At 37.8% G+C, this 115,343-nt stretch carries 105 protein-coding genes, 8 tRNA genes and 2 pseudogenes (2 of these 115 running past the window's edge); 51 read left to right on the forward strand and 64 right to left on the reverse strand.

The features are described from left to right. Positions 1-221, reverse strand: partial view of a putative phage abortive infection protein gene (locus tag I9192_RS17965; RefSeq protein ID WP_200149970.1) — the start only. The gene continues 1,159 nt to the left of window position 1, outside the view; only the first 221 of its 1,380 coding nucleotides appear in the window; the start codon lies at positions 219-221; its stop codon lies off the left edge, out of view. 147 nt (positions 222-368) lie between these two features. On the opposite strand from I9192_RS17965, the gene I9192_RS17970 reads away from it, so the two are divergent. Together I9192_RS17970 and I9192_RS17975 are read left to right on the forward strand one after the other, a co-directional pair. Next, complete coding sequence (locus tag I9192_RS17970; RefSeq protein WP_200149971.1) at positions 369-1,466, forward strand: nucleoid-associated protein; 1,098 nt, start codon at positions 369-371, stop codon at positions 1,464-1,466. Further along, positions 1,463-2,440, forward strand: a complete 978-nt coding sequence (locus tag I9192_RS17975) for a GTP pyrophosphokinase (protein WP_200149972.1) — start codon at positions 1,463-1,465, stop codon at positions 2,438-2,440. The genes I9192_RS17970 and I9192_RS17975 overlap by 4 nt, the downstream gene beginning before the upstream one ends. Positions 2,441-2,462: 22 nt before the next feature. On the opposite strand, the gene I9192_RS17980 is transcribed toward I9192_RS17975, so the two are convergent. From I9192_RS17980 to I9192_RS18040, 13 genes and pseudogenes are all read right to left on the reverse strand, one after another. Next, the gene (locus tag I9192_RS17980) at positions 2,463-3,620 is read right to left on the reverse strand and encodes a hypothetical protein (protein WP_200149973.1); all 1,158 of its coding nucleotides are present in this window, start codon (positions 3,618-3,620) and stop codon (positions 2,463-2,465) included. A gap of 180 nt (positions 3,621-3,800) precedes the next feature. After that, positions 3,801-4,943, reverse strand: coding sequence for a DEAD/DEAH box helicase family protein (locus I9192_RS17985; RefSeq protein WP_200149974.1), 1,143 nt, complete (start codon positions 4,941-4,943; stop codon positions 3,801-3,803). 50 nt (positions 4,944-4,993) lie between these two features. Beyond that, positions 4,994-5,821 carry an S-formylglutathione hydrolase gene (fghA, locus tag I9192_RS17990; protein ID WP_200149975.1) on the reverse strand — a complete coding sequence of 276 codons (828 nt, stop codon included), beginning with the start codon at positions 5,819-5,821 and terminating at the stop codon, positions 4,994-4,996. Between the two features lie 144 nt (positions 5,822-5,965). Then, entirely contained in the window at positions 5,966-6,439 is a 474-nt protein-coding gene (locus I9192_RS17995) for a hypothetical protein (protein WP_200149976.1), read from the reverse strand. Between the two features lie 104 nt (positions 6,440-6,543). Next, positions 6,544-7,569 carry an IS30-like element ISAba125 family transposase gene (locus I9192_RS18000; RefSeq protein WP_001988464.1) on the reverse strand — a complete coding sequence of 342 codons (1,026 nt, stop codon included), beginning with the start codon at positions 7,567-7,569 and terminating at the stop codon, positions 6,544-6,546. Positions 7,570-7,622: 53 nt separating this feature from the next. Beyond that, positions 7,623-8,297 carry a hypothetical protein gene (locus I9192_RS18005; RefSeq protein WP_200149977.1) on the reverse strand — a complete coding sequence of 225 codons (675 nt, stop codon included), beginning with the start codon at positions 8,295-8,297 and terminating at the stop codon, positions 7,623-7,625. A 209-nt stretch (positions 8,298-8,506) separates the two neighbouring features. Next, a pseudogene (locus I9192_RS18010) lies at positions 8,507-8,947 on the reverse strand (alpha/beta hydrolase-fold protein); the annotation flags it as partial. Between the two features lie 87 nt (positions 8,948-9,034). Continuing rightward, entirely contained in the window at positions 9,035-10,450 is a 1,416-nt protein-coding gene (locus tag I9192_RS18015) for a C13 family peptidase (RefSeq protein ID WP_005033652.1), read from the reverse strand. A 121-nt stretch (positions 10,451-10,571) separates the two neighbouring features. Further along, entirely contained in the window at positions 10,572-11,390 is an 819-nt protein-coding gene (locus I9192_RS18020; protein ID WP_005033654.1) for a class I SAM-dependent methyltransferase, read from the reverse strand. Next, positions 11,384-12,208, reverse strand: a complete 825-nt coding sequence (locus tag I9192_RS18025; RefSeq protein WP_005033656.1) for an undecaprenyl-diphosphate phosphatase — start codon at positions 12,206-12,208, stop codon at positions 11,384-11,386. Before I9192_RS18025 ends, I9192_RS18020 begins: the two co-directional genes overlap by 7 nt. A gap of 31 nt (positions 12,209-12,239) precedes the next feature. Continuing rightward, on the reverse strand, positions 12,240-12,905 hold the full coding sequence (tsaB, locus tag I9192_RS18030; RefSeq protein ID WP_005033659.1) for a tRNA (adenosine(37)-N6)-threonylcarbamoyltransferase complex dimerization subunit type 1 TsaB: 666 nt from the start codon (positions 12,903-12,905) through the stop codon (positions 12,240-12,242). A 401-nt stretch (positions 12,906-13,306) separates the two neighbouring features. Then, positions 13,307-13,840, reverse strand: coding sequence for a gamma carbonic anhydrase family protein (locus tag I9192_RS18035; RefSeq protein WP_004830067.1), 534 nt, complete (start codon positions 13,838-13,840; stop codon positions 13,307-13,309). 53 nt (positions 13,841-13,893) lie between these two features. Continuing rightward, positions 13,894-14,508 carry a CoA pyrophosphatase gene (locus I9192_RS18040; RefSeq protein WP_005033661.1) on the reverse strand — a complete coding sequence of 205 codons (615 nt, stop codon included), beginning with the start codon at positions 14,506-14,508 and terminating at the stop codon, positions 13,894-13,896. A gap of 124 nt (positions 14,509-14,632) precedes the next feature. Here I9192_RS18040 and I9192_RS18045 point away from each other — a divergent pair, with 124 nt between their 5' ends. Further along, positions 14,633-15,181, forward strand: coding sequence for an NUDIX hydrolase (locus tag I9192_RS18045; protein ID WP_010591032.1), 549 nt, complete (start codon positions 14,633-14,635; stop codon positions 15,179-15,181). Positions 15,182-15,269: 88 nt separating this feature from the next. Here the strand turns inward: I9192_RS18045 and filF are convergent, their stop codons facing one another. From filF to filB, 5 genes are read right to left on the reverse strand one after another with little or no spacing between them, the layout of a single operon-like run. After that, the gene (gene filF, locus I9192_RS18050; RefSeq protein WP_005033665.1) at positions 15,270-17,213 is read right to left on the reverse strand and encodes a putative pilus system protein FilF; all 1,944 of its coding nucleotides are present in this window, start codon (positions 17,211-17,213) and stop codon (positions 15,270-15,272) included. Positions 17,214-17,223: 10 nt separating this feature from the next. Then, the gene (filE, locus tag I9192_RS18055) at positions 17,224-18,567 is read right to left on the reverse strand and encodes a putative pilus assembly protein FilE (protein WP_200149978.1); all 1,344 of its coding nucleotides are present in this window, start codon (positions 18,565-18,567) and stop codon (positions 17,224-17,226) included. Beyond that, positions 18,567-20,231: a putative pilus system OmpP1/FadL family transporter FilD gene (gene filD, locus I9192_RS18060; protein WP_005033670.1), complete on the reverse strand. Its 1,665-nt coding sequence runs from the start codon at positions 20,229-20,231 to the stop codon at positions 18,567-18,569. Before filD ends, filE begins: the two co-directional genes overlap by 1 nt. Before the next feature lie 12 nt (positions 20,232-20,243). Next, positions 20,244-21,434 carry a putative pilus system protein FilC gene (filC, locus tag I9192_RS18065; RefSeq protein WP_005033673.1) on the reverse strand — a complete coding sequence of 397 codons (1,191 nt, stop codon included), beginning with the start codon at positions 21,432-21,434 and terminating at the stop codon, positions 20,244-20,246. A gap of 53 nt (positions 21,435-21,487) precedes the next feature. Beyond that, positions 21,488-22,321, reverse strand: a complete 834-nt coding sequence (gene filB, locus I9192_RS18070) for a putative pilus system C39 family peptidase FilB (protein WP_005033675.1) — start codon at positions 22,319-22,321, stop codon at positions 21,488-21,490. A 123-nt stretch (positions 22,322-22,444) separates the two neighbouring features. On the opposite strand from filB, the pseudogene I9192_RS22615 reads away from it, so the two are divergent. Further along, positions 22,445-22,540: pseudogene (locus I9192_RS22615) on the forward strand (hypothetical protein); the annotation flags it as partial. Here the strand turns inward: I9192_RS22615 and filA are convergent. Next, positions 22,529-23,461 (reverse strand): putative pilus system protein FilA, encoded by a 933-nt coding sequence (gene filA, locus I9192_RS18080; RefSeq protein WP_005033676.1) that lies wholly within the window; start codon positions 23,459-23,461, stop codon positions 22,529-22,531. The pseudogene I9192_RS22615 and the gene filA sit on opposite strands and share 12 nt — an antisense overlap. 342 nt (positions 23,462-23,803) lie before the next feature. Here filA and I9192_RS18085 point away from each other — a divergent pair, with 342 nt between their 5' ends. After that, positions 23,804-25,144 (forward strand): anthranilate synthase component I family protein, encoded by a 1,341-nt coding sequence (locus I9192_RS18085; protein ID WP_005033677.1) that lies wholly within the window; start codon positions 23,804-23,806, stop codon positions 25,142-25,144. A gap of 127 nt (positions 25,145-25,271) precedes the next feature. On the opposite strand, the gene hisC is transcribed toward I9192_RS18085, so the two are convergent. The 8 genes from hisC to I9192_RS18125 all read right to left on the reverse strand — a co-directional run bounded on the left by hisC (position 25,272) and on the right by I9192_RS18125 (position 33,139). Continuing rightward, positions 25,272-26,369 (reverse strand): histidinol-phosphate transaminase, encoded by a 1,098-nt coding sequence (gene hisC / locus I9192_RS18090; RefSeq protein WP_005033678.1) that lies wholly within the window; start codon positions 26,367-26,369, stop codon positions 25,272-25,274. A 192-nt stretch (positions 26,370-26,561) separates the two neighbouring features. Continuing rightward, positions 26,562-27,863, reverse strand: a complete 1,302-nt coding sequence (gene hisD / locus I9192_RS18095; RefSeq protein WP_100885903.1) for a histidinol dehydrogenase — start codon at positions 27,861-27,863, stop codon at positions 26,562-26,564. 128 nt (positions 27,864-27,991) lie between these two features. Then, complete coding sequence (locus tag I9192_RS18100; RefSeq protein ID WP_010591016.1) at positions 27,992-28,654, reverse strand: DUF4272 domain-containing protein; 663 nt, start codon at positions 28,652-28,654, stop codon at positions 27,992-27,994. 147 nt (positions 28,655-28,801) lie between these two features. Continuing rightward, entirely contained in the window at positions 28,802-29,497 is a 696-nt protein-coding gene (gene hisG / locus I9192_RS18105; protein ID WP_004830084.1) for an ATP phosphoribosyltransferase, read from the reverse strand. After that, complete coding sequence (gene murA / locus I9192_RS18110; RefSeq protein ID WP_004830086.1) at positions 29,497-30,762, reverse strand: UDP-N-acetylglucosamine 1-carboxyvinyltransferase; 1,266 nt, start codon at positions 30,760-30,762, stop codon at positions 29,497-29,499. The genes hisG and murA overlap by 1 nt, the downstream gene beginning before the upstream one ends. A gap of 6 nt (positions 30,763-30,768) precedes the next feature. Beyond that, positions 30,769-31,020 carry a BolA family iron metabolism protein IbaG gene (ibaG, locus tag I9192_RS18115; protein ID WP_004830087.1) on the reverse strand — a complete coding sequence of 84 codons (252 nt, stop codon included), beginning with the start codon at positions 31,018-31,020 and terminating at the stop codon, positions 30,769-30,771. Positions 31,021-31,168: 148 nt separating this feature from the next. Next, positions 31,169-31,510 (reverse strand): ribosome hibernation-promoting factor, HPF/YfiA family, encoded by a 342-nt coding sequence (hpf, locus tag I9192_RS18120; RefSeq protein WP_004830088.1) that lies wholly within the window; start codon positions 31,508-31,510, stop codon positions 31,169-31,171. Between the two features lie 180 nt (positions 31,511-31,690). Beyond that, a complete protein-coding gene (locus tag I9192_RS18125; protein WP_004830090.1) occupies positions 31,691-33,139 on the reverse strand; it encodes an RNA polymerase factor sigma-54 in 1,449 nt (482 codons plus the stop codon). 525 nt (positions 33,140-33,664) lie between these two features. On the opposite strand from I9192_RS18125, the gene I9192_RS18130 reads away from it, so the two are divergent. The 4 genes from I9192_RS18130 to I9192_RS18145 all read left to right on the forward strand — a co-directional run bounded on the left by I9192_RS18130 (position 33,665) and on the right by I9192_RS18145 (position 36,947). Then, on the forward strand, positions 33,665-34,576 hold the full coding sequence (locus I9192_RS18130; RefSeq protein ID WP_004830092.1) for an amino acid ABC transporter substrate-binding protein: 912 nt from the start codon (positions 33,665-33,667) through the stop codon (positions 34,574-34,576). A gap of 91 nt (positions 34,577-34,667) precedes the next feature. Then, entirely contained in the window at positions 34,668-35,510 is an 843-nt protein-coding gene (locus I9192_RS18135) for an amino acid ABC transporter permease (RefSeq protein ID WP_004830094.1), read from the forward strand. 2 nt (positions 35,511-35,512) lie between these two features. Further along, positions 35,513-36,190, forward strand: a complete 678-nt coding sequence (locus I9192_RS18140; RefSeq protein ID WP_004830097.1) for an amino acid ABC transporter permease — start codon at positions 35,513-35,515, stop codon at positions 36,188-36,190. Positions 36,191-36,203: 13 nt separating this feature from the next. Further along, entirely contained in the window at positions 36,204-36,947 is a 744-nt protein-coding gene (locus I9192_RS18145) for an amino acid ABC transporter ATP-binding protein (RefSeq protein WP_004830099.1), read from the forward strand. 337 nt (positions 36,948-37,284) lie between these two features. On the opposite strand, the gene I9192_RS18150 is transcribed toward I9192_RS18145, so the two are convergent. The 4 genes from I9192_RS18150 to I9192_RS18165 form a co-directional block, all read right to left on the reverse strand. Next, positions 37,285-37,959: a DUF799 domain-containing protein gene (locus tag I9192_RS18150; RefSeq protein WP_004830101.1), complete on the reverse strand. Its 675-nt coding sequence runs from the start codon at positions 37,957-37,959 to the stop codon at positions 37,285-37,287. Continuing rightward, positions 37,956-38,333: a DUF4810 domain-containing protein gene (locus I9192_RS18155; protein WP_004830102.1), complete on the reverse strand. Its 378-nt coding sequence runs from the start codon at positions 38,331-38,333 to the stop codon at positions 37,956-37,958. Before I9192_RS18155 ends, I9192_RS18150 begins: the two co-directional genes overlap by 4 nt. 14 nt (positions 38,334-38,347) lie before the next feature. After that, positions 38,348-39,019, reverse strand: a complete 672-nt coding sequence (locus tag I9192_RS18160; RefSeq protein WP_004830104.1) for a CsgG/HfaB family protein — start codon at positions 39,017-39,019, stop codon at positions 38,348-38,350. 140 nt (positions 39,020-39,159) lie between these two features. Further along, entirely contained in the window at positions 39,160-39,783 is a 624-nt protein-coding gene (locus I9192_RS18165) for a LysE family translocator (RefSeq protein WP_004830107.1), read from the reverse strand. A 399-nt stretch (positions 39,784-40,182) separates the two neighbouring features. On the opposite strand from I9192_RS18165, the gene I9192_RS18170 reads away from it, so the two are divergent. Continuing rightward, a complete protein-coding gene (locus I9192_RS18170) occupies positions 40,183-41,802 on the forward strand; it encodes an oleate hydratase (protein ID WP_005033682.1) in 1,620 nt (539 codons plus the stop codon). Between the two features lie 64 nt (positions 41,803-41,866). Here I9192_RS18170 and I9192_RS18175 read toward each other — a convergent pair whose 3' ends face one another. The 5 genes from I9192_RS18175 to I9192_RS18195 all read right to left on the reverse strand — a co-directional run bounded on the left by I9192_RS18175 (position 41,867) and on the right by I9192_RS18195 (position 45,010). Further along, on the reverse strand, positions 41,867-42,046 hold the full coding sequence (locus I9192_RS18175) for an NF038215 family lipoprotein (RefSeq protein ID WP_005033683.1): 180 nt from the start codon (positions 42,044-42,046) through the stop codon (positions 41,867-41,869). 103 nt (positions 42,047-42,149) lie between these two features. Continuing rightward, on the reverse strand, positions 42,150-42,710 hold the full coding sequence (locus tag I9192_RS18180; protein WP_005033685.1) for a hypothetical protein: 561 nt from the start codon (positions 42,708-42,710) through the stop codon (positions 42,150-42,152). A gap of 58 nt (positions 42,711-42,768) precedes the next feature. Beyond that, positions 42,769-43,530 carry a class I SAM-dependent methyltransferase gene (locus I9192_RS18185; protein ID WP_005033686.1) on the reverse strand — a complete coding sequence of 254 codons (762 nt, stop codon included), beginning with the start codon at positions 43,528-43,530 and terminating at the stop codon, positions 42,769-42,771. 99 nt (positions 43,531-43,629) lie between these two features. Beyond that, entirely contained in the window at positions 43,630-44,268 is a 639-nt protein-coding gene (locus I9192_RS18190) for a hypothetical protein (protein ID WP_005033687.1), read from the reverse strand. 70 nt (positions 44,269-44,338) lie between these two features. Next, positions 44,339-45,010, reverse strand: coding sequence for a D-Ala-D-Ala carboxypeptidase family metallohydrolase (locus tag I9192_RS18195; protein WP_228129520.1), 672 nt, complete (start codon positions 45,008-45,010; stop codon positions 44,339-44,341). 205 nt (positions 45,011-45,215) lie between these two features. Between I9192_RS18195 and I9192_RS18200 the strand changes: the two genes are divergently transcribed. The 5 genes from I9192_RS18200 to I9192_RS18220 all read left to right on the forward strand — a co-directional run bounded on the left by I9192_RS18200 (position 45,216) and on the right by I9192_RS18220 (position 50,889). Further along, positions 45,216-45,764: a TetR/AcrR family transcriptional regulator gene (locus I9192_RS18200; RefSeq protein ID WP_005033691.1), complete on the forward strand. Its 549-nt coding sequence runs from the start codon at positions 45,216-45,218 to the stop codon at positions 45,762-45,764. Between the two features lie 11 nt (positions 45,765-45,775). Further along, positions 45,776-47,428 carry an MFS transporter gene (locus I9192_RS18205; protein WP_005033692.1) on the forward strand — a complete coding sequence of 551 codons (1,653 nt, stop codon included), beginning with the start codon at positions 45,776-45,778 and terminating at the stop codon, positions 47,426-47,428. A gap of 74 nt (positions 47,429-47,502) precedes the next feature. Then, a complete protein-coding gene (locus tag I9192_RS18210; protein WP_005033693.1) occupies positions 47,503-48,630 on the forward strand; it encodes an HlyD family secretion protein in 1,128 nt (375 codons plus the stop codon). A gap of 115 nt (positions 48,631-48,745) precedes the next feature. Further along, complete coding sequence (locus I9192_RS18215) at positions 48,746-49,615, forward strand: 1-aminocyclopropane-1-carboxylate deaminase/D-cysteine desulfhydrase (protein ID WP_010591011.1); 870 nt, start codon at positions 48,746-48,748, stop codon at positions 49,613-49,615. 74 nt (positions 49,616-49,689) lie between these two features. Further along, positions 49,690-50,889: a BaiN/RdsA family NAD(P)/FAD-dependent oxidoreductase gene (locus tag I9192_RS18220; protein WP_005033698.1), complete on the forward strand. Its 1,200-nt coding sequence runs from the start codon at positions 49,690-49,692 to the stop codon at positions 50,887-50,889. Positions 50,890-50,914: 25 nt separating this feature from the next. Here I9192_RS18220 and I9192_RS18225 read toward each other — a convergent pair whose 3' ends face one another. The 3 genes from I9192_RS18225 to I9192_RS18235 form a co-directional block, all read right to left on the reverse strand. Then, the gene (locus I9192_RS18225) at positions 50,915-51,067 is read right to left on the reverse strand and encodes a hypothetical protein (protein ID WP_004830121.1); all 153 of its coding nucleotides are present in this window, start codon (positions 51,065-51,067) and stop codon (positions 50,915-50,917) included. Between the two features lie 151 nt (positions 51,068-51,218). Further along, the gene (locus tag I9192_RS18230) at positions 51,219-51,383 is read right to left on the reverse strand and encodes a hypothetical protein (RefSeq protein ID WP_004830122.1); all 165 of its coding nucleotides are present in this window, start codon (positions 51,381-51,383) and stop codon (positions 51,219-51,221) included. A gap of 82 nt (positions 51,384-51,465) precedes the next feature. Beyond that, positions 51,466-53,088, reverse strand: coding sequence for a mechanosensitive ion channel (locus I9192_RS18235; RefSeq protein WP_004830123.1), 1,623 nt, complete (start codon positions 53,086-53,088; stop codon positions 51,466-51,468). Positions 53,089-53,640: 552 nt separating this feature from the next. Here I9192_RS18235 and I9192_RS18240 point away from each other — a divergent pair. Beyond that, the gene (locus I9192_RS18240) at positions 53,641-54,063 is read left to right on the forward strand and encodes a hypothetical protein (protein ID WP_004830127.1); all 423 of its coding nucleotides are present in this window, start codon (positions 53,641-53,643) and stop codon (positions 54,061-54,063) included. Between the two features lie 24 nt (positions 54,064-54,087). On the opposite strand, the gene I9192_RS18245 is transcribed toward I9192_RS18240, so the two are convergent. Continuing rightward, positions 54,088-54,543, reverse strand: coding sequence for an ABZJ_00895 family protein (locus I9192_RS18245; RefSeq protein ID WP_005033702.1), 456 nt, complete (start codon positions 54,541-54,543; stop codon positions 54,088-54,090). A gap of 329 nt (positions 54,544-54,872) precedes the next feature. Then, the gene (locus I9192_RS18250) at positions 54,873-56,087 is read right to left on the reverse strand and encodes a multidrug effflux MFS transporter (protein ID WP_005033703.1); all 1,215 of its coding nucleotides are present in this window, start codon (positions 56,085-56,087) and stop codon (positions 54,873-54,875) included. A 146-nt stretch (positions 56,088-56,233) separates the two neighbouring features. On the opposite strand from I9192_RS18250, the gene yccS reads away from it, so the two are divergent. From yccS to I9192_RS18270, 4 genes are all read left to right on the forward strand, one after another. Beyond that, positions 56,234-58,408, forward strand: coding sequence for a YccS family putative transporter (yccS, locus tag I9192_RS18255; protein ID WP_200149979.1), 2,175 nt, complete (start codon positions 56,234-56,236; stop codon positions 58,406-58,408). Positions 58,409-58,507: 99 nt separating this feature from the next. Beyond that, positions 58,508-59,068: an SdpI family protein gene (locus I9192_RS18260; RefSeq protein ID WP_004830134.1), complete on the forward strand. Its 561-nt coding sequence runs from the start codon at positions 58,508-58,510 to the stop codon at positions 59,066-59,068. 166 nt (positions 59,069-59,234) lie between these two features. After that, positions 59,235-61,877, forward strand: a complete 2,643-nt coding sequence (locus I9192_RS18265; protein WP_005033707.1) for a PepSY domain-containing protein — start codon at positions 59,235-59,237, stop codon at positions 61,875-61,877. Between the two features lie 133 nt (positions 61,878-62,010). Next, on the forward strand, positions 62,011-62,796 hold the full coding sequence (locus tag I9192_RS18270) for a YdcF family protein (RefSeq protein ID WP_005033709.1): 786 nt from the start codon (positions 62,011-62,013) through the stop codon (positions 62,794-62,796). A 27-nt stretch (positions 62,797-62,823) separates the two neighbouring features. Here I9192_RS18270 and I9192_RS18275 read toward each other — a convergent pair whose 3' ends face one another. From I9192_RS18275 to I9192_RS18320, 10 genes are all read right to left on the reverse strand, one after another. Then, a complete protein-coding gene (locus I9192_RS18275; protein ID WP_009585222.1) occupies positions 62,824-63,291 on the reverse strand; it encodes a DUF2750 domain-containing protein in 468 nt (155 codons plus the stop codon). Positions 63,292-63,368: 77 nt separating this feature from the next. Further along, a tRNA-Val gene (locus I9192_RS18280) sits at positions 63,369-63,444 on the reverse strand. Between the two features lie 100 nt (positions 63,445-63,544). Beyond that, positions 63,545-63,621 (reverse strand) — tRNA-Asp (locus I9192_RS18285). Between the two features lie 8 nt (positions 63,622-63,629). Beyond that, positions 63,630-63,705, reverse strand: a tRNA-Val gene (locus tag I9192_RS18290). Between the two features lie 115 nt (positions 63,706-63,820). Next, positions 63,821-63,897: transfer RNA gene (locus I9192_RS18295), tRNA-Asp, on the reverse strand. An 8-nt stretch (positions 63,898-63,905) separates the two neighbouring features. Further along, a tRNA-Val gene (locus I9192_RS18300) sits at positions 63,906-63,981 on the reverse strand. Between the two features lie 75 nt (positions 63,982-64,056). Beyond that, positions 64,057-64,133 (reverse strand) — tRNA-Asp (locus I9192_RS18305). A 42-nt stretch (positions 64,134-64,175) separates the two neighbouring features. Continuing rightward, positions 64,176-64,252, reverse strand: a tRNA-Asp gene (locus I9192_RS18310). 21 nt (positions 64,253-64,273) lie between these two features. Then, positions 64,274-64,349 (reverse strand) — tRNA-Val (locus tag I9192_RS18315). Positions 64,350-64,632: 283 nt separating this feature from the next. Further along, entirely contained in the window at positions 64,633-65,025 is a 393-nt protein-coding gene (locus I9192_RS18320; protein ID WP_004830140.1) for a YbaN family protein, read from the reverse strand. 214 nt (positions 65,026-65,239) lie between these two features. On the opposite strand from I9192_RS18320, the gene I9192_RS18325 reads away from it, so the two are divergent. The 3 genes from I9192_RS18325 to dapE all read left to right on the forward strand — a co-directional run bounded on the left by I9192_RS18325 (position 65,240) and on the right by dapE (position 67,636). After that, positions 65,240-66,085, forward strand: a complete 846-nt coding sequence (locus tag I9192_RS18325) for a DUF1853 family protein (protein ID WP_005033711.1) — start codon at positions 65,240-65,242, stop codon at positions 66,083-66,085. A gap of 115 nt (positions 66,086-66,200) precedes the next feature. Then, complete coding sequence (locus I9192_RS18330) at positions 66,201-66,341, forward strand: entericidin A/B family lipoprotein (protein ID WP_004830144.1); 141 nt, start codon at positions 66,201-66,203, stop codon at positions 66,339-66,341. A gap of 161 nt (positions 66,342-66,502) precedes the next feature. Next, the gene (dapE, locus tag I9192_RS18335) at positions 66,503-67,636 is read left to right on the forward strand and encodes a succinyl-diaminopimelate desuccinylase (RefSeq protein WP_004830145.1); all 1,134 of its coding nucleotides are present in this window, start codon (positions 66,503-66,505) and stop codon (positions 67,634-67,636) included. A 1,171-nt stretch (positions 67,637-68,807) separates the two neighbouring features. Here the strand turns inward: dapE and I9192_RS18340 are convergent. Beyond that, positions 68,808-70,991 (reverse strand): carboxy terminal-processing peptidase, encoded by a 2,184-nt coding sequence (locus tag I9192_RS18340; RefSeq protein WP_004830147.1) that lies wholly within the window; start codon positions 70,989-70,991, stop codon positions 68,808-68,810. A gap of 196 nt (positions 70,992-71,187) precedes the next feature. Between I9192_RS18340 and nagZ the strand changes: the two genes are divergently transcribed. Next, positions 71,188-72,207, forward strand: a complete 1,020-nt coding sequence (nagZ, locus tag I9192_RS18345; protein ID WP_005033716.1) for a beta-N-acetylhexosaminidase — start codon at positions 71,188-71,190, stop codon at positions 72,205-72,207. A gap of 256 nt (positions 72,208-72,463) precedes the next feature. Continuing rightward, positions 72,464-73,306: a class I SAM-dependent methyltransferase gene (locus I9192_RS18350; RefSeq protein WP_004830149.1), complete on the forward strand. Its 843-nt coding sequence runs from the start codon at positions 72,464-72,466 to the stop codon at positions 73,304-73,306. 60 nt (positions 73,307-73,366) lie between these two features. Here the strand turns inward: I9192_RS18350 and I9192_RS18355 are convergent, their stop codons facing one another. Then, on the reverse strand, positions 73,367-74,710 hold the full coding sequence (locus I9192_RS18355) for an alpha/beta fold hydrolase (protein ID WP_004830150.1): 1,344 nt from the start codon (positions 74,708-74,710) through the stop codon (positions 73,367-73,369). Positions 74,711-75,014: 304 nt separating this feature from the next. On the opposite strand from I9192_RS18355, the gene I9192_RS18360 reads away from it, so the two are divergent. From I9192_RS18360 to pta, 3 genes are all read left to right on the forward strand, one after another. After that, positions 75,015-76,280: a glutamate-5-semialdehyde dehydrogenase gene (locus tag I9192_RS18360; protein WP_005033719.1), complete on the forward strand. Its 1,266-nt coding sequence runs from the start codon at positions 75,015-75,017 to the stop codon at positions 76,278-76,280. Between the two features lie 695 nt (positions 76,281-76,975). Then, complete coding sequence (locus I9192_RS18365; protein WP_004830154.1) at positions 76,976-78,193, forward strand: acetate/propionate family kinase; 1,218 nt, start codon at positions 76,976-76,978, stop codon at positions 78,191-78,193. 273 nt (positions 78,194-78,466) lie between these two features. Further along, entirely contained in the window at positions 78,467-80,608 is a 2,142-nt protein-coding gene (gene pta / locus I9192_RS18370) for a phosphate acetyltransferase (protein WP_200149980.1), read from the forward strand. Positions 80,609-80,746: 138 nt separating this feature from the next. On the opposite strand, the gene I9192_RS18375 is transcribed toward pta, so the two are convergent. Both I9192_RS18375 and I9192_RS18380 read right to left on the reverse strand, forming a co-directional pair. Next, positions 80,747-82,960: a TonB-dependent receptor gene (locus I9192_RS18375; protein ID WP_200149981.1), complete on the reverse strand. Its 2,214-nt coding sequence runs from the start codon at positions 82,958-82,960 to the stop codon at positions 80,747-80,749. A 286-nt stretch (positions 82,961-83,246) separates the two neighbouring features. Next, the gene (locus I9192_RS18380) at positions 83,247-83,873 is read right to left on the reverse strand and encodes a class I SAM-dependent methyltransferase (protein WP_200149982.1); all 627 of its coding nucleotides are present in this window, start codon (positions 83,871-83,873) and stop codon (positions 83,247-83,249) included. A 169-nt stretch (positions 83,874-84,042) separates the two neighbouring features. On the opposite strand from I9192_RS18380, the gene I9192_RS18385 reads away from it, so the two are divergent. The 4 genes from I9192_RS18385 to I9192_RS18400 all read left to right on the forward strand — a co-directional run bounded on the left by I9192_RS18385 (position 84,043) and on the right by I9192_RS18400 (position 87,347). Further along, complete coding sequence (locus I9192_RS18385; protein WP_200149983.1) at positions 84,043-85,566, forward strand: fumarate hydratase; 1,524 nt, start codon at positions 84,043-84,045, stop codon at positions 85,564-85,566. Positions 85,567-85,648: 82 nt separating this feature from the next. Then, positions 85,649-86,197: a hypothetical protein gene (locus I9192_RS18390; RefSeq protein WP_200149984.1), complete on the forward strand. Its 549-nt coding sequence runs from the start codon at positions 85,649-85,651 to the stop codon at positions 86,195-86,197. Between the two features lie 10 nt (positions 86,198-86,207). Further along, positions 86,208-86,741 (forward strand): DUF2059 domain-containing protein, encoded by a 534-nt coding sequence (locus I9192_RS18395; protein ID WP_151797487.1) that lies wholly within the window; start codon positions 86,208-86,210, stop codon positions 86,739-86,741. A gap of 72 nt (positions 86,742-86,813) precedes the next feature. Then, positions 86,814-87,347 (forward strand): DUF2059 domain-containing protein, encoded by a 534-nt coding sequence (locus I9192_RS18400; RefSeq protein WP_004830168.1) that lies wholly within the window; start codon positions 86,814-86,816, stop codon positions 87,345-87,347. A gap of 51 nt (positions 87,348-87,398) precedes the next feature. Here I9192_RS18400 and I9192_RS18405 read toward each other — a convergent pair whose 3' ends face one another. The 4 genes from I9192_RS18405 to tig all read right to left on the reverse strand — a co-directional run bounded on the left by I9192_RS18405 (position 87,399) and on the right by tig (position 91,795). Next, positions 87,399-88,148 carry a DUF2846 domain-containing protein gene (locus tag I9192_RS18405; RefSeq protein ID WP_005033736.1) on the reverse strand — a complete coding sequence of 250 codons (750 nt, stop codon included), beginning with the start codon at positions 88,146-88,148 and terminating at the stop codon, positions 87,399-87,401. A 167-nt stretch (positions 88,149-88,315) separates the two neighbouring features. Beyond that, complete coding sequence (gene clpX / locus I9192_RS18410; protein ID WP_004830171.1) at positions 88,316-89,626, reverse strand: ATP-dependent Clp protease ATP-binding subunit ClpX; 1,311 nt, start codon at positions 89,624-89,626, stop codon at positions 88,316-88,318. 36 nt (positions 89,627-89,662) lie between these two features. Beyond that, positions 89,663-90,274 carry an ATP-dependent Clp endopeptidase proteolytic subunit ClpP gene (clpP, locus tag I9192_RS18415; protein WP_005033741.1) on the reverse strand — a complete coding sequence of 204 codons (612 nt, stop codon included), beginning with the start codon at positions 90,272-90,274 and terminating at the stop codon, positions 89,663-89,665. A 189-nt stretch (positions 90,275-90,463) separates the two neighbouring features. Beyond that, a complete protein-coding gene (gene tig, locus I9192_RS18420; protein WP_004830173.1) occupies positions 90,464-91,795 on the reverse strand; it encodes a trigger factor in 1,332 nt (443 codons plus the stop codon). Positions 91,796-92,225: 430 nt separating this feature from the next. Between tig and I9192_RS18425 the strand changes: the two genes are divergently transcribed. The 12 genes from I9192_RS18425 to rdgB all read left to right on the forward strand — a co-directional run bounded on the left by I9192_RS18425 (position 92,226) and on the right by rdgB (position 106,076). Further along, positions 92,226-94,529: a TonB-dependent receptor gene (locus I9192_RS18425; protein ID WP_200149985.1), complete on the forward strand. Its 2,304-nt coding sequence runs from the start codon at positions 92,226-92,228 to the stop codon at positions 94,527-94,529. A gap of 418 nt (positions 94,530-94,947) precedes the next feature. Further along, positions 94,948-97,287 (forward strand): TonB-dependent receptor, encoded by a 2,340-nt coding sequence (locus I9192_RS18430; RefSeq protein WP_005033745.1) that lies wholly within the window; start codon positions 94,948-94,950, stop codon positions 97,285-97,287. A 72-nt stretch (positions 97,288-97,359) separates the two neighbouring features. Further along, positions 97,360-98,043, forward strand: a complete 684-nt coding sequence (locus I9192_RS18435) for a Fe2+-dependent dioxygenase (protein ID WP_005033747.1) — start codon at positions 97,360-97,362, stop codon at positions 98,041-98,043. Positions 98,044-98,242: 199 nt separating this feature from the next. Further along, entirely contained in the window at positions 98,243-99,217 is a 975-nt protein-coding gene (locus I9192_RS18440; protein ID WP_266097166.1) for an alpha-hydroxy acid oxidase, read from the forward strand. Between the two features lie 277 nt (positions 99,218-99,494). Further along, a complete protein-coding gene (leuA, locus tag I9192_RS18445; RefSeq protein ID WP_004830180.1) occupies positions 99,495-101,192 on the forward strand; it encodes a 2-isopropylmalate synthase in 1,698 nt (565 codons plus the stop codon). Positions 101,193-101,602: 410 nt separating this feature from the next. Next, entirely contained in the window at positions 101,603-102,763 is a 1,161-nt protein-coding gene (metX, locus tag I9192_RS18450; RefSeq protein WP_004830181.1) for a homoserine O-succinyltransferase MetX, read from the forward strand. Next, positions 102,763-103,356 carry a methionine biosynthesis protein MetW gene (gene metW, locus I9192_RS18455; protein ID WP_004830182.1) on the forward strand — a complete coding sequence of 198 codons (594 nt, stop codon included), beginning with the start codon at positions 102,763-102,765 and terminating at the stop codon, positions 103,354-103,356. The genes metX and metW overlap by 1 nt, the downstream gene beginning before the upstream one ends. Next, entirely contained in the window at positions 103,353-103,949 is a 597-nt protein-coding gene (locus I9192_RS18460; RefSeq protein WP_004830183.1) for a tetratricopeptide repeat protein, read from the forward strand. Before metW ends, I9192_RS18460 begins: the two co-directional genes overlap by 4 nt. A 61-nt stretch (positions 103,950-104,010) precedes the next feature. Beyond that, on the forward strand, positions 104,011-104,388 hold the full coding sequence (locus I9192_RS18465) for a DUF4180 domain-containing protein (protein ID WP_005033752.1): 378 nt from the start codon (positions 104,011-104,013) through the stop codon (positions 104,386-104,388). 91 nt (positions 104,389-104,479) lie between these two features. Beyond that, positions 104,480-104,887, forward strand: a complete 408-nt coding sequence (locus tag I9192_RS18470; RefSeq protein ID WP_005033754.1) for a nuclear transport factor 2 family protein — start codon at positions 104,480-104,482, stop codon at positions 104,885-104,887. Then, positions 104,884-105,378, forward strand: a complete 495-nt coding sequence (locus I9192_RS18475; RefSeq protein WP_005033756.1) for a hypothetical protein — start codon at positions 104,884-104,886, stop codon at positions 105,376-105,378. The genes I9192_RS18470 and I9192_RS18475 overlap by 4 nt, the downstream gene beginning before the upstream one ends. A gap of 74 nt (positions 105,379-105,452) precedes the next feature. Further along, positions 105,453-106,076 carry an RdgB/HAM1 family non-canonical purine NTP pyrophosphatase gene (gene rdgB, locus I9192_RS18480; RefSeq protein WP_005033758.1) on the forward strand — a complete coding sequence of 208 codons (624 nt, stop codon included), beginning with the start codon at positions 105,453-105,455 and terminating at the stop codon, positions 106,074-106,076. Positions 106,077-106,191: 115 nt separating this feature from the next. On the opposite strand, the gene I9192_RS18485 is transcribed toward rdgB, so the two are convergent. Beyond that, positions 106,192-107,073 (reverse strand): AEC family transporter, encoded by an 882-nt coding sequence (locus tag I9192_RS18485; protein ID WP_026040304.1) that lies wholly within the window; start codon positions 107,071-107,073, stop codon positions 106,192-106,194. A gap of 173 nt (positions 107,074-107,246) precedes the next feature. Between I9192_RS18485 and tatA the strand changes: the two genes are divergently transcribed. The 4 genes from tatA to I9192_RS18505 all read left to right on the forward strand — a co-directional run bounded on the left by tatA (position 107,247) and on the right by I9192_RS18505 (position 111,301). Next, on the forward strand, positions 107,247-107,471 hold the full coding sequence (gene tatA / locus I9192_RS18490) for a Sec-independent protein translocase subunit TatA (protein WP_004830191.1): 225 nt from the start codon (positions 107,247-107,249) through the stop codon (positions 107,469-107,471). Positions 107,472-107,488: 17 nt separating this feature from the next. Next, entirely contained in the window at positions 107,489-107,956 is a 468-nt protein-coding gene (tatB, locus tag I9192_RS18495) for a Sec-independent protein translocase protein TatB (protein WP_005033762.1), read from the forward strand. Next, positions 107,953-108,735 carry a twin-arginine translocase subunit TatC gene (gene tatC, locus I9192_RS18500; RefSeq protein ID WP_004830193.1) on the forward strand — a complete coding sequence of 261 codons (783 nt, stop codon included), beginning with the start codon at positions 107,953-107,955 and terminating at the stop codon, positions 108,733-108,735. The genes tatB and tatC overlap by 4 nt, the downstream gene beginning before the upstream one ends. 400 nt (positions 108,736-109,135) lie before the next feature. Then, positions 109,136-111,301: a PhoX family protein gene (locus I9192_RS18505; protein ID WP_005033766.1), complete on the forward strand. Its 2,166-nt coding sequence runs from the start codon at positions 109,136-109,138 to the stop codon at positions 111,299-111,301. A 49-nt stretch (positions 111,302-111,350) separates the two neighbouring features. On the opposite strand, the gene I9192_RS18510 is transcribed toward I9192_RS18505, so the two are convergent. Continuing rightward, complete coding sequence (locus tag I9192_RS18510; protein WP_004830195.1) at positions 111,351-112,133, reverse strand: NRDE family protein; 783 nt, start codon at positions 112,131-112,133, stop codon at positions 111,351-111,353. A gap of 94 nt (positions 112,134-112,227) precedes the next feature. Between I9192_RS18510 and lgt the strand changes: the two genes are divergently transcribed. From lgt to I9192_RS18525, 3 genes are all read left to right on the forward strand, one after another. Continuing rightward, positions 112,228-113,046 carry a prolipoprotein diacylglyceryl transferase gene (gene lgt, locus I9192_RS18515; protein ID WP_005033768.1) on the forward strand — a complete coding sequence of 273 codons (819 nt, stop codon included), beginning with the start codon at positions 112,228-112,230 and terminating at the stop codon, positions 113,044-113,046. A gap of 86 nt (positions 113,047-113,132) precedes the next feature. After that, a complete protein-coding gene (locus tag I9192_RS18520; protein WP_010590969.1) occupies positions 113,133-113,507 on the forward strand; it encodes a hypothetical protein in 375 nt (124 codons plus the stop codon). Positions 113,508-113,518: 11 nt separating this feature from the next. Further along, complete coding sequence (locus tag I9192_RS18525; protein ID WP_005033770.1) at positions 113,519-113,896, forward strand: hypothetical protein; 378 nt, start codon at positions 113,519-113,521, stop codon at positions 113,894-113,896. A gap of 88 nt (positions 113,897-113,984) precedes the next feature. On the opposite strand, the gene I9192_RS18530 is transcribed toward I9192_RS18525, so the two are convergent. Together I9192_RS18530 and I9192_RS18535 are read right to left on the reverse strand one after the other, a co-directional pair. Beyond that, a complete protein-coding gene (locus I9192_RS18530) occupies positions 113,985-114,512 on the reverse strand; it encodes a hypothetical protein (protein WP_005033772.1) in 528 nt (175 codons plus the stop codon). Between the two features lie 401 nt (positions 114,513-114,913). Next, positions 114,914-115,343 carry the 3' portion of a YwqG family protein gene (locus tag I9192_RS18535; RefSeq protein WP_005033774.1) on the reverse strand. 368 nt of this gene lie beyond the right edge of the window, so 430 of the gene's 798 nt are visible here — the last part of the coding sequence; the start codon falls outside the window, past its right edge — the gene reads right to left on this strand; its stop codon occupies positions 114,914-114,916.

Genomic DNA, 115,343 nt, shown 5'->3' on the forward strand with positions numbered 1-115,343 from the left:
TAAAAAGCTAAAGCTGCAAGAACAGGGTTTAAAGTCCCACCTACAAAATCACCAAAAGTTCCCCATGTACCTTGATTTGAATCAATCTCTCCGTGAAAATTAAAAAAATAAATTCCTAACACCCCAACTATCAAAATAATAGCTATACTGATAGACCATTTTATTTTCCTCTCAATATTTCTAAGATTTTCATCTTGGTTATCAAATTCAGAACTACTCATATTACTCATATTTTTATTAAATTTTGAAAACACGACATTTTGTGTCGCACCATATCATTTTATTATATATTTTTTTTATTGCTTGGTGCATTATTATCATGCAGAATATCATTTAATTTCTATTTGATATTAGGATGTTATAAAATAATGTCTTTAACAAACCTAACCGTTCATCGAATTATTATTCACCAAATTTTCCAGAAAACCTCAGACACCATGACATCCCCTGAAAAAAGTACTGAATATACAAACTTTGATACTAAAGCACAAATGGATTTTGATAGTCGTGTTATTGGAGCGTTGGGTTCAGACTCTAAAGCAGTTTCGATGCAAATTATTGATGTTGATAGCTTAGGTTTACCATCTATAATCAATAAAGCCGTTGATGATTCCAATGATGACTTTATTAATTCATCCTATGCAATTGCTCATAGATTAGCTAAAGCTCAATTTGAAAAGGGTCGTTCGATTGGAGGGGGTATTGTTGTTGTGTTCACTGGCACATATGGGGCAATGAACAAAAAAATTATTGGTGTTATGAAAGCCGATATTCATAGTGGCTATGAAAAAATAACTACTGAAAATGGACAAATTTCGTTAAAGCATATAGAAGATTTATTATTGACTCCATCATCTAAGCTATACAAAACAATTGGCTTTTGTGAAAAATTAGATTACGATAAATCTTCAGATAATCTTAATGATAAATGGTCAGTTTTAATTTCTGATAATCAAATTAGTCAAGTTAATGGAAAAGCCGCAGCTGAATATTTTTATAGTACTTTTGCAGGATGTGGCTATCCTGAAACAAGTGCAAGAACTACTAAGTTTTTTTATGATGCCACTAAAGATTTTATTTTGAACTTAAACGAAAAAAGCTCCGAAGAAAAGTATGAATTATCTAACGCATTAACTACCTATTTAAAATTGGGTCAATCCAGTGTAGTTAATCCTATTGAATTTGCAGAAAATTTTTTTGAAGAAAGTATAATTGACGATTATAGAAATCATTTAAAAGATAGAAAAATACCTATTACATCATTTACAAAAGATGTTGAGCATATCAAAAATCAATTAAAACTACACAAAGTTACATTCAGCAATAATGTTAAAATTGAAGCTGATCCTGATACGTTTAAAAGTGATATTTCAATTAGAACTATTGAAGGTGAGAAAGATGAAAACGGCAACATACCAGAATGGACTCAAATCATTGTTAAATCAAAATTAATTATTAAGAAATGAACGAAAAAGAGCTTGAAGAAAAATGGCTTTCTGAAGAACCTATCTATAAAGCATGGGGAGACTTTATCGCATCTCAAATTCTAAATTCTTTGAAATCAATTGGCTTAAATCCTGAAAATCATTTAAAAATCGAGCCTAAAGTTAGAATTAAAAATATAAAATCTTTGCTGGATAAAGCATTTTATCGTAATAAGATATATGTGGACCCTTATAATGAGATTGAGGATAAGGTTGGTCTAAGATTTGTTGTTTTACTAGCAGATGAAGTTATTAGTCTAAGCCAGCTAATAGCTTCACACGATTCTTGGAATAGTGTTATTGCAAGAGATTATGAAGAAGAAAAAAATAAGGAACCTCTTCTATTCTCTTATCAATCCATGCACTTTATTTTGAGATCAAAGTTTGAAATTGAATACAATGGTATTAAAATCCCTCCTAATATACCGTGTGAAGTGCAAATTAGGACTTTACTACAACATGCTCATGCTGAATTAACACATGATGCGATATATAAGAATAAACAGAAAGTCAAACCTACGGTACTTCGTACTGTAGCAAAATGTATGGCATTGATAGAAACTACTGATAGTTTTTTTGTTGATGCTACAAAAGATTTAAGTTCAAATTCAATCACAGAGTTTAAAATAATTGAAAGGTTAGATTCCATTTTTTTATCAAAAGTTGAATTACAATCTTACAACCAAAAATCATGTCTAATAGTCTTCGATACATTTGAATACTTAATAGATGAGAATACCATTGATAAAATAATAAATACTCTTGATGAGCACTCTTATCTTATTAATAGAATTAAGACTAACTATACTATTTTAAACTTATATCAACAAAGTTATATTCTTTTTGTATATTGGATGCTGGAAAATAAAAAACATCTAATTGTTAATGAATGGCCATTAGATAAAAAGATTTTACAATACCTTGCAACTGATATAGGAGTTAGTTTAATAAACTAACTCCTATATCAAATTTATACAATTAATCTATTACAAATTTTTTAAGATAATTGACTAGATCATCTTCTCTGAGCCCATAATCCTTTAACTTAGATTCACAAAATTTTATCCAATCCGTATCTGAAGGTGCATTCTCAACCTCACTATAAAATCCTATTAAATTTGAAATTAATATATGAATTTCACTTAACAAAAAACTATATGTATTTTGAGTATTAGCTTCAGAATTATTAGTTGCTATATTATGAGAAACAATAGCAATCAACTTATAATCAGATGATGCATACTGATTTAAAAACCATTCTCCTGCTGTTAACAACTGACCATGATTATCTTTATTATAAGAAGCAGATTTTTTAGATTTTGCCTCTATAACCCAAGCATGATTATTACTAAAACTCCAAACTAGGTCTGGCCCCTTTCCTTTCTCATCAAATCTTTTACTACATAATCCTAAATATTTTGCTAAATCATTTAAATATTTTTCAAAAATATTTGCACTACTTTCTGCTTTCAAATGTATAGCAATCTCTTTAAGTCCAGCTTTAATCCCATCTTTGAATTTAAAAGATGAAATAAATTTTGCAACTTCAGTCGATTGGTTTTGTGGTAAAGTGAGATGCTCATAACTGATATTTGTGATTGGCTTAAGAAGATTGCTATTTCTTTGATAAGCAGATCTTTGATAATCTTGATAATTGATTGGATTAAAACTATAAGTGATTCTTCCAGCAAGTTGATATAACCATGCACTTGCTTGTTTATCTTTATCTTTGTAAATATCTAAAAATTTGTCTAATTGATCTAATCCAATTTGATGTTGGTTATTCACCCAATAGCTAAAAATCTTTCTTTCAATGATTGCTGGATCTAAATCTGATTCTATTACATCTAACTCATCCATTTTTGTTGCTAAAGTCTTAGCATGAAAAGTAGTCCAAGTAGGATCTCTATCTAAACTTTGCATAAAGCCATCAACTAACGAACTTTCATTAGTCACCATATCTGTCAATTTTCTACCTATTTCTAATTGAGTTCTACTAGGTGCTGTCAAAATCTCATAGTTTTGACTTTGTGAAATCCAATTTTTTAAATCCTCACCAATCAAAATGACAACACAAAAGTCCCCCCCACCTCTTGCTGCACGTCCAATCCCTTGCTCTACTCGTTGCGCTATCATTTTCGATAATGTTTTCGAGCCAAAGAAACTATTACTTCTGAAAATTTCATAAGATGAAGTTCCAATAGGTAATCCATCTAAAATAAGTAATCTACAAGAATCACCAGCAAGATCAATACCATCATATCTATTAGATAATATGATTGGTTTATCTACCTCTCTCTTGATTAGTGCCTCTATTCATTGATTGATATTTTCTTTATTAAGAACATAACCATAGTCACTCCACTTTTCAGCTTTTACATCAGATGGTGTCAAAACTAAACATCCAACTTTTCTAGTCTGAGCTTTACTAAAAAGTCGATTTATAGTTTCTGGTAGAATTTCATCTGGCATGAAAATCATCCTTTCACCAATACCAGCTAAAGATCTATTTTTAATAACTGATTCAATAGATCGCTTACTTACATCAAAACTTCTTATCAGTTCACTATCATCTGCAATTGTAGCAGACATAAAAACTCTTCTAGGGCATTCACTAAAAGATGGAAAACTCTCTAAGATTGGCAAAATAGGTGTAATGGTAATCGAATTATGATTTATAAGTACGTGACAATATTTTAAATTGTCCCTAATTAAGCTCCATGCAAATTCATTTGAAAAATTCGTACTTAAATCAGATACTAAAAGAGTATATTTATCGAGCCAATCCCAATATGGTACTTCTAATACATTTGATGTATCTTGTCCTGTCACCATCTCATCAAATGTCACTATTTTATCTATCTTTTCAAAAGAATTATAAAATAAATCAACAAATTTGTTATATAGGTCTTTATTTTTGATTTTATCAATATTTAAAGTATATACATCTCTTATAATAGAAAAAGCACTGTGCGCATCATCGAGTATTACACCTCCCAAATTAACAAAATCACGTGTTACACCTTTAACACCAAACTTACTTTTACCGTTAAATAAACAGTTATAATTACATACCATTATTGATTTAGAATTTAAAAAATCTTTAGATAGAGGTGTTCCTTTAGTATACTCACATACAGGAAAATTCATCATCCGAGCTTTTTCAAGTGTTTGCTCAACCAGTTGATTATTAACACATAAATATACAACAGGTTTTTTAAATTCATTTAAAATTGATTTTGCAATAAGTAAACCAACTAAAGTTTTACCTCCCCCAGTATGGAGTTTAAGAACATTATCTTTATTCTCTCTTTTATTGAACCATTCGCGCAGCACATCAGCTTGGCTACTATATAAGTCATTAAATCCCTTTGGCTTTGGCATTTCTCTAAAAATTTCAATTGGATCTATAATTTCTTTTTGATATAAATCATCATCCAATGCTGAAAAATCAATCATTCCTACCCCTTATTTACTACTAATAAATTGAATTATTTAAAAATTGATTATTAATTCATAATATTCAAATGAAACTTAATGTGATCTTCAATAAAACTAGCTATAAAATAATAACTATGATCATATCCATCTCTCATATTTAAAGTAATTGAATAGTCTTTATCTCTACATACATCTGCTAAAATTTCAGGCTTCAATTGTTCTTTGAGGAAAGAATCTTCACTACCTTGATCAACTAAAATAGGTATCTTTACAGGACTGACTTTGATTAACTCGACAGCATCATAACCAGACCATAAAGCCTGATCTGTACCAAGATAAGCAGTAAATGCCTTTTGACCCCAAGGAACTTGAGAGGGTGCAACAATTGGGGAGAAAGCAGAAATACTCTTATAGATCTGAGGATTTCTTAATCCTATGACTAATGCCCCATGTCCACCAGCACTATGCCCCATAATGCTTTGAACTTTATTTGTAGGGAAATTTTGATCAATTAATGCTCTTAACTCATCAACAATGTAATCATACATTTTATAATTTATTGACCAAGGTTCTTGAGTTGCATTTACATAAAACCCTGCCCCTTGCCCCAAATCATAAGCTTCATCATCTGGTACACTCTCACCTCTTGGACTTGTATCAGGTGCAACAATGATTACCTTATGTTCAGAAGCATACTTTTGCGCCCCTGCTTTAGTTATAAAGTTTTGTTCATTACAAGTAAGACCAGAAAGCCAATAAATTACTGGTAGCTTTTCATCACTCTCAGATGGAGGAGAATAAATTGAAAAGTTCATTGAACACTTCAATACTTCCGACTCATGCTTATATACCTCCTGCCAACCGCCAAATGAGGCATGTCTTTCTATTCTTTCCACGAATAAACACTCCGACAATTTTATCAATGAATATTTTGCTAACTTAAGTTTTATAAATAAACAATTTTTAGTCAATATTTTGATTATACAAATTTTATTGTAAATCTAATAACATACTACCCCGGATATTGTAAAAATTTATCTCTATTCACTAAAATATTCATGAATTAAGTCATAATTTTTAAAATATGAATCTAGAACTTGTACTAGAAACAACTCCCCATTAATCCTTATATTAAATGGAATTATTGAGTTATCTATTTTAAATGTTTTTACTTTTCTATGACCTTTGATATTTGCATCACTTAATCTATCCTGATAGTTATCCAATGTATATATAATAAACTCATGATCTAAATGGGTTATAAAAAAATCATCACCTTTTATATTGTATTCAAGATGGATGACTTGTGTGACGATATCGTCACCTACAACTTCAAAATCTTCCATAAACTCCTCAAAAGTTAAACTTAGCTTCTCTGCATCATGGCGAATCCATAAATTATTCTCATATTTCTCCGTAGAATAAAATTTCGATAATTTAGGCAAAGAAGATATTTTTAAGCGCAATGGTGCACCAAACTCCATCTCCTCCATCATAGGAAGTAAATCTGACACATAATCAACTCTGAAAGATATATCGGACACCATTTCATTTTTAATAAGCTCTTCAATTGAGCTAAGTAATTTCCTAGGGACAGCTATCCAAAAGTACGGCGAATTCAAACATGAGGTGCGACAGTTTCAAAAGCCATATGATAATCAACAAGCTGAGCAAATTTCTCTAATGGTGTAAGCCAATCTAACGCCTTTCTAGGACGAGTATTCAGTGACATGGCAACTTGATTTAAATAATGCTGATCTGCCTGATTTAAATCAATCCCTTTAGGTAAATATTGCCTAATTAAACCATTCATATTTTCGCATGTGCCTTTTTGCCAGGGTGAATGTGGGTCACAGAAATATACATCTATGCCTAAATCTTCTTCGAGTATTTTATGTTCTGACATCTCACGTCCACGGTCATAGGTCAACGTTTTACGCAGTTCTGCAGGTAAATATTTCAGAGCTTCAGTTAAAGCCTTGCGCACTGATTCTGCCTTTGCATCAGGTAATGTTGCCAAGATACAGAGCCGTGTATTTCGTTCAATAAGTGTTGCTATCGAACTTTTATTGTCTTTACCTTTAATTAAATCAGCTTCCCAATGACCCGGTATTTTTCTTTCTTGAACTTCGGCTGGGCGCTCATGAATAGTTTTAATATCCTGTAATATAGAATCTTTTTTAGGTTCACCGTTAGCTTTTCGCTTTTTATTTTCATGACGTAGACAGGATAATAAGTCTTTTTTCAACTCACCCTTGGGTAATGCTCGTATCGTTGAATAAATCGTTGTATGGCTTACATTCATTGTTTGATCCAAATCAGGAAATGTCTTTAAACGCTTTGCTATTTGCTGAGGAGACCATAAACAACGGATCGCTTCAACAATAAATTTCCAGAGGATTGAATCGATTTTGAGTTTTCTGTGACCACGTCTACGTCTAGCAAAAGTGTTATCAGAAGCATATTGAGCTTGATAAACGTCATTGATGCTATTTCTTTTAAGCTCACGATAGATCGTACTAGGATGTCTTTTAATGAGTTCAGCAAATTTTCTGGCTGAAAAGCCTTCTTTTCTTGACTCAAGCATTAATGCAGTACGATCTTCAAAGTTAAGATGATGGTATGACAATTTTATATACTCCATAAACCCTTTAAATTAATTAGGTGGTTTATGTCGCACTTCAAGTTTTACTCTGCCTACTTATCTAAACGATCATCAGATATTGTTTGACTATCTTTATCATTGAATATTTGGATGTTCTTATTCATACTAATAAGGCTGTATTTAGAGAATTGAACATCCTCCTGACCTATGTCGATGCCAATTTTTTCATATTCAGTTTTCACTACTTTTGAATATTTTAAATCTAACATATCAATTCTTCCCTTTTTCGATTGATATTTAGAAAAAAGAATATCTCCAATGTAGTAACTAATGTAATTAACTTTTATATAATCATATCCATCTTCTCCATGGATAAGCTTGTAAAAGTTATTCAGGATTTCTAATGTTCCTGGGTATTCATCTAAATAATTTTCTAGATAATCAATTAATTGTTCAATCGTCTTTATTTCTAAACTTTTTTCAATTTGCTCAAGTTGTAGCATATAAAATAAATCTGCGTCTGGTTGACTCCGTCTAGCTTCAAATGCTTTCTGTATAGCTGATTTCTGATTTAAGTAGACATCAGTGTAAGTACGCATCACCTCTGCCTGAAAATTTCTACTTTTTAGTGAAATTTCGATATGGGGAGTTAATTTATCAATAAAGATGGGATGTTTACTAAGAAAGACATAACAAAATCTCCCTAAGCTAAAATGCTCAAGTTTTTCTGAAGAAAAATCATTAATTTCTTTGAAGATATTTTCCATATTTTTTGGCTTCTATTAAGAATTTACCTAATCATAACCGATATTGTTGTTTTGTCTGCCTTGAATAAAAAAATATGGAATTTTTAATAAGATAATTTAATTTTTCTGCTTAAATATGGAATTTTTTATGGAATTTTTAACTTACTTATAAAAACTTATAAAAATCAACAAACTAAAATATTTTCCATATTTTCAAAAAAACATTGTTTAGAGTGTCCAAAAATACCGATCGCATTTGATTGGATTGGGAATGTTTCAAGCGCCCAAGAATAAAGTTCATCGACGATATAACTTTCCATTTGAAAATGTTCAGACCACGGTGCCTGAGTTGCATTGATATAGAATCCAGCACCTTGTCCCAAATCCCATGAATCGCCTTGAGCAACGTCTTGACCTCGTGGCGAAGTATCTGGCGCAATCAATATTAAACCGAGTTGTGACGCCAAGCGCTGGGCATGCGCCTTAATAATGAATGTTTCCTCAGTACAGGTCAGACCAGCCAGATAAAACAATGCTACACACTTTTGCCCTTTTAAAGCTTGAGGTGGCATATAAACAGCAATTTTGCTTGCACCTTTTAAATAATTCGACTGAATCTGATAAATTCGTTGTTCACCATCAAAACAAATCGTGTTACTTAAAAGTTCCATTGCCATCTCTCTCTAAATTTGGATTTACAAATTGTTTAAGGTTTATAGTCTTATATCACTTACCTGATGCCTAAATGACAATAACCATCAAGGTTTAGCTGGATCTAACTTTTCATTCTGACTTTGTGCGGAAGCAATCACACCTTGTTGTGGAAATAAATGCTGCTCCAATTGAGGCAACATCAACTCCATATTTTTTCCAATCACCCACTGCGGCTCAGATGGATCAAATCCTTGCGCATTTTCCCATTTCGCAACTGTTTCAGATGCTTCTTTAAATGCCGCTTTTAATGAGCCTTGTTCACGCATTGCTTGATCAAAGAACGCTCGACCGAAATAAGTATAATCTGCTTCATTTGAACAACCAAATGAGGCACGATCAGCTGCTGAAGCAGTAATAATTAAGGTATCTGGTGATTGCAGTGCTGAAACAAAACTACCTGAATAGCAGGCTGATATAACAATCACTTTCCAACGAATACCCGATTTATCTAAACTTTCTCTGAGCCATTTTGGATCAACATCGCTTAAATCAATCGGTTCATTTTCCAATTCAAAACGATTCGGTAAACCGTGTGATGTCATATACAGAAACAACACATCACTTTCACGATTCATTTGCTGCCCGATACGGCGTAAGGCGAGATCTATACTGGTTTTTGAAGCGATTGGAGTCTCGTTAATACTTGCAGGATTATTCACCAACTCGATAGAGCGCCCGAATGTTCCAAAACGCGTATCGAATTGCTCTTTAATTCGATCGATCTCAAATTTAAATACATCCTGATAACTTGCCCCTGCCACACCTAAAAAGTACCAGTGTGTTTTGGCAAACTCACCAAACTGAATTTGTTCTAGTGCCTTATTGAGTAAACGACTTTGGGCATAGAACGCATTTTCACTGATACTCGGTGGAACCTCTTCTACTTTCCAAATCGGCTGCTCTTTAATAGACACTTGCCAAGTAAACAGCGTCGCAACCGTAGCAAACATGATCAGTGCACGTTCCCACCACGGCCATTTTAACTCTCTCGAAAACACCCAAACCACTGCAAGGCTCTGCCAAATAAATAAAGCAAAGAACAACAGCGGAATCACATCATAAGTGAAATACGGTAACAGATCATGATTGCCCAGATACTGTAAAAGACACTGAAACAACATGATATGCGTATCAAGTACCAACCATAATAGTGCTGGCACCAACATTAAACGTGGATTATTGGTCCGTTGAGAGAGAAATATCCCAACAATCAAAGCAATAAATGGCCACAAAGCATAACTGACTAAGCCTTGACGATTAAATACCCCACCATCACCTGCGACCAACCAACTAAATAAAGTATTGGCACATGCACCCAACAGCCCCCAAAAAATAAGCTGTAAAATTGACGGACGAACAATTTGTAAAGACTTTCGCGAACCCAAGAATAACCAGATCCCTGCACGTTGGTTACTTTTCAAATCATGCCAAAAGTTAATTGAGGGTTTAAGGTCTATCATATAGATTCTGTTAAGGCAGTCGCTTCAATCAGCCTATCTAGTTTAGGCTTGGCTAAAAAATTATCAATGTTTGATTTAACTATATATCAATAATTCGACTATTATTGAAACAGTTACCAAACTACTCAATAAGATTGCTGTTAAAATAAGCATCAAAACGACAAGCATCCCCTTGCCACTGATGATGGGTTGGTTGATCATTTAAAAATACAGCCAATCGAGGACGTTTTACCACAACCCGTTTGGCAATGTGTTGAGCTAAGACTAAAAGATGATCTCCTAAATCCATTTCACCATCTTCTGGAAGCAGCATGTGCAATAACTGCATTTGCTTTTTGACTTGCGCCTGCTTTTTGACTGCCTGCTGATGTTGATCACGTTGCGGAAACATGGGATCTAAATAAACCACATCGACTGTTTGTTTGTCTTGAATCAATTGCTCTAAATAGACGGTAGAATCCGAAAAAATTAAATCAATTCGCGCAACGACTTTTCCTAGAAATGGATCATTTTCAGCCTGTGCTTTTGCATCCTCAAGCAAAGTAAACAAAATTGGATGACGCTCTACCAAGCGAATATTGGCACCCAGATAAGCCATCAACAAGCTGTCATGACCTAAACCTGCTGTGGCATCGACCAATTTTGGTTTTTCTGAAAGATGACAAGCACGAGCAATCATTTCTGATTTTAAACTGGCACGTTTTAGACGTGGTATTTCAGCTTTCCAATCAGGCTGCATTCTCATGCCATTGGCACATAGACTCAAACCTTGCTCATCAACACACAGTGCGAGTTCAGGGTTTAATCTTAAAAAACGCGCGTTGAGTTTTTCAATCACCTCTATATTAACCACGACTCCACGTAAAGAAAGCACAGTTTGATAAGACTGTGCTTTCTCTAAAAAAGTGGATTCTGTAAATAAGCGAATCTCGCTTACCATAATTTCCAACCTGTTAAAGCAAATAATAAAATGATTAAACCTGATGCAATGCGATACCAAGCAAAGACCATAAAATCACGTTTGGAAACATAAGCCACCAAAACACGAATCAGAATTAATGCAGAAACAAACGAAACCATCAAACCTACAAAAAATACCGTCCAATCTTGAGTAGTTTCATAAATATGATAGTTTTTAAAAAGATCTAATAACCCTGCACCGACAATAACAGGAATACCTAAGAAAAAAGAAAATTCAGTAGATGCCTTACGCGATACACCCAACATCATACCGCCAATAATTGTTGCGCCTGAACGTGAAGTACCTGGAATAAGCGCTAAAACTTGAATCAAACCAATATAGATTGCTTCTTTAATCGTAATATTATCGACTTCAACTGCATTAACTTTAGGTGGATTTTTCTCTACCCACCAAATAATTAAACCACCAACAATTAAGCCAATCGCTACTGAAATATCATTAAACAAAAGTTCTTTTACGATATCACCACAAGTCAAACCCACAATCATGATCGGAATTGAAGCAGCAATAATGCTCACGCCTAAATGTCGACCTTTAGGCTCGCCAGAAAACAGGCCAATAGCAGCTCCCCAAAGCTTGCCCCAATATTCATAAATGACGGCAGCAATTGCCCCCATTTGAATCGCAACAACAAATAAGTCGCTCTTTTCTTTGGTCCAGAAATTCATTAATTCAGATGCAAGAATTAAATGCCCTGTACTTGAAATAGGTAAGAATTCGGTAATACCTTCAACGATACCCATAATGGCTGCTTTGAGTAGCAGTAAAAGATCCATGTTAAATCCTAAAAATTAAAGCGAAAAACGATTATGGCTTGCCTTGTTCTGGTATTTTTTTCCATGCATTATCACGTAAATATACAGGTAATGCCTGTTCAGCACTGAGCCATTGCTGTTTCAATGCATGTTGTCTTGCAATCGTCGCAATATCGTTGGCATTTGCAGTAAGCTGCTGAAATTTAGTCGCTTCAGCATCGACCAATGTTGCACCAGAACCAATTAAAGTATATTTTTGATACGCTGCAGCCTGCTGATAGTCTAATAATTTTTCTTCATCTACAAGTTGCATAATGTTATTTTGATCGAGCTTAAAACTCGCCATATAAACTTCATTCATACGTGCATCTAAAACGGCTGTAACTTCTACCAGTTGAGCATGTTGATATGCTGCCTGAGCCAATGCTTGTAATGTAGACACAGGAATGACAGGAATATCATGTGCCCATGCCAATGCTTGGGTCACTGCGGCATTGATACGTACACCGCTAAAAGAACCAGGTCCACGGCTAAACGCAATCGCAGTCAGCGCTTGATTACTGATTTGGTTTTGCTGAAAGCCTTGCTCAATCATTGGCAAAATCGTTTGAGTCTGTGCCTTTGCTCGCGTATCAAGTTGAAAATAGAGTGTTTGAGTTTCATCAACAATCGAAACGGAACACTGCTCATTGGCAGTTTCCAATGCCAGCAATTTCATGCACAACCTTACTGTATTAAAAATGCTGCCTATGATACTCCACTCATTTCATTAGCGCGAGAACTAAGCGCTAAAGCCTGTCAGATAAAATCCATCAGATCAAATTCATCTACAAAAAATCAAGGCAATAGACTTTTTTCCTGAGCAAAAAAAATGTTAACGCTCTCGATGGCAGTGTTCCGTTGAATATCTTTAACGCATGGATACGACTTAAGCAAACTGATTAAATTTTCTTAAAATATAAGGCGATGAAAGCAATTTATTTATGTTATGTAATTTTACTTAATGGGATGAGTATTGAAGCGAGAGTACAGCATGTACCCCTCGCCCGAGAAAAATAAAGCCTTATTCAAAGACATTATTCATTTTTAAATGACGCTATTCACTTTGAAACAACCATGCTAATCAAACTTAAACTCTTCTAAATTGATAAAATCTTTATAGTGTGAGGCATAATGCATTGCACTCATTTTTAATAAATTAGCTGCATTTTCATCTAAAGTTCGAATGACTTTCCCAGGAGAACCCACCACCAACGAATTATCTGGAATGACTTTACCTTCAGGAATCAAGCTATTGGCACCAATAATACAGTTTTTACCAATCACAGCATGATTTAAAACCACTGCATTGATACCAATCAAACTATTCTCACCGATGGTACAACCATGCAGCATTGCTTGATGTCCAATAGTCACATAATCGCCAACGTGTAATTCAATACCTGCATCAGTGTGTAACACTGCGTTCTCTTGAACATTACTGAAATTCCCTACATGAATTTTCGCATTATCCGCACGAATAACGGCACCAAACCAAACACTGACTTGTTGTCCCAACTCTACTTGACCAATTACAGTTGCATTATCAGCAACCCAACCATCAAAAGGCTCATGTAACGCTTTAGGTGCCAGTCCTTTAAATTTATACATCATCGTGTGATATTCCTTTCAATTTTTCCCTGTAACAATACTTTTAAATATAAAACTTATTTTCGATTAAAGATTTGAGATTTAAATGATGGAGAATTCAATAAAAATGGCCAGTTTTTCTGATAATCCAATCCATATTTAAATAATGAAATTAGAATTCTAGCCGTTAAACCCCAAATAATTTCATTTTCGATTCGCAGGCTAGGAAAATATACAGATTGATGTGCCAATCGCACTTCATAAGGAATGGGTTGTGATTCCATCATTTTTTTAATCGGTGCATAAAAAATACGATCGATTTCAGTCGGTTGTGGAATCAATTGAATATCAGGTGGAATTAACCCCACCACAGGTTTCACCGTAATTCCGCTTTTTGCTCGCTCCATGGGTAAATCACCAATCAGCTTGACATCAAAAGGATTTAACGCAGTTTCTTCCCAAGCTTCACGTAAAGCCACAACAATATTACTGGTATCATTCGGATCACGCTTACCGCCCGGAAATGAAACTTCACCAGCATGGTTTGATAGATATGCAGAACGTCTGGTCAACAAAATTTTAGGATCAGCTTCCTGAGTAATTGCAATCAGAACCGCAGCATTGGCAGGAAATGTTCTTCTGCCAAAACGTAATCTGTTTTGCAATACTTGTGTTAACTCATGATCCTGCATGTATCTCACTCAATATTTTTGTTCTCTTTCTATCATATATGAAATTTTATGGATAAGGCTATAAATGATGCGAAAGTAGAATTTTTCAGTTATGCTGAGTTATCTCACATTTTCAATGAAGCTTATGAGTTTTTGCAGTGTTTGTGGTCATTCGACAATCGAAAAAATTCCTTTAGGTGATCAAAAAATCCGTAAAGTTTGTACACACTGTGGCACTATTCATTATGTCAACCCTAAAGTTATTTGCGGCGCACTTGCCCTTTGGGAAGATAAAGTTTTACTTTGTCGCCGTGCAATAGAACCTCGCTATGGGCTTTGGACATTACCTGCTGGGTATATGGAACTGTTTGAAACCATGGAGCAAGGTGCAGCACGTGAAACACGTGAAGAATCAGAAGCAGAAGTAGAAATCGAACAATTGTACTGTATGTATAATATTCCACGCATTGGACAGATTTATGTGTTGTTTAAAACAAAAATTAAAGATGGTTTTTTTGGTGCTGGAGAAGAAACACTCGAAAGCCGATTATTTGAAGAACATGAAATCCCTTGGAATGATTTAGCATTCCCAAGCGTTGAACGTACATTACGTCATTATTTTGAAGATCGGAAAAATAATATCTTCCCAATGCACTTAGAAACATTAGGAACACGTCTCGACCAAACAGGTTGATTAAAAATTATTTTATTGATAGTCAATTATATAGAGAGCTAAAAAAATCCCCCAATCTCAATTGGGGGATTTTTTTAGCACAATAAGATTATTTGGTTTTCACTGTATAACACTGTGGCAAACTTACCGATAGCGTCCCTTGCTGACGCTTCGCTAACTCTTTTTGTTCTGTAGTAAGCTTATCTTTATTAGTATCTGTATTGTTATAGATTGCCTGATAAACCGCTTGTAAATTGACCCAAGTTGCCTGAATTGTTTTGTCTCCATCCCAACTGGTTATATTCACCCCACTAGAGGTATTTTGTTCATTAATTAATCGTTGAAGGTTTAAACGAATACCGCCAGAAGAGACTGAAGCTTTATTTAAGTCATCGTTGGTAGTCCCACTCGTAGGGGTAACGACTAATCTTTCATTCAATCCCACTAAAGCACCATCAAGACTTCCAAAAATAGGATTGGCTAAAATCATACGCAGTGTAATTGATTTTTCAATATCCCCATTAATATAAGCAGTTCCAGTTGTACCCAGTCGATATTGTTGAACACCTGTTTCTTTATCAATGTAAGTGCTTGGATCGACATCCGCACAGGTATTTGAATTTAAAGTACCATTTCGACCAAGATTAGTACGGATATCCCCATTTTCATCAATCACAATACCTAGGGTTTGAGTATTTGGATTAACTTCAGGATTCGTAAACGTAAATGTAATATTGGCATACAGTGGGAAGTAATATTTTTCTCCTGTTTTTACTGTATTTTTCGTCATGAAAACTCTTCGATCTAGATAGTTCGCAGGATTGGTTTTATAAATATCAATACCACCTGAAAGCTGATCCCCATTGAATGTCTGACGCCACTTGCCATAAACCGTCGTATCTGTCGGAGCAGTGGTCGCACCAGTGGCACGTTTATACATATATTCCGTACCAGCTACATTGGTATTGTTCAGTAATGTACCTTGATAAATGCTCAGTTGATCTGTTGTTGTTTGATCTTTTTTGAATATCAATGGATTGCTGATTTTTCGAGTGAATGGACTGATCCAACCTTGCTGTGGATTGACATCTAATTTTTGTGGAACCACTTGATTGAGTAACAGGAACTTTAACAATGAATCAGCAATGGTGCTACCTTCGACTTTTTGCGGAACACCTATCCATTGCATCGCATAACCTGTCGTATAGCCTTGGCGGTCCGTCACGAGATACATATTGGCTATCGATTCGTTCTTCGTATTTAAGTCACTCTTCCCTGTAAAGCCTTGGATATCAACATTTGCTCCACTAAAAATCAGGAAGTTTGTAGAGTAAATATTAACTAGCGACTGTTGAATCAAACGCTGTGCTGTTAATTGTGCCGAATCGTTATCGACCGTTTCAAGATTAAGCCATGGTTTTAATTTTTCTATATAGCTGCCATCAAGAAAATCAGCAACACCAATATCTGCTGGTAAATCTTTCAGGTTATTTTTTAAATTATCAGATAACTCGATTGGCTGAATATCTCCAACTTGGTTGTTATTTTGCTCTACACCAATCGCTTGGAAAACACGAACCAAGCCAACCATGACTTTAAAAGTATCATCATTCATATCCATACTGGCAGGTGTTTTGCCTGTCATGGCACTTGCGATATCAATCAAACCAATCGCAGCAGGTTGTCCCCTCACCTTTAATGGACGAATTTTATTTAAATCTACATCCCCCAAAACAATTTTACGTTCTGATTGAGAACCCTGAATATAAAATTTTGCCTTATCACCAATTAAACAACCGCCAGAAGCCAAACCACCTTCTAATTTGGTGTTGAAATGATTTCGAGTATCTGTACTACAATCAAAATTTAATCCAGTCACTGGATAATCGACATAAAAACCTAAACATTTTTCATAAGATGCATCACAGCCATTGGTATAAGTGACGATACCTTTGTAAGGATCTTCATTGACTGTTGAACTTTCACCACCACAACCAGTAAGTGCTAAACCTAAACTCGTTAAAACGAAAGGGGCTAATACTCTTTTTTTCATAATCTCGTCCTTACTGAATAACACTCAGCTTAATTTGTCCATGATTTGTTAACTGTTTATTTTCAACATCTATAGCTGAGGATAATGGTGTTAAAAATAGATAAGTCGCTTTTTCTGGTTTTCTCAACACACCTTCCATTGCGGCATATTGTAAATTGTTGTCGTGTGATTCTTCATTTTTAAAGCCACTCACACCTTCAATGACACAGCCTTGTTCATCTAAAAATACAACTAAAGGCCAATAGTAGGTTTGTGTCTTAGAAGAGGATGCGTAGGAGGTCAAAAGTATATTTTGTACCTGAGCATCTAATTTCACCACTTCATAAGCAAAATGCGCTTTAATCGGCGCAACAGGCCATAAACCAATCTCTTGATTTTTAAGTGATAAACCTTTTGCTTTAAGTATTTTTTTACCTGTGAAACAAGCTTGTTCTAAATTATGAACCACTTCGTCTTTAGGTAATCGGAAATAAGTTGAAGATAGCACGACTGGTTTTTTTTCGTCAGCATCTGGATTGCCTCGAATACGGTTTAAGAGACTTGTACTCAGTCCCTTTTGTCGTTCAATTGTTTCATAACGCCCATGTACTGCACCAATCTCTGGGGTCATATAAAATCGCTTTTTCCCCTCGAGATTAAATTCACGATCTTCCAGATATTCATTATTTACATACTTTTCACCATCAATGATGGTGAAGTTTTTGTCTTCAGTTTCTTGGATACTCTGCGTTTTAAGCGCAGCTTTGGAAATTTGTGAGTTCTGAGTCGTTAAACTCTTTTGTTGTTTTTCGACTTGTGTAGCTTCATGTTGTGATTTAGCTATTTCAGCAGTTTTAGTTTCTGGAACAACTACAGCTGTTTTTTCTTGTTCATCTGGCTGTACTGATGACGAAACAGTTTTTTGTGGTTGTGGTTGTGGTTGTGGTTGTGGTTGTGGTTGTGGTTGTGGTTGTGGTTGTGGTTGTGGTTGTGGTTGTGGTGAAACCTTAACAGTTTCTTGCGGCTTTGTTTGGATTTCTGATGAATGCTTAGTTAAAGGTATCACAGATTTTTTTGGCTCTGGTGCACTTGTAGGAAAGTGCTCAGGTTGAGTCACATTTTTATTTTGTGTTGTGCTGGATTGAGGTTGAATAGCCTCAATAGATTTTACAGTTTTATTTTCATTCTTTTCATTATTTTTTTGTTTGGTTTCAGGTTTTGTTGATGATTCAGGTTTTTGGATAATCATCGGATGCCCATCAGGTCCGATAATGGTATAGAAACTGGATGCATAGCAAGCTGATGTGGCTAAGCTCATACCAATTACCAGCCACAAAGAAGTCAAAACTATTTTTTTCTCAGCTTTTAAATGCATTACCATCTCGTTCTGTAGTTAATCCCTAGAATTGTGACTTTGGTATTTGTTTTTACATTCAATCCAGCATATGGGTTGAGCAGTAAATTATCTACCCCTGTTTTATTTGCTAAACTACTGGTATTTGCAGGAATATTATCTCGGCTACGTAAGAAGCCCACAGATAAATCAATATCCGTATCTTCATCAAAACGGTAACCTAAACCTAAACCGAATAATTGAGCATTATTGATCGGCACCATAGTATTTCGTTTATCATCCGGAATCGCACTGGCACGAGGTTCATAACCTGCTCGAAGTTTTAAACGGTCATTGGCCGAATACTCAACACCAACTCCCCAGCTCCATGGTGATTTAAAGCCAAGCGGGAAAGCCAATGAAGTATCTGTGACTTGATTGGATAAAAGTTTAGCAATTTTTAATGCTGAAATTTGGCGATCAAACTCAAATTGGAATTTTTCCCACGCTTTAAAGTCTGTCCACCCAACATCGAAATTCACTTGTAAATCAGGTAAAACCTTATATTTTATCCCTGCTTGGAAATGTGCTGGATATTCTAAATCCATTGCGATCAAACCAGATTCTGTTGGTGGTATATAACCTGGAAACCCAAGAATCGCAGCAAGGATCTGCCCCGTCGCAGATGAGTTTAAGCCTTTAATCAGTTCTCTTGGCGCATTGGCATTATCGATGAAATATTTACCTTTCATACGCATTTTTGCCGAGCTTTGATAGACCATACCAAAACCAAAGTTTTCAGTTGGCTCCCACATTAAACCCAAGTTATAGCTTGGACTCAGACTTTGTTCTAAAGAAACCTGCATTTTCCCGAACTGACCAAAAGGATTCATACCCTCATTGGCATTACAAATACCAAATAGCAAAAGATCCGTGATCATATTGGAGTTATTTCGGAATGGTCCACAAACAGACTCATCCACCATTCGTAATACGCCAATCATTTCATTGGGGAAGCGTAAGTCCGTCTTTAATGCCATGGCATTATATGACATCCCAATCGAAGCTCCCAAAGAGAGTTGATCATTGACTTGATATGCAACAGAAGGTGATAAATATGTAATACGTTCAATGGCAACCTGTTGTCCCATAAAGTTACCGGGATTTTTATCTTCTGAACCAAATCCTGCCACCATCGGTGCATAAGCTGCGGTTGCATAGGTTAATTTTGAACCTGGTGGGTTATATGAAACCCCACCAGTAGGCGCCAATACCGGCCATCCGGGTCCCAAATCTACAACTTTCTTTAAAATAGGAATGTATAAACTTGCATATTCAACATCACCACGTACAGAGTCTTTATAGTCTGTACATAAGCTGGATGGATTATCAGGTGCATCATTACAGATTAAAGGATCATCAGAATAACCAAATACGTTATAACCTGGCGGTGCAGAAAACTCTCGTTGAACATCAAAGTTTGCAATGATACCTTGTACGTCTGTCTGTAGACCTTTAAGTTTCGTCAATCCAGCCGGGTTAAAATGAATTGCACTAATTCCTGGAGGGTCTGCAGTGACAGCATTCCCCATCGTCAATGAACGTATATCTACAGATAGGTTAAGCCCTAAATGTGCAAATACTTGAGTTGAACACCCTGTTAATAAAATTGCTGTTACTAATGGGCGCAAACGTATGTTTTTCATACCTTACACTCCTTAGCGAGCTTTTTTCTTACCAAAGCCAATAATATCTAATGGGAAGGACAATCCAAGTGAAATATCCGGTGAATCCTCAGTTAAACCAATTCCCAATGTACCATTCACAATGGTTTCAGGATTTACACGCACACCTAAAGCAATCGAGAACATACCACTTGATTGATTCGCAGCATCATATTTTTCACGCCCCTTTTCAGGGGTTGCTGGATTTGCCTGATATGTAAAGGAGGTATTCATATTAAATGATTGTTGATATGACATGGTCATAGATACATCATAGTTAAATGAATACGCAAAACCGAAAGAGAATCCGCCTGTCACTCCTGGATCAAATTCTTCTAAAACCCGTTGACCGAGCTGCTGACCACCCTGACCATTGGCATTTCCACCACCACGCACTTGGTTTAAACCAGTTTCTTTAAATCCATAGTTAGCCGAAACAGAGGCAAATAATACAACGGGGTCAATATATTTTCGGGTACTTGCACCGAAACCGACAGAATAATAACCCTTACCTGTAGAGAGATCTGTATTCGGATTAATTTCGTATGGGCTATCCCCTGTTTTTGTCGATACACTACCAAATAAAATCAGCGGTAAACGACCAGCTTTAAGTGGGAACGGTTCCCAACGTGCTCCGAAGTTAATATCCCCTAAACCTGCGGCAGTTGCATCTTTTAAACTATCTGATTTTGCGATAAAAGGTAGAGAGGCGGTAAAGGTTAAATTATCTCGAACGCCATATTGCGCTGTAAAGGTATTGGTAATGGTATGACTTGCATCCTCGTCTACACGAAGTTGGTAAGCAGTACCTTCATTAATCCCCAAATTCAGTTGTGAATCACGATAATATGAATAATCCAAATCATAGAAAGTTGATATTTCACCTTTTTTAATTAAGGAATATTGCCGCTCATTAGATGTAAAAACTTCTTGTAAGTTGGTTTCCTGAGAAGCATCACCTTCTTTCTTTTGTAATGCTTCAGCCGCTTGAGAGCCTGACTTTGGTGCTAAAGATTTTGTTTCATCTTTATTAATCTGTACATCTTCTTTAGCTGGAACAGCTTGATCTACTGCTGCTTCAGCACTTGCATCAACCTCAGTATTTGTTTCAGCCGCATATAAACTTCCAATTGCAAACTGAATACTCACTGCAAGTAAAGTTCTTTTCATCCATTGATTATTCATATTATTCCTATCCCAAAAAATCCAATTCAGTTATGTAATTTTTAGTCCATCTTTTACTTACGTTTATAATAGAGTCGAAGGTAAGTTGTAATTGGCTGATTATAGGTTGCTGACTTGGTATCTAGGTCAATTACTTTACGCATGGTTGATGCTTTATCTGCCAATCTATTGACGTAATCTGTTGAATATTGAGCCTCTACCAATGCATAACGATTAATTGTTGCATCATCAACATGACGCATATCTGCCTCTTGTAAAGCCAACATATTACGTTGTTGGTCTTTAGGCGCATTAATCATAAATAAAGTATTATTTTCCCAAACTTGCTTAAAGCGCTCTTGGTCAAAACTAATATTTCCTAATGCAGGGTCAGCCACATAGACTCGCCCATCTTTATACGCTTTAAATACGACAAAATGTTTAAAGCCTGCATAAGAAATAGGCACAATCACAGGTTGATTTTGATTAATTAAGTCTGTGAATTCCCCTTTAAAGCCGCCGCTCTCATAACCAATCGCAGCCACAAAACGTTTCATATCCAACAGAGAAAAACTTCGACGTTCGATAATACGGTTGTATTCTCCAAAACGTAATAAACCTTCCATGGTTTGTTGTTCAGTTAAATTTGTTCCGACATATCCATTAAGCAATGTCGTGAGCGCCGCAGAGCCACAACTATAGTCATATGCCTGACGGACGATCCCACGGAATTGATTTTCTAAAGCAGGTTTAATCTGTACCATCTCACGATGATTTCGTGAGAATGATGGGTCCCGAGAATCCGCAAGCTCAGTATAATAAACAGCATCCTTTGGCTTGGGTTTTACATCAAGTGCGTGGTTGGCAAAATAGTACATTAATGCCGAACCTAAAGTAATTTCTAACATAATTTTAACTATCAAGTATCGGCAGTATTTTGCCTAAAGTGCTGATTTTATTTTTAGAGTGAACACTCTACATCCCTGAAACTAGAAGATACCGTTTTTTGAAAAAAAAAACAGTCTTTTTTTGAACTTTTGTCGTTTTTAGGGCAGTTTTTTGTAAAAAAAAACGCATGCTCTGCATGCGTCTTTTTACAACTAATCAATTCTAACTTAATGACCTGAGATTGTTAGTTTTACACCATTTGCTGTAGCTGAACCACCGTTATAAAATTTCATTCCACTGATTGCAACATCACCAATCGAAGCAGAACCCGTACCTGTACCTGGAGTGCCTGGAGTTCCCGGTACATAACCTGTACCACCACCTAACACAACTCGACTTAAGTAAATATCAGTACCTGTTGTACTTTTCAACGCAGTTACCGCTAAACCTTGTTGAGTTACCGCAATATCAGCATCCATAGCTAAATCAGCACTACCCGTATCATTAAGTTTGATACCGCCCAATACGATATAACCACCACCGCCAGCAGATGCATCTTTAAGTGCCAAGTTACTAATTGATAAACCACCGATCATTTTACCAGCAAGCTTAATCATTGCACCCTGCGGTGTATTACCCAATTGAATATTGGCTGTACTTGCACCAACATTTACCGTTAAACCGCTTAAAATTTCAGCAGAGCCTGTATCTGGCTTATAAACACCAGCAGTATTAGTAGTATTGTTAACCTCAATTTTACCTAAACTAACACCTAATGCATTAATTGATGCTGCAACGTTTAGAAATGGTTTGCCAGCATTACCAGCTCCTGCACTACCATCTGTATCAATTGACAAAGTTGCCAGATTACTGTTTGCTGCACCTTGGTTAGTGATTACCACATTATTTAAAGTGATTGCACCCGCTTTATTGGTACCACCAAAACCAGCTTGACCAGCTGTTAAAGTACCTGGTGCCAAACCATCTGTATCAAAAATATGTAATTTAGCGATTTCAATTTTAGATGCATTAATTCCAATATCGATACCGTCCTGACCCGTGGTTGCACTCAGTGCAGCATCATCCATTGCTTGCAGAGCCATTGCATTTGAGCTAATCGCAACAGCAGAAACTAAAGCGAGTTTAGTAAATAATTTCATAATCTGTACTCTCCCAAGAGCATTTTTTTTCATTTTTAACCACTCTCCGTAGTTCCCTGTTGTTTTTAGTTGTTTTACAACTTAGAACACCAATCCTTGAGTAGTCCGTTTTGCCCTTTTAAGTTAACTGTATGTTACTTTTTGTTCAACTGCTGTTTATCAAAAAGGTGATGAAACCGATAAACGGTAAGCAGTTTCACTACATTATGTTATTTTTTTGTTCAACCGCTGTTTATCACAAAGTTGATAAAACCGATAAACGGTAAACAGTTTTTTCACCTTGGTTTTCAGGTAGAATATAGCCGAATCAATCAATTTTTCTTTTTTGAGTTCAATCTCCCTATGTTTCGGAAGTTATTACATTTTCCATCAAACAGCATTGCTACAGTATTACATCGACTTCACTCGCTTTTTGGTTGTGTCTATTTAAAAAATTCAGGGCAAGATGTCATCGCCTTCTTACCTGAAAAGTATTGTATTTCAACTTCACAGCAATATCAGACTTATACACGAAGCGACTTTAGCAATTATAAAAAAGATCAAAATACTAATAAGTTCGATCATTTTTTTTCTTTTAATCCACTCTCCTCTTCGGATAGCGTTGAAAATTTTCAAGGAGGTTATATTGGATTTATCGACTACAATTATGCCAGTGCCCAACATATTGATTCAGCAACAAGAACCCAGCCTAATTTTTATATGGGTGAATATCAAACTTTTATTCACATCGAAAATCAACAATTAGTTTTCTGCAGCTTAGAATCTTGTGCAGAAGAATTTTTCACATTCGTACAGAATCTACTACATACAAATCAAGCACCAAGCACATTTAAACTCAACACGCTTTGTCAAGCGATGTGGACAAAACAAGACTATGCACGAGCTTTTACCCAAGTTCAAGAATACATTAAGGCTGGCGATTGCTATCAAATCAATTTGACACAAGAGTTCAGCGCAAAGGCGCAAGGCTTACTTTTAGATACAGCTGAACGTTTTTGGAAACTGACTGATGCACCTTATTCAGGTTATTTAAAACTTGATGATTTTGAGTTACTGAGTTGTTCACCTGAATTATTTATTGATTTTAAAGCGGATCGTAAAATTATCACTAAGCCCATCAAAGGCACGATGCCACGTTATGATGATCCTGATTTAGATCAACAATCCAAAGATCGGTTAATTCATTCTCAAAAAGATCAGGCCGAAAATGTCATGATCGTTGATTTGTTACGTAATGATTTAAGTGTATATGCCGAAACAGGTTCAGTAAAAACACCTAAACTTTTCAATATTGAGTCTTTTAACCAAGTCCACCACATGGTGAGTGAAGTCACAGCAACATTAAAACCTGAAGTCAATCCATTTGATGTACTCTTAACGGCTTTACCAGGTGGCTCAATCACAGGCGCACCAAAAATTCGAGCAATGCAAATTATTGAAGAGTTAGAGTGTGCTCCGCGTGGTGCTTATTGTGGTTCTTTGGGATATTTTAATTTTGATGGTACAGGATCTTGGAATATTTTGATTCGCTCCATTCAAAAACATCAAAATGATATTTCTGTATGGGCAGGTGGGGGAATCACCATTGCGTCTGACTGCGATGCTGAATATCAGGAATGTTTTGATAAAGTTTCCGCAATGCTTGATCTGCTCAATACTTGGTATCAGCCAAAAGACCAATAAACGGAACGAAATTAATGAGCATGATTCACGCAATATAAATAAAATGGCTTTTGTTTCCCTATCAGCCATTTTATCTACATTACAATCGCAAGGCGACATCCATGTCGACCACATGCAACAATTACAGTTATGACAAGATATCCTGCTTTAAAGTATCAACAAGCCGTTGATTTTGCTCATCTGTACCTATCGTAATCCTTAAGAACTGGTTAATACGAGGCTTATTAAAATAACGGACAATAATCCCCCTTTCACGCAACGCCTGTGCAAGTTCACCAGCATCTTTAGACGGTAAAGATGCAAATATAAAATTCGCTTTAGATGGCAGCACTTTAAAGCCTATCGCTTCTAAGTCTGCAACCAGTTTGTCGCGACTGAGAATCACTTTTTGACATTGCGCTTCAAAGTATTCTTGATCTTCAAATGACGCAACGGCAGCAGCAATGGCAAAACGATCAATCGGATAGGAGTTAAAACTATTTTTAACAGCTTCTAATGCTGCAATGAGATGTGGCTGTGCAATCGCAAATCCAACGCGTAATCCCGCTAAAGAACGAGATTTTGAAGTCGTTTGACAGACCACTAAATTCTCATATTTTTCAACCAGCTTTACCGCAGATTCCGCTCCAAAGTCAACATAAGCCTCATCAATCACCACCACAACATCTGGATTGGATTGTAAAACTTCTTCAATAGCATCTAAACCCAATGCAATACTGGTGGGCGCATTTGGATTGGTAATAATAATTCCACCATTAGGCTGTTTATAATCATCCACCACGATTTCAAACTGCTCATTTAGAGGAATGATTTTTGTTTGAGCAGAAAGCCCAAAAAACTGACTATAAACAGGATAAAAACTATAGGTAATATCTGGATATAAAATAGGCTGATCTTGTACGAAAAAAGCCTTAAAAATATGGGCTAGAACTTCATCTGAACCGTTGCCGACAAAAACATTGGCAATATTGACATGCTGTTGTTGAGCAATTGCTTGTTTCAATACAGTTGCATCGGGATCTGGATAAAGTCGTAATGCATCCGCGGAATTTTCCAAAACAGCTTCAACCGCTTCAACCACTTTCGGCGATGGCGGATAAGGGTTTTCATTGGTATTCAGTTTTAATAAATTTTGAATTTTAGGCTGTTCTCCTGGGACATACGGATCTAACTCACGTACCTCAGGACTCCAAAAACGCATTTGTTCAGGACGAATCTTTGACATTTTCTTATCTCTTATTTGTCTCATCTGTCTCTTACACCACTTTAAGTGCAACTCACTAAAAGCGCATTGAGAGAAGGTAATTCAAAGCTATCAAAATAAATGCTTTAGACCCAGCACTCTACTTTAAATAGCTTCCTCTCTTTTGCTTTGAGAGGAATTTGTATTACATGATCAGTGAGGTATTCAATTTAATTACTGGTAACGGTATCGTGCAGATCGTGCATGTGCATCCAAATCCTCTTGCTGAGCAAGAAGATCTGCTGTTTTCGCCAGTGGTTTAACCCCCTGCTCAGAACACATGATTAAACTCGAACGTTTCTGGAAATCATAAACACCCAAAGGTGATGAAAAGCGTGCTGTGCCTGATGTTGGCAATACATGGTTAGGACCTGCACAATAATCACCAATCGCTTCAGGTGTATAACGTCCCATAAAAATCGCACCTGCATGGCGAATGCTTTCTGACATCAATTGTGCCTCATCCAAACACAACTCTAAATGTTCTGGCGCAACTTGATTAATTAAATCAATCGCTTCTTGACGGTTTTTAACCAAAACCAAAGCACCACGATTCGCAATCGATGTTCGCGCAATTTCTGCTTTTGGCAAAGCAGCCAAATGCGCTTCAATTGCCAGCTCCACATCATTTAAAAGCTGCTCATCCGGTGTAATAAAAATTGCCTGTGCAACAGCATCATGCTCTGCTTGTGACAATACATCCATCGCCAACCACTCTGGATTATTTTCACCTTCTGCATACACTAAAATTTCAGAAGGTCCAGCAATCATATCAATTCCCACTTGACCAAAAACCGCACGTTTTGCAGCGGCAACAAAACGATTGCCGGGTCCAGTGATTTTATCCACCTGTGGAATTGTTTCTGTACCATAAGCCAATGCCGCAACTGCTTGAGCACCTCCAATGGTAAATACACGATGTACTCCAGCCAGATATGCAGCAGCCAAGACCAAAGGGTTTAATTCACCATTCGGCGCAGGTACAACCATGATAATTTCTTGTACGCCAGCAACATGTGCAGGTATGGCATTCATCAGCACAGAAGATGGATAAGATGCCAAACCACCTGGAACATAAATCCCAACACGATCTAAAGGTGTTACTTTTTGACCCAAGGTATTGCCCAAATCATCAATATAAGTCCAACCTTCTTGTTTTTGTGCTTGATGAAATGAACGAATACGTTGTGCTGCCATTTCTAAGGCGTCACGAATTTCAACCGTTAAGCCCTCAAATGCAGCTTTCAATTGGGTTTGTGACAGTTCTAGATCTGAAAATTGATGCGCTGGATGTCGATCGAACTGTTGAGTGAGTTTTAATACATGTGCATCGCCATGCTGACGCACATCTGCAATAATTTGGTCTACTGTTTTTAAAAGCTCAGGATCACTCACTGTTTCAAAAGCTAACAAGTCAGCAAAGACTTGTTTAAAGTTCTGCTCTTGAGTCGATAAACGTCGCATCAATTTACCCACAAGGTTGTTTAAGAAAGATTTAGTTTACCTTGTTTTGAACATCTTGTGGGCAAAGATCACATGGTCAATTTAACTTAGTTTGATAGGAAAGTCTGATGAGAAACACTGTTGATCATACAAAATCTGATTTAAGTACTTACATCTGGATAATCCCAGTCACTATCTGCCTGAATTAACCAATTCAATGCACCATGTCTTTCAACAACAACCGATGAATTTAGATTTGCAGGTGCTTGCTGTTGTTTTAAACGCGCATCCACACAAGCCCAATCATAACGATAAATTAAATCTGCCTGATCTAAAATTTCCTCAATCTCACGTAATTTCACTTTGCTCATAAAAGCATCAAATGTTTCACAGGAGGTCACCGCTTGAATCGCAAAATCACAATCAATAATATGATCAGGATAAGTGAGCTCATCCACGAGACCTAAAGCCCATAACAAGACCCAATAAGCTTCGTATTTCCAAACCATATTAACAACGTCTTGTTCCGATACATCACGCTTTAAAATCGCCTGCTCTTTTTTGGTCAATTCCGCTAAAACTTGCATTTTTTTTAAAATATCAAATACAAATTCCTGCGTTTCATCATCGTATTGATCGTTGTTTAGATCACAAGCCACCTGAATGACCCATAAACAAGCAATCGCTCGTTTTGCAATCTCTTCAGCTGTACGCATTTGCACTTCTTCCACAGATTCGATCACAGGTAAGTGATCAATATAGGGAATTGAATTTTGCTTAAGGATCTGTATAGATTGATTTTTACGTTGTTGAGGCGTTTTCATCTGAGCTTTTATATATGAATGACTATGATGTTTTATCATAAACCGTATTTAGGTTATGCCATAATTTGTTAAAAATTTGATTTTGATTATAAAAAAACACCACTCTAGTTTGAGTGGTGTTTTTGATTATACATTGACTTGAGGATATTATTTTTGCTGTTCACGCTCTTCCACTGCTTTTTCAAGCTGTGCAAGTATAGGATTTAATAAAGTTTGCTTACGCTTAAAGCTTGCTTTATTCACAATCAAACGTGAAGACACTTTACAAATTTCTTCCAAAGGTTCTAAACCATTGGCACGCAAAGTATTTCCTGTATCAACCACGTCTACAATGTAATCCCCTAAACCTACCAAAGGCGCCAACTCCATTGAGCCATAAAGTTTAATCACATCGACTTGCTCACCTAGGCTTGCATAGTATTGACGAGTTAAATTGACATATTTTGTGGCAATCTTTAAACGTCCTTTAGGACGTACCATGCCCACTTTACCTGCAGTCATTAACTTACAATTGGCAATTTTTAAATCTAATGGTTCATAGACATTTTGAGCGCCATGTTCCATTAGCACATCTTTACCTGCGACACCAATATCTGCTGCGCCATTTTCAACATAAGTTGGCACATCAGAAGCGCGTAAAATTAAAATACGAACTTGTTTATGTGTGGTTGGGAAGATTAACTTACGCGATTTATCAGGGTCTTCCAGTAAGTTAATTCCCGCAGTTTCAAGTAAAGGAAGCGTCTCTTTGAGAATACGTCCTTTACTCAATGCCAAAGTCAAACCATGATCAAAATTGCCCATAACGTCAAAATTTGGATCATCGTTTCTCATATCGCTCATTAACTTGTCTCGCTCACTCGCTTAATTTGGGCACCTAGACCTTGTAATTTTGCTTCAATATTCTCATAACCACGGTCAATATGATAAATACGATCAACAATGGTTTCGCCTTCAGCTGCCAAAGCAGCCAAAACTAAAGAAAATGAAGCACGCAGGTCAGTTGCCATTACAGGTGCAGCAGATAGTTTTTCTACACCTGTCACAATAGCATCATTACCTTCAACCTGAATATTTGCACCCATACGAGCCAATTCAGGAACATGCATAAAACGATTTTCAAAAATCGTTTCAGAAATTGTTGCGAAGCCACGACCAATTGCATTTACAGCCATGATCTGTGCTTGCATGTCTGTTGGAAACTCTGGATGAGGTAAAGTACGGAAACTGACTGCTTTTGGACGTTTGCCCATCATATCAAGCTCAATCCAGTCTTCACCACGAGTGACTTCCGCACCCATTTCTTCAAATTTATCTAAAACAGATTCAAGCAAATTTGGATCAGTATGGGTGGTTTTTACTTTACCGCCAGTGATTGCCGCAGCAGCCAAATATGAACCAGTTTCAATACGATCAGCAACCACTGAATACTCACAACCGTGTAGGCTTTCAACACCTGTAACCACCAAAGTGTCTGTATCCAAACCTTCGATTTTTGCGCCCATTTTAATCAGCATTTGCGCTAAATCTGTAATTTCAGGTTCGCGTGCAGCATTACGAATCGTCGTGACCCCATCAGCCAAAACAGCTGCGGTTAAAATATTTTCAGTTCCACCGACCGTCACCATATCAAAGATGACTTCACCACCTTTTAAACGCCCATCGACTTTGGCATGTACATAACCCGCTTCGACCTCAATTTGCGCACCTAAAGCTTCCAACGCTTTTAAATGCTGGTCTACAGGGCGTGAGCCAATCGCACAACCACCTGGAAGTGAGACTTTTGCACTCCCATAGCGCGCTAATAATGGTCCAAGCACCAAAATTGATGCACGCATGGTTTTTACCAATTCATAAGGTGCAAATTGATTATCCAGAGTAGAGGTGTCCGCAATCACGGTTTCTCCCTCGTAACTCATGGTGACGCCAAGACCACCAATCAATTTAACCAAGGTACGGACATCTTTTAAATTTGGGACATTTCTTAAAGTAATTGGTGTGTCTGCAAGAATCATTGCAGCCAACAAAGGTAATGCCGCATTTTTTGCACCCGAAATGCGTACTTCGCCTTCGAGTTTTACACCGCCTTGAATGACAAATTTATCCATTGACGCTTAAGCTCCAAACATACTGGCTTTGCGCCATTCTTCTTTAGTCATCGCACGAATAGTGACCGCATGTACTTCACCACTAGCAATATAACTGTTAAGTGGTGCATAAACAGCTTGTTGACGAGGAACAGGACGTTTCCCTTCAAACTGATCATCGACAATACGGAGATCAAATTTACCTGCTTGTCCACTGACAGCAACTTCAGCATCAGGAAAAGCTGCTTTTAAGATTTCAGTGAGCTGTTCACTATTCATTGCATCGACCTCTTATTAGGACTAACAGTGTAAAAACTGGCTATTTTACTATAACTCACTAAAATAATTCATTAGCTGGTACAAAAAATATAGATAAAAAAAAGAGGTATTTTCAACCTCTTTCTAAAATGTTTAAAAATATTGAAGTTTAAGTCGCTAAAATATTCATCGGCTGATAATCCAGCTGCATTTTACGATGCTTATCTAATTGTCTTTTTAATTTATCGGTCAGCTTAGTAATGGCATTATACATATCATCCGCAGTTGCTTGCGCAAAAAGCTCGATCCCGGGCAAACGAACAATCGCTTCTGCGATATGATTTGCACTGCCTTTTTTTGATCTTTTATCTAATTGATGATCTTTACTTAATTTCACCTGCATACTGTTCACTTGATCGATATGCTTTGTCATCTGCGCGAATCTATCTCGAATATTTTCTTCTATTGCAGGTGTAATGGTTAAATGATGTCCACGAATTGTAATTTGCATAGCTTTATCCCTCTCCTTTTATAGGAATATGAAAGTCATAACCAAAACGATTTCATGACAGAATTCACCAAGGAAAAAACTGTGCTTAATATCATGCAATCATTTAAGTTACTCCAAAAGACAAACAAGCGATTCATTATTTCGTCATAATGAATCATTAGAATAGCCACACTTTAAAAACTAGATCAAGACTTTTCTGTCTGATGACGATGGAATATGTAACGATTCGCGATATTTTGCGACCGTACGTCGTGCAACATCGATTCCATCCTCTTTTAACAAATTAGCAATCGTATTATCAGACAATGGTTTACGAGGATTTTCATCCGCCACCAGTTTTTTAATTTTGGCACGAATTGCTGTTGATGATGCTTCACCACCCGAAGTCGTTCCTACATGGCTTGAAAAGAAATATTTCAACTCAAACAAACCCAATGGTGTGAGTAAAAACTTATTCGTGGTGACTCGCGACACTGTTGATTCGTGTAATTCAACTTCTTCAGCCACATCTCTCAACACCAAAGGCTTCATACCTTCTGCACCAATTTCTAAAAATTCACGTTGATGCTGTACGATACAACTGGCGACTTTTAATAACGTTTTATGTCGCTCATCGACACTTTTGATAAAGTTTTTAGCTTCCAGCATTTGATTACGTAAATACTGATTCTCATCACTTTGATCTGCACGTTTGATCATGCCTGAATAAAAAGAGTTGATTCTCAACTTAGGCAAAACATCTGGATTCAGCTGAACATGCCAGTGATTATTCTTTTTGGAAACTACCACATCAGGAATTTGGTAATCTGATTCTTTTTGCTCAAACTCTGCCCCAGGATATGGCTTCATGGTTTTGAGCAATTCAATTGCTGATTTCAATGATTCAGCATTTAATCCCGTTTGCTTAATCAATTTATTGAGATCATTACTGACCAAAAGCTCATAATGTTTTAATAACATCAAGGCTTCTTTCCTAAACAAAGTCGTTATAGGGAGAGCCTCGATTTGCACAAAAAGACATTCTGCAAGATTTCGTGCTCCAATACCTATCGGTTCAAGCCGTTGAATATGCTTTAAGACAACCAAAACCTCGTCTTCTTCTACTTCAATGTCATAGTCCATTTGTTGTAGCAAATGTTGAACAGAACTGACAATTTCATCGATATCCGCCTCCAAAAAACCTTTTTCATCCAAGGCATCCACAATGCAATACGCAATTAACCTATCGACTGGGGAAAAATGTAACAAATTCACTTGTCCCAGCATATGCTCTTTTAATGATGCATTGGAATGGCGATTGTCTTCACGGTCTTCAAACTCTGGACGCTCAATTGCAGTAGATTGATGGGTATATACATCATCCCAATCAGTATCAACAGGTAACTCGTCAGGCAAATGATTGGCATTTAAAGCATCTGAAAGTTCATACTCTTGTTGTTCTTGCTGTACACTTTCCAAACTTTCATGTGTTTCTTCTTCAACTTTTTCAAGCAAAGGATTACTGTCCAGTTGAATTTGAATTTCCTGTTCAAGTTCTAAGCTCGATAATTGTAGTAATCGAATGGCTTGTTGCAGTTGTGGCGTAAGCGACAACGAGTTTGCAACTTTTAATCCAACCGATAACTTCATACCTATACTTCCCACAGTGCTCTATTTCACTTTGTTTTGCTTTAGTGAATAAAGCAAAATTCATGCCTATTCATTTTTTATACCACAGTAACCATGGGACGACTAGCAAAAAAAATGAATAAATCACATAAAAATATTTATTATTTATAAGTTAAAGTTAAATTTTAAAAATGTATTATTTTTATGAATAACTTATCGAATAGTCACATATTGGTACTGGTGAAATAGCCATCAAATATCTAAATATAGTTTAAAAAACTATAAGCAAAAATAAATGAGCTTAGGGCTATTTATTTCAAAATATTTAAATAAAATAGGTTTCGCTTTGTGATACCAATCACATTTCTAGTTTTGCTAAATTTATTATTTTTATCCTTTACTTATTGGAATAGTGAGTATAAAAATAATGATATAAAGAAATATGATGGATCATTCTTTCAAGGAAAAGCATTGGCACGATAACTGCTTAATTTAAGGACAAGCACTATTGTAATGCCAAAATAATCATGTAATGGAGAACTCAAAATGACACAATCTACAAAAGCACTATCAAAAAAAGTATTCACCACTGCGCTTGGCGTACTTATGGCTGGTGGCGCTTTTTCACAAGTTCAAGCTGCTGATACTTTGGCAAAAATCAAGCAATCAGGAAAAGTCATCATTGGTTATCGTGAGTCTTCAGATCCAATTTCCTATGTTGTTGGTGGTAAACCAATGGGTTATGCGGTTGATATCTGTAACAACTTTGCCAACGAACTTAAAAAAACCCTTAAAATGCCTAATCTTAAAGTGGAATATAAGGCTGTTACTTCATCTACACGTATTCCAGAAATGCTGGCAGGCAATATTGATATGGAGTGTGGAACAACCACCAACTCTATTCAACGCCAACAACAAGTAAGCTTCTCTACCAACTACTATGCGACAGAAGTACGCATGGCAGTCAAAGCAAATGCACCAATTAAATCAATAGCAGATTTAAATGGTAAAGCTGTAGTGACAACACAAGGAACTACATCTGATAAATACATCAAAATGGGTGAAAAAGGTGAAAAGGTCAACGTAAACAACGTTTACGGTAAAGATCATTCTGATTCATTCGCAATGGTGGCATCAGGACGTGCAGCAGCATTTGTTATGGATGACAATATTCTTGCAGGTCTCATTGCGAAATCTTCAAATCCGAAAGACTTTAAAATTGTAGGTCCAGTGCTTTCTTCTGAGCCTTACGGCATTATGCTTCCTAAAGGTGATGCAGCATATAAAGCCATTGCGGATAAGACTGTCACTACAATGTGGAAAAATGGTCAAATGGCCGCTTTATATAAAAAGTGGTTCCAATCTCCAATTGCGCCAAAGAATGTGAACTTAAATATGCCAATGAGTTCATCCTACTTAAAACTTAAAGCCAATCCTACAGACGCTGGCATTAATTAATTCCGTGCTCAAATCACAGTTTATAGATCAGGCTTAAATCAAGGTCTGGTCTATAAGTTTTTTACAAAATTAAAAATACAAAGGAGCACACATGTCAGTAGGCTCACTTAACTGGACAGCATATTGTCTCCCCTCAAATGAATATAGTTTGGATAAGGCTGCATGGGCTGAATCCGTCTGTAAAGCTATAGGTGGTGAAAGTTACTCTCCTGTTGCTGATGCACCAACATGGTTACAACTCTTAGGTTCAGGTGTCTGGACCATGGTTTGGACTGCGGTACTTGCATTTTTTATCGCTTTCCTGCTGGGTTCGTTAATCGGAATCTTGCGTACGATTCCCAACAAGCCACTTGCCTTTATTGGCACATGTTATGTCGAACTGTTTCGAAATATTCCTCTGATTGTCCAACTCTTTTTCTGGGCATTCGTTTTTCCAGAACTACTCCCACTCAGCCTCAGCACAGGCAGTGGTGAAATGGTACATGGTGGATGGTGGCAAAATATTCTCAATGACAATCCAGCCGCAGTTGGGGTTTTTGCATTAGGATTGTACACAGCAGCACGTATCGCAGAACAAGTCCGCTCAGGGATCAATACAGTTTCCAGAGGTCAAAAAAATGCAGCTTTTGCAATTGGTCTTACCCAAAGCCAAAGCTATCGTTATGTCATTCTTCCTGTTGCATATCGAATTGTATGGCCGACACTCACTTCCGAAGCAATGAATATTTTCAAAAACTCTGCCGTGCTGTATGCACTCAGTGTTTTAAATTTCTTTGCTTATACCAAAACGATGCGAGAAGAAACATCACAAGATATTGTGATTCTTATTCTTTCAACACCAGTCTATTTGGTCATTACCTACACCATTAAGCTTATTATGGCGTGGATTGAAAAAAGAATGGCTGTTCCTGGTCTTGGTTCAGGAGGTAAATAGTCATGGATTTTAGTATTTTACAAAATCACGATGTGATTCAAACACTGATTGCAGGGTTTAAGTTTACCGTTACTGTGACGATTTTATCTATTATTGGCGGGATTCTGATTGGCACGCCTTTAGCCATGATGCGTTTATCCGACAATAAAGTCGCCAGTAATTTTGCTAAAGCATATGTTGACTTTTTCCGTGGTGTTCCACTGATTCAGGTCATTTTTATTTTCTATTTTTTATTGCCTAAATTCTTTGAGTTTCAATCTGATACCTATTATGGACCACTCTTTTCCAGTGTCGTCACCTTTGCAATTTTTGAAGCTGCATTCTTTTCAGAAATTGTTCGTTCAGGTATTCAGTCTGTCTCAAAAGGTCAAGTCAATGCAGGTTATGCCTTAGGATTCACTTATGGACAAACTATGTCCAATGTCGTACTGCCTCAAGCATTTAGAAATATGCTACCTGTTATATTGACTCAATCTATCGTACTTTTCCAAGACGTCTCTTTGGTGTATGTGATCAGTGCGCCAGACTTCCTAGGCAATGCAAATACTTTAGCAAATACGTATGGTGCTGAAACCAAAGCAACCTTCTACCTGATTGTAGCAGTTGTTTACTTCTGTATCTCCTTTGCGCTTTCAAGACTTGTGAAGCGTTTACATCAAAAAATAGCAATAATTCGATAATTGGAGAATCAATATGCCAATGATAGAAATACAACATATCTCAAAATGGTATGGAGATTTTCAGGTTCTCACAGATTGCACCACATCCATTGAAAAAGGTGAAGTTGTGGTCGTTTGTGGACCATCTGGTTCTGGAAAATCCACACTGATTAAGACAGTCAATGCATTAGAACCTTTCCAAGAAGGCAATATTATTGTTGATGGAACAGCGCTCAAAGATTCAAAAACTGATCTGGCACAGTTTCGCTCTCGTGTTGGTATGGTATTCCAACACTTTGAATTGTTTCCGCATATGACCGTTTTAGACAATTTAGTCATTGGGCAAATCAAAGTATTGAAACGTTCTAAATCTGAAGCTGAGAAAAAAGCCTTACAATATTTAGATCGTGTCGGTTTAGCAGCACATAAGAACAAGTTTCCTGGACAACTGTCAGGTGGTCAGCAACAACGTGTTGCGATTGCCCGAGGTTTGTGTATGGATCCAGTATGTATGTTATTTGACGAACCGACTTCTGCACTTGATCCAGAAATGGTTGGCGAAGTTCTTGAAGTTATGAGTCAGCTGGCAAAAGAAGGGATGACCATGATGTGCGTAACCCATGAGATGGGCTTTGCACGCAAAGTGTCAAGCCGAGTGATTTTCATGGATCAAGGTAAAATTTTAGAAGACTGTGCAACCGATGACTTCTTTAATAAACCAGATGAGCGTCATGAAAGAACCAAGTTCTTCTTAGACAAGATTTCAATGGTACATTGATATTTAGGCTTTAAAACAAAACCCCAATTAAAATTGGGGTTTTGTTTTTTAACAAGAACAATAAATTATTAGGGTCTGTGGACAATTCGTCTATGTTTGCGACTAGGTGTGTTTTTTAGGCGATTCTAGGCACGAAATACGAAATTTAGTCATTCTAAATGAGTAGTTCGTAACGACGAAGCGACAAAAAAACACGCTAGTCCCGAAGGGTTGTGGCTAAAATTATCTCAGGCTACGTTATGAAACTTAAAAATAGTCTCGCTATTCTCTTCATTTCATGCCTTGCCTGCTCAATTTTAACCTACAACGCAAGCCATTTATGAAATGTCCACAGCCCCTAAGGTTTTACTGTATTTTGAGTAAAGTTGGGCGATCTTGGTCCGTATAACAAGCCTTTTTGTTGGCTTAAATTAGGGGAATACAACTGCGAACTCACAACACCAGATAAGGCATAAGCTTTATCAGATAAGTGATTAGAAATCTGATCCACCACAGCGCCCACTAAAGCCCCTAGTAAACCTGCGTTGCTATTATCATTGGATTGCTGAAGTCGCTCCTCACCTTGCCAAAGTAAAGTTCCAGATGCGAGGTCCACCAACTTTGCTTCTACAGCAACTGTCGAAACAGATTGAATCACCTGATACTTAGAACCATATTCGTTGACTTTGATATAAAGTGCAGCATCAGCCCCAAAAATCTCTTTTAACTTTTGAGGAGCAATTGCTTGCGCATCAAATCCATTGGTGACCCCATTCTCTTTAAACATGGTATCAACCACAGAAATGGGGAACACATAATAACCCGCCTCAGCAACCGGAAGTGCCACCGTTGACCAATATCCATAAGTTGCACGCGTATCAGGCGAGTTATTAATGGGTGGTAGTACCAAAATCGACTTAGGTTGATGCGCATGATATGCAGCCAAATCTCGGTTGTTTTTGGGTGCCACTGCGCAGCCAGTAAAAAGCATCGCGAAACAGCTCAAAATCAGCAATTGTTTCATTTTCTTCATGGCGTCTTAACCTCAACAGATCGAGTGGTCATTTTCTTAAGTAAACGATCCATCAATACTGTGGACTCAGGGTAAACTTGACGCTCCAATTCAAAATACTCAATTGCACGTGGAGCATTATTGATATTTAAGTTTAATAAACCCAAATGTGCATATAAACCAGGCGGTACTGCTTCGTTTTTGGCTTTTGCTTTTTCAATATCTTTCTCAAGCAGCAAAATTTGCTGCTGAGGTGAAGTTTTTTCAGGAACGCTCAACATCAGGTAAGTTTGTTGAGGAAATCCTCCCCAACGATATAGAGACTTTGGTCCAGAAGCGCAGCCGACTAAACTTAAGGTCGCCAAGCAACTGATCAAGAATAAAACAATTTTCATGGGTTGATTCAAACCTATTGTGTTGACCACTTGTTGGTTTGGATATCATTCACAAGATTATTGACAGCTTCACGAACGGCCAAATCTAAAACCTTACCATTGAGTGTTGAATCATATGATGCGGTTGAACCAAAACCTAAAACTTCTCGTTCACTCAGCGCATATTCACCTGCACCCTGCACAGAATGTACAACTTCTGCAGTTTTTACATCCACCACATTGATATTGACTTTTGCATACGCAATTTGTGTCTTGCCACGACCAAGTAAACCAAATAATTGATGATCACCCACTTCTTTACGACCAAACTCAGAAACATCTCCAGTCAAAACAAAACGAGCACCTTTAATCGACTGAGCAGCCTTACCAAATCCAGCTTCTTGTTGTAATTCAGAAAGATTATCTCGATTCAGTACAGAGAAGTATCCTGTTTGCTGTAAATGCGTTTCTAAAATTGTTTTTGCTTGACCACCTAAGCGATCAACATTGTCAGAAAAAATGCCGCGCATATAGCTTGAGCGATTATCAAACTTACCAATCGAGATTGGTGTTTTAACGCCTGTATATTTCATCGTTGTCGTCGCAGCAGTCACTTGCGGTGCTTGAATCGTTTTTGAAGTTTCAGTGGTTGAACAAGCACTCAGAACTAACCCATTTAGGGCAGCAATAAATAATATTTTTTTCAAGGTTACATCTCTCTATGGTCAAAGCCATTATAATTTTCAAGCCAATTATAACAAGCAAATACTAAATTAACTATTTAATTTAATTAACAAAATAAAAGAACTTCAATAACAGGCGCTGTTTTTATAGAATAATCACTTGATTATTTCAATCCAAAAATCAACTTTAGCCCCAGTACAGTCATCACACCGCCAGCAGCTCGGTCAAATACTTTCTTAAATTTTAAATATACACGGCGTGGTCTTTCTGCTGACAATGCAACAGCAACCAAGGAGTACCACCCAACATCGATAAAGAAACACAAAATGGGTAAAACAAAATAATAATAGGTTGGAATTTCTTTAGGTAAAAGTGCGGTAAAAATACTCGCCAAAATAATGGCAATTTTAGGATTACTCAACTGTGTGATCAAACCCAAGCGATAAGCTTGTTGATAGCTCATACTAAACGAAGAGCCAGATGCTTGTTCCATTGGATCTTTGGCATGTTTTATAATTTTATAAGCCAGCCAAAGTAAATACAGCCCACCACAGAGTTTTAAAACTAAATAGGCAGATGGCACTGCCAGTAATATGGCTTGTAAGCCCATCACTGCAAGAAAGCCAAATAATGCTGCACCAGTTCCTGTACCCAATGCTGTAAATAATCCGTGTTTACGAGAAATCGCAATTGAATTTTTAGCGACATACACAAATGTAGGACCAGGACTGATTGCACCCAACATTAACGCTAGCGCAATAGAGCCTAAAATCAATAACGATTCCAAGAGTTACCTCGTCACAAAGAGTATTTAAAGAAGCTTATTTTAAGCCACAAGCGTTTTTTGAAGATACAAAAAAATTGATTATTTCACTATGAAGTTTTTCTATAGTTTAAAACCATATCGAATTCATCCACTTTGTTCTATACAGTTGTGAATTATTCTCAAATACAATAGCTTTGACTCATTTTAGAGCAAAAGCTCAATAAAAAATTATTTTTCAATAACTTGTATCATATCAAAAAATTAATAGATCGCGTTGAAATATTCTGAAAATCCATAAAACTGTAGATTTTGATCACAAAAAATAACTTTCCTTTTCACTCTTTTTTAAGCTATAAAAACCCATAATAAAACTATGGTTTTAATTTATACATCATCAAAATTTCATATTCAGGGGTAAAAATGAACAACTATAAACCTAATCATTTAGATGCTAAACAAGCACATCTTTGGATTGTTGGCGGTGGTATCGCAGGTATGGCAGCAGCTGCATTTGCGATCCGTGATGCCAAGGTTCCTGCTCAAAATATTCATATCCTAGAAGAACTGGATGTATCTGGTGGATCTATGGATGGTGCACACACACCCAATACATCTCAAGCATGGGTCACTCGCGGTGGACGTATGCTTACTGATGAAACTTATTTATGTCTATGGGATTTGTTTTCCAGTATTCCGTCTTTAGAAAATCCTGATATTTCTGTTCGTGAAGAGTGTCGTGAATTCAATGAGCAGATTAAAACTCATGCCCAAGCTCGCTTGATCAATGCACAACATGTTATTTCTGATGCATCTAAACTGGGTTTAAATACCTTACATCGTGCACAAATGTTACGTTTATTGGCATCAAAAGAAGAAAAAATTGGCAGTCGTCGTATAGATGAGTTCTTTGATGAAACCTTCTTTGAAACAAATTTCTGGCGTATGTGGCGTACAACATTTGCTTTCCAGAAATGGCACAGTGCAGCAGAACTGCGTCGCTATTTTCTACGCTTTATTCAAGAACTGCCCCGTATTCATACGCTCGCAGGCGTAAAAAGAACCAAATATAACCAATATGACTCAATGATTTTACCATTACAACGCTGGCTGGTAGAGCAAGGCGTCGATGTTCGTTTTGGACATTATGTAACTGATGCTGATTTCCAAACCGATGAGAAAACCTCAGAACGACGAGCGACACGCTTATATATCAACCTCCCTGAAGGTGCTGAGCAAATCGATTTAAAAGAAAAAGATCTGGCTATATTTACTTTAGGTTCGATTACAGCTGATTCCCGTTATGGTGGCAATGATGATGTGCCAGCACTTATTCGTGATCGTCTTGATCATGGCTGGACATTGTGGGAAACCTTGGCAAAAAAAGCGCCTGACTTTGGTCGTCCAATGACTTTTTATGGCAACATCGATGAACATAAATGGGAATCTTTCACCCTCACCATGCATGATGATGTGCTGTTAAATCGGATTATTGAATATACCGGTAATCAACCTGGCACAGGTGCATTGATGACTTGGTTTGAGTCTGGTTGGCATTTATCGATTGTTGTCCCAGCCCAACCACATTTTGCTGATTTACCTCAAGGCACATTTACACTTTGGGGCTATGGTTTCCAAATTGATCAAAATGGGGATTACATCAAAAAGCCGATGTCCCAAGCCACAGGCAATGAGATCCTTACTGAGCTGATTCAACAACTTGGTTTTGATGATATTCTCGAACATGTATTAGCGAATACCACAGTGACAACAGCAATGATGCCTTATGCATCAGCATTATTTGCTTGTCGCAAGTCTGGTGATCGCCCTCAAGTGATTCCTCAAGGTTCTAAAAACTTTGCCTTTTTGGGACAATTCGTTGAAATTGAAGATGATGTTGTTTTTACTGTTGAATATTCAGTTCGTGGTGCAATGCTCGCAATTTATGCATTTTTTGGCGTAGAACGTGAAATTCCCGATATTTATAATGGTTTACTTGATCCTAAAGTCGGATTAAAAGCATTAGAAACAGTCTTTCATTAAGTCAATTTAATTCAACCCATAGATCAACTTTGATCTGTGGGTTGAATATTTTCAAAATACGCTTCTATGGTTGTATTTCGGTTGGTGTATCGCGAGCAGTTAAGCGGTAATCTTTTTCATATACTGGCATTCCTGCAATATGAATGGAGCGAACTTCAGTCTTGGTCGGTGTAGGAGGTTTTTTTTCACATCCAACTAACAACACCACCAATATTGCACTCAAACCCATGGATAGCTTTTTCATAGCATCTCCTCTACTTTTTGTTTTATTTATCCTTTGAGCATAACAGTTTTGATTAAAAATACAGCTTTTTTTTATTTCAAATGTTTTCTATTGGTCTAAAACTTTATTCTTTACAAGGGTGTTTCAAGTAAGCAGTGATTTCTTCAGCATTTTTATTGGCATAACGATAATTAAAACGTCCTTGTTCATCAAATTTCATATCACTAAAGTACTGCGAAGCATCCACCCATACAGATTCGGCTTGGGGATATTCATTAGGTTTTAATTGTATTTTATTAAGTGCTGTCGAGCGAAACATTTTCTGAAAAATAATTGTAGGTGCATCTTTGAACTCAAATCGAGCAATACACCCCGACTTTTCATCTACCGCAACAACATCATTCAAGGCTTGAACTACACCATCTTTGGAGATAAACAAACTATGATGAAGATTGAAGGTATACCCATAACTTAAATGCAAAAAATCGTTGGTCTGATGTTCAAAATTTAAACCTCGTTCCCAATCCACAACCAAAGGTAGTCTGTAATCATCACCTTCATACAGCACAAAATCACAATGCTTATTGGCATCCTCATCACATGATTCTTGAATAACAGAAAACTGCCCAATGTTTGCCACAGTACGTTTAAATGTTTCAGCATGACTATTTACTGTGTAAAACATCAGGCTCAATATTATGATTAAACATCTTTTCATTGTTATTTTTGACATGGTGTATAAATCAAATTTTACTCAATACCAAATATACCGCTTCACTGGTGAATGTGCCATCCTTCTGAATTTGGTAATATTTGCGTACATGATCTGATATTGTAGATTGCAAATAGCGAATCGTGCTGATGCCATCTTCAGGTGTTTGCATCCGCTCTACCCAACTACGAAAATTTAACGCTAAACTTTGTTTCTCAATGATTTCGACTTTAAAGCCTGCCTGTTCCACAAAAGCCATCCATTCAGATAAATTATAGTTTCGGACATGGCTTGGATCTCGAATCATTTCAATGGTTTGAATAAAGGTATCTAAGACAGGATTGGAGTTACCAATAATATCAAACATGATCACTTTGCCATTCACACGCAATACTCGGTAAATTTCATGGAGTGCCTGCGTGATATTTTGCCAATGATGTGCAGAATAACGACTAATCACACAATCGAAATGCTCTGCAGGAAAATCCAATTTTTCTGCTGCACCAACCTGTCCAACCACATGATCAAATCCCTTTTGTTGAGATTGCGTGGTCACAAGATTGACCATTTCGGGGGTAATATCATAAGCAATTACTTGCTCTACAATGGGTGCAACTTGATAGCTCACATGCCCACCACCACAACCTAAATCCAAGACTCGCTTAAAGTCATGCTGTTGGATTAAGTTTTGCATTTTTGCAAACTCGTCCCCCTGAGCATGTACAGCACTATTTAAATAAGCTTCTGATTTAGTTTGATATTGTTTTTGATTGACTTGATGTTGAGTGACCATAATAGATTCCTTTTGGTTGAATAAATCTACAATAGTCAACTTAATTCAAAAATAAAAATGATGCTTTTTAATAAAATTAATAACTTTATTTTATTAACCCTAACTCATAATGACCCGATAATCGGACTGACATGGGTTTTGAATAATGACATCTTGCATGCCCATTTCACCTTCAATTTTAATATTATAATTAAAAGAAAAATTGCCATTATCATTAAAATTTGCAGTGGTTGGATAACTGAATTGTTTGAATTGAGGCACTTTATTGTTGAGCACTAAACGGACTCGAAAATCAGGAACACTATAAAAAACCAAGGAATTTGGCATATTTTTTAAATTTGATTCATAGGTGACAAAACAGCTCTGTGAGGCATTCATAGCAAGAAAACTACCATAATCTTTTTGCTGGTTTTTATCATTCACCACCATAAGGTTATGATCACCACCCGTTGCTCCCATCAGAAAACCCATTAAGTTGGAATTAAACTGATAAACATGTGCGGTTTTACTCCATTGTTCTAGTAATACCTTGCGCTTGCCTTTAGCATCATACAGTACATAATCACAGATATAATTGTCCTTAGCACATGATTCTGCTTTAATTTTTACCTTTCCTGCATGTCCCAAAATCTGATCTTGTTCAGTATCTACTTCGACAGCGGCATTACTCTGTGCAAAAATCAAACCACTGGTTAAGACACTGATTACAAATAAACAATTCTTTATTATTCTTGACATATCACTTTCCTAAAGTCCAAGCATTTTTAAATATAAACACATTCATGATGCTTGATTTTAAAATACTATTCTAATTTTTTAAACATACTGAACTTTTCGATTTATAGTCTTTCCCCCAAGTTCGATAGCCTTGGGTATCAATATGGTAGCGGTTATTCCCATACACCCCTAGCCCCATTTTATAATTTTTGCCTTCCACTTTCCAAAAATGACACATTTTTTTAATCAATAATTCGCGATCTTTTTCAACCGTTTCTTTAGGAGACAATACGTGAAAATCTACCGCATAATTACTTAAATGCTTGCTCTTCCCTGCACCGCCAACACACTTATTTAATTCAGGTGCACGATAGATCGCTGTGATGGTATAGGTTTTAAAATATCCATTACGATTTAACTTTTCCACCAGTTGTAAACTACTCACCACGTTTTTCCAATTAGCTTTGGGAGGAACAGCAAAACGTTTGGGATAGCATTGTTCAGGCATATAGTTTCGAGTCGTGGTAAGTTCCATTAAGCTTGGCGGATGTTTTAGATACTGCGATATAAATTGATAATAATCTGCCAATAAATGAGGGTCTTGTTGAGCCTTCCAAACTTTGAATTGTTGTTCAATTTGTTGTTCTGATGTTTTTTTTGAAGACGATGAATGTTCAGCATTTTTTTCAGATGGTGTACAGCCATTCAAAGCCACCCAACTGATACAGCTCATAATGATGAATATTAATTTAGAATTTTTCACAATGACAGCACACGTATTGTTTTATTTTAAAAAATAAATAAATAAAAACTTGGATTTTGACTAGTTATGATTTGAATCACAAAGATATTCTAACCAATCCCATCCACAATAAGCGCTGACTTTACAAAAAATCACACAGATAATGATTTACAACGGACAAAAATGTCCGTTAAATATCACTATAAAATTAACTCTCTCTATCGCTATGCGTAAACGCCAACAACAGGCAGCAAAAAATCGTGAGGATTTACTCGATGCTGCTCTCACAATTTTCCGCAAACAAGGGATACGTGCGCCTCTACAGTTAGTGATTGATCAGGCTGGAGTAGGCAGAGCCACTTTCTATCGTAACTTTCAGGATCGTCGAGAACTGGTGGTTGCGTTAATGGAACAAGCTCTGACTCGCTTAGATGAACGGGCAAAAAGTTTTTCCGAATATCCAGACGGTCTGATTCGTTTGATTCGTAATCATGTTGAGAATTTACCTTATCTGACCGCCTTAATGGAATATTGGCGTGTGATAGATCGTAATGATCCAGTGATGGTGGATATCTACCAACGGCGAGATGCAATTTTACAACCGTTGATTGACCAAGCAATTGCACATCAAATTTGCCGTCCTGATCTCACCCCAAAAGACTATGCACTGATTACAGGAATTTTACGTGCCTCATTTCAAGGTCTCACTGATGAGGAACAGGTGCAACTTGCCACAAGAGCTGTTGATTTGCTGATTGATGGTATCAAGGCGTAATTGGGACTGCTATGGATAAATCACCACGTATACTTGAACCTGCACCCGATTGGACGCCTGAAGAACGTCCAACCTTACCCGGTTCGCCTGCTGTTATTGCACATCCAACCTATAAAAAACTGATTTATTTTTTTATTGGCTTATTTGTGGCAATTTCAGGAAGTTTAAGTAATGGATTTATTACCGCAAACCTCCCCCTGATTCAAGGTGAATATTCGCTCACTCCGTCAGAAGCTGCATGGATTCCTGCGGCTTATGTCATGGCAAATATCAGTTCCAACATGATTTTGTTTAAAGCAAGACAACAATATGGTCTACGGCTTTTTTCCGAAATCGGATTGGTCTTGTTTATCTGCGTTTTGGTTTTACATATTTTTGTTCATACGTTTGAAATGGCACTGTTTGTTCGTGTCATCAGTGGTCTGGCTGCAGCCCCACTCAGCTCACTGGGTATGTACTACATTATGCAAGCCTTTCGACGGGAAAATTTCGGACGTGGAATCTATCTTGCACTGGGCTTCCAACAGTTGGGCATTCCACTGGCTTGGATCATTTCTCCATCACTGGTCGATGTCAATGACTGGGTGGTGTTATATACCTTTGAGCTGGGTTTGGCGATCTGTTGTTTGGCGATGGTGGTCTCTTTAAAACTGCCGCGTAGTTTAAGAATTGAAGTATTTGAAAAGCAAGATTTTTTGACCTTTGCCCTATTAGCCCCAGGATTTGCCCTACTCTGTATCGTACTTAGCCAAGGTCCTATTCTTTGGTGGTTTGAAGTTAAATGGTTGGGTTATGCTCTCATTGCAGGATTTAGCCTAATTATTATTGGGCTGACCTATGAACATTACCGGGTTAATCCATTGATTATTACCCGTTGGCTGGGTTCAGCAAGCACATTAAAATTTGTTTTTGGTGCATTGGCAATTCGTTTACTGATGTCAGAGCAAAGCTATGCTGCTGTGAATTTCTTAAAGACCATGGGCATGGGTCCAGATCAGTTCGTTACACTATATAGCGTGATTTTTTTAGGAATTGCTTCGGGGACTATTTTTAGTGCATTGACCTTTAAACGAGAACGAATTTCATGGCATCTGGTCGGTGCTGTGATTTTGGTCCTGATCGCTTGTGCTTTGGATTATCACCTGACCAGTGATGTGCGACCAGAAAACTTCTATCGTAGTCAGTTTATCGTGGGTTTTGCCAGTGGTATGTTTATTGGTCCTTTATTATTGACAGGATTTATCAGTGTCTTACAAAAAGGTCCAACGCATATGGTTACTTTTGTGGTGCTATTCTCAGCAACACAAAGTTTTGGTGGCTTAATTGGAAATTCGTTCTTTTCAACCTATCAACAATTGCGTACACAAAATTATCGTGCAGAAATTGTCAGTGATTTATCGCCAACAGACCCTTTAGTTGCACAGCGCCTTGCTTTGTATCAGCAATCTGCCAATAAATATACAATTGATCAAGCATTAGAACAGAATCAAGCTTATCGTAACCTTAACCAGATTGTGACACGTGAAGCTCAGGTACGTGCGTATAATGATGTGATTGCATTAAATGGAATATTTGCCATTTTACTGTTGATTTGGAGTAGTTTTAATATTACTTGGACACGTTACCAACTCAAAAAACAGCAACAAGCCCTCAATAGCAGTTAGACAACGCTCATGATTTTTATCAACTCAATACCCCATGACGTCATTCTATGCATTAAAAATATTTGAGAACTCTTATGTCACAAGATCAAAAACCAACTGAACCAGCAACGCCAGCACCTGCACAGCAGGCATCCGCAGCAGCTGTAACGCCACCGCCATCAAGTAAATTAATTCCTACCGCCAAAAGAACCTTATTGATTATGTTTTTGGTGTTGTTGGTCGGGATCGCGGTAATTATGCGTGCTTGGAAAATTGGTCCATTTGACAGTGCAATAGAGTCAACTGATAACAGCTATATCAAGGGTAAAACGACTGTTCTATCTTCGCAAATTAATGGTTATATCAAAGATGTCTTGGTCACTGACTTCGATCACGTTAAAAAAGGTCAGGCATTGATGCATATTGATACCACCACTTATGATCAAAAAGTTACTCAGGCTGAAGCAGGTGTTGACCAAGCCAATACAACTTTAGCCAATCAAAGCCAAGCGATTGAACAGCGCAAAGCTGATATTGTTGCGGCACAAGCCAAAGTGGAACAAGCCAAAGCAAGCTATGAGCTATCTACAGCACAACTTCGTCGTTATCAACAATTAGGCAACAGTGGTGCGACCTCTAAAACCGAACAGGACAAAGCCGCAGCAGATGTAAAAAACAATTTGGCATTATTAAAGCAGGCTGAGGCAAACGTTTTAGTCGCTCAAGAAGCCTTAAAAACAGCACAAGTTGCTGAATCAGGGCTCAAAGCACAAGTGACCAATGCCAAAGCACAATTTGACCAAGCCGTTACGACTAAAGACTATAGTGTAATTTCAGCGCCAATGGATGGGCAGTTAGGTGAAGTTACACCTCGTGTCGGACAATATGTTTCAGCAGGAACACAGTTAATGTATCTGATTCCACAACAAACATGGGTGATTGCCAACTTTAAAGAAACTCAAATCGCGGATATGCGTATTGGACAGAAGGCAAGCTTTACGGTGGATGCAATGAAGCATCAAAAATTTACTGGGCACGTTGAACAAATTTCACCTGCTGCTGGTGCTGAATTTAGCGTATTGAAACCTGACAATACCACTGGAAACTTTACCAAAGTTGTACAGCGTATTTCAGTCAGGATTGCGATTGATCCAAATCAAAAAGGTCTAGAGTTTTTACGCCCGGGAATGTCTGTAGTGACTTCTGTTGATACACGATCGTAGTGAATAGAGATAACTAAATAGCGTTTTACCAAGTATGTTTACTCAATTCTTTATTCCACTGGGCAGATTTGAGTAAACTAACGTGTAAATACACTTTCCTGTACTTAAGATGACGATGTTTGATCCTATTGCCCAAACAATTTCTGACCAGCACTTAAACTTAGCTTGTTCTGTGCAACTCACGGTCAGACGTCTTGATCAAATTCACCCCAATATTTCTGGCAATAAGTTTTTTAAACTTAAATATAATTTCGTTGAAGCTCAACGCCTTGGCTTTAAAAAAATTCTGACTTTTGGTGGTGCATACTCTAATCATATTGCCGCCACAGCTTATGCAGCACAATTATTTGGCTTTAAAAGTATTGGAATCATTCGTGGTGAGGAATTAGCGAGTAAAACATATAATCCTACCCTCATGCTTGCTCAAAAAATGGGCATGGATTTTAAATTTGTTTCACGTGAAAATTACAAGCTAAAGCAAGATCCTGAATTTAATCAGCAACTCCAAGTTGAGTATCCCGATACCTATATTATTCCTGAAGGCGGTACAAATGCTTTGGCAATACAAGGTTGTCAGGAGATTTTAAAGCCTCAAGACGGTACTCAATATGATGTGATTTGCTGTGCTGTCGGTACAGGCGGAACAATTGCAGGCATTATTGAGCGCAGCGCGCCTGAACAACATATTCTCGGCTTCTCAGCTTTAAAAGGAGATTTTCTTAAACAAGAGATCCAACAGTGGACCCAGCGAACTAATTGGTCACTTACCGATGCATATTGTTGTGGTGGTTATGCCAAAACAACACCAGAATTACTCAGATTCATTCATCATTTTGAGCAAGAGTATCAATTACCATTGGAACATATTTATACAGGTAAAATGTTCTATGGGATATTTGATCTGATCTCTAAAGGCTATTTTGTCGAAAACAGCAGAATTCTGTTGATTCATACTGGCGGTTTACAAGGGCGTCTCACAATATAATACACTAACAATTGTTCTGAAAAATTGCCTAAATTTGTCTATAATCCCCTGCTTGTCATTTTCATGAGTGTGTTATGTCTTCGAACCAATACGATGTGGTAGTCCTTGGTGCAGGTGCTTCAGGGTTAATGCTTGCAGCCAAAGCTGCTGCACGTGGGCGTAAAGTCTTGGTCGTAGAGAAAGCTAATAAAGTCGGTAAAAAAATCCTCATGTCTGGTGGTGGAAAGTGTAATTTCACCAACCTTTATGTCGAACCTGACAATTTTATTTCACATAATCCGCATTTTGTTATTTCTGCCCTTAGTCGTTATACCAATTGGGATTTTATTGGTCTGGTTTGTGAATACGGTATCGACTATGAAGAACGTAAACACGGACAACTATTTACCCTGAATGGCGCCAAAGAAATTTTAGCCATGCTACTCAAGGAATGTGAAAAAACTCATTTGGTTGACATCAAAACCAGTTGTGAAGTCAAAGCGGTAACGTGTAGTGCGGAAGATCATTTTCAGGTTGCAACCAATATAGGCTATTTTCAAGCTGAGTCTGTTGTGGTTGCTTCAGGTGGTTTATCTATACCCACTTTAGGAGGCTCAGGGATTGGCTATGAAATTGCTAAACAGTTTGGTCATCACATCTTTCCAACACGCGCTGGCTTAGTCCCCTTTACATTCTCAGATCAATTTAAAGAAGTGACCACACGTCTGAGTGGTAATGCGGTTGAAGCAACACTTTCCAACGATCTCAATAGTTTTACTGAAGCACTGTTGTTTACCCATCGTGGTTTAAGTGGTCCAAGTTCATTACAACTGTCCAACTACTGGAATGCAGGGCAGACTTTTAATATCGATTTTTTACCAAGTCTCGGATTGTTTGATTTCTTCAAGGCAAAAAAACAAACTCAGCCTAAAGTTTTGCTGAGAACATTATTGACTGAACACTTACCAAAAAGTGTGGTGATTGAATTACAAAATCTGGTTTGGTCAACATGGGCAGAAACAGCCATCGGACAACTCAGTGATGAAAAGCTTGAGCACATTGCCAAGCAATTACATCAATTCGAGGTCAAACCTTCGGGTACAGAAGGTTATCGAACAGCTGAGGTGACTTTAGGTGGGGTAGATACTACTGAGGTTTCTTCCAAAACCATGGAAAGTAAAAAGCAAAAAGGTTTGTTTTTTATTGGTGAAGTCCTAGATGTCACTGGGCATCTCGGTGGGTTTAATTTTCAATGGGCATGGGCTTCAGCACATGCCGCATCTGAATATGTTTAATCCATCCTCACTCAAATTTATCCAATTATTCTAAATAGTCGGTTTTAAACAAAATAAGTTGATTTTGGATTTGCTGTTTTTGAGTCACACGTTGAATCGCCAAATCCATACTATTTTGTCGGTCTTTTTTAGCAAATAAAGACTGATGAATTTTTTGTACAAAATGGATTATTTTCATTTCTATTTCCTTTAAAAATGACTTTTATTCAGCTCGATTGGTGTTTTACTTGTTGCATATGAATGATTTAAATTTAGACAATAAATCAGCCGATGTCTATCTCTTTTCAAGAAAAAACATCATATAAACAACTTCACACATGCCTAATCAATCACGATTGGGATTTATTTTGAGATTCATCTTGTTTTTCAACATAATCCGCTTGTTGCTTCTTCGGTTTTGCAAAAACAAATTTATATGCACTTGCTAAAAAACCAACCGTAATACCTGCGATCACAATTGGAGCAATAAAATTATTTGGCTTTTTCTTGGACATCTCAATCTCCCTTATTTTTTGACCTTAGAATAAAAAATCGATCAAGCTTTAATCCTGATCGATCTTTGTAAGGATTTACATGTTAATTCGGGTCATCTTTATCCTCTTTAAATGAATCGGTTAAAGATTTATATTCATTTTCGATCGTAGGTGTATCCGCTGTAACTTGACTAGAGTCTGTTGCCGGAGTGACAACGGAATCTGTATTTTTTTGATTTAGAGGATTCGGTTGATTTGCTTGTTGTTTTGCTTTGTCAATCAAATCTGTTAAAACACGTTCAGCAGGTTGACGACCACCTAAACCGAATGCCAAAGCAAATGCTACAGCCACAGAACCTAAGGTTAAGCCAAATGCAAGATTGACAATAGAGTCTGCGATACCCATGGCTTTTAGGCCCATTGCAATCACTAAGCCCATGATCAATACACGAACAAGATTTCCTAACCATCGCGAGCTGTTATATTCTCCACGTTGTACAACATTTGCCACGATATTGGCCAACCAGAAACCAATAACCAATATCACTGCACCCAAGAGAATATTCGCACCAAAGTGAATGAACATCGAGATCAGACCACTGACCTGCTCAAAACCAAGTCGATTCGCAGCTTCTGAAACTGCAAACAACATAGTAAAGAACACGATTAAATATCCAATGATGCAAGAAACTTTAGTTTCACCTAAAAAACGTTGCACATCTAATTTAGCAGGAATTGAATCTACACCTGTTCCTGCAACAACTTCAGCAACCAAACGCCCTACAAAACGAGACACCACATAGGCAACGATTAAAATTAATCCCGCTGCAATAATATGTGGAATCGCATACATAATTTCACCGAGCATCATTGTTGCAGGTTGTGAAATTGCCTGTATACCTAAAGCTTCAAATGCCACGATTAAAGCAGTAATCATGACCACAGCAAAAACAAATGAACCTAAAAACTTAGATAAGCCCTGATCTGAGTTTTTAAATAGCCCCACTTTTTCAGCTTGGCTTTGTAAATTTAAGCTACTGATTAAGCCCTCTACGATCCCACGCACAATTTTTGCCAAAATATAACCGACAAAAACAATTACACCTGCAATGAAAATATTAGGTAAATAAGAGATGGCTTCATTCAACATAGATTGAACAGGAACCAATAATCCTTGTAAGCCTAAAATCGACAGAACAATCGGCAGGAACAACAACAAAATCAACCAGTAAACAATATCAGCAATGTTATGACTGATTGGGCTAACACCCACATCTGCACTTAGCTTTTCATCAAGTTGAGTACGATCCAAAGCTTTTTTTAGCCCAACCTTGACGAGGTTTGCTACAATCCAACCAATGAATCCTATTGCTACAGCAGCCAATAGTTGCGGGATAAACAATAAGAATTGTTGAATCATCAAACTGAATGGGCTACTCACACTGTTCAAATTCAGTACATTGAGCGCGCCAATGACAGCAATGACCATGACCACCCAGAAAATAATTCTGGAAAGGATACTTTCGATGTTTGAACGATGCCCTGTGGCAGAAGATAATTTCGAATTTGTTCCCAGTTTCTCTAGGATTTTTCTAAAACCTGCTGCGACAATTAATGCAATAATCCATCCGACAATCAGGATAGCTACAGCGGCTAAAATTGGGTGAAATTGATTCCAATAATACATGGCATCAAAATTCCCCTGAGTGTGTAAAATTTCATTCATTTTTATTCCCTCAAGTCATAGATTTATAACAATTTGAGTGTGCTCAAATGACTCCAAGCATCATTCTTATTTTCAACAGAAAGCGTGATGAACTACTCTTTTACTTTATAATTTGCTTATATAACGATCAATTTTTACTGCATAAATACAACAAAACAAAGCATAAATACTAAGCAGAATCAAAAAACCCTAGCTTGCTGACTAGGGTTTCTGCTTAATGTATAGTTTAAATTATTGATAAGTTTTAAATTAGAGCCAATCGGCCGCCATATAAATAAGCAATGATACGAGAAATAATCCCACAAGAATAAGCATATAAATTGGTAGGCGATTCTTATGTGTAATCTCTTCATTACTGGTTACGTAAGATGGTTTATTGAAATCGTGTCTCATGACATCCACCTCCATCAACTTGATGTATTTTTATACTATCAGTCTATTCATCAACTTTGTGTAAAATATTTTAAGTAAAAGTAAATTTTAATCTAAAGCGGTAAGAGACAGATAAATGGGCTATAATATATACCCCCATTTTTGTTGACTATTGTATATATGGCATATCAACGACAAAGTGTCGCACTCGATTTAGACACCGATGTCACTCATCAATGCTTCTTACATACATCTAGAGATGATCATTTAATCGGAATCATTGAGTTTAGTAAGCCTAGCTATATTTTAAAGTGGGGAGATCTGGAATATTTCCGTAGACGTACTGATGAATTTTCAGTAATGCCCTTCCCCGAATGTATCAATGCCATGATCATTGACATTCGTAATATCAACTCCTTTCTTGACAATGAAGTTCCTATTATTCCTTGGCGCTTACTCGAAGAAGACTGTCCAATACGTCTCGTCGTGCCTCAAGATCGTTTAGAACATTATGCTGGTATTTTTGAACCCACTTGGCTGACCACTGATATTGAAGTCGCGATTCAGGAGTTACGTGAATTTATGGATATGTTTGTGCATTGATCTTTAGCTAGCACACCAGCAAACCTAATTTTCATTCTCAAACATTTTTGCCGCCATTCGTTTTGCTTGCGTTCCATAAAACCAATAAGTAATTAAAAAGAGAGGAACGGCAAGCAAAAGAAGCATAATAAGTATCGTGCTCAAAAATCGGATATTTTGCATATAGGCAATGAATGATTGCCAAATTTCAGGGTCGTTGCGAGAAAAAAACCAGACGCCCGTGAAAACGCCCAATATATTATAACTCCAGAAAATGAGCGTAAAACCTAAGGTTAAATTTCTACGTTCTTGATCGGTTGGTGCTCGACGTTGTTGTTTTAGAAAACGATACAATACAATAATCATGGCAAGTAAATAAGGTAGCGCAGTGAACACACCTGCAATCTCATTGGGTAAAATTGCCGCCAATATGCCAGCAATCATTGTTAACACTAAACAAAGTAGAAAAAACCATAAAAAATATTTATTTAAAGAGACCATAGTGTCAACTTAAATTGCAATGAGACCGACATTATAAAATTTTTTAAATTTTTTTTCATTTTCTTGTCAACCAATCAGAAACTGTTGTCGTTATATAAGTATAAGGTCTGCAGCAACCAAGTTTATTGCACGGCATCCGCAGTTAAATTTGGAGACCTTAACTCCCCCAGAGAGACTAAAAACTTATGCTTCTTCAAGATTTAGAATAGCAGCCTGAATCTTTATAAACGAAGTATTTTGGCCGACGATTTACTCATCACTCGAATCGTCGGCTTTTGTTTTTTTACATTTGACCTTTTCTATGTCTTGTGTAAAAAATGGCGTGGAATTTATGAAAGTTGTTTGAGCTTAAGTTGTTGCGATACTTTTAAAATTGCCAAGAATCCTGCGACAGTAAAAGCCAACATCAATATCCCCATATTGAATAAGTGATTCCAAACTAAAAAGTTCAACACCACACCACCCAATAAACCACAAGCAAACTGCATACTGCCCATAATTGCACTGGCTGTACCTGCTCTTGAACCTTGTTCTGACATTGCAAGTGCCATCGCATTAGGTCCTGTAAAACCGATCCCTGAAACAGTCAAGAATAAACCCAGCATAACAACCACTAACGGCGCGTGAGACATTAAACCCGCTCCCACAATAATTAATGCACCTGCAACCTGAATCAATCCCCCCATGGTTAAACGGCGGATCACTGAAAAACGATTGGCTAAACGTTTATTGATTGAGGACAGTAAAATAATACCAAAAGCATTAAAACCAAAAGCAATTGCGAACTGTTGTTGTGTTAAATGATAGCCATCCATCAATACCGCTGCTGCGGAGCTGATATAACAAAATAGCGCAGCCCCTGTAAAACAACCTGCCATCATTGGAAAGCGAAAACTTCGATCTTTAAAAATAGCAGCATATAAAATAAAAACCTGACTAAAATTCAGTTGAAGTCTACGTGATGGCGCTAAAGTTTCTTTAAATAAGAAATGAACACAGGCTAAGCAGATCAAACCAATTAAAAATAAAGCAACAAATACTGTTTGCCAGTGAAAGAAATACAGAATTGCAGCACCTATAGATGGCGCAAGAATAGGCGCGATTCCCATCACAATCATCATGCTGGCAAAAGCTTGAGCAGAACCTTGAACATCTAAACGATCTCGAATGGCTGCACGTGCCATGACCACACCTACACAACCGCCCAAAGCCTGTAAAATTCGCGCAGCAATCAATGACCAATGATCAGGAGCTAAAACGCATAATAAGCTGGCAAAAGCGAATAAGGTCATACCAAAGTAAAGTGGCTTTTTACGACCTATGCGGTCGCTGATTGGACCATAGATCAATTGTCCTACAGCCAAACCCAAGAAATACGCAGGTAAAGTATTGGCAACTTGCTGGGTGGTGACATTAAAATCTTGCGCCATTTGTGGGAGTGCTGGCAAATACATATCGATAGATAAAGGACCTAACGAGGTAAATAGTGCCAAAAGCATAATCCAACCTGTTGAATACTGTTGACCAGCGTTTTTTTCAGACATAGATCGTTTATAATTTCATACTAAATATTGCGAACAAGTTTACACTGTCCATTGTAAGATGTGTCACAAAGATAAGTGAAAAATCACCTCAGCAATAAAACAAGCACCCCAGCAATAACACCGTATCGATTGAATAAGGATTTCCTTTGAACACATGGCTGTTAAAACTACGAAAAGCCACCTATAACACAAGTTTCATGTATAACTTGAGGATGGTCATCGCCTTTACAGGCACTGCTTTTGTCCCTTATTTATTGGGTCAGCAGTTGATGACCATTCCATTGACCTTGGGTGTGGTTGCCGCAGGTCTGAGTGATATTGATGACCGCTTTTCAGTGCGGATCATGAATTTGATTTATACCTATATTGGATTCTTTATCACCGCTGCCTCAGTGAGTTTGTTATTCCCTTATCCTGTACTTTTTGCTTTAGGTTTAATTGTTTCTTGTATCGGATGGATTTTATTGGGTTCTTTGGGACGACGCTATGCCACCATTTCTTATGGTTGCTTGGTCGTTTCAGTTTATTCTATGCTTGGCGTTCATCTTTTTGAGCATTGGTATATCCAACCTAGTCTGTTAGTGATTGGGGCGATTTGGTACGGTCTCATTTCCACCATCAGTTTTTTGCTCTTCCCAGTACGTCAGGTTCAAGACAAGCTGTCCCAATGTTTTTCATCATTGGGGAATTTTCTTTTTTCCAAATCTAACTTATTTGATGTCGATATGACAGCGACCAGTTACCAAGACAGCATGATTAGCCTGTCCATGGAGAATGGTCAGCTGATTAGCATTTTTAACGATATGCGCACAGCACTACTCACCCGTCTCAAAGGCGACCGTGGGCAACGTGATACACGGCGTAGCTTGCAATATTACTTTGTAGCGCAAGATATACATGAGCGTGCGGATTCAGCACACATTGATTATCAAAAACTGGCAAAAATGTTTGAACATAGTGATGTTTTATTTCGCTTTCAACGTATTTTGGCACTACAAGGCAAAGCATGTAAGGATTTAAGTGATAGCATTTTACATCGGACCACATACCAACATAACGCCCGCTTTGAATATGCCTTTAAAAATTTAAAACAGTCGTTAAATAAGCTCAGAAAAGAAGAACACTATGACCTCATTTGGATCAACTCATTATTTGCACTTTATCAAAACTTAAAATCCATCGATGCCCAATTACAGAACTTAGAGACTGAACGTCATATTAAATATGATCAAAATAAAAATGTTGAACAACAACTGAAAGATGATGATTTAAAAGGCTGGGATGATATTGTTATCCGCATTAAACAAAATTTAACCCCAGAATCGGTCTTGTTTAGACATGCGATTCGGGTTTCTGTGGTTTTATTTATCGGTTACGTTTTTGTGCAATTGACCAATATTCAATATGGTTATTGGATCTTATTAACAGCACTCTTTGTCAGCCAACCAAATTTCAATGCCACCAAACGCCGCCTAAGATTACGTATTGTGGGGACACTCGGTGGCATTATTTTAGGTTATGCCATCTTATTCTTTGTACCTTCCATCGAAGGGCAACTGTTGTTGCTTGTGATAAGTGGTGTGTTATTTTTCGACCTCCGCAGTAAACAATACGCACAAGCTACAGCGTTCATTACCATCATGGCACTGATCAACTTTAACTTAGATGGGTTGGGCTTTGAAGCAGCTCTACCTCGTATGATTGATACGGTAATTGGGTGTGCCTTGGCATGGTTTGGCGTGAGTTTTATTTTTCCAGATTGGAGATTCCGTCGTTTGCCAAGAACCATTCAACGTTCTCTGGAAGCGCAAAGTAATTATTTGGCTGATGTTGTTACTCAATATCATCAGGGACGTAACAACAGTTTGAACTATCGAATTGTTCGTCGAGCAGCCCACAATACAGATGCTGAAGTTGCATCATTGATTTCAACTTTAGCAACGGAACCAGATTTTGACCAAAGTCAAAAAACATTGGCTTTTGAGTTTTTATGCTTAAATCATACTTTCCTTAGTTACATCGCTGCATTGGGTGCACATCGTGAAAAAATCCAGGATCAGCAAGTTTTAAATCTACTGGATCAAGCTTTGGATGATATCCGTGGTGCCTTGTTACGGGATGAAATGCCTGATTTAACAGCACATAATATGCTGCAAGCGATTCGTACCCGTTTGGGGCAGTCAGAAGCAGATGACTCTAAGTCATTGATTATTCTTCAACAACTTTCATTAATGTTTAGTATCCTCAAACAATTGAGTAGCCTCAAACAAAATTTAAGCCATGCCCGTGACGATCAATCTACAGAATTAGCTTCTTTATAAAAGAGCGTAAAATTTGCCTAGATATTTGGTACAATAGGCGCACTAAATCTTGGGATTTAGTGCTAAACTCTGACTAGATTTACATACATTACTGACACTATGACTGCCAAGAATATTTACGCTTATACCTTACAACCAGTTCCATACGAAGTATCGGAAGCCGAACAACGTAGTGCTCAACTTGCGATTTGGCGCAGTACCAATAAAATTGGGACTAAAGCTTGGGCAATCATGGGTGTCGCTGTTGTCCTTTCCATCTTGGGTATTGCGTTAATTAAAAACTACTCGACCATTATTTTTTGGGTTATTCTTGCCTGTGTGGCGATTTATCTCTTAGTGCGCAAATTTGGGCTTGAATGGTATGTAAAACGTAAGATGAATGAGTTTCCAGTTCAAGAAATCAAAGGTGTCAAACTCGGTGTACAGCCAAGCGGTATCGTAATGCGTCAGCAAATGGGCGTACAAGAAGGTGTCGGTACGATTGGCTGGAAAGATGTTTATGAATGGTATAACACACCAGAATTTTTACTTGTGAATTTTAAAGTAAAAGGTCAGCAAGGTGCGTATATTTTACCTAAGCGTATGGACAGCAAAAATTTTCCATTCGAGACTTTACGCAAACATCTTAAAGAATCAGTTGGTGAAGCAAAAACACTGTAAACAGTAAAGACTTCACAAAACCTCCATCGTTGGAGGTTTTTTTACATTTATGATGACTATTTTAATAAAAATGATAATGAGAATAAATATTATCTGCAAAATTCATTATCTCTCCAAGATATTCAGCTATAATCTGTAATCAAACAATTCTTCCCTTTCCATCACCATGTTTAAAAAGACTTTTTTCCAAATACACTGGTTTTTAGGCATTACAGCGGGCTTGATCCTTTCGATTATGGGGGTTACTGGTGCAATCTATTCTTATGAACAACCGATTCAAAGATGGTTAAATCCAGACAGTTTTACTGTAAAAGTTGAAAATCATGCAAAGTTAACTCCTGCTGAAATTTATCAACATTTTCAAGTTCAAAATCCTGAAATGAAGATTAACAGTATCACTGTCGCCAAAGCACCTGAAGAAGCGTCAAATATTAATATTGTTAAAGAAGGTGCACGTAGAGGGTATACCATGATGGTTAACCCCTATACAGCAGAAATCTTGCCTGAAGTTAAAGGCAAAGATTTTTTCCAATTTATCCAGCAACTTCACCGTAATCTCACTGTAGGCGAAGTCGGCAAACAGATTACAGGTGCAAGTACATTGATGCTGATCTTCTTTGTACTCAGTGGCTTATATCTTCGCTGGCCAAAAAAACATTCTTTCAAACAATGGTTTGCAATAAAGCCTAAACTCAAAGGTCGTAATTTCCTTTGGGATTTGCATGCAGTGGTTGGAACTTGGGTTGTTATTTTCTATTTACTTCTAGCATGTACAGGGTTGTATTGGTCATATGACTGGTGGCGTGACGGGATGTTCAAGGTGATGGGCGTTGAAAGACCTCAACCCGAAATGCAAGCACCTCGCATGGGTGAAGGCAAAGGGCGCCAAAGCAATACCGCAGACCCGCAACCAACACGCACACCGTCCAATCTTTCAGCACAAGGACGTGATCAACATCCGCGTGGTGGTCATCGAGAAGCAAATGAAGGGCTAAAACCTGAACAGATTCAACAAGTCCTAATACAAACATGGAATGGTTTTAATTCACAAATCAAACGTGATTATTCGACCCTAACAATTTCGATTCCTAAAAAAGCTGATGGTAAGGTCGAACTGACATTTGTTGATGCAATTCCTCAACACGAGCGCGCACGAAACAAAGCGATTTATGATTATCAAAAAGCTCAAATTGAAAAAGTTGATTTATATGAAGTTAAACCGCTGAATGAAAAAATCATGAGCAGTATGTTACCTGTTCATCGCGGTAGCTTTTTTGGTCCAGTGTTCCAATTCATCATTATGCTTGCCGCATTGGCAATGCCGTTGTTCTTTATCACGGGATGGATGTTGTACTTAAAACGTCGTAAACAAAAGAAATTAACCCTTGCGGCAAAACAATCTGGCTCAGCAATTCAAATTGATCCGGATGCAACTCCGTGGTTGATTGTTTATGCTTCACAGACAGGTGTATCTGAACAATTGGCATGGCGTACTTCTATCAGTCTACAAGAAGCACATCAACCCACTACAGTAAAATCTGCTCAACAGCTTTCTGAAGAAGATTTAAAACAAGCAAAACAAGTTTTATGGATTGCCAGCACTTATGGTACTGGTGAAGCACCTGATTTAGCATCACATTTTGAGAAGAAGTTAATGAGTAAATCATTAGATCTGTCTCATCTCAAATATGCCGTTTTAGCCTTAGGCTCGCAAGACTATCCTGAAACTTACTGTAGTTTTGGTCATCATATAGATCACTGGTTAAAACAATCTGGCGCACAGCAATTATTTACGACCATCGAAGTGAATAATGGCAGCAATAGCGATATTCAACAATGGAATAAAGCTTTAATTCAAGCCACCAAACTTGACCTGCAAACCATGTCGATTGATAAAGTGTTTGATCAATGGCATTTGAGCAAACGAGAATTACTCAATCCAGAGAGCTTGGGCGCACCAGCTTTCAACATTGAACTTCATGCCTGTCATGAAACAGTCTGGCAAGCCGGTGATATTGCAGAAATACAAACTGGAAATAGCCTTGAACGTATTCAACAATTTTTAGATAAATACCAAATTAATCCAGATACAGCTGTCGATTCACATGAGCAACAATCGATTAAAAATATCCTTTGGAATCGGGACTTAACTGTCGAAGTTGAGCCTTTTGCCAATATGGAGCATTTACTTGAGCAGTTGCCTACCCTGCCTACTCGTGAGTACTCCATTGCCAGTATTCCAAGTCAGCAGGTATTACGTTTAGTGGTTCGTCAACAACGTGATGCTCAAGGTGAACTTGGTTTAGGTTCAGGCTGGTTGACCTCACACTTAAAATTGCGTGACAAAGTTGCGTTAAGAATTCGCAATAATGATTCATTCCATCTAATCACGGATAATCGCCCGATTATCTGTATTGGAAATGGAACAGGGATTGCAGGTTTAATGAGTTTAATCCATGCCCGTGTTCGCTTGGATTATACGGAAAACTGGTTAATTTTTGGTGAACGTCAGCAAGCACATGATTTCTTCTTCAAAGAGACTATTCAAGCTTGGCAAAATACAGCAATGCTACAACGAATCGACTTGGCTTTTTCCCGTGATCAAGCAGAAAAAGTCTATGTTCACCATAAACTGCGTGATCATGCTGATGAAGTTCGGAAATGGATTGCCAATGATGCCGTGATCTATGTTTGCGGAAGCATTGAAGGTATGGCAAGCGATGTTGATCAAGCTTTGATTGATATTCTAGGGCAAGATACAGTTGAACAATTACGCCTAGATGGACGTTATCGACGTGATGTTTACTAAGCTACTTATAGCATCTAAGCAGTTCTAAATAAGTCCATCAAACCGAGCAAAATTGCTCGGTTTGTTTTTCACTAACCTCAATTGCTATAGATCGTTTACAATGTGCGCTGGATGACATTATTTATCACAGACCATGAACAAAAATAAATTATTGCGTTTAAGCCTATTCATTATCGGCTTATTATTATTTCTTGATGGCTTTATTTTGCTACTGTATAAAAAAATTCATTTAGGCACTCTCTTACCCTTATTGATTGGTTTGGGTTTTATCTGCACCGCCATATGGGGAAAGGTAATCCAACAATATCTGGCACATCACAGCAAACTTAAAAAACTCTGGCGTTTAGGCTGGTCTGTGTTTGGAATTTGGTTGATCAGTCTCATTGGCTTTTTTGGCTATATCCATTTTAAAACACAACAAAATCATGCTGAGAATGGTTTAGATGCAATCATTGTTTTAGGTAGTGGAATAACACAAGGTAAAGCGTCACCTACACTCGCCAAGCGCTTAGATCGTGCAGGGAATATTGCACAACAACAACCACAAACATCGATTATTGTAAGTGGTGGGAAAGATTTTGGTGAGATTAAAACTGAGGCTGAAATTATGTCCAACTACTTAGAGGAAAATTATAAGATTCAACCCCATAGAATTCTTCAAGAAAATAAAAGTACCAGTACAGATTTAAACCTCAAGAACAGCCAAGCTATTTTGCAGCAGCATGATTTGTCTTTAAATTCAAAAATTGCAATTGTCACCAGTGATTTCCATACACTACGAGCAGCAGCGATTGCAAAAAAACAAGGTTATCGCAACTTCATCACGATTGGAGCCGAAACACCCTTGAGTACTCGATATAACGCATGGTTAAGAGAATATTTTGCATATATCAGCGGTTGGGTACTTGGAGAGTATTAAATTAAATACAACTCTATTCACCATCTATCAAGGATGTATCCGAATCTTGCGTGGTAAAGGGATTCGGGTTTGATCTCGAAAAAGCTCAGGTTGAGCTATGTAAAGCTGATATAAATAACTTTTTATGTCCAACAAGAACTTACGTCCTGACACCAAAATATTCTGCCCTTCAGGGGTTAAATTGATTGACAGCAAAGTATCATTTTGTTGAATAAAAGGAATCATTTGCTCGATAAAAGAAATAAAATTGACTTCCTGAACATCGAAACGGCTCCAGTTGTCTTTGACCAATAATTGCGCCAGACTCTTACTGTGCCATACCGCTACAGCTTGTTGTCCTGTAGGAGTTGCACATAAAGCCCAACCTTCATCATAAAGTGCAAAAACTTTAGCATCAGACACTATTTTTTCGATAAATGCCTTATATTGATCTGTCGCTTGAGCAGTATTTTTCTGTACCGAAGACGCAGCCTTGCGTTGATATGGATTTCGCATAAGATACTTATTTTTAAAATAATTATATAGATATTCTACACAAAATTTTAAAATAAATAAATAGAAGAAAGAAAACTTGGTGGGCGCTGACGGGATCGAACCGCCGACATTCTGCTTGTAAGGCAGACGCTCTACCAACTGAGCTAAGCGCCCTGAGGAGAATAAACAATGTTGCACTGCTTAAACTAAATGAGATGTAAAAAGAACAATCATTTTACATTTGAATATCTTAATCTCAGGATATCAAGATAAATGGCGCAGCGGACGGGACTCGAACCCGCGACCCTCGGCGTGACAGGCCGATATTCTAACCAACTGAACTACCGCTGCACTGTATATGGTGGGCGCTGACGGGATCGAACCGCCGACATTCTGCTTGTAAGGCAGACGCTCTACCAACTGAGCTAAGCGCCCTGAGTGAGGATCAACAGAGATCACCCTGTTTAAACTTTAAAAATGATGCATGGAACAAACGAAAACGTTATATCTAAACATCTCCACTTATCTTCACCTCAGGAATCAAGATAAATGGCGCAGCGGACGGGACTCGAACCCGCGACCCTCGGCGTGACAGGCCGATATTCTAACCAACTGAACTACCGCTGCGTTTTATATGGTGGGCGCTGACGGGATCGAACCGCCGACATTCTGCTTGTAAGGCAGACGCTCTACCAACTGAGCTAAGCGCCCTAAACGAGTCAATAAATAAAAATCTATCTAGACTCTAATTAGGTTATTACACCTGTTCACAATTTTTCTGTAAAGTGGCGCAGCGGACGGGACTCGAACCCGCGACCCTCGGCGTGACAGGCCGATATTCTAACCAACTGAACTACCGCTGCACTTCAACATATTATTGCGATACAAACGATTCTTGAATTTAATGGCGCAGCGGACGGGACTCGAACCCGCGACCCTCGGCGTGACAGGCCGATATTCTAACCAACTGAACTACCGCTGCACTAAATTCAACGTTAAAGCTTGGTGGGCGCTGACGGGATCGAACCGCCGACATTCTGCTTGTAAGGCAGACGCTCTACCAACTGAGCTAAGCGCCCTAACGACTTCATCGTTTGTGAGGTGCATTATAGAGAATCTTTACTGTGTGTCAAACGCTTTTCTCTATGTTTTAAGTATTTTAGGCGTGAGTGATTAAAAAATAGATCATTTTAATTTAATTTATTCTTTTTTGTTTATTATTTATCTATTTATCAAATATCCATTCAACAGCTATTATTGTCTTTCATTCGTAGGTTAAGTGATATTTCCAGTATTACAGCTTTATTGTATGACGACTTTAAAACTCTTTTAGAGGATTGGGCATATTTAAAATCTACCCAATCACTGCTGGTCCTGCTGCTTCCCCGTTAAAACAGAACGAGGTTCAGGACGTAACCACAACCAGACTGCGACAATAAACATCGTGAGATCAGTGAAAATTTTGACGGCCAAAGGTGCATTGGTAAAGAGCATGATAATGCCACTGATCAACATCATGATACTGGCAATCCATTTCGCTTTACGTGGCACAGTACCATTCTCTCGCCATGCTCGAAGTGTTGCACCATATTTAGGATGATTCATTAACCATGCATCAACTTGAGGCCAACCTTTTGAGGCTGCCCATGCAGCTAAAATAAGAAAAACTGTGGTTGGCATTCCAGGTAATAATGCGCCAATAAATCCAAGCACAATAAATAACACCACCAATGTTCGCCAAAACAAAATTTTCATAGCTTCACTCAATCTACGCACAACCCAGTATAACGTTCAAATGATATACGCTGTATATTTTCAAACGACACTGCTCATTTTATTTTAGAATCATGTTGTTCATTATTTCCGATACTCAACAAATTAAACTTGCATCTCGATAAGCTTCTTTGCTTGAATCACCACATTATGCTCTCTTTATTTAATCCTAAGTTTCAACCTGAAATGTGATGCAATGACAGATTATTTTGAACCCTGGTTGAAATATCAACATCCGATTGTCCGTCAATTGGCTTTTTGCATTGCCAGTCCAAATATTATTCAAGCACTCCCTGATGAATTGCAGATTCACCATCATTTTGAATTACATAATACTGAGTTTTGGCAACAACAATTTCTCGCCTATCAAACACGTTTAGATGAATTGGACCAAAATCCAACAACATTAATTGAGTTTGTTCAACAACTCAAAAGTACGCGTTTAGGTTTACGTTTTGAATATTTGTTCTGGTTTTGGTTACAAGATGAAGCCAATCCACATTACCAACTGATTCAACATAGTATTCAAATCATTGAGGGAAAACATACAAAAGGAGAAATTGATTTTTTGGTGTTAAATCGTCTAACCCAACAAATTGAGCATTGGGAAGTTGCTTTAAAATACTATTTAGGTGAAGCAGATTTACATTTAGCACGTTGGTATGGCTTAAATCGTAGTGATACTTTATTTCGTAAATTAAATCATTTCTCTGAAAAACAATTTCAATTTAGCCAAGTTTTAGATCGAAACATCGAAAAAAAATGGGCTGTACTCAAAGGACAATTGTATATCCCCTATTTTAGACACACCGCCCCACTCCCTTCATGGATTAATCAACAACGTAGATTGGGACAATGGGGACAGCACATTGAACAAGGTTTATATCGCTTACAGCGACATGAATGGATTTGTCCAGATTTGAAACAAAGTTCAACAACTGCTAAATGGTGGTGCAATGGCTTGTACCATGACCATCATACCCAGCAATTTTATATGTATCGCCAAGCACCTTTATTGTCTTCTCTTGACACAAAGACTTAATTATTCACGTTTTTCATACAGTGCTTTACGAATCCACTCATAAAAGCATAACGATATATTTCAAATAATTTCGTATAGTATAAATGTAATTAACGCGTGAAACACGGAGATAGTAATGAAAAAAATTTTAGCAGTTTCAATGTTATTCGCTTTTGTTTTGTCTGGCTGTAACACTTTTAAAGGTGTTGGTAAGGATGTGTCTAAAGCGGGGGATGCGGTTACGAATTCTGCAGAAAAAGTTGAAAATAAGATGTAATTCACAACCACCAAAATTTGATTTTTGGAAAGCCTTATCTGCCACAGATAAGGCTTTTTCATGCTTATTTAAAAGCTTTTAGACTTTCTCTGCTTTTGGGTTTTCATTCAGTTTTATCTTCCTCTATTATATTGTTCAATTTTCTTACTTGATCAATGTCCATGAATCGTTCGGATACCTTAGAACTCAGTTTACAGCTTCTTCGTCAACCCTCTGTGACACCTGTAGATCACAATTGCCAAAACATCATGGCAGATCGTTTGTCTGCAATTGGTTTTAATATTGAAAATATGCGTTTTGAAGATGTAGACAATCTTTGGGCAAGACGTGGAACTAGCTCGCCAGTTTTCTGCTTTGCAGGTCATACCGATGTTGTTCCAACAGGTCATTTAGATGCTTGGCAATCAGATCCATTTTTACCAGAAATCCGCGATGGTAAGCTCTATGGTCGCGGTAGTGCCGACATGAAAACAGCCTTGGCAGCAATGGTGGTTGCCTCTGAACGTTTTGTTAAAAACCACCCTGACCATAAGGGTTCTATTGCTTTTTTGATTACCTCTGATGAAGAAGGTCCTTCAATCAATGGTACTGTCAAAGTGGTCGAAACATTAGAAGCCCGTAATGAAAAAATGACATGGTGTCTGGTTGGTGAACCTTCAAGCACTTCTACCCTTGGTGACATCGTTAAAAATGGACGTCGTGGTTCATTGAATGCCGTCTTGACAGTGAAAGGTAAACAAGGTCATGTTGCCTATCCCCATTTGGCAATTAATCCGATTCATACCGCATCCAAAGCCTTAGCAGAACTTTGTGATACTGTTTGGGACAACGGCAATGAATACTTCCCTGCAACCTCGTTCCAAGTATCTAATATTCAAGCAGGTACAGGCGCAACCAATGTTGTTCCAGGTACAATGACAGTAACCTTTAATTTCCGCTACTCCACTGAAGTCACAGCAGATCAACTCAAAGCTCGTGTGCTAGAGATACTTGATCGCCATCAAGTGAGCTATGATATTGAATGGACACTTTCAGGTTTACCATTTTTGACACCTGTAGGTGAATTGGTGAATGCCGCACGAACTGCCATTAAAAACGTAACAGGTACCGACACCGAGCTTTCCACTAGTGGCGGTACTTCTGATGGACGTTTTATCGCTCCAACTGGCGCACAAGTACTTGAATTGGGCGTACTTAATGCAACCATCCACCAAGTTAATGAACACGTGAATATTGATGAACTAGAGCCATTGGCTGAAATTTATGAACAAATTTTGGTTGAGTTGCTTGCGTAACGCATTCAACCTGTTTGATCAAGATTTTAAACCATTTCAGCTTGTAACAAGAGGGTATGTGTAGACCATAGAATCATTCATTGAACATGATGCGCAAAGTTTGATTATTTGATTGACCCATAGACCATCATGACTGGTAACATCAAAAACCCCCATCCTAAAACAAGCGATCCTAAAGCAGAGAGTCATGATGTTGATCAAAACAGAATGACTCCGGATGGATGGTATAACTGCCCCTCAACCGACAAAGTAACAAACAATTTAAACCGAGAACTGGCTAATAGGCACATCTTCAAAAAAACCATGATCTCATATGTTGAATAAGTTGCTAGAGAAACTGTTCATCAAGTTTAATTAACCTGAGTTCGATAAAAAGTCTTGATGAAATATGATACTCGGAAACGTCATCCGCAGTTGTTTGAGGCAGGACTACTTTTATAAAGTATTGTTTCTGCGACTGATTGAATGTGTTGCTGGTGGTTGACGAGTTTTGCGGTGAGCAGCGATGATGCTGCGCAAGATGGTTGCCCTTGCGGAGCTTCGCTCCTCATCCCGAAAGAAAAGATACCGTCTCGAACGTCAAGTGAAATTATTCAAATTAAGTTGAAGATTTGGTTGCATCGAACTCACGTTAATTAAAGTGCTTCTCCAAATATCAAAATTCTGCCCTTTCATTGATCATGTTGATCAAAATCTAGAATCCTGTTTAAGCAATATCTGGTGCTATACCAGAAATATCACAATTGATGTTATTTAGCAGATAGACTATTGCAAAATGATATAGAAAAAATGCTTGGACAGTAAAACGAATGCTTTAGTCAATCTATTGAAAAATGCATACAACAAAATATCATTTCTCTTGATCAATAAAATGAACGTTAAGAATACGTTGCTAGATGATATAAGCTTTCAATGTCATATTTTTCACCTAAAGGTTAAATAGATTTGCAAGGATAGAAATCAAAATCTTTGTATGAATAATCAGGTGATTTTGCTATATTTTGAAAAATGAAATTTAGCCCATCAATCAAAATACCAGATATTTAAAAATATTATAAAAACATCAATTTAGACTATATAAAAAATTAGATTCTTCTAAAAATATAAACGCCCTATGAAGCTCATCGGGCGTTTATATAAAATCACTGTCAACCTATTTTAAGGTCATTCATTATTTACTTTTCAAATGTGACATATCGAGCAACACATTAGCAGCCTCATTCACAAAAGTCTCTTCTTCAGGCAACGCTGGACGTTGATTTGCTTTCATTTTAGCTCTGGACTCTGCCAATGCATCTAAACTGGCTTGATAGCTTTCCCAATTAGAATAAGGTTTCAAGCCTGTCGCAGCACGACGTTTGTTTTCAGCAGCTAAAGTTTTCATTTCAAGCGCAACCAACTCTGCTTTACGTTTATCAATATCCAAAGAAATACGTTTTTGATCTTTGGTTTCTTGAGCAATTGCTTTACGTGTTTCTAGATATTGAAATTGAGGGTCCTGACTTACACGCACCTTAGATTTTTGATCGAGTTGCGCCACATAAGGTTGAATTGAACCTTCACGCTTAAATGGTGCTGTTGGAATGGTATCCCATTTCAAAGCATTCTTCGCTTTACGCTCGCCGAACTCTTCATCATAGATGTCAACCAGTTTGATGTCAGGAATCACACCTTTATTTTGTGTACTTCCACCCGTAACACGGTAGAACTTACGTTGTGTCAATGTTGCTTGACCATAAGCCAAACTATCCAACTGAACTTGTGCAGTTCCCTTGCCTGTGGTGGTACTTCCCAGAATCACGGCGCGGTCATAATCCTGAAGTGCGGCAGAATAAATTTCACTTGCGGATGCAGAAGCTAAATTCACCAGTACAGCCAAAGGACCCGCATAGGTTTGTGCACCACCATCTGTGTCTTCAAACACGCTGACATTGCCATTACCATCACGAATTTGGACGACAGGTCCTTCTTTAATCACTTGCCCAATCATTTTGGCAACTTCTTCTAAAGAACCACCTGGGTTATTACGCAAGTCGATGATAATCCCTTCTACATTTTGAGCAGCCAGTGCTTTTAATGCTTTGTTGGTATCTTCAGATACAGAACGATATTCTGTACCTGCACGACGAGCACGATAGTTCAAGTAGAATGATGGAATTTCTAACACACCAAATTTATGTTTTTGCCCATCACGGTTGATTTCAACTGTACGTGAACGTACACCAGCATCTTCTTCTTGGATAACATCACGAGTAATGGTCACAACGCGAGCTTGGCTCATCGAAGCACCAGCGCCGAGTAATTTCACAGAAACTTTGGTTCCACGTTTACCACGAATCAAACCAACAATTTCAGAACTTGGCCAGCCAATCACATCAACCATTTTGTCGCCATCTTGGGCAACACCAATAATCCGATCACCCGACTTCACTTGTCCTGTTTTGCTTGCAGGTCCGCCATCTACGATGGTTTCAATCTTCGTATAGTCCTCATTGCCACGTTCAGGGCGAATGGACACACCAATCCCCTCAAGTTGTAAGGTCGTTTGGCGATTCAACTCCATCGCATCAACAGGCGGGAAATAATTACTATGTGGATCATAGGTTAATGTCATTGCATTGAGGATACGTTCAAGCACATCATCGCTCTTAGTCCGACCGATTCGTTCCAATTGACGTGTATAACGTTTAGTTAAGGTCTGAACAGGCGTTAGATCTTCAGATGCAGCTAAATCTTGCCCGTTGGCAAGCGTTGGATCGTCTTTCAATGCTTTTTGTTTAGCTTGATCTTCTTGTTTTGCAATAGTGAGATTAATCAACTGCGAAACCAGCATTTTGCGCCAATAATTCTGTAATTCAGCTTTACTACCAAAAAATGCAGCTTTTTCACGGTCTGTATCGATAAATTCATTCGGCTGATTTAAGTTTTGTGTTTTTTTCAGTTCAGCCAATTCAAATTCATAAAACTCTTTTAAACGTGCACGATAATGTGCATGAATGGCAAAAGGTCCAGACAAATCACCCGCTTTTAGTTTTGCACCTAACGTTGCGCCATATTGCTTTTTATATTGTTCAATTTCTGAAGCTAAAAATAACGTATGTTCAGGATCAAGACTATCAATATACATATCTAAAATACGATTGGATGTATTGGCATCTAAACGCATGTTTAAATAATGCTGACGATCAATTAATGTTGCCAATTGACGAGTCACAAGTGCTTGTTCTTGTGAAGGATGAAGCGATTGAGCAACGTTTGTAGCATTGGTTTCCGCCATTGCTTGATTGATGGTATGTGTGAAGAACAAACCACCTGTTGCAAGTGCTATAGCGCAAGCGAGAGTTTGAATTTTCATAAATTCTTAATATTTCCTTGGGTTTTCCAATTTCTCTATCGTTTTTCAATCTGAACTCAACAGTTTCAACATCTTAAACGATTTTATCTGTGTGTGTTGTGTAGTTTTAGCATAATCTGTACTGAGTAAATGTAGCAAATCATTGCAGAAATCGGGTATTGTTTCCAAGTTTATATAAATACAACCGTGGATTCCTATGATCGGCGCATTGATGCTTGATATTGCAGGCACAGAACTTACTCAAGAAGATATTGAACTATTACGCGCTCCGCAAGTCGGTGGCATGATTTTATTTTCAAGAAATATAGAATCTCCTGCTCAGGTCCGTGCCTTGACTGACCATATGCGTAAAATTCGCCCAGACATTTTAATTGCAGTTGACCAAGAAGGTGGTCGTGTACAACGCTTAAAAAATGGTTTTACTTTGCTTCCAGCCATGGGGCATTTTGGTCAACTTTACTTAAGCCAACCTGAAAAAGCCATAGCATTGGCTGAGCAATGTGGCTGGTTGATGGCAATTGAAGTGCTTGCTGTTGGGATTGACTTTAGTTTCGCTCCAGTCTTGGATATCAATGACATCAGTGATGTGATTGGTGATCGTGCTTTTGCTGAAAATGTGCAAGATATTGTTCCATTGGCAAGTGCTTTTATGAAAGGGATGCAACGTGCTGGTATGGCAACCACGGGTAAACACTTCCCTGGTCATGGTTCGGTCAAAGCAGATTCACATGTGGCTGCGGCAATTGATCAACGAGATTACCAAGACATTTATGACAATGACATGCAGAGTTTTATCCAACTTCAGGGGCAATTGGATGCCCTCATGCCTGCTCATGTGATTTATGAAAAAGTTGACCCAAACCCTGCTGGATTCTCCGCTTACTGGATTCAAAAAGTATTACGTCAAACTTTAAAATTTGATGGTGTTCTCTTTTCAGATGACTTGAGTATGCAGGCTGCTTGTGTTGCTGGAGGTGCAGATGCTCGTATTCGTGCAGCACTCGAAGCGGGCTGTGATATGGGACTCGTTTGTAATAATCGTGAATCCGCATGTATTGCTTTGGCAGGTATTGAGAACTTACCATTACCAAACCAAACACGTTTAGCACGTATGCGCGGCAAAATTCCCAATATCATCATCGGTGAATCATTTGATTTAGGTGATGAATGGAAAACTGTCAAAAAAGTCATTGAAGAATTTAGAAATTCTCTTTAAAAAGATAGATAAAGTTCCTCCCACAACGCATAGCAGATTGTAGGGAGGGCATTTTAAGTTTATTAGTCTTGCGTTATGCTCGCTAAGATAACACGATGAATAGTGTGCAAATATTTTTCATTTTTCAGCGTGGCTTAAAAGGCACTGTAAAGTCCTATATGGAAATCAGGAAGAACACATCAGGCAACCGTTGAATTTATAATTTGTGTTGCCATATTTGATGTCCCAATTAAAAAAATAATAGTTAAGGAAAACTATGTCAGACCAACAACTTTCAAAACATCGTCATATTTCATTTACCGCACATTATACAGGCTATATTTGGTATCAAATGGGGATTTCCCATCCTTTGCTTGCAACAGCGAAAGGCAAAAGACTGGCTATGATTGCGCATCCCATCGAAAGTTGGGGCGAAAAATTTGTTGGTGGCAGTATGCGCACCACGTTAAAACAACGTCACACCATCTTGGATAATCGTTTACATCAATTGATTGAACAATTCCCTGATTTACAAGTACTTGAAATTGCTGCTGGATTATCTCCACGTGGATGGTGGTTTAGACAACAATACGCTCAAATCGATTATCGTGAATTAGATTTGCCTGAGATGGCAACAACCAAACAAGCAGCATTAAAACAAATAGATCCCGCCAGCCCAGTGGTTTTATCAGTCGACTTATTTACCCAAGACTTTCAAAATGCCTTCAAAGTTTTTGATCCTCAGAAACCCCTCGTTGTGATCAGTGAAGGCTTAATCAATTACTTTAACAAAGACCTTTTAAAACAATTGATCCAATCCATAGCAAATTATGGGCAAGGCTTTAAAGCTTTACACTATCTCACCGACCTATATCCTGAACCTGTCAAAAACAAATTGGCTGCCGTTATCTGGAACAGCAGCAAACTACTGAAATTGATGTCTAGAAGTGCCTTTACTTTTCATTTTATCTCTCCAGAACAAGTCAGACATTTTATCTCTGAAGCAGGTTTTAAAAAGGTTGAAGTGATTCAACCTCGCCTTTACTTCAATCCAGATCATCAACAAAATCCTGAAGAACATCATGGCGACTTAGTGTGGGTAGTTGATGCACAATTATAAAAAGTGAGAAATAAAATATAAAAAAACCAGTTAACATTGAACTGGTTTTTTATTGCCTCATTAAGCTAAAGCGGTATCTTCAACCCTATAGGTCTGGGCTTGAGTTTGGCGAGTGATAAAGCGTAACAAACGATCTGCATTTTCAAAACTACCATGTTTAAATAATGCACGAACACCATCTTCACAAGTTTCAAAAATTAGACACTCAATTGCAAATTCGCCCTCATCATCACTCAGATTCAATGCCAAATCTCGAGTATGTTCATTCACAAAACTCAAATCAGGCAGATGATCAAGATCCATTAAAAGTCCAAAATAATTTAAATCAACAATGTGAACGGGAATCACTTTATTAGAATGACGATGCGTTAATTGACGTTGTGGATCAAGCACATGAATCCGAGCCTCACCACGACGTTCAATATTATGCATTTGCTCGCGTGTTAAATTGATAATTCCATCCAATCCCTGAATAGATTTCCCTTGCAAATAGGTCGTAAATAAATTCATGGTTTCTTTACGGCGTTGCAATTGTGGCACATGATCCGCATTGGCAATCATGGCAAATTGCATATCTGGGCATTGCAAAGCAAAATGAGCATTTTCATGGGGCAGCGTAAAACTGTCATACTGACCGCATGCCACCAGTGTATTTACACGTGGAACAGGAACGTGGCTCAAACGTAATAAACGATTGCAGTTGATTTCATAACGTTCTTGTTCTGTATTTGAAAACTCAGCCATTTGCTTAAAGAACAATCTTTTCGCGGTAGGCGACATTCGAGTTTTATCGAGTTTGGCATGATTGACCAAATAAAGAATAACGGCTTGACCAAATTCGTCCATCCGTTGCTCTTTCATCAACATTAAAGACTCTTCCAATAACATGCGCCAGCTCTTACGAGTTTCCTGCATGACGCCCATTAAGATCATCTTTTCAACAAGTTCTGGACGTTGGTCAACAAAAAAGGAGGCGATCACCGATCCTAGGGAAATACCAACAACAGCAACTTTTTGAATATTCACGATATCTAGCCACTGACCCAACATACGTGAAAGATCAGGCAGTTCCAAAGTACCCGCAGATAGACCAGAATCGATATTGGTAATTTGCTGATTCGCTCCCATAGAGGGTAGATCAATGAGAATAACTGGACCACTTTCAAAGAATTGCTCAACACAATATTTATAGGAGTTAAAATTTTGAAATGCTCCTCCCACAATCACAATCGGGGTATTGTGAATAGTTCGTGCATCAGCAATCGCCATATACTCAACTTTCCAACCATCGATCCAAGTTGTCCTGGGTTCCTGTTTGAAACTATTTTTATGGTATATGTCGAAAAAACCAAAGCTTGATAAAGATTGGTGTGATTCTGTGTCCATTTGGATAATGGAATTCATATCCTTCCTCCATCCTTGCTTTATTCTTTTAATATGCAAGATTTCGACCCTCATTATTCTTTCAAATTTGTGATACGTATATGTTCTGTATCACATCAATGTCCTTATTGTTTCATTCTTACAGATGTGTGATTTATACGCAATCGCTAAATTGACCGTCTGTCCAGTTTAAATGGCAAAAACATTGCAAGATATTTAGTAGCTATGCGCGGGGTAAATAAGTTTATTTCAATGAAATACTTCCTTGCCTTTGCTTAGACTGCTACTATCAAAGGGAAATTTTTAAACGATCAAATAAACTGCTATGCAAGATTCAATTGAACAGTATATGCAAACTGTAGGAATTCAAGCCCGTCAAGCCGCTGGTGCTTTGGCAGGTGCGACTACACTTGTAAAAAATAATGCCTTATCTGCTATTTATACTGCTTTGGAAAATAGTGAACCGCAAATCTTAGCTGCTAACCAAATTGACATGACCAAAGGTCGTGACAACAATTTAGATAGCGCATTACTTGATCGTTTAGAACTTAACCCCACACGCTTCAAAGGCATGTTACAAGGCTTAAAAGATGTAATAGGTCTTGTAGATCCAATTGGTGAAATTACTGATTTGGCTTTTCGTCCAACAGGAATTCAAATCGGTAAAATGCGCGTGCCTTTAGGTGTCGTTGGTATGATCTATGAATCACGTCCAAATGTAACCCTTGAAGCAGCGTCATTAGCACTTAAATCAGGCAATGCCATCATTCTACGCGGCGGTTCTGAAGCACTGAATTCAAATCAGGCAATTGCTCAAGCCATTCAACACGGCTTAAAAGCAGCAGGATTACCTGAAACGTGTGTACAGGTCATCAATACATCTGATCGTGCAGCAGTTGGTCAGTTGATCACGATGTCTGAATATGTCGATGTCATCGTACCACGTGGTGGGAAAGGTCTGATTGAACGTATTAGCAATGAAGCAACAATCCCTGTGATTAAACACTTGGATGGTAATTGTCACGTGTTTGTTGAAGCTCAGGCAGACCTTCACAAAGCACTGCCAATCGCATTAAATGCGAAAACACATCGTTATGGTGTATGCAATGCCATGGAAACTTTATTGGTCGATGAAAACATCGCGGAAGAATTTTTACCTCGTATTGCCGAGCTCTATGCGGAAAAACAGGTTGAATTACGTGGTTGTATCAAAGTTCAAAAGATCTTAGGCAATATCGTAAAACCGGCAAGTGAAGAAGATTGGTATGAAGAATATCTTGGTCCAATTTTGGCAGTAAAAATTGTGACAGGGATTGAAGAAGCCATTCAACATATCAATAAATATGGTTCCCATCATACCGATGCGATCATCACTGAAAACTTCAGTTTGGCACGCCAATTCTTAACACGAGTAGACTCTAGTTCAGTGATGGTCAATGCTTCTACCCGTTTTGCAGATGGTTTTGAATATGGTTTAGGCGCTGAAATCGGCATTTCAACTGATAAAATCCATGCTCGCGGTCCAGTTGGACTCGAAGGCTTAACTTCGCAAAAATGGATTGTATTGGGTGACGGTCAAATTCGTCATTAATCGCATTTTTGAAACTTTAAACACTCAGCGTTGTGTCCTACAGCGCTGAGTTTTTTTATAAGTTTTGTCTAAAGATAAGGGGCGACTTTTTGCGCAGTAACATCTCTATAGCCAAATCGTCTGAGTATTCGTACAAGTGATATGATTTCAATCATTTATTCCCCAGTAAAACTTATATCTTTATATACCAATTTTTATAAGCTTTAGGTGATTCGTTTATTTTGCTCATTGAATCATAGATGGTCTTGCTATCGTGAGGTATCGTCATCACAAACCTGTTTAATCTGAGTTCGATAAACGTTTTATAAATGATCAAGCTGAATCTTTAAAAAAACATCCCTAAGCTTTGTTTCGCAAGAAAGCCTATCATCAATAATAATGACAAAACCAACTGATCCGCTTTATGCTCAGACAGATTAATTGCTATACAAGGATATAAGTTTGTTTACAAGAAACTGCACAATGCAGATAGATTAAAATAAAGATGAATGATAGTTTTTAATAATCAACTGATAAATATTAAATATTAATCAATATCAGGTCGATAGTCCGAAAGTCTAATCACCTAAAGTCTATCTAGGACAAAAAAACTACACATGGTACAACATCACTACTGATCTAATTGGCCCTATAAATAAAGCGTAATCAGATCAATCAGGATGACTTTTTCAAATTACAATTTCGGGTATTAAAACGTGTCTACATCAGTATTAGTAATTAACTGCGGATCTTCATCAATCAAATATGCGCTTGTTTCTGAACGTCGTGAAGATCGGATCTTTGGTTTAGCAGAAAACCTTGGCTCTGCTGATGCACGTATTAAAGGGATCACTGCGGGCAATCAGCCACTTGAACTCTCCATTCCACATGCAGACCATGAAAAAGCTCTTGAAACCATCTTGAGTCGTTTATCACAATATCAACCGAAGGCAATTGGTCATCGTGTTGTTCATGGTGGTACATTGACCAAAGCAGAATTGCTTACACCTGAAATTGTAGAAAAAATTCGTGAAGCAACACCTTTAGCTCCACTGCATAACCCTGCTCACCTAGTCGGTATTGATGCAACAATGCGTCTATTCCCAGAACTACCGCAGGTGGCTGTATTTGATACTGCATTCCATCAAACCATGCCTGCACATGCTTATCGTTATGCATTGCCAAAATTTCTTTATACCCAACACAATGTTCGTCGTTATGGTTTCCACGGTACTAGCCATGCCTATGTTTCTGAACGTGGTTCTGAACTTGCTGGTAGCTATAAACATGGTGGTTGGTTAACTGCACATTTGGGTAATGGTAGCTCGACATGCGCAATTTGGAATGGTCAAAGTGTAGATACTTCAATGGGACTTACGCCACTTGAAGGCGTGGTGATGGGGACACGTAGTGGTGATGTAGATCCAAGTATTCATAGCTTCCTCGCGTCTAATCTAGGCTGGGATATTTATAAAATTGATAAAATGCTGAATAGCCAATCAGGTTTGCTCGGCTTATCTGATCTTTCTAACGATATGCGTACTTTGATTGAAGCTTCAGAACAAGGCAACGAAGATGCCACTTTAGCCATAGAAGTATTCTGTTATCGTTTAGCAAAATCACTCGCGGCGTTAAGCTGTGGCTTACCGCGTATCGATGGTTTATTCTTCACAGGTGGTATTGGCGAAAATTCAGCATATATTCGTGAAAAAACCGTGTCATACCTACCACACTTCGGTTTTAACCTAAGCAAAGAACAAAATGATGGTTTAAAACGCGGCACTGAAGGTCGTATCGATGCAGGAACAGGTCCGCAAATTTGGGTTGTTCCTACGGATGAAGAAGGTCGTATTGCCAAAGAAACAGTGCATGTGGTTGAGCATGAGGTACAACAGGCTGCAAAAAAGCCTGAATCAGATGTTGCGACAGCTTAAACTGTCGTTAACAATAATCTGTGCCAAGATGATCCATTGTAAGATCATGAAATTCTTAAAAGCATGATCTACAACAAAGCAAAAAATTATACATTTTAGAGTTCCTGTAATCTTTGAATAAAAGTCATACAATCATGTCGCTAATTACAGAAACTCTAAGTATTTGACTCAAATGTATCGATGAATAAAGATTTTGCGTCAAATAGTGTATTCTGCTTTGTGATCTTCTTGTATATACAAATTTCAATCTTTTAATTTATTAAAGAATAGTCTATGAAAACAATTCTGTTGGTTCCAACTGGGGAAGGTGTCGGATTAACTTCTGCATGCCTAGGCTTAGTTTATGCTTTGGAATGCCAAGGTGTTAAAGCAGGCTTCGTCAAACCATTTTCACAAGAATTACAAGCAGAACCAGATCGCACAACAGCTCTGTATCGCCATATTTCAAAATTAGACACTGTTGAACCGATTACTTATGCAAAAATTACTCAACAGTTAAATGATGGCGAAACTGATGAGCTTTTAGAAGAAGCAGTGAGTTTACAGCGTCAAGTGGCTAAATCACATGACATTATTATTGTCGAAGGTTTAGTCCCGACAGCGCGTGATGCTTTTGCCAGTGATCTGAATGCTTCTTTGGCACAAGCACTAGATGCAAAAGTTATCTTTGTCAGCAATGCCGACATCAATCGACCTGAATATACTGCTGAAAAAGTCGAAGCACAATTACGTAACTTTGGAGGTGCTTCATCTACGCGTAATGCAGGTGTATTGTTTATGCGTACACGTGGCTTACCAGAGGAATCTGCTCAAATTCCAGTGACCATTGACCCAAGTCTACGTTTAATCTCTGATACCGAAAAATTCAAAACTGAAATTCAGAAAACACATGCTCACATTGGCTCAGCAGTTTTCCCAATCATTGGATTGGTGCCTTTCAGTGATACATTGAGTGTACCCCGCATCTCTGATCTCGCAAAACAGATTCAGGCAACATGGATTAATCAAGGTAAAGCCAACACACGCCGTGTTTTGCACAGCAGTTTGATTGCTTCAAATATTGAGCATGAATTACAAAAGTTTGTTGCTGGCGAATTAATTATCAGTGCATCCGATCGTATTGATGTCCTGTTGGCAAGTAGCTTAGCCACCAGCAATGGTATTCCACTTGCAGGTTTAGTTCTTACTGAACATCATGAACCTAATCCATTGGTTTTAGAGTTCTGCCAATCTGCAATTAAAAATGGCTTACCGATTTTACACACACCACTCAGTACATTTGAAACTGCGCAACAATTGGCAAATCTAGGGAATGAAATTCCTGTAGATGATACAGAGCGAGCGGATCAAGTCACTCGTTTTGTTTCTAGTCATATTGATCAAGATTGGTTACTTCAAATCCTCAATGGTGATTATAAACCTCGCCTCTCTCCTTCTGCATTCCGTCATGAATTGGTGCAAAAATCAATTGCAGCAAAAAAACGTATTGTACTTCCAGAGGGTGATGAACCACGTACCATTCAGGCAGCGGCTATTTGCCAATCTCGTGGAATTGCACAATGTGTATTGTTAGCAAAACCTGAAGCTGTTTTTGATGTGGCCAAAGCCCGCAACATCGAATTACCCGCTGATTTAGAAATTATTGACCCTGACCTTATTCTTGAAAACTATGTCGCGCAAATGGTTGAACTGCGTAAAGGTAAACTCAATGAATTGCAGGCACGTGAACAACTTCAAGACACTGTAGTGTTAGGGACGATGATGTTGGCATTAGATCAAGTGGATGGCTTGGTATCAGGTGCAGTACATACTACAGCCAATACTGTTCGCCCCGCTTTCCAACTGATTAAAACAGCCCCTGAATACTCTTTAGTATCCTCAATCTTCTTTATGCTCTTGCCTGATGAAGTATATGTGTACGGAGATTGTGCGATTAATCCAGATCCAGATGCTGAACAACTGGCAGAGATTGCGATTCAGTCAGCAGATTCAGCAAAAGCCTTTGGAATCGACCCACGTATTGCGATGATTTCCTATTCAACGGGAACTTCAGGCGCTGGTGCAGAAGTAGAGAAAGTGGCTAAAGCAACCGAAATTGCCAAACAACGCCGCCCAGATTTGTTGATTGATGGACCATTACAATATGATGCTGCGTCTGTGGAAAGTGTGGGGCGTTCTAAAGCACCAGACTCTCAGGTCGCAGGTCGTGCCAATGTCTTTATTTTCCCTGATCTCAATACAGGAAATACCACCTATAAAGCAGTTCAGCGCTCAGCCAATGTGGTGAGTGTTGGTCCTATGTTGCAAGGTTTGAACAAACCTGTGAATGACTTGTCCCGTGGTGCATTGGTTGATGATATTGTATTTACCATTGCATTGACGGCGATTCAATCAGAACAACAAGCAACACAATAAGCTTTTTATACAGATAAAAAACCCACTCAAATTATTTGCGTGGGTTTTTATTTTTTTGTTTCTATAACTCAACCAGCTCTGTGCCCAATACCATAATTCAAATCAATAAAAGGCACATAGCAAGTTATTTCACAGGACTTAGAAATAATAATTCACACGGAACAGATAGTTTCTTGGTGTCCCTGGCATAGAGTTTGAACGCCAATATTCTTTATCAGTGAGATTATTCACAGCAAATGTTGCACCCCATTTATCATCTTTATAACCTACTGCTGCATCGACACGAGTCCAGTCTGGCATTTTTATTAAATTTTTATCTGTAGTATAATACGAGCCTACATAAGTCGCCCCTACTTCACCATACCATTTCTCTGTTGGTAGATAACGCACAAATAGGTTGCCCGTATTTTCAGAAATTTTTGCGAGCTTTTTACCTTTTAAAATATCTTCATCTTTTACACCAGTACGACTATCACTTTTCGATTTAGCATCGGTATAACCATAACCACCTCGCACATAGAGATTATCTAAGACTCGACCAATAAAACTAAACTCTACACCTTGCGATTGTTGCTTCTGCCCTACTTCCCAATCATTTGGTCTGTTCACAGAGTCAGGCTGGTAACGTATGTTATTTTTAGTAATATCGAACACAGAAAGCTGAGTATTTAAACGACCATCCAACCAATCACTTTTTACCCCAATCTCATATTGCTCATTATATTGCGGTTCAGCATCGTATGTACTTGGATTTACCGTTGTACTCACCAATAACAATCCTCGACCACCATAAGGAGAAAAACTTTTACTATAAGAGGTATAAAAACTTTGACTTTCAACTGGTTGCCAAACAAAACCAATATTAGGGCTTAAACTATCATCCCGATATGAACGTTTACGCTGATTACGAACATCATTGGTCGCAAAATCATAACTATCGTAACGAACACCTAACATCATTTTATATTTTTCATTAAATGAAATTAGGTCTTGTAAGAAGAAGCTTAAAGAGCTTGCATCGGTTTTAGTGTGAGAGGTTTCTGCTGGACGAGAACCATTGAGCTTAGACCAACCATCAGATAAATAACTATCAGACGTATCAAATGGATTGACATAACGATAATAGAGTCCAGCACTGCTACCACTTGAATAATTCCCTAAAATTGGTTCTCGTTTTTCATTTGACCAATCACTACCAAACATAACCTTATGGTCTAAAACACCTGTTTTAAATTGACCTGTAATGTCAAAGGTATTTAAGAGTGTTTTATTGGTGGTTTGCTGCCAAGCATAGTTTTGACGAATTTTTCCTTGCCAGTCGCATTTTTTACCATCATTTTGTAACCCTGCTGCTGAACACCATGTACCGCTAAAGAAGTTATCAAAATCTTGAAAAGATTCACGATGACTCAATGCCCAATGAAATTTCCAATTTGGTGCAAATTCATATTTCAGATCAGTTCTAAATGACTTGGTTTCATCAACAATATTATCATTTGTACCTGCAAAGCCCGTTTTAATTGAAACCCCTGATGGCAACTCATTATAGACTGGACCACGATCAGGCGTTCTGTTTAAACTGTCATAAGTATATTCAGTCGTCCAAAGTAATTTTTCGTCATCACTACGATAGGTCAAACTTGGAGATAACATTTCCTGATTAAAACCTATTCCCGAGCGGAAGCTATTGGTATCTGACTTTTCACCGACTAAACGCACAGCCCAGTTGTCATTAAGTACCTTATTGAAATCAATGACACCACCAACGTTATCATAAGACCCAACATAAGCACCAATTGAACTTTTTGAGTCAAAATTGGCAACCTTGGTCACCATATTAATCACGCCACCGCCTGAACTTCGTCCATAGAGCACAGAAGCTGGTCCTTTGAGTATTTCAATACGTTCAACATTGGCGGTACTGCGTCGGTATTGTCCGCTTTCACGAATCCCATCACGATAGATATCATTCTCATCGGCATTGAATCCACGAATAGTGATTCCATCATTTCTCGTGTCATAACTGGTCGAAACACCAGGTGTTCCCTGTAACATCACGCTTAAATCATTTGCGCCATACAACTTATACTTAGACACATCAATCGTATCTACAGTTTGAGGAATATCTTTCTTATCCAAACCATTTCGCGTCACACTGGCCTGTTTATAGTCCACATAGGTTTTAATGGGGTCACCATCTGCCATTGCTTCAATCACAATGGTGGGAAGTGTTGCTGTATTGGTTTTTTGTTCTTGTTTAACTGTATCAGAATCAGAAAATGCCTGAGTGGAAACAAACAGGCATCCCGTTGATAGCATCATGAGTGTTAAGCTTTTTTTGACAAAACGCATTGCATCCTCAAAAAATCGTAATGATAATAATTATCATTATAATACAAATTTTCATAATTTTTTACATAAATATATCAATCTCTGAACATAAACAACCATTTTCTCCTTATTTGAGCATATTTTTATTGAAATAAACTAATAATAATCTTAAGCATTAACTAAATAATTCTAAAAAATATCTATAAAATTCAAAAAAATAATTAAAATATTTTTGCGCTATTTATGTGATATTTATCACATTTATAATCATTTAACTATTTTATTCAATTGATTAAATGAACACCAATTATTTCCTTTGCACCAACCAAACTGTATGTCCCGTACAATTAGGGTCTTCTACGACCCTATTAATCACTTTAAAGCCGTAGTTATGGAATAATTGGATATATTCTTCTGGCGATAAACTGGCATGATATAGAGGTTCTCCGAACAGTTCTCCAATTTTCTCTCCAAATGCAGGTCCACTGCTAAACATTAAAACCGTAGCTGGCGTTGCAAAACGATCAAATTGTTGAAACATTGCCCTTTGCCACTTAGGTGATAAATGGAAAAAACTATCCCAAGCTAAAATCCCCTGAAACTTTTCAATCAGTTCAACTGTGCGCATATCCGCTTGAATCCAAGTACAGTTTGGAAACAGATCTTCAGGAAAATTTTCTCGCACCATATCCAGCATTTCTTCTGAACTGTCTACACCCGTCACATTATGGCTTTGCTCAATCAAATAAGCCGCTATGGGTTGTCCTGAACCGCAACCTAAGTCCAGTATATTTGAGCGTTGTGGAAGTAATTTTAAAAACCGATCTAACCATACTTTCTCATATAAACAAGACCCTCTTAATGCAGTCCATGCATAGGCTTTATTGTTATAAATTTCAATAATATTATCTGCAAGATGAGTATGCTTTCCCATAACGCTTCTGTACTCATTGCAAGCTTTTATTCTATCATCAGTATAAAGTTTTTAGCCCAAATAAAATAATAAAACTTTAGCCTAAAAATCCATCAAAGCCACCACAAAACAAGCAATATCACGTATAATTCAGTCCGCTAGCTAACAGCCCGCTCAAGAGATTTTTGATATGACAACTATTATCAAACAAGATGACTTGATCACATCGGTCAAGGACGCGCTTCAGTTTATTTCGTACTATCATCCACAAGACTTTATCCAAGCGATGAGCCGTGCTTATGATCGTGAAGAGAACCAAGCTGCAAAGGATGCAATTGCACAAATCTTAATTAACTCACGTATGTGTGCAGAAGGTCATCGTCCAATCTGTCAAGATACTGGTATTGTTAACGTATTTGTTGACGTGGGCTTAGATGTTAAATTTGATTTAACCATGAGCTTAGATGATGCGATCAATGAAGGTGTACGCCAAGGTTATTTAGAAAGCACCAACGTACTCCGTGCTTCAGTTTTAGCAGATCCAGCTTTTGGTCGCAAAAATACCAAAGACAATACACCTGCTGTAATTCACTACAAACTCGTTCCAGGCAATAAAGTCGATATTACTGTTGCAGCGAAAGGTGGTGGTTCAGAGAATAAATCTAAACTGGCAATGTTGAACCCTTCTGACTCGATCGTAGACTGGGTGCTTAAAACTGTACCAACGATGGGTGCAGGTTGGTGCCCTCCTGGTATGCTCGGTATCGGTATTGGTGGTACTGCTGAAAAAGCCATGATGCTTGCAAAAGAATCGCTCATGGAAGAAATCAATATGGACGAATTACTTCGCCGCGGTCCACAGAACCAAATCGAAGAACTACGTATTGAAATCTTTGAAAAAGTGAATGCTTTAGGTATTGGTGCTCAAGGTCTTGGTGGTTTGACGACTGTTCTTGATATTAAAATTAAAGACTATCCTTGTCATGCTGCTGGTAAACCAGTCGGTATGATTCCAAACTGCGCTGCAACTCGTCACGCTCATTTCCAATTAGACGGTTCAGGTATTGCACATATTCAAGCACCTTTACTTTCAGATTATCCTGAAGTGACTTGGGATACTTCAACATCTAAACGTGTTGATTTAGACAATATCACACAAGAAGAAATGAACTCGTGGCAACCGGGCGATACATTATTATTAAATGGTACCATCTATACAGGTCGTGATGCTGCGCATAAACGTATGGTGGATATGCTCAATAAAGGCGAACAGTTACCTGTAGACCTAAAAGGTAAATTCATTTACTACGTAGGACCTGTAGATCCTGTAGGTGATGAAGTTGTAGGTCCTGCTGGTCCAACAACAGCAACACGTATGGATAAGTTTACACGTCAAGTCCTTGAAGCAACTGGCTTGTTCGGTATGATCGGTAAAGCGGATCGTGGTCCTGCTGCTGTTGAAGCGATCAAAGACAATAAAGCAACTTATTTAATGGCTGTTGGTGGTGCTGCTTATTTAGTATCTAAAGCCATTCGTGAAGCTGAAGTTGTCGCATTTGCTGACCTAGGTATGGAAGCAATTTACAAATTCAAAGTACAAGATATGCCTGTATCAGTCGCTGTTGATGTAAATGGTACTTCTGTTCATGCAACTGCACCAAAAATTTGGCAAGCAAAAATTGGCAAAATTCCAGTTGTTGATGCTGCAAATTAATCTGCATAAAAGCTGAAATTAAGCTTGAGCATCACTTGAAAAGCACTCTATGATTAGGGTGCTTTTTATTTTGAGTCATGTCATGAACTTTATAAAATATATTATTTTTTCTGTATTATTGCTATTCTCGATCTCTATACAAAGCTTTGCCTCAAATACAGAAAGTGAATCCCTTGATCGACTCACACAGGGTATCATTGGCAATCAAATATGGCGTCTTCAAGCAAATGAAGACGCAAAGCGTATTTATCAAAATCAAGCAGAAAATTTAATTAAAAATGGGATAAGCACGATACAACTCACGGATAACGAAAAACAAATCATCCCAGAAATTGTCGCGGTTTATCAATCAATGACGAAAGATATTCTTCGAGATCCACAATTTATCAGTCAAACCAAGCAAATTATTTTAGAATCGTTAAGCCCTCAAGAAATTGAAGCACTTTATCAGCATGACACAACGCCAAGCCAAGCACTGTACACAAAACTTGCAAATGTTGACACGAAAATATTTATAGAAAGCAATGCTACGATTCATAAAGCAATTAATGATCCTCAATTTATTCAGCAATATCGCAATAAAATGGGAGAAATTATTCAACAACTACATTGGTTAGAGGATAATAAATAAAGGAAAACTCATGAAAATTAAACAGTTCGCTTTAACTTTAAGTTTATGCTGTATGACAGTGTCAAGCTTTGCATCTCCAGCAACAGATAAAAGCGTAGACAAATTAATGCAACTTTCCAATATCACCGAGATATTCAGACAAAGTACTCGGGATATGCAGCCTTATTTTGATGAGCAAGCTGAAGATCTTGTTCGGCAAGTGACTGGCGCTCAGACACTCAACATTGATCAACAAAATGCGGCACTGCAAATTAGTGCTCTCTATAGCGATGTTCAACAAAAAATGATTACAGATCCTGAATATCTTGCTTTATTCAAATCACTTTTTAAAAAAACCTTTACTGAAGAAGAAATCCAAGCCAATATTGCGTTCCTCAGCACACCTTTAGGGCAATCGATCAATCAGAAAATGAATCTATTGATGACTGAAGTCATGCAAGAAACCACTAAATTCTCACAGAAGCAAATGCTTAAAGCAGAAAATCAAAAAGTGATTAAAGATAAAATGGAAGCCATTTTAAAACCTATACTGCAAACCCAATAAAGCTTTATATTGTTTTCGAATGTGGGTAACACCTTTGTCGTATAAATAACAACGTGATCCTATAGGTATATTATGAAATTATTACAACATTTAGTGCTGCTTGGCTCATGTCTAACTGCCAATTTTGCTTTTGCAGTACAAGCATCTGATCAACAAGTACAACAATTGTTAAAAGTGATGAACATTGATCAACTTTTACAAGAAACGATGCAACAGATCCGTCCTCAATTAGATCAGCAGGCTTATCAAATCATTAAAATGTCCGTAAACAAGGAACAATTAAGTCCACAAGAACAAATTGTTGCCAATGAATTGGCAGATAAAATGTATGCTCAAAGTCAAAAAACAGTATCGTGGGAACAGATCAAACCACTTTATCTAAAAATTTATAAAGATGTTTTCAATGCGGAAGAAGTACAAGCACAAATCGACTTTTATTCGAGTGCTGTGGGGCAATCTATACTTAAAAAGTCTCCACAAATTGCTCAAGAAACGATGAAGATGATGAATACTCAACTTAGCAATACCCTTCAAAATACTGAACAAGATTTTAAAGAGATAAATAAGAAACTTGCTGAATTAAAAAAAGCAGCGAATACCCCATAAACATTAAAAAAGAGAGCTTCGCTCTCTTTTTTAATCTGAATACTAAAAAGCTTACCAAGTTGTTGGATTCCAAAGCTTAAAGGGTTGCCCCAAGTGCACATCATCACTCACCTTATATGGTGCACCTTTAATTTTCTCTTGCGGTTTAATCACACGCCCATCCGCCGTCACCTCTGCCACAAAATTCAATCCAGGTGTTTTAAGTTGCGTCATAGCAATTTCTTTTAAGCCCTGTCGAGTTGGCATTTGCATCAATGGTCCAACACGTAATAGCCCTGCCTCACCATTTGGTCCACCACGGAATTTTTCTTCCTCATATTTGACAAAATATTGCCCACCCGCCTCTACTGAGAAATAGGCAACTTTAGGCTTTTGAAAATGAAAAACTGTTAAAGGGCGACTTAAACTTAATTTATAATCACCTTCAGCAAGTTCAATCCAATAGTAGTGATTACTGATTAAACTCGGAATCCGCTTACCATTTAAAAAGAAATTGGTGGGAATGATTTCTTGTCTGTTCCAGCGACTATCTGGACGATAAAAATAAATCACAGCAGCTTGAGGATTCTGTGGCTTCACCAAATGAAAGTACTGACCGGGTTTTTGATTGACCCAAGAACCTACAGAAAAAGATTTCACTTTATATTGATCAAGCTTTTCATGAACCAATGATTGTTCTTTTTTAAAATCAATAGGATCTAAAGTCGAAACAACTTTGGTTGATTGCTGTTCTACAGATTGATGACTCTGACAAGCTGCTAATCCACAACTCATCAAAACAACGAGACTGATGTAACGCATGATTTTCCCTCACCGCGTATTTTTTATTTTCATTCTTAAGAAACAATATTCTGCACAGTGAGCTTAACATTACAATGACAATTTAAAAATAAAAAAACGTGTAAATAGTCAAGCTACTTACACGTTTCAGATAAGATGCAAAAGTAATATTGAGTAAAATCGAACATTTAAGCCGATTTACTGTCTAAAACCTTTAGATCTACTTTTTCAACTTCATTGCTTTCTTGCTTGGGTTGCCGTTCAGGTTTGAACTCAGGCACAGCTTTATCATTGATCACTGCTTCATTGATAATCACTGTACCAATATCAGTGCGACTTGGTAAGTCATACATGGTTTCAAGGAGAACGTTTTCCAAAATAGAACGCAAACCACGTGCACCTGTATTACGCTCTAAAGCCTTTTTCGCAATCGCACGTAATGCAGAGTCTTCAAAGAGAAGATCAACATTTTCCATTTCAAATAAATATTGATATTGGCGTGTTAAAGCATTTTTAGGCTCAGTCAGAATCTGCATTAATGCTTCTTCATCAAGCTCTTCTAAAGTTGCGATCACAGGTAAACGACCAATAAACTCTGGAATTAAACCAAATTTCACTAAGTCAGCTGCTTCAACTTGACGGAATAATTCAGAAACTTTTTTAGTGTCATCCTTATTTTTCACATCCGCAGTAAAGCCAATTCCACCTTTCTCTTGACGTTGTTGTACCACTTTTTCAAGACCAGAGAATGCACCACCACAAATGAACAAGATATTTGCAGTATCAACCTGAATAAACTCTTGCTGTGGATGTTTACGTCCACCTTGAGGCGGAATGGATGCAACTGTACCCTCAATCATTTTTAACAATGCTTGCTGTACACCTTCACCAGAGACATCACGCGTGATTGATGGGTTTTCAGATTTACGGGTAATCTTGTCAATTTCGTCAATGTAGATAATGCCTTTTTGCGCTTTCTCTACATCGTAATCTGCTTTTTGCAACAGCTTTTGAATAATGTTTTCAACATCTTCACCAACATAACCAGCTTCAGTCAATGTTGTCGCGTCCGCCATTGCAAAAGGTACATCAAGTAGACGAGCTAAAGTTTGCGCAAGCAAGGTTTTACCTGAACCTGTTGGTCCGATCAGCAAGATATTACTTTTTGCGATTTCAACCGCATCTTTAGGCTTATGACCAGTTTGAGAAACTTTCAAACGTTTGTAATGGTTATATACAGCAACTGAAAGCGTTTTCTTAGCAGTATCTTGACCAATCACATATTGATCCAAAGCCGCACGAATCTCATGTGGTTTTGGCAATGGGCGTGTTGCCCAATCGCCTGTTTCCACTTGTTGACTCGTTTGCACTAAGTCTAAGCACACATCCACACATTCATTACAAATATATGCGTCCTCGCCTGCAATCAGCTTACCGACTTCAGACTGCGTTTTACCGCAAAATGAACAATGCTTTTGTCCTTGAGGAAGATCGGACATTTTCACTCCAAATTCTTAAATCATATCTATAAATGCTTAGTTTTGAGGTCGTTTACTTAATACCTGATCCACTAAACCATATTCTTTTGCTTGCTGCGCGGTCATGAAATTATCCCGATCTGTATCTTTGGCAACAGTTTCGTAATCCTGACCACTATGTTCAGCCATTAAACGGTTTAAACGTTCTTTGATAAATAGAATCTCACGTGCGTGGATTTCAATATCCGATGCCTGACCACGGAAACCACCTAGTGGTTGGTGAATCATCACACGAGCATTTTCCAAGCAATAACGTTTACCCTGCGCACCTGCATTCAATAAGAACGCACCCATTGATGCAGCCTGCCCCATACAATATGTCACCACATCAGGTTTAATAAATTGCATGGTATCGTAAATTGCCATACCTGCAGTAACAGAACCGCCTGGTGAATTGATATATAAATGGATATCTTTATCTGGGTTTTCAGCTTCTAAAAACAACATTTGTGCAACAATAAGATTTGCCATGTTGTCTTCAACTTCACCCGTTAAAAAAATCACACGTTCACGTAAAAGACGCGAAAAAATATCGAAAGAACGCTCACCACGTGAAGATTGTTCTACGACTACTGGCACTAAAGCGCTTTCAATTGATGGAACATACATACGTTATTTATTCCTGAATTTTTGTTACGTCACTCATGTTCACAATATGAGGGATAATTGCTGAAAATGCAAAATATTCCCAACTAAATATCCGATATTTTTTGCATAAGTATTGTGAACAGATTAACTAAGCCAATGTTTAAACTCATAAAAAAAGGCGCCAAAGCGCCTTTTTCAACATCAAACAACTTAGCCTTGTTGGCGTGCTTGTTGCTCTTTTAACAAATCTTGATAGCTTACAGCTTCATCAGTCACTTTAGCGCTAGCCAAGATGTGGTCAACCACTTGATCTTCTAACACAACGCCTTCAATTTGAGCACGTTGTTGCTTGTCAGTTTTGAAATATTCAATCACTTCAGCTGGATCTTCATAAGAAGAAGCCATATCTTCAATATAAGCATCAACACGTGCTTGATCTACTTCAAGTTTAGCATCAGCCAATACTTTACTCACAAGTACGCCAAGCTTCACTGATTTCTCAGCTTGCTCTTTGAACAACTCATCTGGAAGCATGCTGCTGTCAAATGCTTTTGCACCTTGAGCACCAAACTGTTGAGTAAATTGTTGAATCATTTGTTGACGTTGACGGTCAATTTCTTGAGCCAACATAGACTCAGGAACTTCAACTTCGTTTGCAGCAACAAGTGCATCAAAAGTTGCACCTTTCACTTGGTTACGCAAACCATTTTTCACTTCACGTTCCATGTTCTTGCGAACGTCAGCTTTTAATTTTTCAACGCCTTCTTCTTCGGTTAAACCAAAGATTTTTAGGAATTCAGCATCAATTTCAGGAAGTTTTTGCTTTTCAACAAGTTTAACTGTGATTTTGAATTGCGCAGCTTTACCAGCCAAGTTTTCAGCTTGATAGTCTTCAGGGAAAGTAACATCAATTACTTTCTCTTCGCCTTTCTTCATACCAACGATACCGTCTTCGAAGCCAGGGATCATACGACCAGAACCTAAAACAAGTTTAAAGTCTTCAGCAGCACCACCTTCAAACTTTTCACCGTCTACAGTACCTTCAAAGTCGAAAGTCACTTGCATGTCTTTCTTCGCCATGCCTTTAGTTTCAGTCCACTCAGCACGTTGCTTTTGAAGGTTTTCAAGCATCACGTCAACATCTTTGTCTGTAACTTCAGACGATTTACGAGATACTTCTAGACCATCAAATTTAACTTCAACTTCAGGATAAACCTCAACAGTTGCTTGATAAACTAAAGCATCATCTTTGTTTTCAACTTTGTCGATGTTTGGCATACCAACAGCATTGATTTTTTCTTGTTGAATTGCTTCAAATACGGTGTCACGAATAATATCGTTGACAACTTCTTGATAAATACCCGCGCCATATTCACGACGTACAACATTTACAGGCACTTTACCTTGACGGAAGCCGTTAATCTTCACAGTTTTAGCAGTGCGTTTCAAGCGAGCTTCAAACTGCTCGTTAATACGGCTCGTCGGTACAGATACATTTAAACGACGGGCAACGCCCGAAACCGCTTCAGAAGTTACTTGCATGGCTTCCTCGATAGAATTTAATAATTACAGTTTTTCAAAAAGTGCCACATTATATGACAACATTTGAATATATACAAAACACCTGTGTAAATCATTTTATTTCAATGATTGTTTTTATCTTTATGCTGAGTTTTTAAACAAAAAATTAAATCAATTCATTTCTCAGGATTAAATACATTTTGATGAATTTACCTAAATCTAAAATTTTATTTACACACGCTTCACTTTTTTTTACATTTTGAAATATTTAACAAGTATAAAAAAATTATTTCTTTCAATCCATTAACTCAAAACTAACAGCTAAATTTATTTATTTTTACTTCAAGTTTCTCTAATTCAATCGGCAAATACAATCACAAACTAATGCATAAAAAAATAAGAATTATTATTATTCGCATACAAATTTACACTACTCTTTGTGAGTTAAAGTATGTCATTTATCAAATCACGCAAAAAGATTGTTAGCAGAGCAATCGCTTCATCACTTTCAGTTATTGCAACGTCAGCTATCGCTCAGAACGAAATCGCAAAACTACCAACAATTAAAGCACAAGCAACTGCAGAACAAAGTTTAAAAGTAGATCAGTCGGCTAATACAAAATTTGTTGCCCCACTTCTTGATACACCTAAGTCGGTATCAGTTATTTCAAAAAAACTTATTGAAGATACGCAAGTCACAACACTTGCCGATGCACTTCGTACAGTACCAGGAATTACTTTGGGGGCGGGTGAAGGTGGTAACCCAAATGGTGACCGTCCATTTATCCGTGGTTATAACTCTGAAAGTTCAATGTATATAGATGGGGTTCGTAATTCAACTTCACAAAACCGTGAAATGTTTGCAGTTGAGCAAGTAGAAGTAACCAAAGGTTCAGCCTCTGCTATGGGCGGTGCTGGAACTTCAGGTGGTAGCATTAATATGATTTCTAAAGTCGCTAAAAAAGGTGACTTTCTAGAAGGTTCTGTCGCTGGTGGTACAGACAATTACCAACGTATTACCCTAGATGGAAATAAAGATTTTGGTAATGGTATTGCTGCACGTGTTGCGGTGATGGGACATCACAACGAAAAAGCTGGGCAAGATGATGGCGCAGAATACAAACGTGCAGGGATCGCGCCTAGTATTACTTTTGGTTTAGACACGCCAACTCGTGCAACTCTAAGTTATTATTACTTAAAATCAGACGATACACCCGATTCAGGTGTTCCATATAATTATGATGTTTCTAAAAAAGCAACTGTTGGCAAGCCTGTCGATGTTAAGCAAGGCATTTATTATGGTTGGTTAGATCGCGATTTCCAAAAACAGGAAAATCAAAGTGGTACATTAAAATTAGAACATGATCTCACAGAAAACCTTACGCTAAGTAATACTGCTGTTTATAATAAATCAAAAAATAATTACCTATGGACTCAACCAGATGACAGCCAAGGCAACATTGTCAATGGTAAAGTTTGGCGTCGTGTGAACACCAATCTTACAAGCACCGACAGTTTTACTGATCAATTGGCTTTAACAGGTAAACTAAATACAGGTGCTTTCAAACATAAGTTTAATATCGGTGCAGAATACTCAAAACAAGATTCTGATCGTGGAACGAATATAGTTACAGACCCGAATACATCAAAAATTGGCGGTAGTTCAAGTAATAACAATGCAAATAACGCATGTTCGCTGACAAACTCTAATGGTTGGTGTACTGATTTAAACAATCCTAACTCTCATGATGCATGGCTAGGGAAAGTAACTGCTAATCCAAATGTAACCAATATTACCTCTAAAACACAATCAGTCTATGCTTTAGATAATATTGAAATTACGCCTCAATGGTTACTCGATTTGGGTGTTCGCTGGGATAAATTCGAAACTGACATGAAATATAATCAAGATTCAGGTTCAGGCGCGACAGCAATTAAAGCTGGCACACATTATACCTCTGATAACGACTTCTTTAACTACCAATTAGGCGTAACTTTTAAGCCTGCTGAAAATGGTTCCATTTATTTAAGCTATGCAACTTCAGCAAACCCTGTCGGTGTGGATGCTGGTGATGGTTCTGAAGGAATTAGTGTTCCAGGACGTAACACCACTGATGAACAATCTCGTGCAATTAATAACTTAAAGCCAGAAGAAGTTAAAACCTATGAAATTGGAACAAAATGGGATCTGTTTGGTGATAAGTTAAATTTAACAGCAGCTATTTTCCGTACTGAGAAAGAAAATACACGTGCATTAGACACTGATGGTTTCACACGTAATATTGGTGAAACTCGTGTAGATGGTATTGAATTAGGTGCGAATGGTAATATTACCAATAAATGGGCAATCAGTGCAGGTTATACCTATCTAGATAGTGAAATCGTAGATGCTGGTTTTACAAAAAATACTGATGGAACTTATTCTCCAAGTTCAACCAATGGAAATCAAGTTCAAAACGTAGCGAAGAACTCAGCCACTCTATGGACAACCTATCAAGTGCTTCCACAATTGAATTTAGGTGTTGGGGCAATAGCGATGGATAAAGTTTACGGCGATGCTGCCAATACTAAATTTGTTCCAGGCTATGTTCGCTACGATGCAATGGCACGTTATAACGTTAACAAAAATGTTGATCTACAATTAAATCTAAACAACCTTTCAGATAAACGTTATTTCACCAAAGCCTATGCATCACACTATGCAACAGAGGCTGAAGGTCGTAATGCAGTATTGTCGATCAACTTTAAATATTAATAGTTAATACTTTAAAAATTAAATTGAAATGGCTCCTTTTCATAGGGGGCCATTTTTTTCGTATAATTTAGCTTGTTATTCCTTCAATTAAAGATAAACCTCACTGTTATTAATTCTCACTAAAAAATTATCCTATAATTTCCAATAGTTATTTTTTACCAATCATTAAAAATACACTATATTTCAGCAATATGATCAAATTCAATCAATCATATCTTCTATAGCTTTCTTTAATTATATTGAATGAATTAAACAGTTTTTCCGTATGAATAATTATTTACACACATTGTTAATGAAAATAATTATCATTAGAATTCGCAATATTGATTACATACCTTAACAATTTCTCCATTATTGCGACATAAAAGTCTTTGCGCAGTAGTGGATAAGTTCAATATGATCTGCGATGGATGCAAAAATGGCTCGAAAGTATTCTGTAAAAAACAAAAAAGTGAAAACAGTTGCATTGGCAATTGCTTTACCCAATTTAGCGTTTGCTGCTGCTGAGGAAACTCCTACCCAACTTCCAACAATTCAGGCACGTGCAGAACAAAATGCATCCTATTTAGCACCTAAAACTTCCTCGACCAAACGGACAGAAAGGGTTTTAGATACAGCTAAGACAGTACAAGTGATCACTGAAAAAGCACTTAAAGATCAAGGTTTACTTTCATTGCAGCAGGCATTAGCAACGACCCCAGGTATAAGTTTCGGTGCGGGTGAAGGTGGTGGTGGTTATGGAGATAAAATCAATCTGCGCGGATACGACGCAACCTACAACACCACGGTTGATGGTTTACGAGACGCAGCCTTAACCAACCGTTCAGATTTATTCAACTATGAAGCTGTTGAAGTCATCAAAGGCGCAAACTCTGTTGAAAACGGCGTAGGTCAAATTAGTGGTGGTGTCAATTTAGTTTCAAAAACGCCTAAAAACCGTGATAGCAATGAAATCACATTGGGATTCGGTTCAGACAATTATAAACGCTTTACTGGTGATTTTAATAAAGTTGTAGATCAAGATTTAGCATTCCGCCTAAACGTTATGGGGCATCAAAACACTTATGCTGGTCGTGATGAAGAAATGAAGCGCTGGGGAATTGCCCCTTCGGTTACATTTGGCATAAGTGATACGACCAAAGCAACGTTATCTTACCTTTATCAAAAAGATGAAAATGCCCCACAATACGGCGTGCCTTACTATAATGGCAAATCAGTCAAGGGGATTTCAGATAAAAACAGCTATGGTTATCGCAATCTAGATCAACAAAATATTGAAAATCAAGTTGTCACATTCAAAGTAGAAAGCGAAATCAGCCCTAACGCAAAACTCAACTCAATCACCCGTTATAGTGATATTGAACAAAAAGCGACTGTATCTGCACCACAGGGAACCTTCTGCTTAGCAGATGGTACATCACCAACAGCGATCACAAATACAAATCAAACAGGTTATAAGAATTGTAGTGTGACTTCTGGTTCAACGACCATTACAGTACCAAATGGTTCTTATTATATTTCTGGTCCCCGTGGCTATTATCGAGATACCCACAATAAACAATTTGCCAATGACACCAATATCAATATGCAATTTAAAACAGGAATCATTGATCATGCTGTTGTCGCTGGTGTAGGTTTTAGTCGTGAAGACTATTCAATTACAACAGCTGGGTATTTATATAATTCAAATGGTTCATCTGCTGGTAGTTCCATTACAACACCGCTTTACATGAATGTATATAATCCAGATAACTTTTGGCATGGTCCAACAAACTTCCGTAAAACAGGTGTAGCTGAAGGCTATTTAAATGTTTATTCCGCGTATGTGTTTGACACTTTAAAGTTCGGTGAACAATGGTTACTCAACCTTGGTGTACGTAATGACTATACTGATGGTCAATATCGTTCAGACACTGTTTCTACAACTACAGCAGCCGTGACTCGTGGTCAAAACTACAAACAATCTGATAATTTAATTTCCTATAATGCTGGCTTAACGTTTAAGTCAACGCCTGCAACCAGTCTGTATTTGTCTTATGCCAATGCTCAAAAGCCTGTACAAAACACTGCAAGTGGTGGATGTTCTCAAACCATTACCAATAATGCAATCACAGCAAACTCTTGTAGTACTGATCCTGAAAATGCTGTTGCCTATGAAGTTGGTGCGAAGTGGCAAGCAAATCCTAACTTCTTAATTTCTGCCGCAATATTCCGCAATGAACAGGATAAAGTCCGTGTAACCAATGATATACCGGGACAGCCTGATGCAAAATTAGATGGTAAAAACTATGTTCAGGGTGTTGAGTTTGGTTTAGCCGGTGAAATAACACCTAAATGGAACATCACAGCAAGTGCAGCCTATATGGAGGGTAAATATGATCAAACCAAAGTCAATGGTTCACCCAATATTGATTTTCAAAAAGGCGATAAGTTAGTCAATGTTCCGAAAGTTTCAGGTAGCTTATGGACCACTTATCAACTTAATGATCAATGGCAAGCTGGATACGGTTTAACCTATCAAGGTGAAATGTATTTAAGCACACGTTCAGCGACAAATAATCTTGTACAACAGATCAAATCTGATGATTATTTGATTCACAATGCCTCTGTGACATATAGCTACAACAAAGATTTAAGTTTCCAATTATTAGGACAAAACTTAAGTGATGAAAAGTACTATACCCATATTCGTAACAATGGTTGGGCGATGCCAGGTGAAGGTCGTAAAGGTGTATTTAACATTAACTATAAATTCTAAGATGTAGACAAACTATGTTAAAATTCAGCGTCTGATTGATCAGGCGCTGTTTCTTTTTTGGGGAAGAAAATCATGATTTTACACATTCCAAATTTACTCAATATGGATGAATTAAATCATTGTCGTCAAAAACTTTCTCAAGCGGAATGGATTGATGGAAAAGTCACTACAGGCTATCAATCCGCACATTTAAAAAATAATTTACAACTTTCCCAAGATTCCCAAGAAGCCTTAGAGTTAGGTCAAATCATTCAACATGCAGCGAATTCAAATCCACTTTTTTTTAGTGCTGCCCTTCCAAAAACTTTTTTGCCCCCCTTGTTCAATTGCTATCAACACGGTGGAAACTTTGGCATGCATGTCGATAATGCGATTCGTCACCATCCTCAGTTAAATCAGTATCTAAGAACCGATGTATCTTGTACTGTTTTTCTGACCAATCTTGATGAATATGAAGGTGGAGAACTGGTTATTGAAGATACGTTCGGAACACAAGAAGTAAAACTCCCCGCAGGCGATGCGATTGTTTACCCTGCCACCAGCTTGCATCGTGTTAATCCTGTCACTGAAGGTGCTCGCATTGCCTCTTTCTTCTGGGTGCAAAGCTTTGTTTCTTCGGATGCTCAACGGCGAATGTTGTTTGATCTTGATCAAAATATTCAAAAATTGGCCATAGAACTTTCTGCAACACATGAGCAAGTAATTAGTCTAACTGGGATTTATCACAATCTATTGCGCGAATGGAGTGATTTATAAATTTAATTCACAGGTTATTTGTACGGTAATTGATCAACCCATTTGTGTAAATTTGGATAAATGAGAAATCAGCAATGAATAAAAAAATCCTCCCCCTCTCACACAAATTCCCCCCCATTTACAGACTATTGCTGATTATGAAAAGCAGGCTGAACAGCATTTAGCTGAAAATACTTGGCACTACCTTCAAGGTGGGGCGATGGATGAACAAAGTGTCAGAGACAACTTAGAACAATTTAAAAAAATTCAACTCATCCCCAGATTACTGAATGACCTCACCCAAGGTTCAACGCAATGTGAAATTTTAGGCGAAGTATTCCCTCATCCAATCTTTCTTGCACCCATCGGACATCAGCAATTGTTTCATCCAGACGGTGAGTCAGCAACAGCCCTAGCTGCTGAGGTTCTCGGAAGTAATATGCTACTCAGCACATTTACCAACACCGATATGCGCTTGATCAAGAAAGAAAATCCATTTAAATGGTTTCAACTGTATTGGCAAGGTGATCGTGAAAAATCGTTGGCTTTGGTGCGTTTAGCAGAACAACAAAACTTTAAAGCGATTGTGATCACTGTGGACTCACCACATACAGGTATTCGTGATCGTGAACGTCGTGTGAATTTTCAATTGCCCGAAGGAATGCAACATCCACACACACCTACACATATTCCTCTGCCCGAAATCTCAACAGATCAACATCCAGTTTTTCAGGGCTTAATGCAAATTGCACCGACATGGGCGGATATTGAGTTTATGATTGCTCAAACTTCTTTACCTGTGATTTTAAAAGGGGTTCTACATCCGCTTGATGCCCAAAAAGCTGTCGAAACTGGAGTAAAAGGACTGATCGTCTCCAATCATGGTGGACGTGTACTTAATAGTACCATTTCACCACTCAAAGCACTTGAACAAATTCGTAAGGTCGTACCGAATGACTTCCCCCTACTTTTGGATGGGGGTATTCGTCGTGGTACCGATGTTTTTAAAGCGTTGGCTTTAGGTGCAAATGCGGTGCTGATCGGACGACCTGCAATCTATGGATTGTCTGTTGCAGGTGCTTTAGGGGTTGCACATGTGCTTAAAATTTTAAAGGAAGAATTTGAAATTACCATGGCATTAATGGGAACAGCTCGCATAAATGAAATCAATCAAGAATATATTTTTCAAGATTAAGCCATTCAAAGGAAATTTTTCTCTCAACTGATATTTTTTATGCAAATTAAGGAAATTATTTCCAAGACAACTGTTTTAGAATTAATCTCAAGTTAAACCATTTGCAAGTCTTCAGTGTTTAAATTTATATCGTGATATCCACGTATAATTTTTTGAAATTTACATTATTTTCACCATAAAAATACTTGTAAATTGAACAGATAGACACAATCTATATCGGTAGTAAGTTGCCTTTACCCAAGAAGCGAGCAACGACAACTACACAAGGAGTTCCCTCATGATGTTGGCTGATCCAAGTAAAAAATACCGTCGCATGTACCAGCGTGTAGACTTGCCTGACCGTCAGTGGCCAAACAACGAAATCAATAAAGCGCCTATTTGGATGAGTACCGACCTCCGTGATGGTAACCAAGCAATTTTTGAACCGATGAACATTGAACAGAAATTCAAAATGTTCCAAATGTTGGTCAAAATTGGCTTTAAACATATTGAAATTGGTTTTCCTTCAGCATCTCAGATTGATTTTGATTTCACACGCAAATTGATTGAGGAAGGTCATATTCCAGATGACGTCTATATCGAAGTTTTAGTACAAGCTCGTGATCACTTGATTGCACGTACCTTTGAATCATTGCAAGGGGCTAAACGTGCTATTGTTCACATCTATAACTCAAACTCTCCAACCTTCCGTAAGAAAGTGTTGAATGTCGATGTGAATGGTGCCAAACAATTGGCAATCAATGCTGCAACCAAAGTTAAAGAATATGCTGCAAAACAGCCTGAAACCGAATTCATTTTTCAATACAGCCCAGAATGCTTTACTGCGACTGAATTAGAAGTCGCTAAAGATGTCTGCGATGCTGTAACCGAAATTTGGGAAGCAACTCCGGATAATAAAGTTATTTTAAACTTGCCTGCGACTGTGGAAGTATCTGGTCCTCATGTCTACGCAGATCAAATTGAATGGATGCATCGTAATTTAGCCCGTCGTGATGGAGTGATCATTTCTGTACACTGCCACAATGACCGTGGATGTGGTATTGCTGCATCTGAGTTGGCGATCATGGCAGGTGCAGATCGTGTTGAAGGTTGTGTATTTGGAAACGGCGAACGTACAGGTAATGTTGACGTGGCTGCAATTGCCTTGAATATGTATACCCAAGGTGTGGCTTGCGAATTAGATTTTTCTAATATTAATGAAATTATCGCCACTATTGAAGAATGTACAGGTTTACCAGTCCATCCACGACATCCATATGCAGGCGATTTAGTCTTTACTGCATTCTCTGGCTCACACCAAGATGCAATTAAAAAAGGCTTTGAGTTCCAAAAAGACGAAGAAATTTGGGATATGCCTTATTTACCGATCGACCCTAAAGACTTAGGTCGTGATTATGATGCGGTTATCCGTGTCAACTCACAGTCGGGTAAAGGGGGTATTGCATACTTATTAGAATCAAACTACAACGTTGTATTACCACGTCGCTTGCAAATTGAATTCTCGCAAATTGTTCAGCAAGTTGCCGATGAAGAAGGTGTCGAAGTTTCAGCGCAGCAAATCTGGACTTTGTTTAAAGACACTTATGTTTCTGCAAAAGATGCTCATTATTCAGCGAAAAACTACAGACTTTCAGACGAAAATGGCAATCAGGTCATTGAGCTTGAGGTAGTCGTGAATGGAGAAAGTCAGCGTTTACGTGGTGAAGGCAATGGTCCAATTTCAGCGATTTTAAATGCACTTCAATTACCAATTGATGTCTTGAACTATGAAGAACGTAGTATCAGCTCTGGTGCACATGCCAAAGCCTTGGCATTAATTGAACTTCAAGTTCAAGGCACAGGTAAGTCAGCATTTGGTGCTGGTGTACATGACAACATTGTGACCTCATCTATTGAGGCAATAATTGCAGCGACCAATCGTTTAATTGATCAAGGGGTACTCAGCACAGATCAAGTGATCGCAGCTGCTGTATAAGCTATATCAATTAAATGACTTTAGAAAGGATACCCCTGAGTGGTATCCTTTCTTTTATCTATTGATATTGATTGATATTACACATCATGACGCAGGGATAAGTTAAAAGTGCTTTGACCATTCATTTCATCTAAATGCGATTTGGATCAACTCAATATCGATCAGCAACTATTCACAAAATATGTTTTTTGATATTGTCATTAATTGTGCAATAAAATTTGAGCAAAATTAAAGTATTGGCTGAATGATCATCATTTAAGGCATTAAAACCTAGTGGTTAAACCTAGACTAAAGTCATGTGCAGTTGAAAAATGACTTTCGTATCATTCGTTTATTCGCAATAATGATGATGTCGTTGTGAGTAACATCAATTTATTCTGCTACCTAAAATTTTAAGGTGAATATTTCCAGTGTCTTTTCCAGCTGATTCAGTGGGGCTTGTGACTCCACAAAAGTTTGAATTCGAAGAACCGTTAGAACTTGAATGTGGTCGAGTGTTGCCACGCTATGAAATCATGGTGGAAACGTATGGTGAGTTGAATGCTGACAAATCAAATGCCATTCTCATTTGTCATGCACTTTCAGGACATCATCATGCTGCGGGTTACCATCATGACGACGATAAAAAAGCTGGCTGGTGGGATGCGTGTATTGGACCTGGAAAAGCCATTGATACCTCAAAATTCTTTGTGGTCGCCTTAAATAATATTGGTGGTTGTAGTGGTTCAACAGGACCGACATCGCCTAACCCTGAAAATGAAAATCGCCCATATGGTCCTGACTTTCCTTTAGTGACTGTGCGTGACTGGGTAAGAACTCAAGCACTTCTCTCTGATCGTTTAGGAATCCAAGTTTGGTATTCAATTATTGGTGGCTCATTGGGTGGCATGCAAGCTTTACAATGGTCTGTTGATTATCCTGACCGTTTACAGAAATGCGTCATTATTGCCAGTGCGCCTAAACTTTCAGCACAAAATATTGCCTTTAACGAAGTCGCTCGTCAGTCCATTTTGTCTGATCCTGATTTTCACAATGGTCGTTATCTGGAATTAGATAGTTACCCAAAGCGTGGCTTAATTTTGGCGCGTATGGTTGGACACATTACCTATCTTTCAGAAGAAGCCATGAAACAGAAATTTGGTCGTGATTTAAAATCTGGCAAATTTATGTATGGTTTTGATGTTGAGTTCCAAGTCGAAAGCTATTTACGTTATCAAGGTGAACAATTCAGTCGTAACTTTGATGCAAATACTTATTTGATCATGACCAAAGCCTTGGATTATTTTGATCCTTCACGTGAGTACCAACAATCTTTAACCAAAGCTTTGTCCAATACCAAATGTCGCTTTTTAGTGGTGTCATTTACCACGGATTGGCGTTTTAGCCCAGAACGCTCTCAAGAAATCGTCAATGCCTTGATCACCAATCAAAAACCTGTGAGCTACTTAGATATTGATGCTGAACAGGGGCATGATTCTTTTCTGTTCCCAATCCCATTGTACGTCAAATCCTTACGTGCATTTTTAGGTGGTACTGAACACCTCAATTCAACACCTAAGGAGGCTTTGTAATGCGTATTGACCAACAATTGGCTGAAAAATGGATCAATCCTGGTGCAAGTGTGCTCGATTTAGGTTGTGGTGATGGTGAATTATTGTCACAAATGAGCAAAAAACAGCAAATTCATGCTTATGGATTAGAAATTGATCAAGAAAAGATTGCAATTGCGGTCAGCAAAGGGTTAAATATTATACAACAAGACTTAAACCTCGGTTTGGGACGCTTTGCTGACCAGTCTTTTGACTACGTCGTAATGGCACAAGCTTTGCAAGCTGTAGATGCACCTGATGTGCTTCTGCGCGATATGGTGCGTGTGGGGAAACAAGCAATTATTACGTTTCCTAATTTTGCGTATTGGAAGACACGTTCATTCCTTGCGCTGAAAGGAAAGATGCCTGTTTCTGATGCCTTACCGTATATGTGGTACAATACACCTAATATCCACTTATGCACTTTTCGCGATTTTGAAGCCTTATGTGCTGAAAATCAGATTCAAATTATTGATCGACTCGCTGTAAATGGGAACCAACAAGGGAGCTTTTTAAGTAAAGCTGTCCCAAATTTGTTCGGCGAAGTCGCTATTTATCGAGTGAGCGCTCTATGAAGAAATTATTATTAGGCAGTACATTATTTTTTGGGCTGCTCAGTATTCAAGCCCATGCGGACTATGTACCGCAGCAACAACAATCTGTTTCAGCGATGGCAGCTCAGTATGCACATATGAATGTTTCAGATTTACAAAAAGCAGCGAAAGCTGGACAACCAGCAGCACAATTTTATTTAGCAACACATTTCCAAGCCGGTACTGGTGGTGTATCTAAAGATCTTAAACAAGCATTTACATGGTTTAAAGCGGCAGCTGACCAAGGTATTTCTGCGGCTCAGTTAAATGTAGGTCGTATGTATGCTGACGGTTTAGGTGTTGCTAAAAATGAAACATCTGCACGCCAATACTTTGAAAAGGCAGCAAGCCACGGTGACAACCGTGCGAGCTTTAACCTTGCAGTCATGGAAGAACAAAAGAAAAACTACATGGGTGCGTACCAATGGTATGAACTTTCTACACGCGATGGCATGTTAGACAATAAAGTGATCAATATGTCTCAAAGTAAAAAAACGGCTTTGGCTGCGAACTTAACTCAAGATCAAATTCGTACAGCAACACAACGTGCAGATCAATGGATTCAAGCTCAATAAGCTTGAAAAAATTATAAAGCACCTTCGGGTGCTTTTTTTATGCAACAACGAGTAGTTACAAATGGCACATATGCTTCAACTTTTTCATAACACACGAATTTTAATTATTCCTCAAAATGAGGCTACAACGTATTCATTGCACAATATCAATGACCTGTTGAGTTTGGCATTTGCTGAAAATATAGCGCTGATTGCATTGCCTGTAACATCTTTAGAAAAGTGCTTTTTTCAATTGGAAAATAGAATTGCAGGCGAATTCATCCAAAAATTTGTCAATTATAAAATTCGTTTAGCCTTTGTAGGAAATATTGAAAAATATATCCATAACAGTAAGGCACTCACAGATTTTGTTTATGAATCAAATCATGGAAAGGCATGCTGGTTTATAGAAAACTATGCTGAATTGGAACATAAGCTCAAACAAGAATTAAAAAACTAGTTTAAGTGGATAACACTTCGTGCATAACAAGGCTCATTTCAATCAGCACTGATTGTCAGACTTTTAAATATTTCAATAGGAGTTCAACATAATGCAAGAAACGCTCGCTCAATTAATCCAATTTGAATCCCAATTACATCATTCTGAGCGACGAAACCATAAAATATTGGATCAGCGCTTGCACCCAGAGTTCAAAGAAATCACAAAATCAGGTCGGATCATAAAAAAAAGCCAAATGCTTGAAGCACTTTTAAATGATCTAAACACTGATATGATTCATGCACAAGACTTCGAACTACAGCAACTCTCTGCTCATAGTGCTTTGTTGACTTACCTCAGCTATCAAGTCGATACCAATACTCAAGTAAAATATAATTCAGCTTTACGTGCTTCGATCTGGGTAATGAATGATCAGCAAGTATGGCAAATGATTTTTCATCAAGGTACGCTTTTGCATTTGTCCGCTGAGTCAGATTCTTCTATACATGGAAAAATATGAATAAGAAAAAATATTATGCTTCACATCGTCAAATGCTTCCACTGGCAATTTTTACTGGTATTTTTGCCTGCCCATTTTGGTACGCTACCCTACTCCTCATTATTGAACTGTTTGAATTTAAGAATGGTGTTAAAAGTCTTTATTTAATTTTTGTCATTGCATTATTGGCAAGTTTTTCATATTTTTTGAGTCGAAAAGCAGTTTTACTATTTAAAAATCAATCCCCTATTCTAGTTTTGACTCAGGATAAAATCCGAACCATCGAATTCAAAGGCAGAAGTGTCATTAAGAAAGAAGTTTTGTTGCATGATATTGCTCAAATAGAACTCAAAAAAACATTCTTGGATCGTCATTATTATTTACGCTTGATCATGAAAGACCAAAGTATCCAAAAACTCAATCTGAGTTCAGGGCTGATGCGTAATGATGACATCGTTGAGCTTAAGCAAGCGCTAGACTATTACATCCCTCCTCGCGCAAAACAGCTCTAATCATCAAATTTAGCCACATTTTAATTCACAGATTCAGTTAAAATAGCATTATTTTAACTTTCTGAGTTTGGATCATGTCATCTAAAGATTGGTTATCCCAAGGAACACTGGTACTTGCCAGTAATAATAAAGGCAAAATTGCTGAGTTTGAAAAACTGTTTGCTGAATTGGCTTTACCTGTTGACGTGATTCCTCAAGGTCAGTTGAATATCGAAGATGCGATTGAAGATGGCTTAAGCTTTATTGAAAATGCAATTATCAAAGCGCGTCATGCAAGCCGTATTTCAGGTAAACCCGCAATTGCAGATGATTCTGGGATTTGTGTTCCTGTATTAGGTGCTGCGCCAGGAATTTACTCAGCACGTTATGCAGGTGAACACGGCGATGATGCAGCAAATAATGCAAAACTACTCGAAAATCTCAAGCCGTTGCGAAAAGAGAATCAGGTGATCGAAGCCATGTTTGTCTGCGTATTAGCATTAGTTGAGCATGCGGATGATCCTTTACCACAGATTTTCCAAGGTATCTGGCAAGGTGAGGTGCTAGAACAAGCCCGTGGTGAAAATGGTTTTGGTTATGATCCACTGTTCTGGTTACCAGAGTTGGGGATTTCTAGTGCAGAAATGAGCAAACAAGACAAAAATAAAATAAGTCATCGTGGTCAAGCGATGCAATTATTTAAAGCCAGTTTGAAATAAAAATTACCTTTGAAAATTCCTCCCCTACTTTAAAATGAGGGAGGAATAAAATTTATAGACGCACAAATAAATCATGAGGCTTTTCAAAGCCTTACAAATTAACAAAAATAAAGAATTAGAATGATAAAAAATGAATCAACACACCATATAAGACACATATCACACAACTGACTATTGTTCCTGAAGCAATATACTTTGCTGAAATACCCGTTCCTTGATAGTGCGTTTCTAAAGCCACAATATTGGCGGCTGGAGGTAAACAAAATAGTAAGAACATCACACCGATATAGTCATGAATCTGCGGAACTGGTAAAAAGAAATACGCTAAGCTACATAAGATCATCCCACAAAACAGTTTCAGTATTGCCAGTCGAGTACTGATCAATAAGTCGTCCACATGCACTTTGGTTTTTCTTAACCACATCCCCAATACACACATCCCCGTAAAGCTCATACTCCACTTAGAGGCGTTATATATCCAATCCACCCATTGCTGGGTTTGAAAGTGTTGCACATCGAAACAACGTAAAAGTCCTGCAATAATTAAAGCAATCACGGGCGGTGATTGAAGCACTTTTTTAAACAGTAATACTTTAGATTGAGGCGCTGAGCTTACAGAGGTCACAGCCCATGAGTTGCCAAAAATCGAAACACCGATATAAAGCGGAATCATGACCATACTATGCTCAGCACCAAAAATTGCTAAAGCGATTGGAAAGCCTAACCATGCCATATTGGTATAACTAAAACATAGCGATGCCAAACGATCTTTCGAGCGTTTTAAGTAAACAAAGAAAAGGATAAAGCACGAGAAAAAGGCAAATAGAATTAAAGCAATACTGCCCGATTTATAAAAAACCATATTGTAGATGATGACAATCGGGATAAAGACACGTGCCAGCAATAAAGACATCATCGTCTTTAAATTCATTGAAAATTTGCTATTCGCCAGTATTAACCCACAAATAAATGACAGAACTGGAAATAACAAAGACACACTATACCCCTTATTCTCAAATCATGATCATACTAGCACTTTCCAAAATCGATAGTGTTTAACATCGCAAAATATTTCAAAAATATTTTCTGTCTTTAAATTGAAATATTAATGTCACTTTTCTGTCACGGATAACTGTTGTTATAGCTCTAAATAAAATAGGAGTTAAAACTATGGCTGGATTATCGATTTGGCATGTACTTATTTTTGCAATCGTGGTGATTTTACTATTTGGTACATCGAAACTGAAAAATTTAGGTAAAGATGTTGGCGGTGCAGTAAAAGATTTTAAGAAATCAATCAAAGATGAAGAAGCGACCCAAGCTTCAATCACTGAAACTCGTACATTAGAGCATCAAACGACCAATACTGATGTGAACTCTACTGTAAAACACTAATCGGTGAGGCGTAGATCATGTTAGATGTTGGATTTTCAGAACTGTTAGTTTTCGGGATCATTGCGCTTTTGGTATTGGGACCCGATAAGCTTCCTGAAGCTGCTCGTTTTGCTGCCAAATGGTACAGTAAATTTAAACGGGCGATCACAAGTGTCCAAAATGATATCGATCGTGAGTTACGTCTTTCTGAGTTTAGAGAGCAAATGCAACAAGAGATGCAGAAGATTCAAGAACTTGAACAAAAAATGCAAGCTCAGATACAAGAGCTACAACAACAAAAAATCGCGATAGAACAAGAAACCCATGCTGAACAGCTAGGTCAAAAAAATCTTTTAGCAACATACCATTACCATAAACTAGAAACTCAGGTTCCTTCTATTTATATGTTAAATCATGGTTTAAATCAGCAAAGTTGCATGATGCCAGCTCCACAAATTGTTCCCATCGAGATGGTCTCAGCACCACAACTTAAGGTAGCCGTATGACGGATTCACTCGCGCCTCAGGTACAAGACAGCGCATCGACAGAACGTCCCCCTTTAGATGCAATGCCGATTACACAACATCTCATGGTGTTGCGTAAGCATCTATTTAAAATTGTGGGTGCATTAATTCTGATCTTTTTTTGTTTATTGCCTTTTGCCAATAAAACCTATATTGCTCTATCGGAACCATTAAGAAAGCAATTGCCTGCAACATCAACCATGATTGCAACGGATGTCACTGCAACATTTATGGCACCATTTAAGTTGAATTTTTTTATTGCACTGATGCTCGCTATGCCCTTTATTATTTATCAACTTTGGGCATTTATTAAACCGGCACTGTACGAAAAAGAAAAGAATCTAGCATTTCCACTCTTATTTGGCAGCATTATTCTGTTTTATTCGGGTATCGCATTTGCTTATTTCGTTGCTTTACCCTCAATTTTACACTTTTTCATCAGCGTCTCTCCTGAAACAGTTGCACCGATGACTGATATTAATAGCTATCTAAGTTTCTGCTTAAAGCTGTTCTTGGTCTTTGGTCTAACCTTTGAAATTCCAATTATTACTTTAGTTTTGATTCTTATTGGCTTCGTAACCACGAAGACATTGGCTGAAAAACGTCGTTTTATAGTGGTCGGCTGCTTCTTTGTCTCGATGTTTATTACTCCACCAGACGCAATATCAATGATTATGTTAGCCATTCCAATGTGGATGTTATTTGAACTCGGCTTATTACTCGGTAAAATGATCGAAAAGCGCAAAACTGCAGATGTCTAAATCATAAAAATAAGAAAATATTCAACACTCAAATGGCTTTTAAAAGCCATTTTTTTTATTCTTAAAATTTATCTGACCATCTCCCCCTCAACAATCAAAAGATATATCACCTAATTTTTATTCTTAATATTTAAAATAATTTGGTTAAAACTTAGTGAGTATTAATATTTTACACCGAATAAATTCTCACTATTAAATATAGATCATAAATTTAATGTATAAATTAACAACAAATTACTCAACATTTATCTCTTTGTGACAGCCCTATTACTTTCTTAAATTAATATTAAATTTAACCAATATTAAATATAAAAGTAAGAGAGTTTACATATTAGTTCGCTATGTTTTTAAGCTGAATCAAAATCACATTTCATCTAAAGTTAAAGCCATAGGGAATCTTATGACAGACCTCACGCCATATCATGAAGATCAAGAGTTAGATAACAATACTTCGAATAACATTCATTTCCGTGACATCTTAGAACAACGGATTTCTCGTCGTAGTTTAATTACCAAAACAGCCAGTGGTGCAGCTGCATTAGCTTTAGCATCTAGCTTGACAGGTTGTAATGATGACGATGACAACCATTCAAATACAGATAGTTCGGTAAAAAAACCAGAAAAACTCAGCTTTACACCTGTTGCAAAAAATCTGAATGATATCGTTACTGTTCCAGCAGGCTACGAAGCTACAGTTCTTTATGCGCTCGGAGATCCACTGACACAAAACCTTGCTGAATGGGATGACAACAACGTTCCTTCAGGCGTGAGTTTCACTGCACGATCAGGGGATTGTCATGATGGGATGAGCTATTTTGGTTTAAATTCCAGTACAGCTAAATATGATGCAAAAGCATCAAATAGGGGTTTACTGGTAATGAACCATGAATACATCAACCAAACTTTTTTACATCCTAAAGGTGCAACAAGAGTCAATGGTCGTCGTCCAGAAGATGAAGTTATTCGTGAAATGAACGCACACGGCGTATCCATTATTGAATTAAAAAAAGATGCAGCTACTCAAAAAGTGGATATTGTTAAAAGTTCTCCATTTAATCGCCGTATTACCGCATCTACAGTGATGGATTTTGCGGGCATTGTTGCAGGTTCAGATTTAATTAAAACCAAATATTCACCGTCGGCAAAGCAAACACGCGGTACGCATAACAACTGTGGTAATGGTTATACACCATGGGGAACCTATCTCACCACAGAAGAAAACTTCATTGGTTATTTTGTGCGTAACAAAGGGGATGATACAAAGCGGACTGCTTCTGAAATCATTGCACTCAATCGCTATGGCTTAAAAGATGGTGCAAGTTCTCGTTATGGCTGGGAAACGGCAATTGGTGCAATCGAAAGTCAAGATTTATATGATCGTTGGAATTCGTCTATTACCGCAGAGACTGCTGACAAAGATTATCGTAACAGCGCCAATACTTTTGGTTGGATCGTAGAAATTGACCCATTTGATAGTCGTTCAAACCCAGTAAAACGGACATCATTAGGTCGTTTTGCGCATGAGGATTGTCGTGCCAGTCGTTTAATCGAAGGCGAAAATTTGACTTTCTATATGGGTGATGATTCACGTGGCGAATACATTTATAAATTCGTATCGGATGCCAAATGGGACGCCAAAGATGTCAATGGCGGTTATCGCGCTGGTGATAAATATATGAACAGTGGCAAACTTTACGTAGCCCAGTTCAACAATGATGGTACGGGTAAATGGATTGAGTTGGCATATGGAAAAAATGGTTTAAATGATACCAACACGGTGTATCCATTTAAATCTCAAGCGGATGTCACAACATTTGCACGACTTGCTGGTGATGCCGTCAAAGCGACTAAAATGGATCGTCCAGAATGGGTTGCAGTGAATCCTGAAAATGGTGAGGTCTATGTCACGCTTACGAACAACTCAAATCGTGGTACAACACATGCTTTAGATGCCGCCAACCCGAGAAACTATAGTGATCCTGAAGGCGGTAAAGGCAACGTCAATGGTCATATTATCCGCTTCCATGAGAAAGATAATAAAACCACAGCAGAAAGCTTCACTTGGGATATTTATCTATTTGGCGCTGAAGCAAAAATGGCGAGCAACATTAACCTTTCTGCGTTGAATGATAATAATGATTTGTCTTCACCAGATGGCATGTGGTTTGACCCTCGTGGTGTTCTTTGGATTCAAACCGATGATGGTGCTTATACAGATACAACCAACTGTATGATGCTTGCCGCATTGCCAGGTAAAGTCGGTGATGGTACAAAAGCAATCACCTCAGCGGGGCAAGAAACCATTTTTGGCAAGCAAGTGACCGATGAGAATCTGCGTCGTTTCCTTACAGGTCCAAAACAATGTGAAATTACGGGTGTGACCATGACTCCGGACTACAAAGCGATTTTCATCAATGTTCAACATCCTGGTGAAGACTCACCAAGCTTTGATAAACCTTCAAGTCACTGGCCTGCATCACAAAAGGATGCGAATAATAAAGTTGCTCGTCCACGTTCAGCAACTGTCGTGATCACACGCAAAGATGGTGGTGTGATTGCAGGTTAAATAAGTATTATGCTTTTAAAGCCATGCAGATTTAGTTTTGCATGGCTTTTTATCTTTCAATATTACACTTAACTTCGACCAGTTCCCCCAAATGCTCACCTTGTTGCGTTTTTTCAATCCAGTCCAGCTCAGAGAGACCAATTCTTAAAAAATTTGAACAACGTGTGCCATAGACTGGACTTTGTATAAATGTTGAAGACAATAATGCTTCCATCTCTGCATTGATCCCTGTATTTGGAAGTAAATCTGGAATAACTTTGCGCTCATCCTCCAAAATATCCCAAACTGCATGCTGTAAATCTGATTCAAGAATAGAAGTGACTTGTAGCATAGGTAAAAATTCTTGGGTAAATCGTTTACGCAAATGCTTAGTTTTCTCCCAATCATCAGACATCAATCCATTGGAAACCACAAATACGCCTTGCGATAAAACTTGTGGGGCTTCACCACGATTACTCATATACACAGCTTGATGTTGATCACCTACAAATAGATTAAAACCCGCATAGTCTCGCTGCCGTTGTTCAAGTGCTTGGGCAAAACGGATAGGTGTTTGCTCAGATTCTAAAAAACTTTGAACCAAATCTCCGCGCGTGGTGGGATAAGTCTGTTTATCTGCTCCATCGCGATAATTGGTCACTATCGCCCATCGCCCCTGTGGAGTAACGCCCATCCATGTTCCACCCGACTGTAAATCTTGTCCTGCAATTATTCCGTGTTCTGACCACTGTTGTAATTGAGTACTCGGACGATGATAGAATTCATCGCGATTGGAGATCAAACATACAGGTAAGTCATCTAAAACCTGCCAAGCCAACGCCACAATACACATAAAGCACATTCCATGAAGTTTACACACTGAATGTACAACATTTTTAATATCTTTCAGCTAAAATCTGTGCAAAATAGAAAATCAAGGATTAGGAATGCTCACCTACCCGAATATTGACCCGGTTGCAATATCACTGGGTCCAGTCAAAGTTCATTGGTATGGACTCATGTACCTTTTGGCATTTTTATGTGCCTGGGGACTTGCCAACTATCGTGCCAAACAACGCGATCACTGGAATGCCGAAATGGTTTCCGATCTAGTGTTCTATGGTGCACTTGGTGTCGTCTTGGGTGGTCGGATTGGCTATGTCTTATTCTATGAGTTTGATAAATTCTTAGCAGACCCAATCTGGCTTTTTAAAGTTTGGACAGGCGGTATGAGTTTCCATGGCGGATTCCTTGGGGTAATGATTGCCATGCTGTTATGGTGTCATAAGTATAAAAAGACTTGGTTTGAAACACTTGATTTTATTGCACCTTGTGTACCAACAGGCTTAATGTTTGGTCGTATTGGTAATTTTATTGGTGGTGAATTGTATGGACGTCAAGTCTCTGATCCTAACTTTGCCTTAGGGATGATTTTTCCAACTGACCCATTGCATTTAGTTCGCCATCCTTCACAAATTTATCAAGCATTATGTGAAGGTTTATTGCTGTTCCTTATTCTTTGGTTCTACAGTGCCAAACCTCGTCCACGTTATGCAGTTTCTGCAATCTTCTTAATGGGTTATGGTTGTGCGCGTTTCTTTATGGAGTTTTTCCGCGAACCAGATGCAGATCAGGGCTATATCTTGTTTGGTTGGATGACCAAAGGTCAAATCCTTTCATTCCCTATGATTCTTATAGGCCTATGGATGATTTGGTATGCATATCAAAAGAAAATCTTTGATTGGGGACCACAAAAAAACACTTAAGCATTTCTGTTTAAGTTTTAAAAGGTGAAGCGATGCTTCACCTTTTTTATGCTAAATTAGAAAGGTCTAATTTTAATGAAATTACTATGCTTGAATTTTGGTTTGATCCTAAAGTCTCAATCACCAAGAAATTAATTTTCTTCATCTTATCCGCAATACTCAGTATTGGATTATATTGGTATCAACCTTTAACTATCGATAATATTTTGCTTTTTGCTGGCACAGGACTTATTTTTTTGATCTGTCGTTACTGTAAAATTCATTTTGCTGCGAAAAATCCAACTGGACTATTCTATCGTTTATTGACATGGATTCCCTTAGCTTTGCTCTTGGTCTTGATTTTCAAAAATATGAATCAGGGTGAAATTTTAATTCCAGGCGCACAAGGCATCGGCTTTATGGTTTTGGCAGTATGTATTTTTTCCCCGTTGTCGTTACTTAATAAAAATACACCACAGTAAGTATCTAAATAATGTTAGATTTTTGGTATTCCTCACGTTGTACACGTGAAATTAAATTAATCAGCTCAGTTTTGACCTGTGCAATCATTTATTATTGCGCTTCAATTGAAAAATTAAGCCCTATTTTCACAGTCGTGTGCTTATTATTGGGCGTATTGATTCATATTTTGTTCCAATTGCGCTTAAAACTTTCCACAACACCCCCATATGCTCAGGGATTTAAAATTCTTTTTTCTATTTTCCCAATTTTCGCTTTGTTGCTGATTTTGTTTTTATTGCCGCCATCACATAAATTATGGATATCAATTCAAGCGGTGGGTTTTACTGCATTGGGTCTATTTATTGTATCGATCTATCAAAATCGTGCTAAACGATTTGAATCAGATTGATCAAATCAAAAATACCCAATAAAAAAGCAAAGGAATGATTTCAAACTTGCTTCTGTATTGGGTATTTTGAGAAAAGTGGGCGAATCAACTAGGCTTCAAGACGATAATATTCATATGTCACATTGGGATCTTTATAAACATCATAACTACGTTGTCTGAAATCAGAAACCCATTGTGTACCTGTAAAGCCGGCTATATGCCCATAGCGATGACGGCTTGTACTGTTAATGATATAAATATCACCTTCTTGCGGATTATCAAAATCTGGGCGGATTTGTTTATAACCAATTTCTGTCAGAGTTGAACCCCAATCTGATGCTGCTACCGGATGATCAGAAAAACGGGCACCTGCTGACTCTAATGCAATCCGCACATATCTTGCACAACGATGTGCTGTAGTGCTTCGTGACATGCTAACGAGTTTTTCGGTGAATTTACCAATATCGATTAAACTTTCTTTCTTGAACGCTTCAGTTTGATTTTTTAAATTTTCAAAGGCTTTGCTTTTTAGGTATTCTTCTGGTCGAAAATTATTATTTTGATTTTCCGATCGAATCTGAATATGAACCGTGGGATTCACGTATTCATTCATATTAACATTGTGGTCGTAAATCATGTACTGTCCTCAAACTGCCCTTTTGAATTGATTCAAACCACCTTGTTTAAACCAATAACAACTTTTCACAAGCCATGAATACTAATCAGCAAATCTTAAAATGTAGACTTAAAACATGTAAAAAAATATGTAAGTGTTAATAAATCTCATTTGTGTGCTTTCAACTTACTGAAACTTTTGAGATTAGCTTAAAAACAGGCAAGGATTGTTTGATCAAAAAATAAGCACAAATAATTTTATTAGCCGTATTGGTAAAACTTTTTCTTAATTTAATCAATATATTAAACTGTCAATTTGGTCACATTTTTTGTTTTTTATTGGCACTAAAACTAAATCATTAACATCGCTATTTATCTCAAAGCTGATGCAAAACATCAGCTTGTTCGCTCACCAAAAAATACTTAATAACAATCCCAATTGTAAACAACTTTAGAAAAATCTCTCTTGGCGAGATCGTCGGGGTGGATAAAGAAATTCCCTACTCCCGAATCACCCCACATGATATCTATTTCACCTGCATCATCTGTATCAATTTGCAGTAATAGCACATAGTCTTGAATCGACTCATTGTATTCACGTGGATCAGTTTGAGTAAAAAATGGGTACCCACCTAAACGATGCCCACTCGCTGAAATGACTTCGGTATATTCATCACAGAACTCCTCCTCATCATCTCGGTCATAAGGATCAGTCACTTTTTCAGCAAAATCAAAGTTATTCATATCGATATAACTTTCAGATTTCTCAAACTGAATCGCGGCTTGACCTGCAATCGGGCTATAAATATCATCTCCATCAAAACTTGGAAAATTTGTTTGCAAATTTGCAGAA

The organism is Acinetobacter bereziniae (assembly GCF_016576965.1).
Lineage (GTDB): Bacteria > Pseudomonadota > Gammaproteobacteria > Pseudomonadales > Moraxellaceae > Acinetobacter > Acinetobacter bereziniae.

Bases quoted from the DNA above. Each gene is read 5' to 3' on its own strand.
- I9192_RS17970 (WP_200149971.1), top strand. From the start codon at position 369: ATGTCTTTAACAAACCTAACCGTTCATCGAATTATTATTCACCAAATT.
- I9192_RS17975 (WP_200149972.1), top strand. From the start codon at position 1,463: ATGAACGAAAAAGAGCTTGAAGAAAAATGGCTTTCTGAAGAACCTATC.
- I9192_RS17980 (WP_200149973.1), bottom strand. From the start codon at position 3,620: ATGATAGCGCAACGAGTAGAGCAAGGGATTGGACGTGCAGCAAGAGGT.
- I9192_RS17985 (WP_200149974.1), bottom strand. From the start codon at position 4,943: ATGATTGATTTTTCAGCATTGGATGATGATTTATATCAAAAAGAAATT.
- I9192_RS18000 (WP_001988464.1), bottom strand. From the start codon at position 7,569: ATGGAGTATATAAAATTGTCATACCATCATCTTAACTTTGAAGATCGT.
- I9192_RS18005 (WP_200149977.1), bottom strand. From the start codon at position 8,297: ATGGAAAATATCTTCAAAGAAATTAATGATTTTTCTTCAGAAAAACTT.
- I9192_RS18015 (WP_005033652.1), bottom strand. From the start codon at position 10,450: ATGATAGACCTTAAACCCTCAATTAACTTTTGGCATGATTTGAAAAGT.
- I9192_RS18020 (WP_005033654.1), bottom strand. From the start codon at position 11,390: ATGGTAAGCGAGATTCGCTTATTTACAGAATCCACTTTTTTAGAGAAA.
- I9192_RS18025 (WP_005033656.1), bottom strand. From the start codon at position 12,208: ATGGATCTTTTACTGCTACTCAAAGCAGCCATTATGGGTATCGTTGAA.
- tsaB (WP_005033659.1), bottom strand. From the start codon at position 12,905: ATGAAATTGCTGGCATTGGAAACTGCCAATGAGCAGTGTTCCGTTTCG.
- I9192_RS18035 (WP_004830067.1), bottom strand. From the start codon at position 13,840: ATGATGTATAAATTTAAAGGACTGGCACCTAAAGCGTTACATGAGCCT.
- I9192_RS18040 (WP_005033661.1), bottom strand. From the start codon at position 14,508: ATGCAGGATCATGAGTTAACACAAGTATTGCAAAACAGATTACGTTTT.
- I9192_RS18045 (WP_010591032.1), top strand. From the start codon at position 14,633: ATGAGTTTTTGCAGTGTTTGTGGTCATTCGACAATCGAAAAAATTCCT.
- filF (WP_005033665.1), bottom strand. From the start codon at position 17,213: ATGAAAAAAAGAGTATTAGCCCCTTTCGTTTTAACGAGTTTAGGTTTA.
- filE (WP_200149978.1), bottom strand. From the start codon at position 18,567: ATGCATTTAAAAGCTGAGAAAAAAATAGTTTTGACTTCTTTGTGGCTG.
- filD (WP_005033670.1), bottom strand. From the start codon at position 20,231: ATGAAAAACATACGTTTGCGCCCATTAGTAACAGCAATTTTATTAACA.
- filC (WP_005033673.1), bottom strand. From the start codon at position 21,434: ATGAATAATCAATGGATGAAAAGAACTTTACTTGCAGTGAGTATTCAG.
- filB (WP_005033675.1), bottom strand. From the start codon at position 22,321: ATGTTAGAAATTACTTTAGGTTCGGCATTAATGTACTATTTTGCCAAC.
- filA (WP_005033676.1), bottom strand. From the start codon at position 23,461: ATGAAATTATTTACTAAACTCGCTTTAGTTTCTGCTGTTGCGATTAGC.
- I9192_RS18085 (WP_005033677.1), top strand. From the start codon at position 23,804: ATGTTTCGGAAGTTATTACATTTTCCATCAAACAGCATTGCTACAGTA.
- hisC (WP_005033678.1), bottom strand. From the start codon at position 26,369: ATGTCAAAGATTCGTCCTGAACAAATGCGTTTTTGGAGTCCTGAGGTA.
- I9192_RS18100 (WP_010591016.1), bottom strand. From the start codon at position 28,654: ATGAAAACGCCTCAACAACGTAAAAATCAATCTATACAGATCCTTAAG.
- hisG (WP_004830084.1), bottom strand. From the start codon at position 29,497: ATGAGCGATATGAGAAACGATGATCCAAATTTTGACGTTATGGGCAAT.
- murA (WP_004830086.1), bottom strand. From the start codon at position 30,762: ATGGATAAATTTGTCATTCAAGGCGGTGTAAAACTCGAAGGCGAAGTA.
- ibaG (WP_004830087.1), bottom strand. From the start codon at position 31,020: ATGAATAGTGAACAGCTCACTGAAATCTTAAAAGCAGCTTTTCCTGAT.
- hpf (WP_004830088.1), bottom strand. From the start codon at position 31,510: ATGCAAATTACAATTCGTGGACATCATTTAACCATTACACCTGCAATA.
- I9192_RS18125 (WP_004830090.1), bottom strand. From the start codon at position 33,139: ATGAAGTTATCGGTTGGATTAAAAGTTGCAAACTCGTTGTCGCTTACG.
- I9192_RS18130 (WP_004830092.1), top strand. From the start codon at position 33,665: ATGACACAATCTACAAAAGCACTATCAAAAAAAGTATTCACCACTGCG.
- I9192_RS18135 (WP_004830094.1), top strand. From the start codon at position 34,668: ATGTCAGTAGGCTCACTTAACTGGACAGCATATTGTCTCCCCTCAAAT.
- I9192_RS18140 (WP_004830097.1), top strand. From the start codon at position 35,513: ATGGATTTTAGTATTTTACAAAATCACGATGTGATTCAAACACTGATT.
- I9192_RS18145 (WP_004830099.1), top strand. From the start codon at position 36,204: ATGCCAATGATAGAAATACAACATATCTCAAAATGGTATGGAGATTTT.
- I9192_RS18150 (WP_004830101.1), bottom strand. From the start codon at position 37,959: ATGAAGAAAATGAAACAATTGCTGATTTTGAGCTGTTTCGCGATGCTT.
- I9192_RS18155 (WP_004830102.1), bottom strand. From the start codon at position 38,333: ATGAAAATTGTTTTATTCTTGATCAGTTGCTTGGCGACCTTAAGTTTA.
- I9192_RS18170 (WP_005033682.1), top strand. From the start codon at position 40,183: ATGAACAACTATAAACCTAATCATTTAGATGCTAAACAAGCACATCTT.
- I9192_RS18175 (WP_005033683.1), bottom strand. From the start codon at position 42,046: ATGAAAAAGCTATCCATGGGTTTGAGTGCAATATTGGTGGTGTTGTTA.
- I9192_RS18180 (WP_005033685.1), bottom strand. From the start codon at position 42,710: ATGTTTTACACAGTAAATAGTCATGCTGAAACATTTAAACGTACTGTG.
- I9192_RS18185 (WP_005033686.1), bottom strand. From the start codon at position 43,530: ATGGTCACTCAACATCAAGTCAATCAAAAACAATATCAAACTAAATCA.
- I9192_RS18190 (WP_005033687.1), bottom strand. From the start codon at position 44,268: ATGTCAAGAATAATAAAGAATTGTTTATTTGTAATCAGTGTCTTAACC.
- I9192_RS18200 (WP_005033691.1), top strand. From the start codon at position 45,216: ATGCGTAAACGCCAACAACAGGCAGCAAAAAATCGTGAGGATTTACTC.
- I9192_RS18205 (WP_005033692.1), top strand. From the start codon at position 45,776: ATGGATAAATCACCACGTATACTTGAACCTGCACCCGATTGGACGCCT.
- I9192_RS18210 (WP_005033693.1), top strand. From the start codon at position 47,503: ATGTCACAAGATCAAAAACCAACTGAACCAGCAACGCCAGCACCTGCA.
- I9192_RS18215 (WP_010591011.1), top strand. From the start codon at position 48,746: ATGTTTGATCCTATTGCCCAAACAATTTCTGACCAGCACTTAAACTTA.
- I9192_RS18220 (WP_005033698.1), top strand. From the start codon at position 49,690: ATGTCTTCGAACCAATACGATGTGGTAGTCCTTGGTGCAGGTGCTTCA.
- I9192_RS18225 (WP_004830121.1), bottom strand. From the start codon at position 51,067: ATGAAAATAATCCATTTTGTACAAAAAATTCATCAGTCTTTATTTGCT.
- I9192_RS18230 (WP_004830122.1), bottom strand. From the start codon at position 51,383: ATGTCCAAGAAAAAGCCAAATAATTTTATTGCTCCAATTGTGATCGCA.
- I9192_RS18235 (WP_004830123.1), bottom strand. From the start codon at position 53,088: ATGAATGAAATTTTACACACTCAGGGGAATTTTGATGCCATGTATTAT.
- I9192_RS18240 (WP_004830127.1), top strand. From the start codon at position 53,641: ATGGCATATCAACGACAAAGTGTCGCACTCGATTTAGACACCGATGTC.
- I9192_RS18245 (WP_005033702.1), bottom strand. From the start codon at position 54,543: ATGGTCTCTTTAAATAAATATTTTTTATGGTTTTTTCTACTTTGTTTA.
- I9192_RS18250 (WP_005033703.1), bottom strand. From the start codon at position 56,087: ATGTCTGAAAAAAACGCTGGTCAACAGTATTCAACAGGTTGGATTATG.
- I9192_RS18260 (WP_004830134.1), top strand. From the start codon at position 58,508: ATGACTGCCAAGAATATTTACGCTTATACCTTACAACCAGTTCCATAC.
- I9192_RS18265 (WP_005033707.1), top strand. From the start codon at position 59,235: ATGTTTAAAAAGACTTTTTTCCAAATACACTGGTTTTTAGGCATTACA.
- I9192_RS18270 (WP_005033709.1), top strand. From the start codon at position 62,011: ATGAACAAAAATAAATTATTGCGTTTAAGCCTATTCATTATCGGCTTA.
- I9192_RS18275 (WP_009585222.1), bottom strand. From the start codon at position 63,291: ATGCGAAATCCATATCAACGCAAGGCTGCGTCTTCGGTACAGAAAAAT.
- I9192_RS18320 (WP_004830140.1), bottom strand. From the start codon at position 65,025: ATGAAAATTTTGTTTTGGCGAACATTGGTGGTGTTATTTATTGTGCTT.
- I9192_RS18325 (WP_005033711.1), top strand. From the start codon at position 65,240: ATGACAGATTATTTTGAACCCTGGTTGAAATATCAACATCCGATTGTC.
- I9192_RS18330 (WP_004830144.1), top strand. From the start codon at position 66,201: ATGAAAAAAATTTTAGCAGTTTCAATGTTATTCGCTTTTGTTTTGTCT.
- dapE (WP_004830145.1), top strand. From the start codon at position 66,503: ATGAATCGTTCGGATACCTTAGAACTCAGTTTACAGCTTCTTCGTCAA.
- I9192_RS18340 (WP_004830147.1), bottom strand. From the start codon at position 70,991: ATGAAAATTCAAACTCTCGCTTGCGCTATAGCACTTGCAACAGGTGGT.
- nagZ (WP_005033716.1), top strand. From the start codon at position 71,188: ATGATCGGCGCATTGATGCTTGATATTGCAGGCACAGAACTTACTCAA.
- I9192_RS18350 (WP_004830149.1), top strand. From the start codon at position 72,464: ATGTCAGACCAACAACTTTCAAAACATCGTCATATTTCATTTACCGCA.
- I9192_RS18355 (WP_004830150.1), bottom strand. From the start codon at position 74,710: ATGAATTCCATTATCCAAATGGACACAGAATCACACCAATCTTTATCA.
- I9192_RS18360 (WP_005033719.1), top strand. From the start codon at position 75,015: ATGCAAGATTCAATTGAACAGTATATGCAAACTGTAGGAATTCAAGCC.
- pta (WP_200149980.1), top strand. From the start codon at position 78,467: ATGAAAACAATTCTGTTGGTTCCAACTGGGGAAGGTGTCGGATTAACT.
- I9192_RS18375 (WP_200149981.1), bottom strand. From the start codon at position 82,960: ATGCGTTTTGTCAAAAAAAGCTTAACACTCATGATGCTATCAACGGGA.
- I9192_RS18380 (WP_200149982.1), bottom strand. From the start codon at position 83,873: ATGGGAAAGCATACTCATCTTGCAGATAATATTATTGAAATTTATAAC.
- I9192_RS18385 (WP_200149983.1), top strand. From the start codon at position 84,043: ATGACAACTATTATCAAACAAGATGACTTGATCACATCGGTCAAGGAC.
- I9192_RS18390 (WP_200149984.1), top strand. From the start codon at position 85,649: ATGAACTTTATAAAATATATTATTTTTTCTGTATTATTGCTATTCTCG.
- I9192_RS18395 (WP_151797487.1), top strand. From the start codon at position 86,208: ATGAAAATTAAACAGTTCGCTTTAACTTTAAGTTTATGCTGTATGACA.
- I9192_RS18400 (WP_004830168.1), top strand. From the start codon at position 86,814: ATGAAATTATTACAACATTTAGTGCTGCTTGGCTCATGTCTAACTGCC.
- I9192_RS18405 (WP_005033736.1), bottom strand. From the start codon at position 88,148: ATGCGTTACATCAGTCTCGTTGTTTTGATGAGTTGTGGATTAGCAGCT.
- clpX (WP_004830171.1), bottom strand. From the start codon at position 89,626: ATGTCCGATCTTCCTCAAGGACAAAAGCATTGTTCATTTTGCGGTAAA.
- clpP (WP_005033741.1), bottom strand. From the start codon at position 90,274: ATGTATGTTCCATCAATTGAAAGCGCTTTAGTGCCAGTAGTCGTAGAA.
- tig (WP_004830173.1), bottom strand. From the start codon at position 91,795: ATGCAAGTAACTTCTGAAGCGGTTTCGGGCGTTGCCCGTCGTTTAAAT.
- I9192_RS18425 (WP_200149985.1), top strand. From the start codon at position 92,226: ATGTCATTTATCAAATCACGCAAAAAGATTGTTAGCAGAGCAATCGCT.
- I9192_RS18430 (WP_005033745.1), top strand. From the start codon at position 94,948: ATGGCTCGAAAGTATTCTGTAAAAAACAAAAAAGTGAAAACAGTTGCA.
- I9192_RS18435 (WP_005033747.1), top strand. From the start codon at position 97,360: ATGATTTTACACATTCCAAATTTACTCAATATGGATGAATTAAATCAT.
- I9192_RS18440 (WP_266097166.1), top strand. From the start codon at position 98,243: ATGGATGAACAAAGTGTCAGAGACAACTTAGAACAATTTAAAAAAATT.
- leuA (WP_004830180.1), top strand. From the start codon at position 99,495: ATGATGTTGGCTGATCCAAGTAAAAAATACCGTCGCATGTACCAGCGT.
- metW (WP_004830182.1), top strand. From the start codon at position 102,763: ATGCGTATTGACCAACAATTGGCTGAAAAATGGATCAATCCTGGTGCA.
- I9192_RS18460 (WP_004830183.1), top strand. From the start codon at position 103,353: ATGAAGAAATTATTATTAGGCAGTACATTATTTTTTGGGCTGCTCAGT.
- I9192_RS18465 (WP_005033752.1), top strand. From the start codon at position 104,011: ATGGCACATATGCTTCAACTTTTTCATAACACACGAATTTTAATTATT.
- I9192_RS18470 (WP_005033754.1), top strand. From the start codon at position 104,480: ATGCAAGAAACGCTCGCTCAATTAATCCAATTTGAATCCCAATTACAT.
- I9192_RS18475 (WP_005033756.1), top strand. From the start codon at position 104,884: ATGAATAAGAAAAAATATTATGCTTCACATCGTCAAATGCTTCCACTG.
- rdgB (WP_005033758.1), top strand. From the start codon at position 105,453: ATGTCATCTAAAGATTGGTTATCCCAAGGAACACTGGTACTTGCCAGT.
- tatA (WP_004830191.1), top strand. From the start codon at position 107,247: ATGGCTGGATTATCGATTTGGCATGTACTTATTTTTGCAATCGTGGTG.
- tatB (WP_005033762.1), top strand. From the start codon at position 107,489: ATGTTAGATGTTGGATTTTCAGAACTGTTAGTTTTCGGGATCATTGCG.
- tatC (WP_004830193.1), top strand. From the start codon at position 107,953: ATGACGGATTCACTCGCGCCTCAGGTACAAGACAGCGCATCGACAGAA.
- I9192_RS18505 (WP_005033766.1), top strand. From the start codon at position 109,136: ATGACAGACCTCACGCCATATCATGAAGATCAAGAGTTAGATAACAAT.
- I9192_RS18510 (WP_004830195.1), bottom strand. From the start codon at position 112,133: ATGTGTATTGTGGCGTTGGCTTGGCAGGTTTTAGATGACTTACCTGTA.
- lgt (WP_005033768.1), top strand. From the start codon at position 112,228: ATGCTCACCTACCCGAATATTGACCCGGTTGCAATATCACTGGGTCCA.
- I9192_RS18520 (WP_010590969.1), top strand. From the start codon at position 113,133: ATGCTTGAATTTTGGTTTGATCCTAAAGTCTCAATCACCAAGAAATTA.
- I9192_RS18525 (WP_005033770.1), top strand. From the start codon at position 113,519: ATGTTAGATTTTTGGTATTCCTCACGTTGTACACGTGAAATTAAATTA.
- I9192_RS18530 (WP_005033772.1), bottom strand. From the start codon at position 114,512: ATGATTTACGACCACAATGTTAATATGAATGAATACGTGAATCCCACG.